This window comes from Roseicella frigidaeris (assembly GCF_003258945.1).
Taxonomy (GTDB): Bacteria; Pseudomonadota; Alphaproteobacteria; order Acetobacterales; family Acetobacteraceae; genus Paracraurococcus; species Paracraurococcus frigidaeris.
The window spans coordinates 57,093-142,597 of the sequence record NZ_QLIX01000012.1 but is presented as its reverse complement, the minus strand read 5'-3'; the positions used below and the strand labels follow the sequence as shown (position 1 = coordinate 142,597).

Genomic DNA, 85,505 nt, shown 5'->3' with positions numbered 1-85,505 from the left:
GCCACAACTCACCTGACCAGACCGAAAACCCCGCTCCTCCATCCACAACCCGGGTCAATTCCTCATGGCAATCCCGGGTCAGCTCTCACTGGCATTCAACAGCCAGGCGCTGCAGCGCGGTGCGCTCCGGCTCGGGCAGGCACTGCAACTGCGGGCAGACCTGCCGGGCGAGCGCGCCGCGGTGATAGGTGATGCTGTCGCCGGGAGCCGCGGCGCCCAGCCAGGTGCAGAGCGACGCCTCGGTGAGAGGCTTCGACACTGCGCGGATGTCGGTGATGTTGGTGTCCATACTTAGCCCTACCCAGCCCCTCGCCGATGCGTCTCAGGCCGCCGCGGCGATGCCACCGGCGAGCAGCCGCAGGCGCATTTCCCTGATGCGGCGGTAGAGGACCGACCGCGGCAGGGGACCCTGCTGGCCGAGCTCGTGCGGCGTGCACTGCGTCAGGGCTGCGCAGATGCTGTGGTCGCGCTGGTCCAGGACGGCGCCGGCGCGATCCAGATCGAGGCGGCGCTCCAGCGCGGCCACCGCGTCGGTCTGCTGGCCGCACCACGCCGAATACCCCTCTGATTCGGGGATGATGTCGGCGAGCGTCAGCTCCTCCTCCTGGCCCGGCACTGCGTCATCCAGCGACGCCTCGTGCCGTTCGCGCTTCTCGCGGCGAAGGCGTGTGGCAAGACGGGATGCGCGGTGCTGGAAGCAGACCGTGGCGAAGGCCGCCAACGTCCCGCGCGCCGGATCGAAGCCGGGCAACCGCGCCAGGAGGTCGAGCAGCATGTCCTGCTCCATGTCCTCCCGCTCATGGCTCGGCCGCCCGAGGGTGCGGCAGAGGCGCCGCGCGTAGCGCTCGGCGAGGGGGTGAACGACATCGAGATCGGCGAGGGAAAGCTGGGTGGGCATCCGCGGTGGCTCCTGGAGTACGGCTATGACGTCCAGAAGCAACCACACGACCTGCCGGGGCGGAGAGGCGGAATGGGGCGGAATGGGGAATTGGAGGTGCCTGGGATTTATTCCCCATTGCTAATTCAGCGACTTATGGCCGATTTCGTCCGAAATTAGATAGATGGCCCAGCGATTTCCGCCCCACCCATGCGGGAACTGCTCCCTCAGCCGGTCGCCTGTGGATATCGGGGATAGGCGAACATGAGGGGAACAATGCTGTTGACCAATCGCACAGCAATTCGTCATGATCCCGGCATGTCCATCACCGTTGAGTACCCGCATCACGCCGCCTCGGGCGCGCCTCGGCCGTTGTCGGCCCAGACCCTCTGGGCCGTCGCCGCGCAGGTGCGCCGCCAGGCCATGACGGAGCATGGTGCATTCGCGCTCCCGCTCGCCGCTCTGGTCGCCGCCACGCGGACAGTGTCGGCGAACGGTCGGGCCATCGTGGTCGCCTGGGAGCTCGACCATCCCGTGCATGATGGCTCCGGGGAGGCAGTGCTCGGCGTCTGTGAGACGGATCCCGATATGCCCGGCACGGCGTTGGTCTCCGTGAATGCGCGCATGGTGGCCGGTCGGCCGGATCTCGCAGTCAGCACAGCGGCGCATGAGCTGGGCCATGTGGTGTTCGACGTGCCAGTGGCGCTGGGCGAACCGGCGCGGCGCTACCGCGCGGTGACCACCGGCCCGAGCGCGCTGCTCGATCGGACCACCGCGGCCTCCGAGCGTCGGGCGAATGAGTTCATGGGCGCGCTGCTGGCTCCCCCGGTGCAGCTCCACCTCCGCATGCTGGTGCACGCACGGTCCGAGCGGCTGCGCACGGTGCATGCGGCGCATCGGGGACGGCAGGGTTGTCGCGTCCTGGCCGGCGACAATCCGCGTGAGCTGATTGAGGGCGTGGTCGCCGCGCTGGCAGGTGATTTTGGCGTATCGGAGCGCTTTATCGCCGTACGGCTGAGCCGCTACGGCCTGGTTCAAGGAGAGCAACGGTGAGCTTTGGATCGGTCATCCGCGAGCGACGGACTGCGCTCGGCATCGGGTTGAACGATTTCGCGGAGCGATTGGAAATCTCGGCGGCCTATTGGTCGCGCATCGAGCGTGACCAGGAGAATCCGCCCCGCGACGAGCTGATAGAGCGCGCCGCCGCCATTCTCGGCGTGCGGATGGATGATCTGTTCGTCGAGGCGCAGCGACTGCCGCCCGACATGCGGAAGGATATGGCCAAGGTTGTGCAAGCGTATCGGCGGTTGCGCTTTGTCGGGAAGGGATGAATGTCGTGGGCGGCCGAATTGTGAGGAAGCCCTGCTATGGGCTGGCCGAGATCTGTGAGCGCTGGGGCGTGACGGAACTGGACGTGGCGAATTTCGTCGCGGCCAATGAGCTCACCCTGTCCGTCGTCGTCGCGGGCCTCGCTGTCGAGAAGGGCAGCATCGAGGACGTGAATGATCGAGACTGGTGCCACATCCCGGACGAGCGCAGCTATCTCTCGGGCGCCGCAGATCTCCACCAGTCGCAGGCCTGGGCCACCCTCATGAACGGGTCCGAGACGATCAGCAGCTTCAAGGCAGAGCCAGGTCGCTACATCAGTATTGAAGCGCGCGGCGATGACGCGGGCACGATCGTGGTTTCGCGCGAACGGCTGGTCGTCCGGCATGCCGAGCGTTTGCGCTTCGAGGCGGAGCAGGAGGTGGGTGTGGCGACGGCCAGCAGCACAGCCGCTGTCGTGGCGCCGCCACCGGCCGCGCGGGGCGCAGCACCGCGCTATGACTGGGATGCCTTCTGGGCTGAGGCACTGGTCAGCATGTTCCAGGACGGCCCGCCAGCCACGCTGGCGGAATACGTTCGCCGCATGGAGACGTGGTTTGCTGATCGTGGCGAGCATCCCGATTCCAGCACGATCAAGAAGAAGCTGAGCCAGCCCTGGCGGCGAATTGCGCCTCAGTTGGAACGCCGCCGCGCCTGATTGGGACGGATCGCCGCCGCGGCGGGTAGGGCTAAGTATGAAGCCATCGCCCGTGGGACTGAATGCTCACCTCCCGCCGCACATCCGAGAGGTCTGCGGCATCCTGGCTAGGGGGCTGGTGCGGCTGCGCAGCCGCGCTGCCGAGGATGAAGCGCGCGATGCCGAGATAGCTCGGGGGGTGGGAGACGTTCCCCTACACTCCACCGCCAAGCAGCGCCTGCATGCGAACCCCAACAGGAAGGGACTCGCATGACCAGACGATCCACCGCGCCCGCGCCGGCGCCCACAATCCCGAAGATTCCACCGACGCAGGTGCTGCCGCGGCTCGCCGCGCTGCAGGCGGCGCCCACCGCCACGCTGAAGGAGCAATGGCGGGAGTTGTTCGGCAAGGAGCCGCCGCCCTGGAACCGCGCCTACATCCAGAGCCGCCTGGCCTATCGGATCCAGGAACTCGCATATGGCGGGCTGAAGCCCGAGACCGTCGACCGGCTGGTGGCGCTCGGCGAGCAATTGGATGGCGGCAACGTCGTCCTGCGCCGCATTCGTGCCGACAGCCGGCCGCTGGCCGGCACGCGCCTGCTCCGTGAATGGCAGGGCGTGCAGCACGTGGTCACGGTGCGCGTCAACGACTTCGAATTCGAGGGGCGGCCCTACCAGTCCCTGTCCGCCATCGCTCGCCACATCACCGGCACGCGGTGGAACGGCTGGACGTTTTTCGGACTGCGCGCGCGAGGTGACGCATGAGCCGCCGCGCCCGAATTGAGCCGGCCATGCCGGCCACCACGAAGAAACTCCGCTGCGCGGTCTACACGCGGAAATCGACCGACGAGGGGCTGGAGAAGGAATTCAACACCCTCGACGCGCAGCGGGACGCCTGCGAAGCGTACATCACTAGCCAGCGCGCCGAGGGCTGGGTGCTGGTGCGCGATCGCTATGACGATGGTGGCTTTTCGGGTGGGACCCTGGAGCGGCCGGCGTTGCAGCGCCTGCTGCGTGACATCCAGGCCGACCTGGTCGATGTGATTGTGGTCTATAAGATCGATAGGCTCAGCCGCTCACTGATGGATTTCGCCAAGTTGGTGGAGGTGATGGACGCGCATGGGGTGACCTTCGTTTCCGTCACTCAGAGCTTCAATACCACCACCAGCATGGGCCGGCTCACGCTGAACATCCTTCTGAGCTTTGCCCAATTCGAAAGAGAGGTAATTGGCGAGCGGATCCGCGACAAATTCGCGGCCTCCCGCGCCCGCGGCATGTGGATGGGAGGCAAGGTGCCGCTCGGCTACGACGTGGTGGCGCGCAAGCTGATCGTGAATGAGGATGAGGCCCCGCGGGTGCGCCGCGTGTTCGAGATTTTCGCCCAGACGGGGTCGGGCATGGAGACCGTGAAGCACCTTCGGGAGGAGGGCCTCACCAGCAAGGTGGGCCGACCGCTGGACAAGGGCGATGTCTACAAGCTGCTGAACAACCGGACCTATGTTGGCGAGGCCGCGCATAAGGGGCAGGTCTATCCCGGCGAGCACCAGGGGATCGTACCGCGGGAGCTCTGGGATCGGGCGCATGCCGTCCTCCAGATCAGCCCGCGGGTCCGCGCCAACCAGAACCGTGCGCAGACGCCGGCGCTGTTGAAGGGGCTGATCTTTGGGGTGGATGGGCGGGCGCTGTCGCCGACCCATTCCCGGAAGAATGGCCGGCTCTACCGCTACTACGTGGCGCAGCGCGTACTGAAGGGCGATGCCGCCGGCGACGACAGCATCGTCCGTCGGGTGTCGGCCGCCGAGATCGAGGCGGCGGTGGTGGATCAGGTCCGGGCGCTGCTGCGCCAGCCGGAGATCGTGGTTGGCACCTGGCGTGCGGCGCGCAAGGAGGCGCCGGACCTGACTGAGGGCGAGACCCAGGACGCGCTGCACCGACTCGACCCGCTCTGGGAGCATCTGTTCCCCGCGGAGCAGGCGCGGATTGTGCGGTCGCTGGTGGAGCGGGTGGTGGTCGGGCCGGCCGGTGCCGATATTCGGCTCCGGCTGGACGGGCTCGGCGGCCTCGTCCGCGACCTCGGCGCCATCGCGCCCGATGCGCTGAGGTCGGCAGCATGACCACGGCGACCAGCATCACGGTCCGGGTGCCGCTGGCCATCCGACACCGGCCGGGCAGGAAGACGGTCGTGATGCCCGATTCGCAGGTTTCGTCTTCGACCCCCACCCGCGCCGACCCTGCCCTGGTGAAGGCAATAGCCAGGGCGCATCGCTACCAGCGCATGCTTGACCACGGCCACCACGGATCGCTGACCGAGTTGGCGGCGGCCGAGAAGATGGATCGGTCCTTCCTAGGGAAGCTCCTCAGCCTGACGCTGCTGGCGCCGGAGCTGGTCGAGGCTATCCTGGAGGGCCGGTGCGACGTCGGCCTGCCAACTCTGCTTCGGCCCTTCCCGGCATCCTGGCACGAGCAGGCCAGCGCCTTGGCCTCCGGAAGCAGGTCGCCTTCGTTGCGGGAGACCAAGGCAAGAGGCTAAGGTGCCGAATCGGCTGCGGCACCCTCTGGGACTTGCGGCAAGGGGGGGGGAATTCTTGAGCGGTTTGAATATCTCGAACTTTATTTGGGGAATCGCCGACGACGTTCTCCGGGACGTTTATGTCCGCGGAAAGTACCGTGACGTCATCCTGCCGATGACGGTCATTCGCCGGCTTGACGCGATACTTGAACCGAAGAAGGAAGCGGTTCTCGCCCGCAAGGCGTTTCTCGACGAGAACGGAGTCCGGGATCAGGACCAGCCGCTGAAGCAGGTTGCCGGCGAAGCCTTCTACAACATCTCGCCCTTCACGCTGCGCGACCTCACAGCGAAAACGCGGCAGCAGCAGCTGAAGGCCGACTTCACAGCCTACCTCGATGGCTTCTCCCCGAACGTCCAGGACATCCTGACCAAGTTCAAATTTCGCAACCAGATCGACACGCTGGTCGAGGCCGATGCGCTCGGCCCCCTCATCGACAAGTTCCTCCACCCCTCCGTCAATCTGTCCCCCTATCCGGTGAAGGATGAGGACGGCCGGGTGCGTGTGCCTGGTCTCGATAACCACAGCATGGGGACAATCTTCGAGGAGCTGATTCGCCGCTTCAACGAGGACAATAATGAGGAGGCCGGCGAGCACTTCACGCCGCGCGACGTCATCGAGCTGATGGCGAACCTCATCTTCCTCCCCGTCGCGGAGCGCATCGAGTCCGGCACCTATCTCATCTATGACGCCGCATGCGGAACGGGCGGCATGCTGACGGTCGCGGAAGAGGCCCTGACCAAGCTCGCTGCAGATCATGGCAAGGAGATCAGCACGCATCTCTTCGGCCAGGAGGTGAACGCCGAGACCTACGCTATCAGCAAGGCCGACCTGCTGCTGAAGGGCGAAGGTGCCGAGGCGGAGCGCATCCAGCACGGCTCCACGCTATCTTCCGATGCGTTCCCCTCGCTCGAATTCGACTTCATGCTGTCCAACCCGCCCTACGGCAAAAGCTGGAAGACCGACCTCGAGCGGATGGGCGGCAAGAAGGATCTGAAGGACCCGCGCTTCGTCATCCAGCATGGCGGCGACGCTGAATTCAGCCTCGTCACGCGCTCCTCGGACGGGCAGCTGATGTTCCTGGCCAACAAGCTGGCGAAGATGAAGCGCAACACGCCGCTCGGCAGCCGAATCGCCGAGGTGCACAACGGCTCATCGCTGTTCACGGGTGATGCAGGATCCGGCGAGAGCAACATCCGCCGCTGGGTGATCGAGAATGACTGGCTGGAAGCCATCGTCGCTCTGCCGGAGGGCATCTTCTACAACACGGGCATCGCGACCTACGTCTGGGTGCTGAGCAACCGCAAGGCCGATGAGCGACGAGGCTTGGTGCAGCTGATCGACGCGACGGCTTGCTCCCGCCCGCTACGCCGCAACCTCGGGAAGAAGAATTGCGAGATGGGGCCGGACGACATCCGAGAGGTCTCGGACGTCTTTCTGAGCCAGGCCAATCTGCCGGAGCCGGCAGCAGCGGGTGAGACGCGGCGCGTGCGCACCAAGGTGCTGCCGAACGCGTCCTTCGGCTATTGGAAGGTCGTTGTGGAGCGTCCGCTCCGGCTGGCCGCGCGGCTTGATGATGCCTCGCTGCGCAGTCTGCGTCGCGCCGCGGTGGCGGCGAAGGACGAGGTGCTCGCTGACCTCGTTGAGGCAGTGGCGCCGACGCTCGGCGCCGGTCCCCACCTGGACATCAACGCCGTGCTGGCGGCGATCCGCACGGCGGCCGCCGCGAGGGATGAATCCCTGACCACCAAGCGGGAAAAGCTGCTGCTGGCCGTGCTCGGGCGGCGCGACCCGAAGGCGGCGCCGGTCATTCGCAAGCAGTCGAAGCCCAAGCCCGGCACCCAGCCAGAGCAGGAAGCGCTGCACGGCCGCTACCAGCAGAAGCTGGGTGGCCGCACGGTCGTGGTGGAGTATGAGCCCGACCCCGAACTGCGCGACACGGAGCAGGTGCCCTTCCTGGAGGAGGGCGGCATCGAGGCCTTCATCCGGCGCGAGGTGCTGCCGCACGCGGAGGATGCCTGGGTGGACGAGGACCGGACGGAGATCGGCTACGAGATCTCCTTCACGCGCCACTTCCACCACCCGAAGCCGTTGCGCGATTTGGCTGCGATCGAGCGAGACATCCTGGCGCTGGAGCGGGAAGCCGCGGACCTGCTGCGCCAGGTTGTGAGCGCGGCCTGAGCCATGGGGGCGAGGCTACCACCCTATCCCGAGTATCGTGACAGCGGCCTTGCTTGGCTGCCGCGGGTGCCGAGCCATTGGGATGTTCGGCGCAACGGACGGATCTTCTCGCAGCGCGTCGAGATGGGGCGCGAGGAACTGCCCATTCTGGAGGTGTCGCTGCGGACCGGTGTGCGCGTGCGCAGCTTCGGCGACGGTGGGCGGAAGCAGGTGATGGCCGACCGATCAAAGTACAAGCGCGCGGCCGCGGGCGACGTCGCTTACAACATGATGCGGCTCTGGCAGGGCGCAGTGGGTGTTGCGCCAGAGGACGGGCTGGTAAGCCCCGCCTATGTGGTCGCCGCTCCCTACGATGATGCTGATCCGCGATACTTTACCTACCTGTTTCGCACCACCGATTACATGCGGGAGATCGAGAGCTTCTCACGGGGCATCGTCGCGGATCGCAACCGCCTCTATTGGGCGCAGTTCAAGCAGATGCCATCGCCGTGCCCGCCGTTAGCGGAGCAGCGTCGCATCGCCGATCACCTGGACGCGCATGGCCGACTGACCAATCGGCTGATCCGGAACCGGCGCCGTCTGCTTGCAGTGCTGAAGGAGCGTCGTCAGGGCATCATCAACGACGCGGTGACCCGCGGCGTCGATCCGGCCGCGGCCATGAAGGCGACGCCGGTCGACTCGGTCCCGCTGATCCCGTCGCATTGGCAGTTGAAGCGGCTGAAATACCTCACGCGCTTCTCCAACGGCCTCGCGTTCAAGCCCGCGGATTGGAAGGACGCGGGTACGCCGATCATCCGCATCGAGAACCTCAACGGGAGCGACCAGTTCAACTACACAGATCGGGCGGACCTTCCAGAACGACTGCTGATTCAGCCGGGAGACCTACTGTTCGCTTGGTCAGGCAACCGCGGGACGTCATTCGGTTCCTTTGAATGGGATCGGGCCTTTCCCGCGTACCTCAACCAGCACATCTTCAAGCTGGAGAGCTTCTCGCTTCATAGCCGGTTCTTCTTCTACGCCCTGCGCGCGGTCACGAAGCGGGTCGAGGATAACGCGCACGGCATCATCGGCCTCGTGCACGTGACAAAGCCCGAACTCGGCGCGATTGAGGTCCCCGTACCTCCGCCCGCCGAGCAGGAGGCGATCGCTGACCACCTCGACCGTGTGCTGGGCGAGATCACTGCCGCAGCTGAAAAGCTCGTCAGAGAGATCAAGTTGGTCGAGGAGTACCGGGAGCGCCTGATCGCCGACGCAGTTACCGGGAAGCTCGACGTCCGCGCCGCAGCCTTGGCGATGCTTGCCGACGAGAGCGACGGCGAAGCTCTGCCTTTGGAGGATGAGGAGGCAACGACAGCCGAGGATGCCGACGACGAGGACGATGCCGACGTGGCGCTTGCCGAGGTCGATGAATGACGGCTGCACCGCCAGCGAAGCCGAAGATCTATCACATCCTGCATGTGGACCGGCTTGCCTCAGTGGTGGCGAACAAGCGACTCTACAGCGACGCCGCCATCAGGGCGCGCGCCGGTGCCGGAACGGTCATCGGCATGCAGGGGATCAAGGACCGCCGGCTCACGCTGCCGGTTACCTGCCACCCGAAGACCTATGTCGGGGACTACGTTCCGTTCTACTTTTGTGCTCGCTCGATCATGCTCTACTTGCTATATATGGGGAACGCGCCGGGGCTCGATTACCGGGGCGGCCAAGTCCCTATCGTCACGCTTGAAGCGGACCTCCACACCGTGGTGGAGCGCGCGGACAAGGTGGGGCGACGGTGGGCCTTCTCGCTTGGGAATGCCGGCGCGAACTATCAGTCGTTCAGGAAAGACCTGAGCCAGCTCAGCGATATCAACTGGACGGCGGTCCAGGCCACGGATTTCCGCTCATCCGACGTGAAGGAAGGCAAGCAGGCTGAATTTCTCGTCCACGAACGCTTCCCGTGGTCTCTTGTCGAGAGGATCGGCGTTCGGACCATCGATATGCAGAAGCGCGTGAGGGAAATACTGGACGGCGCGGACCATATGCCGCCTGTTCAGGTCCGAACGGACTGGTACTACTGATGCGGAGGAGAATCGGATGATCACCAGCAAAATCGGAGACCTCCTCGCCGAGCCGGCCGAGGCGCTGGTGAACACCGTGAACTGCGTGGGCATCATGGGCCGCGGCGTGGCACTTCAGTTCAAGAATGCCTTCCCGGAGAATTTCAAAGCCTACAAGGCCGCGTGCGACCGGGGCGACGTGCAGCCTGGCCAGATGTTTGTCGTCGAGGTCGGACAGCTGACCCGGCCGCGCTGGATCATCAACTTCCCCACCAAGCGCCACTGGCGCGGCAATAGCCGGATCGAGGACATCGAGAGCGGGCTCGTCGCCCTGGCCACCGAGATCCGGGAGCGGGGCATTCGCTCCATCGCCATCCCGCCGCTCGGCAGCGGCCTCGGCGGCTTGGAGTGGCGCGACGTCAAGCCGCGCATCGTCGAGGCGCTGCGCGGCATCAACGACCTTGAGGTCATTCTGTTCGAGCCCGCCGGCGCCCCCGTGGATGGCCGCGGGATGGCCTCAAGCAAGGTCCCGCCGATGACCGCCGGCCGGGCTGCCCTGGTCGGCCTGATGCACCGCTATCTCGGCGGCCTGATGGACCCCTTCGTGACGCTGCTGGAGGTACACAAGCTCATGTACTTCATGCAGGAGGCCGGGCAGTCCCTGCGCTTGCGATATGCCAAGGCGCCCTACGGCCCCTTCGCCGAGAACCTCGGCAATGTCCTTGCCCAGGTCGAGGGGCACTTGGTCGCGGGCTACCGCGACGGCGGCGACGCCCCGGACAAGCAGCTCACCCTCGTCCCGGGTGCCGTCGACGACGCCATGACCTTTCTGGAAGGGGAGGAGGCGACGCGGGCGCATTTCGACCGCGTGGCTGCCCTCGTTCAGGGCTTCGAGACGCCGTTCGGGCTGGAACTACTCTCCACCGTGCACTGGGTCGCCAAGGAAGCCCCCGACGCGACGCCGGCGGACATCGTCGCTCGCGTGCATGGCTGGGGTGAGCGGAAGCGCCGCTTCTCGCCGCGGCAGATCGGCCTGGCGCTCGACACGCTGGCCGGTCAGGGCTGGCTGCCGGGCCGCGTGACCACGCCCGCGGCGTGAGTACCGACACCAGCGAGAAGGGCCTCGAAGCGCTCATCGCGCGATCGCTGGTCGATGACGCCGGCTATGTGCTCGGCGACCCGAAGGACTACGACCGCGATCACGTGGTAGACGTGCCGAAGCTCCTGGCGTTTCTCCGGGCTACGCAGCCCGAGGCGGTCACACAGCTTGGGCTTGAGGAGGAGGCCAAGCGCCTCAAGTTCCTCCATCGCCTGCAGGGCGAGGTCGCGAAGCGAGGCGTGATCGACGTGCTTCGCAGCGGCGTGAAGGACGGCCCGGTCTCCGTGGAGCTGTTCTTCGGCACACCCTCGGCCGCGAATGCCAAGGCTGTCGAGCTGCACGCCGCCAACATCTTCAGCGTCACGCGGCAGCTGCGCTACGCCAAGGATGGTAGCACGCAGTCGCTTGACATGGCGACCTTCATCAACGGCCTGCCGATCTCCACCTTCGAGCTCAAGAACAGCCTGACGAAGCAGACCGTCGCGGACGCGGTCGAGCAGTTCAAGCGCGACCGCGACCCGCGGGAGGCGCTGTTCAAGTTCGGGCGTTGCGTCGTCCACTTCGCCGTGGACGATGCCGAGGTGCGGATGTGCACGCATCTGAAGGGGAAGGAGTCCTGGTTCCTGCCCTTCAACAAGGGCTGGAATGATGGAGCCGGGAATCCGCCCAACCAAGCGGGGCTGAAGACCGACTACCTTTGGCGCGACATGCTGACCAAGCCGCGCCTCACCGAGATCCTGGAGAACTACGCCCAGATCGTCGAGGAGCGAGACGAACACGGCAAGAAGAAACCGCCGCGCCAGGTGTTCCCCCGCTACCATCAGCTCGACGTCGTGCGGGAATTGCTGCGCCACGCCGGGGATCATGGTGTCGGTCGGCGTTACCTGATCCAGCACTCGGCCGGTAGCGGCAAGAGCAACTCCATCGCCTGGCTCGCGCATCAGCTGGTCGGGTTGGAGCATGCGGGGCGCCTGGCCTTCGACACCGCCATCGTCGTGACGGATCGGCGGCTGCTCGACAAGCAGATCCGCGACACGATCAAACAGTTCGCTCAGGTGGCATCGGTCGTCGGGCATGCCGATCGCTCGGGTGCGCTGCGCGAGTTCCTGAAGACGGGCAAGAAGATCGTCATCACGACGGTGCAGAAGTTCCCGGTGATCCTCGACGAGATTGGCGATGAGCATCGTGGCAAGCGCTTCGCCATCATCATCGACGAGGCGCATTCCAGCCAAGGTGGCCGCACCTCTGCCAAGATGAACATCGCGCTCTCGGGCGCCGGTGGTGAGGGTCAGGAAGAGGACGAGACGGTCGAAGACACGATCAACCGGATCATGGAATCGCGGAAGGTCCTCCCAAACGCCAGCTACTTCGCCTTCACGGCAACACCGAAGAACAAGACGCTGGAGGTGTTCGGCACGCCGTTCACCGAAGGCGGCGTCACGAAGCACCGCCCCTTCCACACCTACACGATGAAGCAGGCCATCCAGGAAGGCTTCATCCTGGACGTGCTGGCTCAGTACACGCCCATCCGGAGCTACTACCGCCTGGCCAAGGCGGTGGAGGATGACCCCGAATTCGACTCCAATCGGGCGAAGAAGAAGCTCCGTAGCTACGTCGAGGGGCACGAGCACGCGATTCGCCAGAAGGCGGAGATCATGGTCGACCACTTCCACGACCAGGTCATCGCTCGACGGAAAATTGGTGGTGACGCGCGAGCGATGGTGGTGACGGGCGGCATTCAGCGCGCGATCCAGTACTTTCACGCGTTCCGGGACTACCTGCGGGAGCGAAAGAGCCCGTACCAGGCCATCGTCGCCTTCTCAGGCGAGCATGAGTATGGCGGGCAGAAGGTCACTGAGGCGTCGCTGAACGGCTTCCCGAGCAGTGCCATCGAGGAACGCATCCAGAAGGACCCGTATCGGTTCCTGATCTGCGCCGACAAATTCCAGACTGGCTACGATGAGCCCTTGCTTCACACGATGTACGTGGACAAGGCGCTCTCCGGGGTGAAGGCCGTGCAGACCCTGTCGCGGCTCAACCGTGCGCACCCGAAGAAGCACGACACCTTCGTGCTCGATTTCCAGAATGATGCTGACGTGATCGAGGCTTCCTTCGCGCCTTACTACCGCACGACGATCCTCAGCGAGCAGACCGACCCGAATAAGCTGCACGACCTGAAGGCCGCGCTCGACGGCCACCAGGTGTACGACGCGGCTCAGGTTGACGACCTCGTCGCCCGCTACCTGTCCGGCGCGCCACGGGATGCTCTGGACCCCATCCTGGATGCCTGCGTCGCCACATACCTGAGCGACCTGGATGAGGATGGGCAGGTCGACTTCAAGGGGAAGGCGAAGGCGTTCGTTCGGACCTACGGCTTTCTGGCGTCCATCCTGCCGTACACCAATGCGGAGTGGGAGAAGCTCGCCACCTTCCTCAATTTCCTGATCCCGAAGTTGCCAGCGCCGCGGGAGGAAGACCTATCGAAGGGCATCCTCGAGGCGGTCGACATGGACAGCTACCGGGTTGAGGTTCAGGCCTCGATGGCTGTGGCCCTGCCGGACACCGATGCGGAGGTCGATCCAGTGCCGACCAGTGGCGGCGGCCGAAAGCCGGAGCCCGAACTGGACCGACTGAGCAACATCATCCAGGCGTTCAACGACCAGTTCGGGAACGTCGACTGGAAAGACGGGGACAAGATCCGGAAGGTGATCACCGAGGAGTTGCCAGCCAAGGTGTCCGCGGACAAGGCGTTTCAGAACGCGGTCCGAAATTCCGATCGGCAGAACGCCCGAATCGAGCACGACGCGGCGCTGCAACGGGCGATGAACGACCTCGTCGCGGACCACGTCGAGCTTTTCAAGATGTTCCAGGACGACCCTTCGTTCCGGAAATTCCTGACGGACAACATTTTTGCTGCCACCTATCGGCCCGATACGAAGGCCGGCTCGGGAGTGTCGCCGCCCTGAGTTGGCTCCGGGTTGTCATTGGCAGGCGAAGGCGGCCGCAACTTGCAGCGGTGGCACCCGATCAGGATACGAACAAAATCAACGCGTTGTGGGCTTGGGAATTAATCGCCCGAGTCCCGAGGTGCAGAGAGAACTGGCCGGCCGGAGAGACAAACTGCGGCCCTCGGGCCGGTCGCTATCCCGAGCTTCGGGCGCAAAGTCCCGCCAAGCCTGGCCCCGACCGGGACCTATGGCTGAGCGGAGAATGAGGTTGGAAAACCGACTGGAGCGGGCGAAGGGATTCGAACCCTCGACCCCAACCTTGGCAAGGTTGTGCTCTACCCCTGAGCTACGCCCGCGCCCCGTCGTCGGTGGGGGGCTTTTAACAGCCGGCGCCGGCAATGCAAGCGCCCGGCTCCGGAATTTTCGCCCCCCGCCGGCTATCGCTTGATATCCGCCGCAACCACCACCGCATGTCCGGCCGGCGCCAGCACCGCCTGCAGCGCCTCCAGCCCGGCCAGGCCGCAGGCGATGTCCTGCTCCCCCGTCCCCCCGGACAGGCCGATGCCGCCCACCACCGCCCCGTCCACCACGATCGGGAAGCCGCCCACGAAGACCGCGAAGCGCCCTTCGAAGCTCCACTGGATGCCGAAGGCCTCGTTGCCCGGCAGGGCCGGCCCGTTCGGCGGCGTGTTGAACAGATGGGTGGAGCGCCGGTGGCAGGCCGCCGTGAAGGCCTTGTTCCAGGCGATCTGCGGCCCCGTCACCCGGGCCCCGTCCATGCGCTCGAGCGCCAGCGGGTGGCCGCCCTCGTCGCAGATGCACACCGTCTCCGGCACCGCGATCGCCGCCGCCCTGGCGATGGCGCCGGCCACCATGGCGCGCGCCTCCGCCAATTCCAACCTGAAGACCTGTTTCATGCCTGCTCCGCTTTCGGCGCCGCCGAGGCTGGGGGCCGCGCCGCCGGGGCGGGCCAGGAGACGCTGACATCGCCGGTGACGAAGGTCTGGCAGGCCATCCGCCAGCCCTCGGCGAATTGCGCCTCGGTCAGGTGCTTGCGCTCCTTCGGCTTGATCGCATCGGTGTTCTCGATGCCCTGCTCGATGCGGCATTTGCAGGTGCCGCAAAGCCCGCCGCCGCATTTGAACGGGATGCCGCCCTTCTCCCGCAGGGAGACGCGCAGCAGGTTGCTGTTCTCCGGCGCGGTGGCCGTCTTGCCGTCGTTCGAGAGGAAGGTGACGGTGATCATGCCGCCGCCGGTACCGGCACGGGCCGGAGCGTGGCACGGACGCTGCCGAAGCTGGTCAGGTGCTCCAGCTCCTGGCGCGCCGCCTCCAGGCTCTCGTAATGCGGCAGGAATTTCGACGGCACGAGGTTGAGCACCGGCGGCTCCACCTCGTCGATGACGCGGATCTTGGTCTCGCTCTCCAGCGTGGCGATGACGAAGCGCGCCTTCGCCGTCCCGCCGAAGAGATAATCATAGGCCTCGACGGCCCGGATGCCCTCGACCGGCTCGGTGCGGAACTGGCCGGGCTTGCTGGTCAGGATGACGAACATGGATGGGCCTCAGCGCTTCGGGGGGGCGGGCGCCGGCAGCGCCACGCCATCCTGGGTGAGCGTGACATCGTGGTGCAGCCAGAGCTGGCAGGCGAGGCGGAGCCCCTGGCCGAGGCGCTCCTCGCCCAGCACCTTCTGCTCCTTCCAGTTGGGCTCCGGCAACGTCTCGGCGCCGCTCAGGACCTGGCAGGTGCATTTGCCGCATTTGCCCATGCCGCAGCCGTAGCGGAGATGCGGCCAGGGAAATTTCTTGATCCCGGCGCGGACGACGAGGTTGGTGTTCTCCGGCATCTCCTCGGAGAACGCGTCCTCGCCCTTGCGGAAGGTGATGATCGGCATGCGGCGTTCCGGAAAGGCGCGGGGCGGCCGGGTGCCGCCCCGCGCGGCCCCATCTCAGGCGGCGAGCGGCAGGTCGAGGCCGAGCGCCGAGAGCGGCAGGTCCTTCTCGACATAGTCGCGGTAGAGGGCGGTGGTGTAGAGCAGCCGCATCTCGGCGCCGATCTCGCAGATCTTCAGGCAGCGCTGCTGCAGCTCCACCGTGTTCGCGTGCTCCAGCACGATCTGGTAGCCGCGCTCGCCATGGATCTCGTCGGAGACGATGTGCAGGTCGAAGAACTCCACCTCCTCGTCGGTGAAGCCGTATGTCTCGCGCAGCGTCGGGGTCTGCCGGCGATAGATGCTCGGCACCTGGCTCTCGAGGCCGACCACCAGCCCCGCCACGGCGACGATCGGGTCTTCGCGCATCGCCACCGCATAGCACCAGGATTGCAGGGCGCGGGTGGTGGCCGACATGTTGTCCTCGTCCTCGATCCGGGCGCGGGTGGTGCCGCAGGCCTCGGCGAAGCGGATCAGCAGGTCGGTGTGGCGGTCGCCGCCGATCTCCTCCTCATACATGTTGGCGAGGAGGAAGTCCTTCGCCTCCACATAGCGGGCCGGCATGCGGGCATAGACATAGCCGAGATAGTCGGCGAAGGGCCCGACATAGTGGTAGTGGTTCTCCGCCCAGCGGGCGAGATGCGCGCGCGTCAGCTTGCCGGTCGCCCAGGCGACGCTGAAGGGCGATTTGTTGGCGCTCTTGCCCTTGATGGCATTCTCGAGGGCGGTGCGGAACGCGTCATGGTTCATCAGCTCGGGCATGGGCGGTGTCTCCCTGGGTCAGGACAGGCGGGCGGGGCGGCGCCGCGGGCTCACCAGAGCGCCACGGCGACGAGGGTGGACAGGACGAGGCCGGCGCAGACCGGCAGGAACAGCGTCCGCACCAGCTCCAGCACCGGCACGCGGCAGAAGCCGGCGACGGCGATGAGCGAGGACCAGGCGATCAGCGTGCCGCCGCCGGTCCAGACCGCGCCCATCTGGCCGACCGCGGCGAGCGTGGTCGGGTGGATGCCGGCGACCGGGCCGAGGGCGCCGGACAGCGCCCCGGTCAGCGGCAGGCCGGCGAAGCCGGAGCCGTCGATGCCGGTGATCATGCCGACCAGCAGCACCGCGAAGGCGACGACGGCCGGGCTGTGCGGGATCAGGTGGTCGACGCTGCGGATCACCTCGAAGAGCAGGTCGGGCGCCGCCGCCCCGGCCGGCAGGCCGAGGATGGCGCCGGCCGTCTCGCCGGCGCCGAGGAAGAAGAAGCCGGCGATCGGCAGCACCGTGCCCATGGCGCGGAAGGAGAAGACCAGGCCGTCGATGATGTGGTCGGCCGCGGTGTGCATCGCCCTGGCGCCGTCGGCGGCGAAGCTGGCGATCAGCATCATCAGCGCCGCCGTGCCGCCGACGAGCGCCGCGGCATCGCCGCCCTTCAGCGCCGGCAGCTCGGGGAAGAGCTTCGGCGCCAGCATGAAGAGGATGAGGCTGCCGAAGACCAGCGGCGTGGCGATGGCGAGCCCATGGCCCCAGCGCGCCGGGCTGGTCGCGGCCAGGGTGCCGCCGCCGGCGAGCGCCGCTTCGGCGACTGGCGGCGGATCGCTATCCAGCCCCTCCGCCGCCTGCAGCGCCAGGACGGATTTGTCGAAGGAGCCGATATTCGGCGCCACCTGCTCGCGCTGCGCGGCGAGGCTGCCGGCCAGAGAGGCGCCCGACTGCCAGCGATCGAGATGGAACTGGCCAGGGCGGCGGATCTCCCGGCGGATGGCGAGGTAGCCGAGCAGCAGCGCCACCGCGCCGGTGACGAAGGAGAGGATGAGCGCCTTGTCGGCGACGATGCCCGCCGCTTCCGGCATGCCGGCGGCGCGGGCGCTGATGCCGGGGGCGACGCGGATGATGTAGTCGGAGGAGAGGGCCATCCCCTGGCCGGCGAGCGCGATGGCCATGGCGGCGCCCATCGGCGGCAAGCCGGCGACGATCGCCGCCGGCAGCAGCGTCGCCGCCACCAGCGGCACGGCGGGGGTGGGCCAGAAGAAGAGCGAGATGACATAGGTGACGGCGACGATGACCGCGAAGGCGACATGGCCGCTGGTCATCACCCGGCGGAAGGGCCGGACCATGAGCTGGTCGGCGCCGAGGGCGCGCAGGGCGTTCAGCAGCGAGGTCATCAGCGCGATGACGAGGAAGATGCTGAACAGCTCCTTCGCCGCGACGAGGGAGCCGTTGAAGACCGCGATGGTGGCGCCGATCAGGCTGCCGGAATAGGCGGCGGCGACGGCGAAGGTGGCGAGGATCGCCGGCACGACGACATTGGCGCGCAGCGCCATGGACAGCACGATGGCGGCAACGCCGAAGAGGTAGACGGTGTGCACCGAATCGAGCTGGCCCTGCATGCGCGGTGCATCCCGTGGCTGGCGCCCAACCCGGCGCTGGCGGATCCACCCCGGCGGTGGACGGTGCATCGTCGTATACGAAGATCCTGCCCGTCAACGCGAATCCGCGGGCGTCACGGTCGGAATCCGCGTTATCTGCATGCCAACAGGGCAATCCTGCCGATATTTTATCCTTTTCGCCCATTGTTGCGCCGCACTATAATGGGCACGCCAGCCATCATCGGGTTGCCGTATACAAGGCGCCGGGATGGAAACCGCTTGCAGCCGCCCGGTCAGGATCGCATGAGCCGACGCCTTCCCCTGCCCCGTCCCCTCCGCAGCAGCGGCACGCCGCTCAGCCAGCAGGCGCTCGCCACCTTGCGCGAGGCCATCCTGGCCGGCCGCCTCGCGCCGGGCGAGCGGCTGGTCGAGGAGCGGCTCTCGGCCGAGCTCGGCATGTCCCGGGTGCCGATCCGCGAGGCGATCAAGCAGTTGGTCGTCGAGGGCCTGGCCGTGCCGGCGGCCGAGGCGCCCGGCGGCCGCGGCGCCCAGGTGGCGACCCTGTCCTCCGATGCCGCGGCGGAGCTGATCGAGGTGCGCGCCGTCCTCGAAGGGCTGAATGCGCGCCTCGCCGCCCGCAACCAGGCGCCGGACAAACTGCCCCGGATCGCCGCGCTGCTGGCGCGGGGGCGGGCCCTGCCGGAGGATGCCCCGGCCGCGCTGCTGGCGGCGCTGAACGCGGACTACCACGCCCTGTTGGCGGATGCCGGCACCAACCGGGCGCTGCAGGAGCTGATGCGCCCTCTGCGCGAGCGGACGGAGATGGTCTTCCACCGCAACAGCGTGGAACGCGCTGCGCTGGACTGGCAGGAACATGCCCTCATCCTGACCGCCATTGCCGAAGGGGATGAGGAACTGGCCGCGCTGCTCGCGGCCCGCCATGTCCGCCGCGCCGCGCGGGCGCCCCGCCCCATGGGGGTGGATCCGGTCGGCTGAGCGCGGCGCCGCGGCCGAGTGCCGCCGCCCCGTTGGGCCAGGCCCTGGCGCCTGCCGCCGTCACCCGGGGCCACGCCGCATGCTCCAGGCCATGGCTTGGGTACGTGCTTCACGTTCTAGCTGGCGCGGAGATTGACCGCGCGGATGACGCCGAGCCAGAGCGCGCGGTCCGCTGCCAGGCGCCGGGTGATGCTGGCGCGGTCCTCGAAGCGCGGCGTCAGCCCGCCCTCCGCCATGCGGCGGACCAGCTCGGGATCGCCCATCGCCTGCCGCACCGCCGCCTCCAGCCGGTCGACCAGCGCCGGCGCCATGGCCTTCTGGCCGCAGAGCGCGAACCAGCCGACGACGTTGAAGCCGGGGATCAGCCGCGCCAGCGGCGGCACCTCGGGGAAGAGGGGGAAGGGCTCCTCGTCCGAGATCGCCAGCAGCCGCAGCGCCCCCTCCTGCACCTGCCGCGTCACATCGGCCATGTTGGTGATCATGTAGTCGGTGCGGCCGCCGAGGATGTCGACGATGGCCGGGCTCGCCCCGCGATAGGGCACATGCACCATGTCGGCGCCGGTCTTCTGCTTCAGCAGCTCGCCCTGCAGATGCTGGGCGGAGCCGACACCGGCCGAGGCGAAGGTCACCTGCCCGGGCCGCGCCTTCGCCGCCGCGAGCACGTCCTGCACGCTGCGATAGGGGCCGTTGGCAGCGACGACGAAGCCGTAGGAGGAGAGCGCGACATTGGCGATCGGCAGCAGCTCGGCGCCCGGATCGAGCGGCAGGTTGGCGCCGAGGAGCTGCGGCGTGATCGACATGGTGCTCATCGGGCAGATGAAGAGCGTGCTGCCATCCGGCGCGCTGCGCGCCGTTTCCTGCGCGGCGACGACGCCATTGGCGCCGGTGCGGTTCTCCACCACCACCCGCGCGCCGATGATCGGCCCCATGGCCTCGGCCAGGAGGCGGGTGGCGAAATCCGAGGAGCCGCCGGCCGAGGCGCCGCTCAGCAGCCGCACCGTCCGCTCCTGCGCCAGTGCCGGCAGCGCGGCGAGGGCAAGCACGAGAAGGCTCGTGATGAAACCGCGTCGCCTCATGGGCCTGATCTCCTCCCCACGGCGCGCGTGACGCCATGAGGTGGAATTTCTATGGGCGTGGTCCGGGGGCGGCAAGCCCCGCGGCCTCGGCATGGGATGCCGCGTCCCGTCGGGCGACCTATGCTGGCGGCCATGGACATCGCCATCATCGCCGACATCCATGGCAACCTCCCGGCCTTGCAGGCGGTGCTGTCGGATATCGGCAGGCGTGGCCTGCGCCGGATCGTCAATTTGGGCGACTGCGTCTCGGGGCCCCTCTGGCCGCGGGAATGCCTCGAGCGGCTGCAATCGGAGGGCATTCCGAGCCTCCGCGGCAATCACGACCGATGGGTCGCCGAGGATGGCCGTGGGTCGTGGGACGCCTTCGCGCGCCAGCAGCTCGATGCGGCGCAGATCAACTGGCTGGGGCGGCTGCCGACCCGTCTCGCGCCATTGCCCGGGGTGATCGCCTGCCACGGCCGGCCGGATGACGACAACGCCTATCTGCTCGAGGAGGTGGCGGATGGCCGCCTGGTCGCCGCCGCGCCGGCGACCGTCGCGGCGCGCCTCGGCCCCACCGAGGCGACGGTCCTGCTCTGCGCCCACAGCCACCAGCCGGGCCTGCTCGGCCTGCCCGACGGGCGCATGGTGCTGAACCCCGGCAGCGTCGGCTGCCCGGCCTATGCCGACCCGACCGCGCCGGCGCATGTCTCGGAGACCGGCACGCCCTTCGCCTGCTACGCCGTCGCCGATATCGCGGAGGGCCGGATCCGCCAGGCCACGACGATCCGGCTCGCCTATGACCACGCGGCCGCCGCGGCCAGGGCCGAGGCGCAGGGCCAGGCCGACTGGGCCTTCGCCCTGCGCACCGGCCTGGCGCGACCGGCCGGCCGCCAGAGCGGATCCCGATCAACGGGACTTACCTGATCGGGTGACGATGCTCTGAAAACAGAAGCCTAGGGCCCTACAGCCGCGCTTCCTGGCCGAGGATCCGCTCATAGACCTTGAGCATGGCGCTCGTATCCTCCGCCCCGAGTCCCAGGCCGCGCGCCATGCGCAGCAGCGCCAGGGCCTGCGGGGCCATCAGCCCGGGCACCCCATGCTCGGCCGCCAGCTCCACCGCCAGGGCGAGGTCCTTATGCGCAAGGTCGAGCGCGAAGCTCGGCGCGAATTGCCCCTGCAGCGCCCGCGCCTGCAGTCCGCGGAAGCCGAAGCTGTCGCCCGAGCCGTTGCCGATGATCTCGACCAGCTTGCCGAGATCGATGCCGGCCATGCGGCCGATCATCATCCCCTCGGCGGCGACGGCCATGTTGCACAGCACCAGCATGTTGTTGACGAGCTTGGCGACCGAGGCGCTACCCACCGGCCCGACATGCACCTGCGTGCCGCTGAAGCTCGCCAGGATCGCGCGGTGCTGCTCGAACAGCGCCTCCTCGCCGCCGACCATGATGACGATGCTGGCATCCAGGGCCCGGGCGACGCCGCCGGTGACCGGCGCGTCGAGGAAGGCGATCCCCCGCCCGGCCAGCGCCTCCTGCAGCCGCTTCACCACCGCCGGGGAATTGGTGCTGAGGTCGAAGAGCACGGTGCCCGGCCTTGCCCGCGGCGCGATCTCGGCCACCACCGCCTCGACATGCCGCGGCGTCGGCAGGGAGGTGAAGATCACCTCGCAGCCCTCGGCCAGCGCATCGAGGCTGCCTGCCTCCCGCGCGCCAAGGGTGGTGCAGGCGCGCACCGCCTCGGGGTTCAGGTCGTGCACCAGCACCTCGTGGTTCACGCCCTGCACCAGGTTGCGGCACATCGGGCCGCCCATGTTGCCGAGGCCGACGAAGCCGATCCGCATGGCGCGCTTCCTCCTGTTTCCTTGCCGGGCATCAGGGCATCGCGGCGCGGCGCAGGCAAGCCTTCCGGCGCGGGTCGCCTCACGCCGGCGCCAGCACCTTGTCCCGGTAGTTGCAGTGGGCGATGGCGACGCAACGCCAGCATTCCGGCCGCCGCGCCTTGCAGACATAGCGCCCGTGCAGGATCAGCCAGTGATGCGCATCCCGCAGCAGCTCCGGCGGGCAGCGCTTCACCAGCATGTCCTCCACCTCCCGGGGCGTCCGGCCGGGCGCCAGGCCGGTGCGGTTGCCCAGCCGGAAGATATGCGTGTCCACCGCCATGGTGCTCTCGCCGAAGGCGACGTTCAGCACGACGTTGGCCGTCTTGCGGCCGACGCCCGGCAAGGCCTCGAGCGCGGCGCGGTCGGCCGGCACCGCGCCGCCATGGCGCTCGACCAGCAGCGCCGCCAGCGCCGCGACGTTGCGCGCCTTGCCCTGCCAGAGGCCGATGCGGCGGATGAAGGGCGCGATCCCCTCCGCCCCGAGCGCCGCCATCGCCGCCGGCGTCGGCGCCGCGGCGAAGAGGGCGGGCGTGCAGCGGTTCACCGCCGCGTCGGTGGTCTGGGCCGAGAGCACCACGGCGACCAGCAGCGAGAAGGGGTCCTGGTAGAGCAGCTCGGTCTCCGGCACCGGGTTGGCGACGGCCAGCGCCCGCAGGAAGGCGGCCGCCTGCTCGCGCGACATCAGCCGCGCCCGGCGCGGGACCTGGGCGGTGCCATGCAGCGGAGGCTCCCGGACGGGTTGACGCGGCATGCTCTCTGCTCCGACGGTGACAGCCGTCTTCGTCCTACCCATCTCCCGCATCCGATGTCAGCCCAGCCGAACCCCATCCTGTTCGAAGCCGTCTGCACCCCGGCCTGCAGCCTGGGACGGCGCGGCATGCTCGCCGTCGCCGGAACGGTGCTGACGCTCTCGCTCCTGATCGGCGGGATCTTCTCGCTCTTCGGCGCTTGGCCGGTGCTGGGCTTCAGCGGATTGGAGGCGGCGCTGGTGCTCGGCCTGCTGGCGCTGCACCGGCGCTGGTCGGCGCGCAGCATGGAGATGCTGGTGCTGACCGAGGACCGGCTGACCATCCGCCGCACCGATGCCCGGGGCCGGCAGGAGGCGCTGACCCTCGACCCCTACTGGGCGAGGCTGCGGTTCGAGGAACGGCCTGGCCGCGTCAGCCTGCTGGTGCTGCAGCAGCGGCAGCGGCGGGTCGAAATCGGCCGGCTGCTCGGCGAGGAGCAGAAACGCAACCTGGCGGAGGCACTGGACACGGCGCTCCGGCGCTATCGTGAGCCGGTATTCGACAACCCACAGTTGCGGAGCCCCTAGGCGCCACGGCGCCGGACCGCCTTCATTCCGTAGGGGTCAGGCTCTTGATGAGCTCGAAGACCCGCTTGCGGACCGAGGCATCGTTGATCCGGTAGTAGGCGCGGACCAGCTCCAGCGTCTCGCGCCGGTGCAGCGTGTCGTCGTCGAAGCCTTCCTGCTGCTCGGCGAGGCCGAAGTTGCGCCGGGTCGCCATGCCGCCGCCGCCAAGCGCATCCGGCATGTCGTCGAAGAAGAAGCCGATCGGCACGTCGAGCACGCGCGAAAGATCGAAAAGGCGGCTGGCGCCGATGCGATTCACCCCGCGCTCGTACTTCTGGACCTGCTGGAAGGTCAGGCCGAGGGCGTCGCCGAGCTTCTCCTGGCTCATGCCGAGAAGGGTGCGGCGCAGGCGAACGCGCCCCCCGACATGCACGTCGATCGGGCTCGGGCGATGCTCTCGCTCCGTACGTTCGCCGGTTTCATCGCTCGGCATGGCGTCCATCCTGCTCGCGGGCCGCGTTTGGTCGCGTTGGGCACTCAACGTGACCGCGCTGCTAACCTCGTCAACACCCGCTATACGGGAGCATTAACAACACGTCAATACTGGTAAGTTTTCTCAAAAACGACGACAGGCCTGCTCCGTGGCCATGGCCCGCGGCTGGGCGGCCGGTCGGCGCCCCCGCGACACGCCGAGCAGGATGCAGAGCAACGCCGCCAGGCCGGGCAGCACCAGCCCGTAGCGGGCGAAGGGCGTCGGCGGCGCGGCCCCCGGCAGCGGCACGGCCAGGGTGCCGGTCTCGCCGCTTGGCAGCATGGCCAGGCGCCGTCCCCGTGCATCGAAGACCGCCGAGATGCCGGTCTGCGCGGCGCGCGCCAGCGGCAGCCCCTCCTCCACCGCCCGCAGGCGGGCCGCGGCGAGGTGCTGCCAGGGGCCGGAGGAGACGCCGAACCAGGCATCGTTGGTGACGTTCACCAGCCAGTCCGGCCGTGGCCGCGGCGCCACGGCGCCGGGGAAGATCACCTCGTAGCAGATCAGCGCGCCGAAGGGCGGCAGGCCGGGCGCCTGCAGCGTCACCGGCCCGGGACCGGCGGAGAAGTCCATGCTGCCCGCCACCAGCCGGATCGGCAGGATGCCGGCGAGCGGCATGTACTCGCCGAAGGGCACGAGATGCGACTTGTCGTAGACCGCCTGCACCTGCCCGGCCTCGTCGAGGGCGGCGAGGCTGTTCCAGACCTCGCTCAGCCGGCCCTGCGGGTCCCAGGCGGCGCGGACGGTGCCGGCGAGCAGCGTCGCGCCCTCGGGCAGCGCCGCCGCCGCCAGGCGCCGCGCCTCGGGGTCCTGGGTGAGCAGGAAGGGGCTCGCGGTCTCCGGCCAGAGGATGGCGATGTGCCGCCCCGGCGCCGCGGCCCGGGCGGCGCGCGCCGCCGCCTCGGTCAGCGCCAGGTAGTGCTGGAAGATCGGCATGCGGCGGTCCTGCCGCCACTTCACCTCCTGCGCCACATTGCCCTGGACCAGGACCAGCTCGACCGGCTGGTCGGGCGGCGCCGGCTGCGCCAGGCGCCAGGCGCCGAAGCCGGCGAAGCCCGCCAGCACCAGCCCTCCCAGCGCCCAGGGCCGCCAGCCGGGCAGCAGCGGCAGCCCGGCGAGCAGCAGGGTGACGAGGGAGAGCCCATGCACGCCGACGACCGCGGCGCCCTGCACCGGCAGCGCCGCGAAGGCCCAGACGGTGCCCATCAGGTTCCAGGGGAAGCCGGTGGCCAGCACGCCGCGCGCCATCTCCGCCAGCACCCAAATGCCGGCGAAGGCGAGCAGGCGCGGCCAGCCCGCCGGCAGCGCCCGCGCCGCCAGCACCGGCGGGATGACGAAAAGCGCCAGCCCGGCTGCCAGCACCGGCGCCGCCAGCGGCACCAGCCACCACCAGGTGGCGGCGTCCATCAGGATCGCCTCGGTGACCCACCAGATGCCGGCGACGCCCTGCCCCCAGCCCCAGAGGAAGGCGATCCAGGCCGCCCGCTGCCAGCGCGGCTGCGCCACGCCCAGCACCAGCAGGCCGGGCACCGCGAGCAGCAGCACCGGCACCAGGTGCAGCGGCGGGAAGGCGAGGGCGGCGAGCAGGCCGAGGCCGAGCGCCGCCAGGCATTGCCGCCGCCAGGACAGCGCCGCGAGCCGGGCGAACAGGGCCTGGGGCCGCATCACTCCCTCCCTTCCGCCGGGGCTGGCCGGCCGGGGGCGAAGAGCGGCAGCAGGGCCGGCAGGGTCAGCATCACGGCGGCCAGGGCGAAGAGCAGGCTCAGCATCAGCAGCAGCCCCATGCTCGCCGTGCCGGGATGCGCCGAGACGGCGAGCGAGCCGAAGGCGGTGCCGTTGGTCAGCGCGCTGTAGAGCACCGCCCGGGTGAGCGGCGAGGCGAGCAGCGAGCGCTCCCCATGCTGCCAGGTGACGACGTAGTAGATCTTGAAGGCGACGCCCTGGGCGAAGAGCAGGGGCAGGGCGATGATGTTGGCCAGGTTGAGCGGCTGGCCGATGGCGACGCAGGTGGCCAGCGTCAGCAGCCCGGCCAGCGTCAGCGGCGCCAGCGCCAGCAGGGCGAGCCGCAGCGAGCGCAGCGCCAGCAGCAGCAGCAGCACGGTCGCGCCCGTGGCGATCAGCCCGGCCTGGAGGAAGGCGGTTTCGATGGTGTGGGCGCTGGCCTGGATGGAGATGGCCGGGCCGCTCGCCGCCGGCGCCACGGCCTGCACCGCGCGCGCGAAGCGCGCCATGACGGCATAGTCGTCGGAGAGGTCCTGCGGCCGGATCTCGATCCGCGCCTGCCCGTCCGGCGCGATCCAGTCCCGCACCAGCGTCTCCGGCAGGGTCTCGGGCGTCACCCGGCGGGCGCCGAGGGCGAGCCGCAGCCCCTCGAGCGTCGTCTCCAGCCCGGGCACCAGCGCGGCGCGCAGCCGCTCCCGCCCGGCGGGCGGGCCATCGGCGAGCGCCTGCAGCGCCGCGGCCAGCCGCGTGGCCTCGGCCGCGAGCAGGCCCCGCGTCGCGCGCAGCGTCTGCGCCGCCCTGGCGAGGGCGGCGGCGACCGTTGCGTCATCGGGCGGCGGCGCCGTCTCCCCTGGCTCCAGGGTGACGCCGAGCAGGTCGGCCGCGTCCTGGATCAATGCCAGCTTCGCCTCCTGGCCCTCGGGCACGAAGCTCGCCAGCGTCACCGTGCCGGCCACCTCGGGCAGGGCGGCCAGGCGCCGCGCCAGGACCTCGGCCGCCGGCAGGCCGGGGGCCAGCACGTCGATGGTGTTCGGCGTGGTGTCGCGGTTGCGCATCAGCTCGCGGAAGGTGGAGACCGCCTCGGTATGCGGGTCGCGCAGGTCGAGCGGGTTGGTGTCGAAGCGCAGCCAGGCGAGGCTCGCGCCGCAGCCGAGGGCGAGCAGCAGCAGGATGGCCGCGACCGCCCGGGCATGGCGGGCGAGGAAGCGGTCGAGCGGGGCGAGGGCGGCATAGCCGACCGGCTCCCTCTCGGGCCGTGGCCGGGTGAAGGTCAGCCAGGCGGGGAGGGCGGTGAGGCTCAGCACCACCGCGACCAGCATCCCCGCCGCGGCGATCAGGCCGAGCTCCGAGACGCCGCGGTAATCGGTCGGCAGGAAGGCGAGGAAGCCGCAGCCGAGCGCCATGGCGGCGAGGGCGATCGCCTCCCCCGCCTGATGCCCGGCGGCGACCAGCGCCTCCGGCAGCGGCCGGTCGGCCAGCTCGTAGCGCTGCTCGCGCAGCGAGACGGCGAATTGGATGCCGAAATCGACGCCGAAGCCGATGAAGAGCACCGCGAAGGCGATGGAGAGCGGGTTGAAGGGCCCGACCACCAGCAGGCCGAAGGCGGCGGTGATCGGCAGGCCGAGCACCAGCGTGCCGAGGATGGGGAAGATCAGCCGGCCCGAGCGCAGGCCGAGCCAGAGCAGGAAGGCGACGGCCGTGAAGGAGAGGATGTTCTCGGTGATCGCCCCGCCGAAGACGGTGGAGAACTCCTCGTCGCCCATCACCAGGTCGCCGGTCAGCCGCACCCGGACGCCGTTCTCGGGCGTCAGGCCGAGCCGCGCCGCCTCGGCCCGCACCGCCGCGGTCGCCGCCGCCACCGGCGCCAGCGCCCCGTAATCGGGCACCGGCTGCACCAGGACGAAGCGGCGGAGCGCCAGCGGGTCGGGCGGCTGGCCGGTGAAGAGCCGGCTCCAGTCGAGGGGCGCGAAGCGGCCGGCCGCGGCGCCCTCGGCGGTCGTCGCCAGCGCGCCGAGGGCCGGCCGCAGCAGGCCGGCATCGCCCTCGCCGCGCTGCAGCCCCTCGCCCAGCAGGTCGAGGGTGCGGGCGACGCCGCGCAGGCTGGGATCGGCGGCGAGGGTCCCGAGGAGCGGCTGCGCCGCGATGATGCGCTCGGTGGTGGCCCGGAGCTCCGCCTCGTCCTGGAACAGCAGGGCGGTGCGCCGGAAGAAGGGATCGGCATCCGGGCGGGTGACGGCGTGGAACAGCGTGGGCTGCGCCTGCAGCGCCCCCGCCAGGGCGGCCGCGGCGCGGTCCGCGACATCGGGCGTCGCGCCGTCCAGCACCACGGCGATGAGGTTGGAGCGCTGCGGGAAGGCGCGGTCCATCGCCTCCTCGGTCTGCCGCCAGGGCAGGTCGTCGGGGAAGAGGGCGACGACATCGGTGTTGAGGGCGAAGCGGGTAGCCACGACCCAGCAGGCGCCGAGGCCGGCGAGCAGCGCCAGCGCCAGGACGAGGCGCGGCCGGCGGATGCTCCAGCCGACCAGGAGGGAGGCGAGGCGGGAGGCGAGGGCGACCCGGCGCTGCCCCCCGGCCGGGATCTCAGGCTTCACGGTAGAGGATCAGGAGAATGCCGATGAGGATGAGGCAGACCGGCCAGATCCAGCGGGCGATGCGGGAGAGCGCCTCCGGCCCGCGCAACTCGGTGAAGCGGGCGCAGCCGCCGATCACCGCCAGCACCGCCAGCGGCAGGTGCGACAGCTCGACCAGGAGCTGCTCCTTCACATTGGAGATGGCATGGGTGTGGGCGAGCAGCAGCACCCCGCCGGCGACCATGGCGAGGGGGAAGACGTAGCGCGCCCGCCCCCGGATGCGGCCGAGGCGGACCCACCATTCGGTGACGGCGAAGCCGACCACCAGCAGGCCGGCCAGCTTGTGCTGCACCACCTCCGGGTCGCGCAGGCTCTCCAGCAGGCCGATCTCGCCGAGCGGCCAGGCCTCCGGGTCGGAGCGGAGGAAGATGAAGCCGGCGAGGCCGATGAAGACCAGCGGCCAGTGCCGGGCGAGCGGCACCCGGCCGGTGGCGTCCAGCAGGGCGGCGAGGCCGACCAGCAGCACCATGAGGCCGGCCCAGTGGTGGTTGTACTCGCTCCAGGCGATGTCCTGGGCGTTGCGCGGCGGCAGCAGCCCCTCGCCGGGGGTGAAGGCCTGCGGCTTCTGCGCCTGCGCCGCCTGGCGCTGCTGCCATTCGGCATCGAGCTGCGCCTGCAGATGGGGGATCGCCAGATCGGCATGGTTCGGGCTTTCGAGCCGCGGCCAGGCAGGGGTGAAGCGTTCCACCACCTCGGCCCAGCTCACCCGGTCATCCGGCAGGTCGGAGGCCGGGGGCACCGAGGTGAGGGAGGCGGCGACGGCGAGGACGGCGATGCCGATGGCGATCTCCGCCTCGACGAAGCGGCGCACCCTGAGCAGCCCCTCCTCGCCCGCCGTCAGCCGGTGCAGCAGCAGCCAGTTGGAGCCGCCGAGCAGCAGCAGCAGGCCGAGCAGGATGCCCTTGGTGCCAGACATCGCCCCATAGGCGGTGCCGTAGACCGCCTCGACGCTGCCGATATAGCCGAACCAGTAGCCGAGGATCCCGAGCAGGATCAGCCCGACGCCGAGCGCGGCGAAGGTGGAATAGCGCCGGCCGACCCGGCGGGCCGAGGCGGGGGTGAGGCGGAAGCTGGCGAGCAGCGCCGGCAGGCCGCCGATCCAGAGCGCGGCGCCGAGCTGGTGCAGGCCGGTGGCGGCGAGCAGCATCGGCCGTGCCTCGGTGCGGGCGATGGCATGGCTGCCGGCCGTCGCGCCGATCAGCACCGCCAGCGCCGCCGCCAGCAGGCCCCAGCGCCGGGCCGGCCCGGCCTGGTCGGGGCCGAGCGCCAGCGCGTAAATCAGCAGCGTGGCGATGAAGGTGACGGCGGCGGCGCGCATGAAATCCGCGCCGAGCAGGGAGGCGACGGGCACGTCCAGCGAGGCCGCCAGGGCGCCGAGCGAGAGCGTGGTGGTGAGGAGGATGCAGAGCAGGCTGGCCACCGCCGCCCAGAGCACGGCACCGCGCCCGATCCGGCGCAGCCGCGTGGCGTCGCCCGGCGGCAGCAGCCGCGCCAGGGGCAAGGCGAGGGCCACCCAGAAGACCACCCCCCCGAGCAGGGCCGTGCGGGCCAGCAGCTCCGCCGCATGCAGCACGACGCTGGCGAAGCCGTAGAGGTCCAGAAGTTGTTCCACGTGGAACTCAGCGCGACTGAAGGGTGAAGGGGATGTCGCCGCGGGTGATGTGCCCATCCACCGCCAGCACCTGCCAGCGGAGGCGCCAGGCGCCCGGGGCAGGCGTGGGGACAGGCTCCGGCACCGCCTCGAGCAAGGTCGGTTCCGTCTCCGTCGCCAGCGGGAGCGGGCGCTGCGACCCGTCCGGCCCGACCAGCAGCAACCGGCTGCGGGCATGGTCGATCCGGCTGTTGAAGTGGATCGCGATGCGTTTCGGCAGGGCGGCGAGGGTCGATCCCGCCGCCGGCTCGGAGGTGACCACCACCGCATGGGCAGCGGCGGCGCCGGGCCGGAGCAGGGGCCAGAGCAGGGGCAGGGCAAGGAGGCCGAGCAGCAGACGCCGGCTGGAAAGAGCCGCGAACACGGGCGAAGTCACGCTGGAGACCTCCTCGGGAAGGGCTGCTGCCTCCCCCGGTTGCAAGGGCGCCGCAAGGTGCAGCAAAATTCGCGCGGTGCAAGATGCCCGCATGTACCTTCCGGGACGCCATGGCATTAAAGGGGCGCATCTATACGGGGGCGAGGAGATGCGCATTCTACTGGCGCAGCCCAGGGGCTTCTGCGCCGGCGTCGTCAGAGCCGTGGATATCGTCGAACGTGCCCTGCAACGATATGGCCGGCCCGTCTATGTTCGGCACGAGATCGTTCACAATCGTCGCGTCGTTGAATCGCTTGAGGCGAAGGGCGCTCGTTTCGTCGAGGACCTGGACGAGGTGCCCCCCGGCGCGGTGACCGTCTTCTCCGCCCATGGCGTCTCCCGCGCCGTGGAAGCGGATGCGGCCGCCCGCCGCCTGCCGGTGCTGGACGCGACCTGCCCTCTCGTTTCGAAGGTGCACAGCGAGGGCCGGCGCTACGTGGCGGCGGGGCGGACGGTCATCCTCATCGGCCATGCCGGGCATCCGGAGGTGGAGGGCACGCTCGGCCAGATTCGCGGCGAGGTCCATCTCGTCGCCTCGGCCGACGAGGTCGGGCGACTGCCCATCCCGCCCGACCGGCCGGTCGCCTATGTCACGCAGACCACGCTTTCCGTCGATGACACGCGCGCGACGATCGAGGCGCTGCGCCGGCGCTTCCGCGACATCCAGGGCCCCGACACGCGCGATATCTGCTACGCCACGCAGAACCGCCAGGCGGCGGTGCGCGAGTTGGCGCGCCTGGTCGACCTGCTGCTGGTTGTCGGCGCGGCCAATAGTTCCAATTCCAACAGGCTGCGCGAAATCGGGGCGGAACAGGGCATCGCCTGCCATCTGATCCCGGACGCGGCGGCGCTGCGGCCGGAATGGCTGCAGGGGGCGGAGACGATAGGGATCACGGCCGGGGCGTCCGCTCCGGAGGCCCTGGTGCAGGATGTGATCGCGGCCATCGCCCGGCGCGGCCCGGTCGAGGTCTCGACCATGCCCGGCATCGTCGAGGATGTGCAGTTCAAGCTGCCGGCGGCCCTGCTGGAGCCGGAGGCGAGCGCCGCCTCCTGAGGCAGGGTCGGCGCGCGGGGATGAGCGAGGGATCCGGCAGCCAGGCCGCCGTCAGGCGCGACCCTGCCCTGCCTGGATCGGTCTGGTTCCGGCCACGGGCGGTATGCCATGGGTGGTGCAGGATCGCGGGAAGGTCGCGCCGCAGGCACGGCGCGCCGCCCGAGGAGGAGTGGAAGGCGTATGGGTATCCCGCTGCGGCAGCAGATCAAGGTCGGCGCCTATATCCTGAGACAGCATCTGGCCGGGCGGAAACGCTACCCGTTGGTCCTGATGCTGGAGCCGCTGTTCAAGTGCAACCTGGCCTGCGCCGGCTGCGGCAAGATCGACTATCCCGACCCGATCCTGAACCGGCGCCTCTCGGTGGAGGAGTGCCTGCAGGCGGTCGACGAGTGCGGCGCCCCGGTCGTCGCCATCGCCGGCGGCGAGCCGCTGCTGCACAAGGAGATGCCGGAGATCGTCGAGAAGATCCTGGCGCGCGGCAAGATCATCATCCTCTGCACCAATGCCCTGCTGCTGGAGAAGCGGCTCGAGCAGTACAAGCCGCATCCGCGCTTCACCTGGGACATCCACCTGGATGGCGATCGCGAGCAGCACGACTGGGCGGTGAGCCAGAAGGGCGTCTACGACCGCGCGGTGAAGGCGCTGAAGCTGGCGAAGGAGAAGGGCTTCCGCGTCGCCATCAACGCCACCCTCTTCAACAATGCCGAGCCGGAGCGCATGGCGCGCTTCTTCGACGACGTCACCGCCATGGGCGTGGACGCCATCATGGTCTCGCCCGGCTATGCCTATGAGCGGGCGCCGGACCAGCAGCACTTCCTCAACCGCCGCAAGACCAAGGAGCTGTTCCGCGGCATCTTCGCGCGCGGCCAGGGCAAGGGCTGGAAGATGGGCAACAGCCCGCTCTTCCTCGATTTCCTGGCCGGCAACCAGAGCTACCACTGCACGCCCTGGGGCAACCCGACGCGCAACGTCTTCGGCTGGCAGCGCCCCTGCTACCTGCTCGGCGAAGGCTATGCGAAGACCTACCGCGAGTTGATGGACACCACCGACTGGGACAAGTACGGCACCGGCAATTACGAGAAATGCGCCGATTGCATGGTCCATAGCGGCTTCGAGGCGACGGCGGTGGTCGATGCCGTGAAGCGGCCCTGGAAGGCGCTGGCGGTGCAGATGCGCGGCCCGCGCACGGATGGCGAGATGGCGCCCGAGATCGACCTCACGCGGCAACGCCCGGCGGAATACGTCTTCAGCCGGCATGTCCAGAAGGCGATGGACGAGATGGCGCACGAGCCGCCCAAGAGCGCGAAGCGCGGCGCCAAGCATGGCGGCTCGGGCGAGTCGCCGGCGGTCGCGGCCGAATAGGTCGGCCGGGCCGGGCTGCGGCGTCGATCGGCCGGCCGCACCCCTTCTCGGCCACCGCCGGAAGGCCCCAGAATGCCCCCGGACAGGATGATCCGGGAGGAAAGACGCATGCGGTATCAGGATCGCGCCGTGCTGGTCACGGGCGGCGGCAGCGGCATCGGCCGGCAGGTCTGCCGCATGGCGGCGGCGGAGGGCGCCCGCGTCGCGGTCGGCGATCTCGACCAAGCGCGCGCCGAGGCGGTGGCGGCCGAGATCCGCGAGGCCGGAGGCGAGGCGCAGGGCTTCGCCATCGACGTCACCGACCCGGCCTCGGTGACCGCCTTCGTCGAGGGCGCCGAGACCACGCTCGGGCGCCTCGACCTGCTGGTGAACTCCGCCGGCATCCGCGAGATCGTCTCGGTGCTCGACCTCTCGCCGGAGGAATGGCAGCGGGTGATCGCCGTGAACCTGACCGGCACCTTCCTGCCGAGCCAGGCCTTCGCGCGGCGGCTGATCGCGGCCGGCAGGACCGGGCAGATCGTCAACCTCGCCTCGACGCTCGGCATCATGGCGGCGCCGAACCGTGCCGCCTATGTCGCCTCCAAGCACGGCGTGGTTGGGCTGACCAAGGAGATGGCGCTCGAGCTCGGCGAGAAGGGCATCCGGGTGAATGCCGTCGCGCCCGGCGTCATCCGCACCCCGATGACGGAGCGCTATTTCCAGGACCCGGAGATGTCGGCGACGATCCGCGGCATCCACGCAATGAACCGCTGGGGCGAGCCGGCCGACATCGCCCGCGCCATCCTCTTCCTCGGCGCCGAGGAGAACGGCTTCATGACCGGCAGCGTCCTCACCGTGGATGGCGGCTGGACCACCGGCAAGAAGATGTAGCCCCGGCGGGCCGGGCGGGCGGCCTTACCCGCCCGGCGCCCCCTGGGTGTTGACGTAGAGCGCGTAGAGCGACTGCGCCGCCGCCATGAACAGCCGGTTGCGATGGCGGCCGCCGAAGCAGACATTGGCGCAGCGCTCCGGCAGGTGGACATGCCCGATCGGCGTGCCGCCGCGGTCGAGCACGCGGATGCCGTCATAGTCCGGCGTCATGCCCCAGCCGCACCAGAGATTGCCGTCGATGTCGACGCGGAAGCCGTCCGGCGTCTCGCCCGGCTTGCAGCCGTAGAAGACCCGCCGTTTCGTCAGGGTCTTCCCGCCCGCGACGTCGAAGGCGAGGATGTTGCGCGGATCGCTGCGGCTCTCGATGATGTAGAGGATGCTTTCGTCGGGGCTGAAGGCGAGGCCGTTCGGGTGGTCGATGTCGTCGGCGACGAGCGTGATCTCGCCGCTCTGGCCGTCGACGCGGTAGACATGGGTGTGCGGCAGCTCGGCCTCCACCTTGAGGCCCTCGTAGAAGGCATAGGTGCCGAAGGGCGGGTCGGTGAACCAGATGCTGCCATCCGATTTCACCACCACGTCGTTCGGGCTGTTCAGCCGCTTGCCCTGGTAGCGGTCGGCGATGACGGTGATGCTGCCGTCATACTCGAAGCGCACCACGCGCCGCCCCTCATGCTCGCAGGCGATGATGCGGCCCTGCCGGTCGCGGGTATGGCCATTGGCGTTGTTGGAGGGCTTGCGCCAGATGGAGACGGCGCCCGTCTCCTCCTCCCATTTCAGCACCCGGTTGTTCGGGATGTCGGACCAGAGCAGGCAGCGCACGTCGCCGAGCCAGACCGGCCCCTCCCCCCAACGGCTGCCGGTCCAGAGCCGCTCCACCGCCGAGAGCGCCAGATGGTGCTTCTTGAAGGCCGGATCGAGCGCCTCGATCGCGGGATCCGGATAGCGTTCGCTGGGCGTCCAGGGGGGCGTGGTGGGCATCGGGCGTTCCTCTCCGCTTGCCCGGCAATCCTGCCGGGCCGGCGCGGACGGTCAAGCGGCCTACCTCTTCAGGCCGCGCCGGAGACGCCGACATAGAGGCCATAGAGCGCGCGGCCGGTGACCATGAAGAGCCGGTTCCGCTTGGCGCCGCCGAAGCAGAGGTTGGGGCAGCGTTCCGGCAGGCTGATGAAGCCGATCGGCTTGCCCGCCGGGTTCAGCACGCGCACCCCGTCCAGCCCCTCGCCCATGCCCCAGCCGCACCAGAGATTGCCGTCGGCATCCACGCGGAAGCCGTCCGGCGTGTCCGTCGGCTCGCAGGTGAAGAAGGCGCGGCCATTGGCGAGCCTGGTGCCGTCCACCACGTCGAAGACGCGGATGACGCGCGGCATGACGCCGTTCTCGGCGATGTAGAGCTTGCTCTCGTCCGGGCTGAAGGCGATCCCGTTCGGGCGGTTGACGTCGCCCGCGACGACGGTGACGGCGCCGCTCTGGCCGTCGATGCGGTAGACGTTGGTCGGCAGCTCGGGCGTAGCGCGGTCGCCCTCGTACTCGCCGAGGATGCCGAAGGGCGGGTCGGTGAACCAGATGCTGCCATCCGATTTCACCACCACGTCGTTCGGGCTGTTCAGCCGCTTGCCCTGGTAGCTGTCGCAGAGGGTGACGACCCGGCCATCCCATTCGGTGCGGGAGACGCGGCGCCCCGCATGCTCGCAGGTGACGAGCCGGCCCTGGCGGTCGCGGGTGTTGCCGTTGGAATGGCCCGAGGGCTTACGGAACTCGTCCACCCGTCCGGTGGTCTCGCTCCAGCGCAGCATGCGGTCGTTGGGGATGTCGCTCCAGATGACGCAGCGGGCATCGCCGAACCAGACCGGCCCCTCGTTCCAGCGGGAGTTGCCGGTCCAGAGCCGCTCCACCGCGGCGTTGAACAACCGGTACCGGACGAAGGAGGGGTCAAGGACCTGCACGCGCGGATCGGGGTAGCGCTCGGTCGGCTCCCAGGCGGCCGCCACCCGCGGCGGGTGCGGCCCCTCCGGCCGGAGGGGGCGGGCGGCGACGGGCGCGGCGGCGACCGCCCCGGCGGCGGCCAGCAGGCCGCGGCGGGATGTCGGGTGCATGGCGTTCCTCCCCAAGGGCCCGGTCCGGCGCTACCTTGCCGGGCCTCGGGAGGATACCGGTCATGCATATCCGCGCAACAGAACCGCCCACCGCGCCGCCCGTCGGGGCCGAGGCCGTGCCGGACAGCCACGGCCTGAACCTCTACCGCGCCGATCCCTGGGCGGCGCCGCTCCTCGGCCTCTACCTGCCGCCCGATCTCGTCGCGCATCTCGCGCCGCATCTCGACCGCATGGGCGCGCTGGCCGGCGGCAGGCTGGATGAGCTCGCCGGCATTGCCGACCGCAACCCGCCGGTGCTGCGCCATCGCACCCGCCGCGGCGAGGATGCGCAATCCATCGACTACCATCCCGCCTATCGCGCCCTGGAGCAGGTGGCCTTCGGCGATTATGGGCTTGCCGCCATGTCGCATCGCGGCGGCGTGCTGGGCTGGCCGGCGCCGATGCCGCCGGCCGCCAAATACGCGCTCACCTATCTGTTCGTGCAGGCGGAATTCGGGCTCTGCTGCCCGCTCTCCATGACCGATGCGCTGGCCCGCACGCTGCGCCGCTTCGGCGACCCGGCGCTGGTCGCGCGCTACCTGCCGGCCCTGACCGAGACCGACCTGGATGCGCTGCGCCAGGGCGCGATGTTCATGACGGAGCAGGGCGCGGGCTCCGACATCGCGGCGACCGCGGTGCTGGCCGAGGAGGCGGCGGACGGCACCTGGCGCCTCACCGGCGACAAGTGGTTCTGCAGCAATGCGGATGCCGGCATGGCGCTGGTGCTGGCGCGGCGCCGGGGCGGGCCCGCCGGGCTGCGCGGCGTCTCGCTCTTCCTGCTGCCGCGGGAGCGGCCCGATGGCAGCCCCAACGCCTATCGGATCGTGCGGCTGAAGGACAAGCTCGGCACCAAGAGCATGGCCTCGGGCGAGGTGCGGCTGGAGGGCGCGACGGCCTTCCTGGTCGGCGATCCGGAGGCCGGCTTCAAGCAGATGGCCGATATGGTCAATGCCTCGCGCCTCTCCAACGGCATGCGCGCCGCCGGGTTGATGCGCCGGGCGGTGACCGAGGCGATGGTCGTCGCCCGCCACCGCATCGCCTTCGGCAAGCGGCTGATCGAGATGCCGCTGATGCGCCGCCAGCTCCTCAAGCTGATCCTGCCGATGGAGCAGGCGCGCAGCATGGTCTTCCAGGCGGCCGAGGCGCTGCGGCGCAGCGATGCCGGCGAGGAGGGCGCCTATGCGCTGCTGCGCATCCTGACGCCGCTGCTGAAGTTCCGCGCCTGCCGCGACGCCCGCAAGGTGACGGGCGACGCCATGGAGGTCCGCGGCGGCTGCGGCTACATCGAGGAATGGCCCGATCCGCGGCTGCTGCGCGACAGCCATCTCGGCAGCATCTGGGAGGGGACGAGCAACATCGTGGCCCTCGATGTGCTGCGAGCGGCGCAGCGCGAGGGCTCGCTGCCGGTGCTGCGGGCGCATGTGGCGACGCTGCTCGGCAATGGCGCGCGTCTGCCGGAGGCGCTGCCGCTCTTCGATCGGGCGGCAGCGCTCGCTGCGCGGGCGCAGGAGAACCCGGCCCTGGCGCGGCAGGCCGCGAGCGCGCTGTACCACCTGACCAGCGCCGCGGCGATGGCCTGGGAGGCGGAGCGGCTCGAGGATGCGGAGCGGCTGGCGCTGGCGCGGCTGGTGCTGCGACACCGGGTGCTGCCGCGCGACCCGCTGGCCGAGGCGGATGAGCCGGTGCCGGAGGCGCTGCTGGCCAAGGCCCTCGCCTGACGCCGATGGACGGCGCCGGCCCCTCGCCCCGCGCCGGCGCATCCTCGAGGCAGCAGCCGCGGAATTCGCCGCCAAGGGGCCCACGGGCGCCCGGCGTTTGAGACGCAGGCCGGTGGAACCGTCCTGCGCGCGGTATCAAAAGGCGCGCTGCCCCGTTGCCGGCAGGTCGGGGCCGCTCCGCGGCAGCACGGTGCCAGGCTGTGTCGGCGCCGCCCGGGTCAGCACGTCGGCGAAGGTCAGGGTCAGCAGGAAGGCGACGAAGACCAGCGAGGCGAAGGCGGTGAGACGGAGCAGCGGGTCCGGCTTGCGGAGATGCATGAACAGCAGGACGACCAGCAGCGCCTTGGCCGCCGCGATCCCGAGCGCGACGACGAGGCCGAAGCGCCCCAGCGGGACATAGGCAAGGGCCAGGGTCGCGCCGAGCAGCGCCAGCAGCGCGGCCCAGACCGCCAGCCGCCCCCGCCAGATCGCCGCCGCCCCGGTCGGCGCCGCCTCGCCGAGGCCGCTCATGCCCGCCCCGCGAGGTAGAGCAGGGGATAGAGGAAGATCCAGACGATATCGACGAAATGCCAGTAGAGGCCCGCCACCTCGAAGGCGGGGCTGCGCAACGGGCGGCTGCGTCGCCAGGCCTGCCAGAGCAGCGTGGCGGTGACGCCGAGGCCGATCGTCATGTGCAGCGCATGCACGCCCGTCAGCAGCCAGTAGAAGGCGAAGAAGATCTGCGCCGCCGGCGCCGGCAGGGCGAAGCCCGGCCCGGGGAGGAGGTGCCTCTCAATGTCCTCGCGGTACTCGAAGCCCTTGACGACGAGGAAGGCGAGCCCGAAGGCGATGGTGGCGGCGAGGCAGGCCAGCGTCAGGCGCCGCAGCCCGGCCCGTGCCCCTTCCGCCGCCACGGCCATGGTCAGGCTGCTCGTCAGCAGGATCGCGGTGTTGAGCGTGCCGTAGACCACGTTCGTCTCGCGCGCCGCGGCGAGGAAATCCGCGTTCCAGAGCGTGCGGTACACCGCATAGCCGGTCAGCGCGCAGGCGAAGAACATCACCTCGCTGCCGAGGAAGACCCAGAGGCCGAAGCCGGCCGCCTCGCGCTGCCGCCGCAGGCTGCGCCATGGCTTGCGCAGCGCCGTCGCCGGCATGGCGACGGCGCTCAAGGCTGGTGCCCCTGCGGGCGCTGCGCCGCCCGCTCGATGGCCGGCGGGCCAGAATGCTCGGGGTGGTAGTCGTAGGGGGCCTGCGTCACGACCGGCGGGGTGGCGAAATTCTCCGCCGGCGGCGGCGAGGCGGTCTGCCATTCGAGGCCCGTCGCCTCCCAGGGATTGGCCGTGGCGCGCTTTCCCCAGACCAGCGACCAGGCGAAGTAGCCCATGGGCAGCAGGTAGGCGGCGGCGAGCACGACGGCACCGGACGAGGCGAGCACGTGCCAGACCTGGAACTCCGGCACATAGACATGGTAGCGCCGCGGCATGCCGAGGAAGCCCATGACGAACATGGGGAAGAAGGTGAAGCTGAAGCCGAAGAACATCATCACCGCGGCGAAGCGGGCCCAGCCCTCCGGGTAGAGCCGGCCGGTGATCTTCGGCCACCAGAAGGCCAGCCCGCCATAGAGCGCCGAGACCGCGCCGCCGACCATGATGTAGTGGAAATGCGCGACGACGAAATAGGTGTCCGTCACGTGCACGTCGACCGGGATCGAGGCCAGGAACAGGCCGGTCAGCCCGCCGATGGTGAACAGGCCGACGAAGCCGAGCGCATAGATCATCGGCGCGTCGAAGATGATCTGGCCGCGATAGAGCGTGGCGGTCCAGTTGAAGACCTTGATCGCCGAGGGCACGGCGACGACGAAGGAGAGGAAGGAGAAGGCGAGGTTGGCCAGCATCGACTGGCCGGAGACGAACATGTGGTGCCCCCAGACCAGGAAGCCGACCAGCGCGATCCAGAGGATGGCGTAGACCATGAAGGAATAGCCGAAGACCCGGCGCCGCGCGTAGCAGGCGATCAACTCCGAGATCACCCCGAAGGACGGCAGGACCATGATGTAGACGGCGGGGTGGCTGTAGAACCAGAACAGGTGCTGGAACAGGATCGGGTCGCCGCCGCGCAGCGGGTCGAAGATCGGGATGCCGAAGGCCCGCTCGGCGAAGATCAGCAGCAGCACCATGGCCAGCACCGGCGTCGCCAGCACCATGACGATGCTGGTCGCGTAGATCGCCCAGACGAAGAGCGGCAGGCGGAACCAGGTCATGCCCGGCGCCCGCAGCAGGTGCACGGTGGCGATGAAGTTGACGGCGGTGGCGATGGTCGAGAAGCCGGCGATGAACACGGCCGCCGCCGCCGCCAGGACATGCCCGTTGGCGAAGGCGGTCGAGAGCGGCGTGTAGAAGGTCCAGCCCGTATCGACCCCGCCGGCGAGCAGCGTATAGATTGCCAGCCCGCCGGCGGTGATGAAGATGTACCAGCTCAGCAGGTTCAGGCGCGGGAAGGCGAGGTCCTGCGCCCCGATCATCAGCGGCAGCAGGAAATTGCCGAGGATGTTCGGGATCGAGGGCAGCAGGAAGAACCACACCATGAGCACGCCATGGAAGGTGAAGGCGCGGTTGTAGGCATCGTCCGAGAGCAGGTCGGCCTGCGGCGTGAACAGCTCGATCCGCATCGCCACCGCGCCGGCGCCGCCGAGGAAGAAGAAGAAGGTGATCGCCGCCATGTAGAGCAGGGCGATCCGCTTGTGATCGGTGGTCAGCAGCCAGGAGGCGAGGCCGGTCCCGGCCGTCAGGTAGCTCTCCCCGGGCGCCGGCGCATCGGGGATGTCACGTTGCACCAGGGCCTCGCTCATCGCCGTGCCTCCCCGAGGGATTGGATGTAGGCGACGAGCCGCTGCAGGTCCGCCTCGTCCACCAGCCCCTCGAAGGCGGGCATGATCGGCTCGTAGCCCGCCACCACCGCCCGCTTCGGCTGCAGGATCGAATCCCGCAGATAGGCCGCGTCGGCCTGCACCCGTTGCCCGTCGGCCAGTTGCACCGGGCGGCCATAGAGGCCTTCGAGCCGCGGCGCATGCACCGCCGCCGAGGGCGCGTGGCAGCCGGCGCAGCCGAGCGCCGTGAAGAGGGCCGCGCCCTCCCCGGGCAGGTCCTGCTCCTGCGGCTGGGCGGCGACCCAGCGCGCATAGTCCTCGGGCTCCATGACCGTCACCGTGCCGCCCATATGCGAATGCTGGGTGCCACAGAATTCGGCGCAGAACAGCGGGTAGGCGCCGGTGCGGGTCGCCCGGAACCACATCTCGGTGAAGCGGCCGGGCAGCACGTCCTGTTTCAGGCGGAAGGCCGGCACGTAGAAGCTGTGGATGACATCCTGCGCCGTCATCACCAGCCGCACCGCCTCGCCACGCGGCACGTGCAGCGCATCGATCTCCCGCGCCCCGCCCGGATGCCGGGTCTTCCACATCCACTGCTTGGCGACGACATGGATCTCGAGGGCGTCCGGCGGCGCCTCGTTGCCCCGCAGCGCCAGGCTGCTAGCCCACCAGAACAGGAAGAGGGCGAGGAACAGCGTCCCCGCCGTCCAGCCGATCTCGACATCGCGGCGCAGGATCTTCGGCAGCTCGCCGCGCCGGGCCCGCGAGCCGCGGCGATACCGGGCGCAGAAGACCAGCATCAGGCCGCCCACCAGCACCAGGATCACGCCGGCCAGGACCAGCAGCCCGGCGAAGAGCGCATCGATGCGCACCGCCTGCTCGGAGGCCGCGACCGGCCAGAGCGTGAGGCGGCTCACGCCCGCCGCTCCCGCCGCCGCAACAGCAGCAGGCCGCCGCCGAGCAGGGCGAGCGTCGAGACGCCGCCGAAGGCCAGCGCGCCCTGCACGGCCCCGGCATGGCCGGCGGCAAGGCCCTGGCAGAGCAGCTCCACCCGCTCGATCACGCCCATCCCGTTGGGCCGCGCCGCGGCCTGCAACGCCGATCGCAGCGCCGCCGGCGTCGTGCCGAGTTCCGGCAGCATGGCCGCCAGCCCGCCATCCGCCCGCAGGGCGAAGAGGGCGAGCGGATGCAGGATCGCATCCCCCTGCCGCAGGGCGCGGTAGCCCAGCGCCGCCTCGGCCCGCGCCAGCGCCGTCGCCGGGCCGGCCAGGAAGCGCGCGGTCTCGGCCAGCGCCGTGCCCTCGCCCAGCCAGGCGCGCCGCATCGCCGCCGCCTTGGCCGGGCCGTCATCGGGATCGAGGCCGAGCACCACCAGCCGGTAGTCGCGGCCCGGACGCAGCCCGGTGCCCGGCAGGGTCGCGGCTGCGAGGCCGAGCGCCGTGCCGCAGAGCGCCGCGCAGTCGTAGTCGGCGAAGGCGAAGAGCGCCGGCAGGCCGTCCAGCGCCTCGCCCGGGGTCAGGCCATGGCCCGCCGCGTCGCGCAGGCGGAGATCGAGCGGCAGGGCCGCGCCCGGCGGCGGCTCGGCGACGGGCGCCTCCGCCCCGGCCGCCGCGGCGGGTCCGAGCGCGGCGAGCGTCAGGACGCCCCGCCGCCTCATCGTTGCAGCTCCGGCCAGCGTGGCGGGTCGGGCGGGTCGTAGGCGGCGGCGCCCCGGGCGGCGATCATGGCCATGGCGCGCGCGACCGGGATGCGCACCTGCCCGGCCGCCCGGTCCGCCCAGCCATAGGCCGAGAGCCGGGCCCGCTGCGCCGCCTGGTAGTCGCGCAGCTCGCCGGCCGGATCGCTCTGCAAGGCGGGCGGCGGGAAGGCGGTCGGCGGCAGGGCGCTGGGCCCGGCGAGGTCCAGGCTCCGCGCGAAGAGCCAGGAGAGTCCGAGCACCGCCGCCACCAGCCCGAAGGTGCCGAGGCCGATCGCGACCACGATCCAGGACCGGATGTCCTGCGTTTGCCGCCGCGCCGTCGGCCGCGTCTCAGGCGCCATGCGGCACCTCCCGGCGCAGCCGGGCGGCGAAGGGGCCGCCGGCGAGGCCGGCCCAGATCCCACCCACGGCCAGGCTGCCGAGCAGGCCGGAGAGGGAGGCCCAGGGCCCGAAGGGCGGCCCGACCAGCCAGAGGATGTGCAGCAGCACCCCGAGGAGCACGCCGGCGCCCACCCAGGCCAGGCAGCGCGGGCTGCGGCGGGCCGTCGCGGGCAGCAGCGCCAGGACCGGCAGGATGGCGGCGAGGCCGAGCGCGCCATACTCGATCGGGCGCCAGGGCAGCGCCGCGCGCTGCAGGTACCACGCCGCCTTCTCCGGCAGGTTGCCGTACCAGGCGACGAGGTACTGGGCGAAGCCGAGATAGGCGGCGCCGAGCGCCGCGGCCAGCAGCAGCCGGGCCAAGTCGCCGGCCTTGCCCGCATCGCCCGCCGGTGCCGCCCGCAGCGCCGCGCAGAGCGCCAGCGCCGAGAGGAGTTGCAGCAGGCCGAGCCACAGGCCGAAGGCGGTGGAGCGGAAGCCCGGGGCGAGGGAGAGCACCCAGTCGAGGCCGAGCAGGCTCACCGCGACGCCATGGAAGATCAGCGCCGCCGCGCCGAGCGCCGGCCGCCGCCCGCGCCCCTGGCCGGCCAGCAGCAGGCCGAACAGGCTCCAGCCGGCCAGCGCCAGGATGCCGCGCAGGGCGAAGCCGGTCAGGTTCAGGTACCAGCGCGCCACATCCGGCTGCGGCGCGGCCGCCGGGTCGGCGACCCAGGGCCAGATTGCGGCCGGCGCCAGCAGCAGCGGCAGCGCGAGAAGGGCGAAGACCGGCAGGGTCGCGGCCGCCGGCGCCAGCACCGGGGCGCAGGGCGCCAGCCACCGCCCGCCGGTCAGCGCGTGCACCGCCAGCAGGGCATAGGCGCCGAGGGCGATGCCGAGCCAGAAGAGCAGCCCGGCCAGCAGGCCGGCGAGGGCGAGGCGCGGCGCGGCGAGACCCCAGGCGACGAGCAGCGCCGCCGCGGCGAGCCCGGCCAGACAGAGCCGCCCGGCCCCGGCGCCGAGCCGCCCGATCGGGCTCATGGCAGGTGCTCCCGCGCATCCGGCACCGCCGCCAGCGGCACCGAATGCGCGAGCTGCAGGGCGCGGACATAGGCGATGATCGCCCAGCGATCCGCCGGCGCCACCCGTGCCGCATAGCTGTACATGACGCCATAGCCCTGGCTGATGACCTGGAAGAAATAGGCGGCGGGCGCGGCGCGCAGCCGGGCTTCGTGGTAGCTCGGCGGGCGCGGGAAGCCGCGGCGGGGAATCATGCCGTCGCCATCCCCCGCCGGTCCGTGGCAGGGGGCGCAGAAGATGCCGTAGCGTTCCTGCCCGCGTGCCAGCAGGGCCGGCGTCACCGCCGGCGGCATGGTGGCGTCGCGTGCCGGCGCGCCTTGGATGTCGCGCGCCGGCGCGCCCTGGATGCCGCGCGCCAGCGCGCCCTGGGCGACGACGCCCTCCGGCGGGGCGCGCGCCGCCGCGCCGTCCGGCCAGAGGGTGGACGTCCCCTCGGTGGCGAGCCGGCGCTGCTGCGCCATCTCCTGCCGGCAGGCGAGGAGGGCGAGCGGCAGCAGCAGGATCGCCGCGCGCCTCATCCAACCTCGCGGATCGAGAGCGGCCCGAGCCCGTCGAGCAGCGCGGCGAGGCGCGCCGCGTCCACCGCCGGATCGGCGATGGCGAGGAAGAAGCGGTCCTGGCTGGCGCGCTCGAAGCCATGCGCGGCGAAGACCGGATGGTGCAGCCGCGGCAGGCCGGTGGCGAGGAGGAAGCCGACCACCCCGGCGAGGACGGCGCCGAGCACCATCGCCTCGAAGGCCGGCACCAGGAAGGCTGGCCAGCTATGCAGCGGCCTGCCGCCGGAATCGAGCGGATAGGCAAGGACCGCGCTGTACCATTGCAGGCCATAGGCGAGGAGGAAGCCGGCGAGGCCGCCCCCCAGCATCCCCAGGCGCAGCCGCGTCGGTGGCAGGCCGAGCGCCTCGGGCAGACCCTCGATGGCGAAGGGGACATGCGCGTCGATGTCCCGCCAGCCGGCGTCGCGGGCGCGCCGCGCGGCATCGAGCAGCGTCGCCGGGTCGCGGAACTCGGCCAGCAGCAGCGGCGCCGCGCTCATGCCGCCCCTCCCTGCTCGTGCCGCTGCTTGTTCACGTCATGCATCGCCACCGCCGGCAGCAGCCGCACGAAGCACAGGAACAGGAGGGCGAAGAGGCCGAAGGAGGTGGCAAGCGTCAGCCAGTCCCACAGCGTCGGCTGGAAGAGGCGCCGCATGCTGGGCAGGTAGCCATGCGAGAGCGTGTTCCAGATGATGAGGATGCGCTCCAGCCACATGCCGACATTGACCAGCACCGCGACGCCGAGGAGGACGGGCAGGTTGGTGCGCAGCCGCCGCCACCAGAGGAGCTGCGGCGCCAGCAGGTTGCAGGCGAGCATCGCCGCATAGAGCGGGGCATAGGGGCCGGTGAACTGGAAGCGCAGCACGCCGCGTTCGGCGGGGTCGCCGCCATACCAGGCCATGAACCACTCGGTCAGGTAGGACAGGCTCATCACCCAGGCGGCGGCGAGGATGACCTTGCCCATGGCGTCGAAATGCCGGTCGGTGATCAGCGCCTGCAGGCCGAGCCCCCAGCGCAGGATCACCGCCAGCGTCACCACCATGGCGAAGCCCGAGAACAGCGCGCCGACGACGAAATAGGGCGGGAAGATCGATTCCTGCCAGCCCGGCATCAGGCTGGCGGCGAAATCGAGCCCGACCACGCTATGCACCGAGACGACGAGCGGCACGGCGAGCGCGGCCATCGCCCGATAGACCGCGTCATGCCGCTGCCAATGCCGCGCCGAGCCGCGCCAGCCGAAGGCCAGCACCCCATAGGCGAGGCGCGCCCCGCGGGACCGCGCGCGGTCCCGCAGCGTGGCGAGGTCGGGGATCAGGCCGAGATACCAGAAGAGGAAGGAGAAGATCAGGTAGCTGGCGATGGCCGCGAAATCCCAGACCAGGGCGCTCCGCCATTGCGGCCAGAGCTCCATGCTGTTCGGGTAGGGCGCCAGCCAATAGGCGCGGTAGGGCCGGCCGAGATGCAGGATCGGGAAGAGGCCGGCGATGCTGGCGGCGAACAGCGTCATCGCCTCGGCGAAGCGGTTGATGGCGGCGCGCCAGGGCTGGCGCGTCAGCAGCAGCAGGGCGGAGATCAGCGTCCCCGCATTGCCGATGCCGATCCACCAGACATAGTTGGCGATCGGGAAGCCCCAGACCACGGTGGTGTTGTTGCCGTAGAGGCCGATGCCGGCGACCAGCACCCAGGTGATGCAGCCGAGGAAGCCGAGCGTGACGAGGCCGGCGAGGAGGAAGGCGATCCACCAGCGCCGGCTGGCCGGGCGCCCCAGCACCGGATCGGCGACCAGGCCGATCACCCCGGCATGGCTGGCCGAGGGCGGGCCGGGCTCGGTCGCCGCGGCGCTCATGCGCCATCCGGCTCCAGCGCCGGGTTCGGGTTGCGCACCCGCTTGAGATAGGTGGTGCGCGGCCGCGTGCCGAGCTCGCCGAGCAGCGCGTAATGGTGCGGCTCGCGACGGAGACGGGCGGGGCCGGACTCCGCCTCGCGCAGATTGCCGAACTGGATGGCGCCGGTCGGGCAGGCGGCCTGGCAGGCGGTGACCACCTCCCCCGGCGCGAGGCCGCGATCCTCCTTCTCCGCCGCCCGCCGCGCGGCGCTGATGCGCTGCACGCAGTAGGTGCATTTCTCCATCACGCCGCGGGCGCGCACCGAGACCTCCGGGTTGCGCTGCGCGGCCACGACAGGCGCGCCCTGGTTCGCGTATTCCTGCCCGTCGGCATAGCCGAAGTAGTTGAAGCGCCGCACCTTGTAGGGGCAATTGCTCTGGCAGAAGCGGGTGCCGATGCAGCGGTTGTAGACCTGCAGGTTCAGCCCCTCGCTGTCATGCACCGAGGCGGCGACGGGGCAGACCGGCTCGCAGGGCGCCGCCTCGCACTGCATGCAGGGGACCGGCTGGAAGCCGGGCCGCATGGCGCCGCCCGCCTCCTGCACATAGGTGTCGATGCGCAGCCAGTGCATGTCGCGGCCCCGAGCCACCTCCTCCGGGCCGACGACCGGGATGTTGTTCTCCGCCTGGCAGGCCAGGATGCAGGCGTTGCAGCCGATGCAGAGCGTGGTGTCGATGGCCATCGCCCAGGCCGTCGGGCCCGGCGCCTGGGGCGGCAGGAAGCTCGGCCTCTCGGCGGCGGCCGGCGCCGCCGGGCCCGCCTGCTGCACCGCCGCCAGCGGCACCAGCGGCAGCAGCGCCCGCGCCTCGCCCTCCAGCCGCTGCTCCTGCTGCGCCAGCAGCGGTGGCGCGCGCCGCCCGGTCGGGCTCAGGCGCAGCCCCGGCCGCACCCAGGGCGCCGCGGAGTGCCGCAGCCGATACGCATCCGCGCCGACGCCGTCGCCGATCGCGCCGGCGCGCTGCCGGCCTTGGCCGAGGCTGAGCGCGACGACGCCGGCCGCGACGCCGGCATCCGGCATCGCCGTCGCCTCGAGGCTGCGGCCATCGAGGTCGAGCCGCACCACATCCCCCGCCGCCACGCCATGCCGCGCCGCATCCGCCGGCGCCAGGCGCGCGGCATTGCCCCAGACCTGGCGGGTCAGCGGCTGCGGGCATTCCTGCAACCAGGCATTGTTGGCGAAGCTGCCGTCCCAGACGGCCGGATCGGGGCGCAGCAGCAGCGTCAGCCCGGCCGGAGGCGGCGATGCGGGCAGGGGCGGCAGGCGCGGCTCGCCGAGAGGGACTGCCGGCGCCGCGCTGTCCGGCACCACGCCATCCTGCAAGGCCTGCCGCCACCAGCCCTCGAATTCCGCCTCCGTCCGGCCGCCGCGCCAGCTCGCCCGCACCGCGGCATGCGCCGAGAGGTCCGGCTGGCCGAGCAGCAGGCCGAGCAGCGTCGCCGGCGAGCGGCTGCCATAGAGCGGCCGGATGAGCGGCTGCACGATGCTGGCGGTGCCGTCGCGCGCCCGCAGATCGCCCCAGTCCTCCAGCGCATGCGGCGCCGGCAGGTGCCAGGTGCAGGCGGCGGCCGTCTCATCGGCATGCAGGCCGTGATGCACGGTGCAGGGCACGCGCCGCAGCGCCGCGGCGACATCGAGATCGGCCGGCGCGTCATAGGCCGGGTTGCTGCCGAGGATGAGCAGCGTGTCCACCTCCCCCCCGCGCATCGCGGCGAGGAGATCGGCGAGCGGCGCGGCCCCGGGCCGCACCGGCGCCACCGCCCGCAGCGGCGCGGCGAGGCGGGCATTGATCCAATGCACCAGGGCGTGCAGCTCGGGCGCCAGCGCCTCGCCGGCGAGCAGGAGGGCGGCGCCCTGGTTCGCCCGCAGATCCGCCGCCGCGGCGCGCAGCAGCCGGGCCTCGGCCTCCGGCAGCTCGGGCCGCGGCAGCGGCGCGCCAAGCTCCGCCGCCAGCCAGGGGATGATGGCGTGGAAGGCCGCCGGCGGCACGGCGAGATGATGGTCGGCATTGGCGCCGGTCAGCGACATCGCCGGCTCCAGCGCATAGAGCCGGTTGAAGCGCGTGCCGCCCGCCCGCGCCTGGCGCCGCTGCGCGAAGTCCCGCGACAGGCGGATCTGGTCCGGGCCGGGGCCGAGCGGATCGGCATCGAGGCAGAGGATGACCGCGGCCCGGTCGAGCGCCGGCAGCAGGTCGAGCCCCTGCCCGAAGGCCAGTGCGGCGCCGCGGCGGGCATTCGCCTCGTCCAGCGGCAGATGCGCGTGCCATTGCAGGCGCGGCAGGCTCTCGCGCGCGGCGGCGATCAGGCGCAGCAGCGTCGGCGAGGTGAGCGGCCCGGTCAGCAGCCGCAGCCCCTCGCCCTGGCGCGCCCGCAGCGTGTCGAGCCGCGGCAGGATCTCCGCCAGGAAGCCCTCCCAGCTGGCGATGCGCCCCTGCCGGCGCGGGCTGCGCGAGCGGTCGGGGTCGTAGAGCTGCATCAGCTCCGCCTCGGCGAAGAGGTCGGTGGCGCCGAGGCTGGCGGGGTGCCGCGGATTGCCCTCGACCTTGACCGGCCGGCCCTCGAAGGCGGTGCAGAGCACGCCGCGGCCATAGCCGTTGAGCGGCAGGGCGGTGGCGTAGCGCTGCGCGACGCCGGGGATCAGCCCCTCGGGCGCCCGCACATAGGGCAGGATCTCCTCCTCCGGCTCCGAGCAGGCGACGAGGTTGCCCGCCAGGGCGGCGCCGATCAGGCCGAGCGCCGCCTGCCGCCGCGTGAGGCCGCTCACCGGTGGCATACCGAGCAATCCGTGAGATGCGCGGTGCGGATGCCGTAATGCCCGATCAGCGCCGCGCCGCGCGCCGCCTGGTCCGCGGGCGGCGTCCAGTGGCCGGCATAGATCTCCGATTCGGGGCGCAGATGCGGCGCCGGGTCGCGGTGGCAGCCGAGGCACCAGCCCATGGTGAGCGGCGCCGCCTGGCGCATCAGCGGCATGCTGTCGACCGGCCCGTGGCAGCTCGTGCAGCCGACGCCGTTGCGCACATGCACGCTGTGATCGAAATAGACATAGTCCGGCAGGTTGTTCACCCGCCGCCAGCGGATCGGCCGATCCTCCGCCAGGCTGCGTCGCACCGGCGCGAGCATCGCCGCATTGGTCCAGAGCTGGGAATGGCAGGTCATGCAGGTCTCGGTCGGCGGCAGGCCGGCGAAGCGCGAGACCTCCACCCCGCCATGGCAGTAGCGGCATTCGAGGCCGAGGCCGCCGACATGATGCTCATGGCTGAAGGGCACCGGCTGGTCGGGCGTGATGCCCTGGCCGGTGACATAGGGGGAGTATTGCAGGGCCATCAGCAGCCCCAGCAGGCCGAGCGGCAGCAGCACCAGGGCCAGGAGGGCGAGGCGGGCCACCAGCGTGGCCCAGGGCGGGAAGAGCTGCGCCTGCAAGGCGTCGCGCGGTGGGCGGGCTTCGTCGGGATCACCATGCACCGCTCATCCGCCCCACCCCTGGCCGCAGGCGCATCGCATCCGGCCTGGCCGCGTGCCCTGCCAACGCGGGCGGCGGGGATGGGTTTGCCCCGGCCCGCCGCGGGATCAGGCGCGGGACAGACGCGGCACGATGCCGGCCGGGGCGACGGCGCGGGCCGGGTTGGAACGCGGCCTCAGCCGCCGTAGTCGCGGTCGGCGCTCTCCGCCGTGACATAGCCGTCCAGCACGTCCTCGCGCAGCGCGGCGCGGTCGCGCCCGGCCGGCGGGCCGTAGCCGCCGGAGCCCGGCGCCTCCACCGTCACCACCGCGCCTTCCGGCGCGGTGAAGGCGCCCTTGCCGGCCAGCACCCGTTGCGTGCCGTCGGGCAGGGTGATCCAGAGCCGGGCCTTGCTGCCCGGCAGGCCGCCGGCCTGGCCGAAGGGCGGCGTCACCTGCCGCTCGAAGCACATGGCGCCGCGCAGCGCATGGCCCAGCACGCGCCAGGAGCGCCGCACGCCGAGGCCGCCGCGCCAGGTGCCGGCGCCGCCGCTGTCCGGCACCAGCGCGTATTCCTCGACGCGCAGCGGCGCGCTCATCTCCAGCACCTCGATCGGCGTGTTCAGCATGTTGCTGATCACCGCCGAGACGGCGTTGATGCCGTCCTTCACCGGCCGCGCGCCGAAGCCGCCCTTGGTGCTCTCGTAGCTGACGAAGCGCTCGCCGCTGCGGTAGTCGATGCCGCCGAAGGTGGTGATGCCGCTGGTGCCCTGGGAGCCGGCCAGCACCCGGTCCGGCGTGATGCCGTACATGGCGGCGAAGACCATCTCGGAGACGCGGTGCGACATCTCGTGGTTGGCATAGACCACCGGCGCCGGCTCCTGCGCGTTCACCACGCTGCCGGGTGGCGCCGTCACCGTCACCGGCCGCCAGCAGCCGGAATTCGGCGGGATCAGGCTGTCCGGGTCGACGATCATCTTCAGGGCCGCATAGACGCCGGAGGCGGTGACGCTGAGCGGCGCGTTCATCGGCCCCGGCACCTGCGGGTCGGAGCCGGCGAAATCCGCGGCGATGGTGTCGCCGCGCTTGCGGAGCGCGAGCCGGAGGCGGAACGGGCGGTCCGCATCCTCGCCCGGCTCCAGGATGCCGTCGCCGTCGATGATATCCTCGAAGCCGGCATCGCCATCCGGCAGCGCCCGCAGCGCCTGGCGCATCATCGTCTCGGAATAGTCGAGCACCGCATCCATGATGCGCAACAGCTCGTCGACGCCGTATTTGCCGGCAAGGCCGATCATCCGCTCCGCCGCCCGCCGGTTGGCGGCGACCTGGGCGCGGATATCGCCCAGCCGCTCCGCCGGGGTGCGGACATTGGCGAGGATGATGGCCTCCACCGACGGGTCCGGCTTGCCGTCGCGGTAGAGCCGGACCGGTGGCAGGCGCAGCCCCTCGCCATAGATCTCCGTCACCGCGCCGTAGCTGCCGGGCGTGGCGCTGCCGATATCCGGCCAATGGGCGCGGACGCAGCCGAAGCCGAGCAGCCGCCCCTGGTGGAAGGCCGGCATCACCACGTTGACGTCCGGCAGGTGCGAGCCGCCGCGATAGGGGTCGTTGTGGATGAACACGTCGCCCGGCGCGACATCGGGGAAGGCGCGCGCCACGCTGCCGACCGCATCCGGCATGGAGCCGAGATGGATCGGCAGGTCGGGCCCCTGCGCCACCATCTCGCCGCGGGCGTTGAAGATGCCGCAGGAATAGTCGCCCGCCACCTTCAGCAGCGGCGAATAGGCGGTCTTCGCCAGGACGATCTTCATCTCCTCGGCGGCGGCGAGCAGCGCGTTCTTCACCACCTCGAAGCGGGCGGGATCGATGCCATGCAGCGGGTCTCGCATCAGCCGTCTCCCCGGGTCATGCGCAGCAGCCCGTGCTCCGCCACCGCCGCCACCCAGCCCGGCGGGACCAGGGTGGTGGAATCGAGCGCCTCGAGCACCGCCGGGCCGGGCACCGCCGCGCCCGGCGCCAGGCCCTCGCGCCAGAGGATGCGCGTCGGGCGCAGGGCGCCGTCGAACCAGACGGGCCGCTCGCCTGCGCGCGCGGCCTCGGGGCGGCAGGGCTGGGCCAGAGTCAGCGCCGGTTGGCGGCCGATGGCGCTGAGGCGGAGGTTGACGAGCTGCACCGGCTCGGCCTCGTTCGCATGGCCATAGGTCTGGGCGTGGCGGGCATGGAAGGCGGCGGCCAGCGCCGAGAGGGTCGCCGCCGTCACCGGCCCGTCCTGCATCGGCACCGTCAGCTCATAGGCCTGCCGGCGGTAGCGGCAATCCGCCTGGCGCAGCAGGGCGCGGCGATCCGCCGGCACGCCGGCGGCGTCCAGCATGGCGAGGCCCTCGGCCTCCATCGCCGCCACCACCTCGGCGATGCGCGCCGGATCGGCGGCGTCGAGCGTGGCGTAGAGGGTGCGGGCATAGTCGCGCCGCAGGTCGGTCGCCACCAGGCCGAGCGCCGAGAAGGCGCCGGGGCCGGGTGGCACCACCACCTCCGGCACCCCCAGCTCGGCGGCGAGGAAGGCGGCATGCACCGGCCCGGCGCCGCCGAAGGCCATCAGGCTGAACTCCCGCGCATCATGGCCGCGCTCGACCGAGACGATGCGCAGCGCGTCGCACATATTGGCGTTCACCACCTCGACGATGCGGGCCGCGGCCTCGAGGACCGGGAGGCCGAGCGGCCCGGCGACATGCTCGGCGACCGCGCGCTCGGCGGCGGCGCGGTCGATCCGCAGCCGGCCGTCGAGCAGCGCCGTCGCGTCCAGGTAGCCGAGCAGGATATTGGCATCGGTCACCGTCGGCCGGGTGCCGCCGCGGCCATAGGCGGCGGGGCCGGGCATGGCGCCGGCGCTGTGCGGGCCGACCTTCAGCGCGCCGCCGGGATCGACCCAGGCGATGCTGCCGCCGCCGGCGCTGACCTCGGCCAGATCCACCACCGGCACCCGGATCGGGTGGCCGGTGCCGGCGACGAAGCGCTTGCCGTTGACGCTGCCGCCGACCTCGTACTCCGCGGTCACCGTCACCGTGCCATCGACGACGGTGCTGGCCTTGGCGGTGGTGCCGCCCATGTCGAAGGAGAGGATGTTGGGCAGGCCGAGCTGCCGGCCGACCAGCGCCGCCGCCACCACCCCGGCGGCCGGGCCGCTCTCGACGATGGCGGCCGGCATGCGCAGGCATTCCGCCACGTCCAGCACGCCGCCGCCGCTGCCCATGACATGCAGCGGCGGCAGGCCGAGCTGGCCGGTCGCCGCCTGCAGCCGCGCCAGGTAGCCCTCCAGCAGCGGCCCGACATAGGCGCAGACCGCGGTGGTGCTGGCGCGCTCGTATTCCCGGATCTCGGGCAGCACCTCGGAGGAGAGGAAGACCCGCACCCCCGGCAGGGCGGCGCGCAGCAGCGCGCCCAGCCGCCGCTCATGAGCGTCGTTGAGGAAGGAGAAGAGCAGCGAGACGCCGACCGTCTCGGCGCCCGAGGCGCGGATCGCCTCGACCAGCGCCGGCACCTCCGGCTCCGCCAGCGGCGTCACCACCGCGCCCTGGGCGTCGATCCGCCCGGTGATCTCGAAGCGGCGCCGGCGCGGGATGAGCACGCTCGGCCCGTCCTGGAACAGGTCGTAGAGATCGGCGCGGGCGCTGCGCCGCAGCTCCAGCAGGTCGCGGAAGCCACGGGTCGAGACGAAGGCGGCCCTGGCGCCCTTCTGCTCCAGCAGCGCGTTGGTGACGACCGTCGTGGCATGCGCGAGCAGCGAGACCTCGGCGGCCGCGATGGCGTTGCCGGCCAGCGCCTGCCGCAGCCCCTCCAGCACGCCCTGGCCGAAATCCGGCGGCGTGGTCAGCACCTTGGCGACGGCCAGGCGCCCCGTGCCCTCCTCGACCAGCGCCACATCCGTGAAGGTGCCGCCGATATCGACGCCGATGCGCCAGGCCATGCGTCAGCCCCGCCGGGGCGGCAGGCGGGGGGCGGGCGGTGGCGTCATGGGCTGATCCTCCAGCGCGGTCGGGCCATCAAACCGGCCATGACCGCCGCTGGGAAGCACCTATCGGGACCCGGAGCGCGGAAGATGCGGCCGGTGCGGCGCCGGCTGCGCAGCGGGACGGCAGGGCTGCCCAGGCCGGCGGCAGACCGGATATCCTACAGCGCCCGGGACAGGCTGACGAAGACCGCGCGCCGCAGCCCGTACTGCTCCGCGCTGACCCCGATGCCGGTGCCGTCGCGGAGCTGGTAGATCCGGTCGCCGATGTTCAGCAGGTCGAGCCGCGCCGTCCAGCGCCCGGCCCGCGGCAGCTCGAACTCCTGCGCCAGGCTGAGATTGGCCGTCAGGTAGGGCGTGACATGCTCGCTGTTGGCGAACCCCCTGCGCAGCCCGCTGGCATAGACGAGCGTGCCCCCGACCGTGCCGCCGGGCCAGGGCCGGTAGCCGAGGCCGGCCGAGCCGGTGATGGTCTGCAGGTGGTCGAGCCGGACATATTTGCCGCGGGCATAGGCATACTCCGCGGGATCGAGGAGATACTGGTTGGAGACGGGGTCGCGCCCCTCGGCCCGGCCATAGGCGAGGTTGCCATGGGCGAGCAGCGGCCCGTCGCGGTAGCTCGCCGTCAGCTCCACGCCGTAGAGGCGGCCGTCGCGGTAGTTGTAGGGCGAGAAGATGTAGGCGGTGCCGAACTGCCCCAGATCCTGCAGGTTCCGCGACTGCCGGTAATAGGCCTCGGCGCCGAGGGTGAGATGCTCGCCGAGCGCCTGGCGCAGGCCGAGATTGAAGTAATGCGCACTCTCCGGCAGCACCGGGCCGATGCCCGGCACGGCGGGCGCGGCCGTGGTGCCGGCATAGAGGGGCAGGGTCGGCCGGGCCAGCAGCTCCGCCGGCGGCGGCGTGAAGTAGCGGGCATAGCCGAGGGCGAGGGTCGTCGTCTCCGTGGCCCGCCAGACGAGGTTGGCGCGCGGGCTGAGCTGCGACCCGTCGGCCGGCCCCTGCACGATGTCGAAGCGGGCGCCGAGATTGGCGGTCAGCCGCTCGGTGAGGCGCCACTCGTCCTGCAGGTAGAGGCCGTAGAGCTGCTGCGTCAGCGTCGCGCGGTCGGCGATGGTGCGGGGCGCGTCGAAGGCGTTGCCGGCGGCGTCGAGCGGCAGCACCGTGGTCGCCATGCGGTTGCGGGTGGTGTCGGTCGAGGCGAGGAGGCCGAAGCGCAGCGTATGCGCCGCCGCGGCGCGCCAGGTGGCATCCGCCTGCAGGCCGATCGAGAGGTTGTTCCGCCGCGTCTCGGCGGCGACGCCGTTTGCCAGCATCTCCCCGAGCAGGTCGGGCAGATAGTTCAGCGAGCTCTGCCGCGCATAGGCCGAGAGCTGGGTGTCCAGCGCGCCCTCAGACCGCTGCAGCGCCAGCACGCCGAAGCTGCCGCGCTGCCATTGCCGGGCGCGCAGATCGGCGCTGTCCAGGCTGCCCTGGCCGAAGGCCGTGAAGCGGGCGGGCTGGTCCGGCACGGCGGGCACCTGGAAGCGGGATTGGTTGGTGCCGGCGATGAGGGCAAGCCGCGTCCGGTCGTCGAGACGGTAGCCGAAGCTGCCAAGACCACGGAGCTGCTCCGTCTCGTTGTTCCGGGCGGTGTAGGCCGGCGTCGGGTTCTCGAAGCCGCGGTCGCTGCGGAGGAAGCTGCCGGTCAGGTAGTATTCGAAGGGCCCGATGGCTGCGCCATAGGACAGGAAGGGCTGCACGGTGCCGTGGCTGCCGCCGCTGAGCCCGGCCGACCCGCCGGGATTCTCGGCGCCGGAGCGGAGCTGCAGGTCGATGACGCCGGCGGTGCGCAGGCCGAATTGCGCCGGCAGCGCGCCGGTGATCAGGCTGACCGAGCGCAGGCCGCGCGCCTCGAAGAGCTGGGCGAAGCCGCCGATGGCCTCGGGGATCATGACGCCGTCGATGCGGTATTGCAGGTTGCGGTGGTCGCCGCGGACATGGATGTCGCCCTGCGCGTCGCCGGCGACGCCCGGCGCCTGCAGCAGCACCTGGCTCAGCGGGGCCGAGCCGCCGAGCGGCAGGCTCTCGATGGCCTCGCGGTCGATCTCGGTGACGCTGGCGCCGAGGGCGGGAGGGATGCGCAGCCGTGCCGCCTCGGAGGGGCGGGCCTCGACGACGAGCTCCGGCAGCTCGGTCGGGGCGGCCTCCGGCTCACCGTCCTGGGCCCGGGCCTCGGCCTGCAGGCAGCCGCCGGCCAGCAGCAGCAGGGGCCAGGGTATCCGGCGCCCCGGCGCCGCAGGATGCCTCGCCCGGTCCCGTCGCCGCATGCCTCTCCTCCATGATGTAGCCTATGGAACACTATAGGGCATGGCGACCAGGGCAAGCGTAATGAGCCTTCCTCCCGGAATAGGTCATCCAATCCGATGATGTTCCATTGGCTACAAATTGACACTGACCTGCGAAAATGCTGATCTGAGGCGGTGACCTCGTCCGCAGACCTCCCCGTGAAGCCTCCCATGGATGGCGGGACGGCCGGCCCCCCGGCCGAGGCCGTCCGGCACGCCTCCGCCCGCTCCGCCCGGGCCAGCGCCCTGGCCGAGGACTATGTCGAAATCATCGCCGACCTGCTCGACACCGAGGGCGAGGCGCGGGCGACCGACATCGCCCGCCGTCTCGGCGTCACCCATGCCACGGCCATCAAGACCATCGGCCGCCTGAAGCGGGACGGCCTCGCCAACGGCAAGCCCTATCGCGGCGTCTTCCTCACCGAGGCCGGCCAGGCCCTGGCCCGCAGGGTGCGGGCGCGGCACCAGACCGTGGTCGCCTTCCTGCGCGCCGTCGGCGTGCCGCCCGAGGTGGCAGAACTCGATGCCGAGGGTATCGAGCACCATGTCAGCGGCCCGACCCTCGCCGCCTTCGAGCGGTTCCTGGCGGCGCATCCGCCGGCGGGCTGATGCCGCTCAGACACCGGGTGCAACCCTCCGGTTTGCCTGGGCCTTTGCGCCACCGGGCGCGACGCCCGTTCGGGCGCTCGGCCCTGCGGGCCGCAGGCCAGCACGTCCTGCGCCGGGTATGACGGCCCGGCGCCGGCCGCCGGCGTCACTCCGCCGTCGCCGGCAATGCCGCTCGCCCCGTCGCCTTCCTCTCCTGCCCCCGGGGATGCGATGACGGGACCTCGGCGCTGCCGAAGCGCGCATAGAGGGCCGGCAGCACCATCAGGGTGAGAAGGGTGGCGGTGACCAAGCCGCCGATCACCACCGTGGCGATCGGCTTCTGCACCTCGGCGCCCGGGCCGGTCGCCAGCGCCATCGGCAGGAAGCCGAGCGCGGCGACGAGGGCGGTCATCGCCACCGGCCGCAGCCGGTCCAGGGCGCCCTGCCGCACCGCCTCCCGCCGCCCGTGCCCCTCGGCGCGCAGCTGCGCGACCCGGTTCAGCATCACCAGGCCGTTCAGCACGGCGACGCCCGAGAGCGCGATGAAGCCGACCACGGCGGAGACCGAGAGCGGCATGCCCCGCAGCCAGAGCAGGGCGATGCCGCCGGTCAGCCCCAGCGGCACCGCGCTGAAGACCAGCAGCGCCTCGCGCACCGTGCCGAGCGCCGTGGCGAGCAGCAGGACGATGAGGAAGAACGCCGCCGGCACGACGACCATCAGCCGCCGCTCGGCGGCCTGCAGGCTCTCGAACTGGCCGCCCCAGGTGACGAAGTAGCCGGGGGGCAGGGCGATCCCGGCCGCCACCTGCGCCTGCGCCTCGGCCACGACGGAGGCGATGTCGCGGCCGCGGATATTGGCCGTGACCACGACGCGGCGCTTGCCGTTCTCGCGGCTGACCTGGTTCGGCCCCTCGGCGAGGCGGAAGCCGGTGAGGCTGCGCAGCGGCACGCTCGCCGCGCCGGCCGGCCCCGCCCCGGGCAGGGCCACGGGCAGGTTGCGCAGCGCCTCGAGGTCGCTGCGCAGGGCCTCGGGCAGCCGCACGACGATGGCGAAGCGGCGATCGCCCTCGAAGACCCAGCCGGCCTGGCGCCCGCCGATGGCGGTGCCGATCACCTCCTGCACCGCATCCAGGCTGAGGCCGCGCCGGGCGATCTCCGCCTTGTCCACGGTGATCTCGAGGACGGGCAGCCCCGTCGCCTGCTCCACGCGCACATCCTCCGCCCCGGCGATGCCGCGCAGGATGCCGGCGACGCGGTTGGCGGCGGCGAGCATCGGCGCGAATTCCTCGCCGAAGACCTTCACCGAGAGGTCGCCGCGGGTGCCCGCCAGCAGCTCGTTGAACCGCATCTGGATCGGCTGGGTGAACTCGACATTGTTGCCGGGAAGCCGGCCCACCGCCTCCTGGAGCCGGCGGATCAGCGCCGCCTTCGGCAAGGCCGGGTCCGGCCAATGCGCGCGGGGCCGGAGGATGATGAAGGTGTCCGAGACGTTCACCGGCATCGGGTCGGACGCCACCTCGGCGGTGCCGGTCTTGGAGAAGACCACCGCCACCTCCGGGAAGGCCGAGACGGTCTGCTCGATCCGCAGCTGCATCGCCTGGGACTGCGTCAGCGCCGTGGAGGGGATGCGCAGGGCATGCATGGCGATGTTCCCCTCGTCGAGCTGCGGGATGAACTCCGAGCCGAGCCGGCCGCCGAGGAGGAGCGCGCCGAGGAAGAGCAGGCCCGCCCCGCTGATGACCGGCAGCGGCCGGCGCAGGGCGAGGTCGAGCGCCGGCGCGTAGAGGCGCCGGAGGAGTCGGAGGGGCCGGCTCTCCGTCTCCCGCACCCGGCCGGTGACCGCGAGCGCGATCATCGCCGGGACGAAGGTGAGCGAGAGCACGCAGGCGGCCAGGAGCGCGATGACGACGGTGAGCGCCATCGGGGCGAACATCTTGCCCTCGACCCCCTGGAAGGCGAGCAGGGGGAGGTAGACCAGGATGATGATCGCCTGCCCGAAGAGGGAAGGCCGGATCATCTCCCGCGCCGCGGCGGCCACCACGGGCAGCCGCTCCGCGGCCGTCAGCACGCGCCCGAGGGCGTGCTGCCGCGCCGCCAGGTGCCGCAGGCTGTTCTCGGTGACGATGACGGCGCCATCGACGATGAGGCCGAAATCGAGCGCCCCGAGGCTCATCAGGTTGGCGCTCAGGCCGCCCTGCAGCATCCCGGTCACCGCCAGCAGCATGGTGACCGGGATGACCAGCGCGGTCACCACCGCCGCCCGCAGGTTGCCGAGCAGCAGGAAGAGCACGGCGATGACGAGGAGCGCGCCCTCGGCCAGGTTCTTCGCCACCGTCCGGATCGTCGCATCCACCAGCGCGGTCCGGTTCAGCACGATGCGGAGCTCGATGCCGGGCGGCAGGGTGCGGGCGATCTCGCCGATCCTGGCCTCGACCGCCGCCGCCACCGTCCGGCTGTTCTCGCCGATCAGCATCAGCGCGGTGCCGATCACCGCCTCCCGCCCATCGACGCTGCCGCTGCCGGTCCGCAGCTCGCGGCCGGTCCCGACCCGGGCGAGGTCGCGGATCCGCACCGGCACGCCCTCGCGGGTCGCCACCACCACGGCGCCGATATCCTCGATGCCCTCGAGCCTGCCGCCGGAGCGGACGACGTAGCCCTCGCCGCCGCGCTCGATATAGCCGGCGCCGCGGCTGGCATTGTTGCGCTCCAGCGCCTCGGCCAGGTCGGCGAAGGAGAGGCCGAGGCCGATCAGCTTCGCCGGGTCGGGCTCGACATGGTACTGCTTGACATGGCCGCCGATGGCATCGACCCCCGCGACGCCCGGCACGGTGCGGAGCTGCGGCCGGATCACCCAGTCCTGCAGGGTGCGCAGATAGGCGCTGCGATCGAGCGCGGTCGCCAGGCGGCGGCCCTCGGGCGTCAGGTAGCCGCCATCCGCCTGCCAGCCCGGGCGGCCCTCGCCGGCGGCATCGCCCGCGCGGCGCGGCGCCCAGTCGAGCACCCACATGACGATCTCGCCGAGGCCGGTCGAGATCGGCCCCAGCCGCGGCTCGACGCCGGGCGGCAGCGCCTCGCGCGCCTCGGCCAGGCGCTCCAGCACCTGCTGCCGGGCATGGTAGATGCCGACCTCGTCGGCGAAGATGGCGACGACCTGGCTGAAGCCGTTGCGCGACAGCGAGCGCGTCGATTGCAGGCCGCGGATGCCCGCCATCGCCGTCTCCACCGGGAAGGTCACCTGCTTCTCCACCTCCTGCGGCGAGAGGGCGGGCGCCAGGGTGTTGATCTGCACCTGGTTGTTGGTGATGTCCGGCACCGCGTCGATGGGCAGGGATTGCAGCGAGCGCAGGCCGAGGCCGGCCGCGGCGGCGACCAGCAGCACCACCAGCCAGCGCCGCTGCACCGCGATGTCGAGGATGCGTGCGATCATGCTCCGGTGTCCCCGATCAATGCGCATGCCCGGCCTCGGCCTTGCCGAGCTCCGCCTTGAGCAGGAAGCTGTTGCCGGCGGCGTAGCGCTCGCCGGGATCGAGGCCGGAGACCACCTCCACCTCCTCCCCGTCGCCGCGGCCGAGCACCACCGCGCGCCGGGCGAAGCCCTCGGCCGTGCGGACGAAGACGACGGTCTCGCCCTCCACCTGCTGCAGCGCCGCCCGGGGCAGGAGCAGCGGCACGGCCTGCGCCCCGGTGGCGACCTCGGCGGTGACGAAGCCGCCCGGGCGCAGCGCCCCCGCCGGGTTCGGCAGCTCGACGACCGCCCGGGCCGAGCGCGTCTCCGGGTCGAGCACCGGGCTGAGGAAGACGATGCGGCCCTCGCCCAGCCTCCCGCTCTCGCCGGCGATGCGGGCCGCCATGCCTTCCTGCACGAAGGCCAGGTCGGCGGGCGGCACCGCCATCTCCACCCAGACCGTGGCGAGATCGGCCAGGGTGTAGACCTCCATCTCGGCCGAGACGGCATCGCCCAGCATCTTGGGCCGCGCCGTGATGCGGCCGGCGATCGGCGCCCGGACCTCCTGCCGCCGCAGCGCCTCGATGGGCTGGCGCGGCAGGTCCTCGATCTCCGTCCGGCCGAGGCCGATCGCCGCCAGCTTCTGCCGCGCGAGGTCGAGGCGGATCTGCGCCTCCTGCCAGTCGGTGCGCGCCTTGAGGAAATCCTGCTCGGCGGAGACCTTGCGCTGCCACAGCCGCTGCTCGCGCTCGAAGGTGAGGCGGGCGAGCTCGGTGGTCCGCAGCGCGGCGAGGTACTCGCCCTTGGCGGTGGCGATCTCGGCGCTCTCGACCACGGCCAGCACCTCGCCCGCCGCCACCGCCTCGCCGAGGCGCCGGTGCAGGGCGGTGACGATGCCCGCGACGCGGGCCGGGACATGCGCCAGCCGGTCGGCATTCGCCGTCACCGTGCCGGGCAGGGCGACGCGGCGCGCGAGGCTGCCGGGCCCCGCCGCCGCCAGGGTGATCCCGGCGCCCGCGATCTGCTCCTCCGTCATGCGGAGCGTGCCGTCCGCGGCCTCGCCATCCCGGTCCTCGCCGGGGCCATGGGCATGGCCATGCCCATGATCATGCCCGTGATCGTGGTCGTCCTCCTCGGCCGCGGCGGGGCCGGCGTGATGGGCGGCGGTCCCGGCCGCGGGAGCGAGGCCGAGGCCGGCGCGCAGATGGGCGGGCAGGTCGGGCCGCAGCACCGCGGCGCCGAGGGCGGCGGCGGCGCCGGCCAGGAGGAGCAGGATCGATCGCATGCTCAGGACCCTCCCGCCCGGCTGCCCGGGGCCGGCGGGGCGGCCTCGGCGCGCCCGCGCAGCCGGTCGATATCGGCGCGCAGCTGCTGCACCTCGAGCCGCGCGGCGTTGAGCTGCTCGCGCGCATCCGACAGGGCGCGCTGGGCGTCGAGCACCTCGAGCAGGGAGAATTTGCCGGCCACATAGCCTTCCCGCGCCGCCCCCGCCGCCTCGCCGGCGGCCGGCAGCACGATGCGCCGCAGGGCATCCGCCGCGCGCCAGGCCTGGGCCAGGCGCCGCTCGGCATCGGCAAGGGCGGCGTCGAGATAGAGCCGGCCGCGCTCCGCCTCGGCCTCCGCCCGCGTCAGCTCGGCGCCGGCCCGCAGGATGTTGCCCTGGTTCCGGTCATGGAGCGGCAGCGGCACGGTGAGGCCGAGCACGAAGGCGGTGTCGCCGCCCGCCTCCCGGTAGCGGCGGACGCCGCCGGCGATCTCGACATCCGGGACCGCATTGCGGCGCTGCAGCTCGAGCTCGGCGCGGCGCTGGTCGATCAGCGCCTCCAGCCGCGCCCGGTCGAGCTGCCCGGGGGGCGAGGCGGGGGGCGCCGCGGCGGGGCCGCCCTCCATGGGGCGCGGCCCGAGATCGTCGAACCAGGCCGCCCGGGCCGGCTCGACCCGCAGCCGCGGCGCCGCCAGCAGCACGGCGAGGCTGCGCAGCGCCACCGCCGCCTCCCGCTCCGAGCGCTCGAAGGCCAGGAGCGCGGTCTCCCGCGCCACCTCGGCGCGGCGCTGCTGCGGCGGTGGCTCGCGCCCGGCCTCCACCCGGGCGCGGGTGGCGCGCAGCACCTCCTCCGCCAGCCGCGCCCGCTCCCGGGCGATCTCCACCGCCCGGCCGCTGGCCACCGCCTCGGCCAGGGCGCGCACCACCTCCCGCACCAGGTCGAGCCGGACCGCCGCGACATCGAGGCCGGTGAGCGCCACGGCGCGGTCGGCCGCGGCGATGCGGGCCTGCCGCTTGCCGCCGGTCTCGATGCGCTGGGACAGGCTGAAGGTGGTCTCCTGCGCCGAGAGGCCGCGATAGCCGCCGCTGCCGCCGATATTCTCGGTGCTGACGGTGAGACCGGGATTGGGCCGCAGCCCGGCGGTGACGCGATCGCCCTGGATCGCCCGGCGGCCGGCCTCGGCGCTGCGCAGGATGGGGGCGCGCGCCAGGGCGAGGGCCGCGGCCTGGGCCGGCGTCGTCACCAGCAGGGGCGCGTCGTCGGCCGCCGGGGCAGCCGGGGCGGGATCGGCCAGCGCGGGCAGGGCGATGGCGGCGGCAAGCAGCGCCGCGCCCCGCAGGGCGGGCGGCACTCCGAAGCGGATGCGAAGGAACATGACACCTGGGACGGACGGAACGCGGGCAGGGCGCCACGCCCCGGCAGGCCGGGGCGTGGCCGTGATCGGCTCGGGTTCGGTCAGGCCCGTGGCGGGCGGGCGGGGGGTCCGGCGTCGAAGGAGGCGCGGGCGGGATCCGTGCGCAGCGGCTGCGTCGGCAGGCCAAGGGCCCGGGGCAGGTCGGGGCCGGGCGCCGCCAAGCGAAGGGCGAACTGGCAGGCGCAATGCGCGCCCACATGCACCAGCCCGTCCGGGCGGCCAGGCTGGCCCGCGCCGCCATCCTGCCCGATGGCAAGGGAAGGAAGGGCGCCGCCCGCCGGCCCGGCCGGGCCTGCCTCGGCATGGGGCGGGACCAGCAGGCAGGCGAGCAGGAAGCCGGCCGCGAGCAGGCGGGTTAGCACCGCCCAGCTCCGCGCCATCCCTGCGTTCCGCATCGCCCGCGTCATCGCCTGCCGGATCTCGCTCCACCGTGCCGATGGGGGCACTCTGCGCATAGCCGCGGACCGGCATCAAGGTGCCGGCGGCCCCGCGCAAGCGTGACGCGCCGGGGCGGCGAACCTGCAACCATGGAACCTCGTTGTGGGGCGGGGCCTGACCACTATCGAGGGAAAGGCAGCAGATGCTTCGATCGGTTCTCTTCGCTACGGTTGCCATGGGGCTGGCGCTCGGCACGGCGCAGGCGCAGGTCTCGGGGACGAATCTCGGCACCCCGCAGACCCAGCCGCAGCCCGGCGGTGGCGTGGCCACCGGCCCGGGGGCGCCGAGCTCGGCCGCGCGCAGCGCCGCCGGCAGCAGCATGGTCGAGCCGCGCGGCGCCCCGCCGGCCGGCGGCGGCAGCGCGATGCCCGGCGGCGCCACCGGCTCCGGCACGAACCTGACGCCGAACGGCGCCATCCAGCCCGGCAAGTCGCCGACCGCGGGCAGCAACAGCGGCGGCTAGGCGTCGGCTTCCCGAGGCCGGGGCCCGCCCCCGGCACGCAGGGGGCGCCGGAGCGATCCGGCGCCCTTGTCCTGTCGGCGCCGCGCGCCGCGGCTCAGCCGAGGAGGGCGCCGGCGATGGCCAGCACCAGGGCGGGAGGCATGACGAGGGAGCCGAGCCGGAGGAAGGTCCAGGCGCCGACCGTCTGGCCGTCACGCCGCAGCGCGACCAGCCAGAGCAGCGTGGCCAGGGAGCCGGTGACCGAGAGGTTGGGCCCGAGATCGACGCCGATCAGCAGGGCGGCGCGCACCGGCTCGGGCACCGTGGCGAGTTCCACCACGCGCCCCGCCACCAACCCGGCCGGCAGGTTGTTGACGAGGTTGGAGCCGAAGGCGAGGAGCGTGCCGGAGAGCCAGGGCGCCAGCCCGGGATGGTCCCGCACCAGCGCCTGCAGCGCCCGCGCCAGGGCGGCGGTGACGCCGGTCTTCTCCAGCGCCTCGACCAGCACGAAGAGGCCGGCGACGAGTGGCAGCACGCCCCAGGCGATGCCGGTCGCCACGGCCCGCAGGCCGCGGCGCGCCCGCAGCAGGGCGAGCAGGGTGGTGGCGAGCCCGGCGAGGAAGGTCGGCAGGCCGAGCGGGATGTCGCGGGCCGAGGCGGCGAGCAGCACCAGCGCCGTCGCCGCGATGCCGGCCGCGGCGAGGCGGCCGCCACCGGAAAGCCTGGGCCGCGCGATGTCCGAATGGATGCTCTCGCGCAGCCGGTGCCGCTGCGTCCAGCGCAGCATCAGGTAGGTGGCGCCGATGGCGAGCGCCGAGGGCAGCGCGTAGCGCGGCAGCCATTCCAGCAGCGAGGGCATTCGGCTGCCGTAGAGCACGAGGTTGGCCGGGTTGGAGATCGGCAGCACGAAGCTGGCGGCGTTGGCGACGAAGGCGCAGGCGAAGAGATAGGGCAGCGGGTCCCGCACCCGCGCCGCCCGCGTCGCGGCGGCGACCGCCGGGGTCAGCACCACGGCCGTGGCATCGTTCGAGAGGAAGACCGTCACCAGCACGCCGACCCCGTAGATCAGCGCGAAGAGCCGCGTGGCGGAGTCGCGCGCCAGGCGCACGGCCTGCGCCGCGAGCCAGTCGAACAGCCCCTCCAGCCGCGCCAGCTCGGCCAGCAGCATCATGCCGAGGAGGAAGAGGTAGACATCCGTCCCGCGGGCGATGCCGGCCAGCGCCTCGGCGGGGGAGAACAGGCCGAGGGCGACCAGCAGCCCGGCCCCGGCGGCCGCCCAGATCCATTCCGGCCAGGCGAAGGGGCGCAGGATCACGCCGGCCGTGGCCAGGCCGACGATGCCCCAGATCGGCCAGGGCTGGCTGGCCAGCAGGGAGGCGGCGCCCTCCATCAGGCGGTGGCGAGCCCCAGGCCGTGCCGCGGCGCGGCGCGGCGGCTCTCCGGCATGGCCCACCAGAAGACCAGGCCGGCGATCGCGGCGATCGCGGCGAGGGTGAGGAAGGCGGCGTCGTAGCCCATCTCGGCCGCGATGAGCCCGGCCATGGCGTTGCTGAGCGAGGCGCCGATGCCCTGGGCGGTCGCCACCGCGCCGAGGCTGACGTTGAAATGCCCGGTGCCGCGCGTCAGGTCGGCGATGATCACCGGGAAGAGGGCGCCGAACAGCCCGGCCCCGACTCCGTCCATCGCCTGCACGGCCACCAGCCACCAGGGATCGTCGGAGAGGGTGTAGAGCGCGCCGCGCGCCGCCAGCACCACGAAGCCGGCGAGGAAGAGCGGCTTGCGGCCCCAGGCATCGGCGCGCGCCCCGACCAGCCAGGCCATCGGGATCATGACGAGCTGCGCCGCCACGATGCAGGCCGACATCAGCGCGGTGCCGCTGTTGAGGTCCTGCTGCGCCAGCTTCTGGCCGACCAGCGGCAGCATCGCCGCATTGGCGAGGTGGAACAGCGCCACGCAGAGGGCGAAGATCAGCAGCGGGCGGCAGGTCAGCAGCACCCGCCAGCCCGAGGGGCGCTCGGCGCCGCCGCCCGCCGCCCCGGGGTCGAGCCCGCGCGCCAGGTCATGGTCGATGGCCTCGCCGGGGATGGCGAAGACCGCGGCGAGGCTTGCCAGCGCCATGGCGCCGAGCAGCCAGAACACCGCGATCGGCCCCCACCAGAGCGAGAGCGCGCCGGCCGCGAGCGCGGCGAAGGCGTTGCCGGCATGGTTCCAGGCCTCGTTGCGGCCGGTGCGGCGGGTGAAGGCGGCATGCCCGACCAGGCCGAGGGTGACGGCGGCGATCACCGGCGGGAAGATGGCCGAGGCGGCGCCGCTCGCCAACTGCGCCAGGGCCACCGGCCAGAAGCTCGGCCAGAGCGGGATCACCAGGCAGACCAGGGTGACGGTGACGGCGGCGAGCACGATCAGCCCGCGCTTGGCGCGGCTGTGGTCGACCAGCGCCCCGGCCGGCGCCTGCGCGACCAGCCCGGCGATGCCGGCGAGGGAGAGCACCAGCCCCGTCCCGGCCTGGTCCCAGTGATGCACCGCCAGCAGGTAGACCGCGAGATAGGGGCCGAGCCCGTCCCGCACATCCGCCAGGAAGAAGTTCAGCGCATCGAGGCTGCGGGCGGTGCGCATGCAGCGGGCTCCGGAGGGGCGGGAGGATTGGCAAGAGCGTTCCACGGCCATGGGTTCCGTGCGGATCCCGAAATCCTCCGCCGCGCCCCGCATGCCTGAGCCGTGCCATGCCTGGGCCGTGCATGGGTTGGAGGCCCGGGCGGCCGGGCGTAGCCTCGGCACCGGATGCGGGGCAGGCGGGGCGACAGGGCATGCGGGTGGCGATCATCGGTGCGGGCATCCTCGGGGCCAGCGCGGCCTATCACCTGGCGCTGGCCGGGGCCGAGGTGGTGGTGGCGGATGCGGCGCATCCCGGCCGCGCCACGGCGGCCGGGGCCGGGATCGTCTCGCCCTGGTCCTCCGGCCGGGTCGATGCCGGCTGGCGCCGCATCGCCGAGGCGGGGGCCCGCTACTATCCGGAGCTGATCGCCCGGCTCGCCGAGGATGGCGAGACGGAGACGGGCTACCGCCGCGTCGGCGCCCTCTCCGTCGCCGCCGATGGCGCGGCGCTCGACCAGATCGAGCAGGCGATCCGGCGCCGCCGGGACGCGGCGCCGGAGGCGGGCGAGCTCACGCGCCTCTCGCCCGCGGAGGCGCGGGCGCTGTTCCCGCCGCTGCACCCGGCGCTCGGCGGCGTCTTCCTCTCCGGCGGGGCGCGCGTCGATGGCCGGCTGATCACCGCCGCCCTGCGGCGCGGCGCCGAGCGGCATGGCGCGCGCTTCGTCGCGGGCGAGGCGGGGCTGCTGACCGCCGCGGACCGGGTGACCGGCATCCGCCTGGCGGATGAGAGCATCGCGGCCGATTGCGTGATCGTCGCGGCCGGGGCCTGGGCGCCGGCGCTGCTGCAGCCGCTCGGCCTCGCCCTGCCCGTCCAGCCGCAGCGGGGGCAGATCACGCATCTGCAGCTCGAGGGCACGGAGACCGGGGACTGGCCGGTGGTGCTGCCGCCGAGCAGCCATTACCTGCTCGCCTTCGGCAGCTCGCGCATCGTGGTCGGGGCGACGCGCGAGACCGGCTCGGGCTTCGATCACCGGGTGACGGCGGCCGGCCAGGCGGAGGTGCTGAACGAGGCGCTGGCCATCGCCCCCGGCCTTGGCCGCGCCACCTTGCTGGAGACGCGCATCGGCTTCCGACCGGCCGGGCCGGACCTGCGCCCGCTGCTCGGCCGGGCCGGGCCGGAGGGGCTGGTGATCGGCAACGGCCTCGGCCCCTCGGGCCTGACCATCGGCCCCTTCGCCGGGCGCCTGCTGGCGCAATTGGCGCTGGGCGAGACGCCGGCCATCGACCTCGCCGACTACGCGCCGCTGCGGCCGGCGGCGGCGCCGGATGCGGCGATGGACAGCATCCGGTAGCGCCGCGACGCGGGGTCCTATTGCGCGGTGATGCCGGCGCGCCGCACCACGGCGTCCCATTTCACCATCTCCGCCTGCAGCCAGGCGGCGGCGGCCTCGGGCGGGCCGCCCGCCCGCAGCTCGATGGTCATCTCCTCGAAGCGCTGGCGCAGCGCCGTCTCCTGCGCCGCGCGGGCGATGCCGGCATTCAGGCGGGTGATCGCCTCGGGCGGCGTGCCGGTCGGGGCGAGCACCATGTGCCAGGTATAGGCCTCGTAGCCGGGCAACCCGCCCTCGGCGAAGGTCGGGACATCGGGCAGCTGCGGCAGGCGGTGCGCGGCGCTGATGGCGAGCCCGCGGGTGTTGCCGCGCTGCACGCTCGCCACCCCGTCCGAGGCGACGTTGAGGAACATGGCCAGCGCGCCGTTCAGCAGGTCCGGCATGGCCGGCGCCGCGCCGCGATAGGGGACATGGTTGACCCGGAGCCCGCCCGCCTGCTGCAGGAACAGCTCGGTCGCCAGATGCACCGCGCCGCCGGCGCCGGAACTGCCGTAATTGTACTGGCCCGGATGCGCGCGGAAGAGCGCGATCAGCTCCGGCAGGCTCCGCGCCGGCAGGTCGTTGTTGATCTGCAGCAGCATCGGGATGACGCCGACCAGGGCGACGGGCTGGAAATCGCCGACCGGATCGAAGGGCAGGCTGCCGAACAGCGAGCGCAGCACCGCATGCGCGATGGTGGTGTAGAGGAAGCTGTGGCCGTCCCGCGCCTTCGCCACCGCCTCGGTCCCGACCAGGACGCCGGCGCCGGTGCGGTTCTCGACGATGACCCGCTGCGGCAGGGCGGGCGTCAGCGCATCCGCCACCAGCCGCGCCGCCACATCCGTCGGGCCGCCGGCGGCGAAGGGGCAGATCAGGCGCACCGGCTGGCTGGGCCAGGCCGGCGCCGCCAGCGCCGGAGCGGTCAAGGGCGGGGCGGCCAATGGCGGCACGGCGAGCGTGCCGGCGCCTTGCAGGAGCGTGCGGCGGGTGATCCGGGACATGAATCCTCCTCGGCTTGCCGCTGCGCGGCGCGTTGTCGTGCGGCGGTGTCGCCGTCAGGGCCATCGGGCGGTGCCGAAAGGCCGTCCCGTCCAGCCGGATGACCCGCGGGGCAGGCGCCGCCGCGGCCGGCCCTCCCCAGGGGGCGGGCCGGCCGCGGCGGGAGGTCAGGCCGGCTTGTGGCCGAGGGCGAGGCGGAAGCGGTTCTTCACATACACCCCGTCGCGCGGCGGCAGCGCCCGGGGCAGGTTTTCCGCCTGGATCTTCACCACCGCAAGGTTCAGGCTCTCGCGCGCCTGGATGCGGCGGCGCAGCGGCTCCACCACCTGGCGCTCGGTGACCAGATCGACCACCGGAAAGCCGCAGGCCTCGGCGACGCGGCTGAGCTCGATGCCCTGGCCGGCATGGCTCGGCTGCATCCCGGTCTCGCCGAAATGCCCGTTGTCGAGGATGACGATGGAGAGGTTGCGCGGCTTGCGCAGCGCGATGGTGGCGAGCGCGCCGAAGCCCATCAGCGCCTCGCCGTCGCCGGTCACCACCAGCACGGGGCGGTGCGGCTGCGCCATGGCGAGGCCGAGGCCGACCGTCATGGCGCTGCCCATGGCGGCCCAGAGGTAATAGTTCAGGTCATGATCGCCCGCTGCCATGACGTCGTAGGAGGGCGAGCCGAGGCCGGTGACCACCAGCAGCTCGCCGCGATCCTGGAGGAGGTCGGCGACGACGGCGCGCCGATCGAGGGTTCCGCCGATCATTTCGCCCACTCCTTCTCGCCGATCAGCCGCTGACCGAGCAGCAGCGCGCAGGCGCCGTCGCCCTCGAAGGCCATGGTGGCCGCGCCACGGAGCAGTGGCGCCACATCCTTCGCCTCATCCGCCCGCCAGGTCATGACGCCCATCAGCCGCAGCGCCGCCTCGGTGGCCTGGCCCATCGGGTTCTGCCACTGGTTGAACTCCGCCCAGTCGCCACGCATGGTCACCACGGCGAGGAAGGGGAAACGTGCGCAGGCGACGAGGCCGAGCGTGTTGATGCAATTGCCGACGCCGGAGGACTGCATGAGCAGCGCCCCGCGCTCGCCGCCGAGCCAGGCGCCGGCGAGATAGCCGATGCCCTCCTCCTCGGTGGTCAGGACGACCGCCTTGATCTCCGGATCGGCCTCGGCCAGCCGGATGGCGGTGGCATGGCCGGCATCGGGGACATAGACGACATGCTTCACGCCCGCGGCCTTCAGGACGTCGAAGACATCCTGCCGCCAGGATTGGTCGGCACCCTCTGCCGTATCGGACACCATTTCCACCTCCGCGCCCCGGATGGGCATCGGGCGGCTTCTAGAAGGCCTGGAGGGATAGCGACATTATAATGTGGCGCATTCAGCTATGCCGGGGCGATATGGCCTGATGGATCTCCGCCAGCTCACCACTTTCCTCCAGGTCGCCGAACTCGGCAGCATCAGCAAGGCGGCGGAGCGGTTGCGCATCGCCCAGCCCGCCCTGAGCCGGCAGATCCGCCTGCTCGAGGAGGAGCTGAAGCTCGCGCTGTTCACCCGCCATGGCCGCGGCATGGTGCTGACCCCGGCCGGGGAGAGGCTGCGGGGGCGCGCCGGCGGCATCCTGCGGCAGGTGGAGGAGACCCGGGCCGAGCTGGCGCAGGAGGCCGGATCGGTGCGCGGGCGGGTGGTGTTCGGCATGCCGCCGACCGTCGGCGACATCCTGGCGACCCGGTTGATCGAGCGCTTCCTGTCGCTCCACCCCGAGGTCACGCTGCGCGTCGTCACCGCCTATAGCGGCTACCTGCTCGAATGGCTGCATGGCGGCGAGGTCGACATCGCCGTCCTCTACGGGTCCGAGCGGGCGGCCAGCATCCGCGCCGCGCCGCTGCTGGAGGAGAACCTGCATTTCGTCGCCGGCGAACCGGTGCAGGCAGGCCAGACGCCCTCCATGGGCTTCGCCGAGGTCGCGGCGCGGCGGCTGATCCTGCCCGGGCCGCAGCACGGCCTCCGCGCCCTGGTGGAGCGGGAGGCCCGGCAGCATGGCCTGACCCTGAACGTCGTCGTCGAGGCGGATACGCTGCAGGTGCAGAAGGAGCTGGTCATGCGGCGGCTGGGCGGCACGATCCTGCCGCTCGCCTCCGTGCATGCGGAGGTGGGCGCCGGCCGGATCCATGCCGTGCCCATCGCCGGGCCGCGCCTCTCGCGCCGGCTGGTGGTCGCGCATCCCGTCGGCCGGCCGCTTTCCACCGCCGTGCGGCTCTTCGGCGAGATGCTGCGGGGCGAAGTCGTGGACATGGTGGCGCGGCAGGTCTGGGACGGCCGGATCCTGGCCGGCTGAGACCAGGGGTGGTTGATGGTGACCCATCAACCGCCCCTCCGTCGCCGGGTATGAGGGCCCGGCGCGGCCAAGCCGTCAGGCCGCCTTCTTCTCGATGTTCGGCAGCAGCGCCGTGAGGATGCCGAGGATGGGGAGGTAGGCGCAGGCGATGTAGACCGACCGGATGCCGACCTGGTCCGCCAGCGCGCCCAGCGCGGCGGCGCCGAGGCCGCCCAGGCCGAAGGAGAAGCCGAAGAAGATGCCGGCGACTAGGCCCACCCGGCCGGGCATCAGGTGCTGGGCATAGACCAGGATGGCCGGGAAGGCCGAGGACATGATCAGGCCGATGATCACGGTGAGGACGACCGTCGCGGTCAGGCCCACATAGGGAAGGAGCAGGGTGAAGGGCAGGACGCCCAGGATCGAGAACCAGATGACCGGCAGGCGCCCGATGCGGTCGCTGACCATGCCGCCGAGCACCAGTCCGACGACGATCGAAACCAGGTAGATGAAGAGGTAGAACTGCGCCTCCTGGATCGAGATGCCGAAGGTCTCGATGAGGTAGAAGGTGTAGTAGCTGTTCAGGCTGGCCGTGTAGACGTTCTTGGAGAAGATCAGCATCACCAGGATGCCGACGGCGAACAGGACCTTGCCGCGCCGCATCGGCGTGCCATCGGCATGCGCCGGGCGCTTCGGGCCGGCGGCCCGCTGCTGGCGCGCATACCAGCCGCCGACCCGCGTCAGCATGGCCATGCCCAGCAGGGCGGCGGCGGAGAACCAGACGATGCTGTGCTGGCCGCGCGGCACGACGATGAAGGCGGCCAGCAGCGGGCCGATGGCCTGGCCGAAATTGCCGCCGACCTGGAACAGTGACTGCGCCAGGCCGTAGCGCCCGCCCGAGGCCAAGCGCGCCACGCGCGACGCCTCCGGATGGAAGATGGAGGATCCCACGCCGATCATGGCCGCGGCCAGGAGGATGACGGGGTAGCTGGCCGCCTGCGACAGCAGCAGCAGCCCGGCCAGGGTCGAGGCCATGCCGACCGGCAGCGAATAGGGGGCCGGCCGCTTGTCCGTATAGAAGCCCACGACGGGCTGCAGCAGCGAGGCGGTGCACTGGAAGGCCAGGGTGATCAGCCCGATCTGGCTGAAGGAAAGGGCGTAGTTCTCCTTGAGAATGGGATAGAGGGCTGGCACCAGCGACTGCACCATATCGTTCAACAGGTGGCAGACGCTGAGCGTCAGCAGCATCGCGAAGGCCGTCTCGCCACGGGCCAGGGCAAGCTTTTCTGAATTTTGAGTAATCTTTTGCCCGGCTTCCGCGGTGAGTGCTTGCTGTCTCATGAAGGGACGGCCTCGGTTATGTCGAGGGTGAGTATCGCGCCGGTGCGACCGCCGCGCCATTGCCCATCGCCCGGCCTGTGGTCGATCGACCAAGGGGACGACGAGGCCGCGGGATCACAAGGGCGGGGGCGGCGCACGGCCTGGCCTCCGCCTGGCCTCTTTCGGGGAATGCCCATCCGCCAAACCGGGTCAGGGGAGCGACGTTGTGGGCCCGGGCTTCCGGAGACGGACCATGGCCGAGTTGGACAAGACGGCGCGCGACAAGCTGTCGAGCAGGGAGTTCGCCTTTCCCCGGCAGCGCAAGGAGCCTCTCGAGGACGCGCGGCATGTCCGCAACGCCGTCGCGCGCTTCGACCAGGTGCAGGGCGTCAGCGACGCGGAGCGGGACGAGGCCTGGAAACGCATCCAGGCCGCGGCGCGGAAATTCGGCGTGGAGCTGAAGGAGCGGCACTGGCGCGAGCTGGGGAAGCCGTAGCGGCGCTCGCGCCGGCCCGCGCCGGCCCGGGCGGTCGGGCAGGGCGGGCCATGGCCGCGCCCTGCCGCCAGCCGCTACCGCATGATGAAGGGGTTCGCCGGCGCGCCCTTCGCCGTCGAGATCCAGACGCTTTTGGTCTCGAGATATTCGCGGATGGATTCGATGCCGCTCTCGCGGCCGAGGCCGGAGCGCTTCATGCCGCCGAAGGGCATCATGTAGCTGACCGCGCGATAGGTGTTCACCCAGACCGTGCCCGCCTTCAGCGCCGCCGACATGCGCACGGCGCGGCCGATATCGCTGGTCCAGACGCCGGCGGCGAGGCCGTAGATGGTGTCGTTGGCCAGCCGGATCGCCTCCGCCTCGTCCTCGAAGCCGAGGATGGAGAGGACCGGGCCGAAGACCTCCTCGCGGGCGATGCGCATCGCCGGCGTCACGTCGGTGAAGATGGTCGGCTCGACGAACTGCCCGCCCGGCATCCCCTCGGCCGGCCCGCCGCCGAGGATGCAGCGCGCCCCTTCCGACTTGGCGATGTCGATATAGTCGAGGATCTTGCGATACTGCGGCGCGGTGGTGACGGGGCCGATATTGGTGTCGGGCTGCATCGGGTCGCCCTTGCGGGCGGTGCGGCCGAGCTCCACCAGGCGGCGGCTGAATTCCTCGCGGATCGAATTCTGCACCAGCACGCGCGAGCCGGCGATGCAGGTCTGCCCGGTGGCGGCGAAGATGCCGGAGATGACGCCGGCCACCGCCATGTCGAGATCGGCATCGGCGAAGACGATGTTCGGGGACTTGCCGCCGAGCTCGAGCGAGACGCGCTTCATCGTCTTCGCCGCCTGGGCATAGATGCGCGCGCCGGTCGCATCCGAGCCGGTGAAGGTGACCTTCGCCACGTCCGGATGATCGACCAGCGCCGAGCCGGCCTCCGGCCCGAGGCCGGTGACGACGTTGAAGACGCCGTCGGGGAAGCCCGCTTCCTTGGTGAGGGCGGCGAATTCGAGGGTGGAGGCGGAGGCGAATTCCGAGGGCTTCACCACCACGGTGCAGCCGGCCGCCAGCGCCGGGGCGCATTTCCAGGCGATGAAGAGCAGCGGGGAGTTCCAGGCGGTCAGTGCCGCCACCACGCCAACCGGCTCATGCCGCGTGAAGGCGAACATCTCCGGCTTGTCGATCGGCATCACCGCGCCCTCGACCTTGTCGGCCAGGCCGCCATAGTAGCGCCACCATTCCGGGTTGTAGCGGGTCTGCCCCAGCATCTCCGCCAGCAGCTTGCCGTTGTCGCGCACCTCGGTCTCGGCCAAGCGCTCGGCATTGGCGGCGATGAGGTCGGCCAGGCGCTGCATCAGCAGCCCGCGGGCGGAGGCGGTGAGCTTCGGCCAGGGGCCGTCCTGCAACGCGCCGCGCGCCGCGGCCACGGCACGGTCCACATCCGCCGCGCAGCCTTGCGGGATGCGGGCCCAGACCTCGCCGGTATAGGGGTTGTAGCTGTCGAGCCAGCGCTGCTGCGCCGGTTCGACATACTGGCCGGCGATGTAGTGGCCATAGGTCTTCATGGGCGGCCTCCTCCATAGATCTGGCAGTCGCGGGCGCAGCCGGACGGCACCGGCCGCGCGGCGCCGCCATACCGCGTTCCGGGTGCCGGGGATAGCATCGGGCGGGGCCGCGCGGCCCCGCCCGCTTGGGCTCAGGCGGCGGCGCCGTAGCCGATCACCGCCTTGATCTCGCAGAACTCGTCGAGCGCCCATTTGCCGTATTCGCGGCCATTGCCGGATTGCTTGTAGCCGCCGAAGGGCGCGGCGGTGTCGGGCGCCGGGTAGTTGAGGTGCACGTTGCCGGCGCGCATCTGCGCCGCCACCCGCCGCGCATGATCGAGATCGGCGGACTGCACATAGGCAGCCAGGCCATAGACGGTCTCGTTTGCCAGGCGGATCGCCTCGGCCTCGTCGCGATAGGGCAGGATCGACAGCACCGGGCCGAAGATCTCCTCCCGCGCGATGGTCATGTCGTTGCGCACATTGGCGAAGACGGTGGGGCGCACGAAATAGCCGCGGTTGAGGTGCTCCGGCCGGCCGGGGCCGCCGGTCACCAGCTCCGCCCCCTCCTCGATGCCGGCCTGGATCAGCCGCTGGATCTTCTCGAACTGCACCGCGCTGACCACCGGGCCGATGGTGGTGCGCTCGTCATCCACCGGGCCGACCACCACACGCTCCGCCGCCGCCTTGGCGATGGCCTTCACCTCCTCATGCCGGTCGAGGGGCACGAACATGCGGGTCGGCGCGTTGCAGGACTGGCCGCTGTTGCCCATCATGCCGAGCACGCCCTTGGTGACGGCGGTCGGGAAATCGACATCCGGCAGCAGGATGTTGGCCGACTTGCCGCCCAGCTCCTGCGCCACGCGCTTGACGGTGGTGGCCGCCGCCTGCGCCACCAGGATGCCGGCGCGGGTGGAGCCGGTGAAGGACATCATGTCGATCCCGGGATGCGCCGACATGGCGTTGCCGACCGTGCCGCCCTCGCCCTGGACCATGTTGTAGACGCCGGCCGGCACGCCGGCGGCATGCATCACCTCGCTCCAGATGACGGCGTTCAGCGGCGCCACCTCGGAGGGCTTCAGCACCATGGTGCAGCCGGCGGCGATGGCCGGCGCCACCTTGCAGACGATCTGGTTGATCGGCCAGTTCCAGGGAGTGATGAGCCCGACCACGCCGATCGGCTCGCGCGCGATCAGCGTGGTGCCCTGCACCTCCTCGAAGCGGTAATCCTCCAGCACCTCGATCATGCGGGCCAGATGCCCGGTGCCGGTGGCGGATTGCCGCTCATAGGCGAATTTCCGCGGCGCCCCCATCTCGCGCGACAGCACATCGGCGATGTCGTCGCGCCGCTTGTTGTACTCGGCGAGGATGGCGCGCAACAGGTCCAGCCGCTGCCGCCGGGTGGTGGCGGCGAAGGCCGGGAAAGCGGCGCGCGCGGCTTCCACCGCGCGGTCGACATCCGCCGCGCCGCCGACCGCGATCTGAGTGAAGGCCTCCTCGGTCGAGGGATCGACGACATCGAGCAGCGTCGGCTGCAGCGGCTCGACCCAGGCCCCGTTCACATAGTGCTGGCGTTCATGGCTCATCGCAACCGTTCCCCGTCCTCGGCGCATGGACATGGCTTGCGCCGCGGACAGGCCGGGGCGGGGCCATTCCTGCTCGTTACGCTATGGCTTGGACAGTATAACGGTGGCCATCGCGGACTGGCAATCAACACCCCCGACCATGGTGTCATTGACACCGCCGGCGCGCGCAAGGGACTGGCCCGGGGAACTGGCCTTCGTTATATTTACTTGTCCATAATGCGGCTGCCGGGCCTGCCGATCCGGAAGGTCGGCCGGACAATAGATCGAGGAGGATGCTTCATGGTCGACAAGGCTCTGAGCGACATCGCCAAGGACATCGCGATCCGTCCGCACTACGACAATTGGATCGGCGGCAAATGGGTGCCGGCCATCAAGGGCCAGCATTTCGACAATATCTCGCCGGTCAATGGCAAGGTGATCTGCACCGTCGCGCGCTCGACCGCGGAGGATGTGGAGCGCGCGCTCGACGCGGCGCATGCGGCCCGCGAAGCCTGGGGCAGGACCGCGGCCGCCGAACGCTCGAAGCTGCTGCTGCAGATCGCCGACCGCATCGAGGCCCGGCTCTCGACGCTCGCCCTGGTCGAGACCATCGACAACGGCAAGCCGATCCGCGAGACCACCGCCGCCGACCTGCCGCTGGCCGTTGACCATTTCCGCTACTTCGCCGGCGCGATCCGGGCGCAGGAGGGCAGCCTCAGCGAGATCGACCACGACACCGTCGCCTACCATTTCCATGAGCCGCTCGGCGTCGTCGGCCAGATCATCCCCTGGAACTTCCCGCTGCTGATGGCCGTCTGGAAGCTCGCGCCGGCGCTCGCGGCCGGCAATTGCGTCGTGCTGAAGCCGGCCGAGCAGACGCCGATGGCGATCGCGGTGCTGATGGACGTGCTGGCGGACATCCTGCCGCCCGGCGTGGTCAATGTCGTGCAGGGCTTCGGCGTCGAGGCCGGCAAGCCGCTCGCGCAGTCCCGCCGCATCGCCAAGGTGGCGTTCACCGGCGAGACCACGACGGGCCGGCTGATCATGCAGTACGCCTCGGAGAACATCATCCCGGTCACGCTGGAGCTCGGCGGCAAGTCGCCGAACATCTTCTTCAAGGACGTGATGGCGGAGGATGACGACTTCCTCGACAAGGCGCTCGAGGGCTTCGCCATGTTCGCCCTCAACCAGGGCGAGGTCTGCACCTGCCCGAGCCGGGCGCTGATCCACGAAAGCATCTACGACCGCTTCATGGAGCGGGCGCTGAAGCGCGTGGGCAAGATCATCCAGGGCAATCCGCTCGACAGCGCCACCATGGTCGGCGCCCAGGCCTCGAACGACCAGCTCGAGAAGATCCTGTCCTATCTCGATATCGGCCGGCAGGAGGGCGCCAAGGTCCTCGCCGGCGGCGAGCGCTTCCATCCCGGCGGCGAGCTGGAGGGCGGCTTCTACGTGCAGCCCACGGTGCTGCAAGGGCACAACCGCATGCGCGTCTTCCAGGAGGAGATCTTCGGCCCCGTGGTCTCGGTCACGACCTTCAAGGACGAGGACGAGGCGCTGCACATCGCCAACGACACGCTCTACGGCCTCGGCGCCGGCGTCTGGACCCGCGACGGCACGCGCGCCTACCGCTTCGGCCGGGCGATCCAGGCCGGCCGGGTCTGGACCAACTGCTACCATCTCTATCCGGCCCATGCCGCCTTCGGCGGCTACAAGCAGTCCGGCATCGGGCGCGAGAATCACCGCTCCATGCTCGACCACTACCAGCAGACCAAGAACATGCTGGTGAGCTACAGCCCGAAGGCGCTGGGCTTCTTCTGATGGCGGGCCGGGTCGTCGCGACGCCGGCGGCGGAGGCGCTCATCGAGCGCCTCCGTGCCCAGCACGGACCGCTGATGTTTCATCAGTCGGGCGGTTGCTGCGACGGCTCGGCGCCCATGTGCTACCCGCTGGGAGAGTTCCGGACCGGTGCGCAGGACATCCGCTTGGGCGATATCGGCGGCTGCCCCTTCTTCATCGGCGCGGCGCAATTCGCCTATTGGCAGCACACGCAGCTCATCATCGACGTCGTCCGTGGCCGCGGGTCCGGCTTCTCGCTCGAGGCACCGGAGGGGCTCCGCTTCCTGACGCGCAGCCGGCTCTTCACCGATGCCGAGATGGAGGCGCTGGCGCCCATAGCGGAGTGACGGCGAGGCCCGCACCCGGGGCGGCCGCCCCGGGGCGAGACGTCGGGCGTCGCGGCGTTGCGGTCCCCCGTGGCGCCGGGATCAGGCCGGCTCAGCCGTAGCCAGGCGCCAGCCGGAAGGTGCCGTTCTGGAAGGAGTTGGCCTGCGACATCACGACGCTGTCGTCGGGGTAGCCATTGTGCTGATTGGCCGCCCAGCCGTAATGGCCGAACACGCCGGCGAAGGGCCCGGCGGCATTCCAGTAGGCGGCCATCTGCTCCGGCTTCTCTCCGGCATGCCGCACGGCGGCGGTGACCAGGGCCGCGATGTCGTAGCCCGCGGCGATCCACCAGAGCAGCGTGTCCGAGGTCTCGACCTGCGCCTTGCGCAACCGAGCGACGAGCTCGGCCGTCCGTTCCGGCAATTTCCCATCCTCGCCGTAGCAGCAGGTGCGGAAATTGGTCTGGTAGACCTTCTGCCAATTCTCCGGCCGTTCGAGCAGGGCCCGGGTTTGGCCGGAGCCGAGTGTCGGCTGGCCGGCCACCGGCACGTCCCAGCCCATGGCGGCGCGGGTGTTCAGGAGGCGCGCGAGGAAGCCGGGGTTGACGCTCCAGGGCATGATCGCCTTCGCCCCCGCATTCCGCATGCGCATCATGTCGGGCAGGAGATCGGGCTGGTTGGCGTCGATCGAGGCCTCGTAGACCACCGAGGCGCCCGCCGCGGTCAGCATCGCCGCGAAAGCCTTGACCGAGGAGGTGCCGTATCCGGTCGTGTCGCCGATGACGGCGATCTCCCTGATCTTCAGGATGTCCAGGACAAAGCGGTTGGCAGCGGCGCCGACCTGCTGGTTGGACGGGGCCGTGCGGAAGGCCAGGGGGTATTTCTCCGCATCGATCACCTCGTCGACGAAGCAGGGATTGAGTTGCGGCGTGCGCGCGCGGGCGATGACCGCCGTGCAGGCGAGAGCCTCGCCCGAATTGCCGGGGCCGTAGATGACATGGACCTTCTCGCTGCGCGTCAGCTCGGCCGCCGCGTTCACTGCCTTGGTGGGGTCGCTCTGCGTGTCGCGGATGATGAGCTCGACCTTGCGGCCATCGATGCCGCCGGCGGCGTTGAGCTCGGCGACCCCGAAGCCGACGCCGCGGCCGATGGCGATGCCGGTGGACGAGGACGGTCCGGTCAGGGCCGGCAGCCAGCCGATCTTGATCGGCCCCGAGGCGGCCAGGGCAGGCCGCGCCAGGCCGGTGGCGAGCGTTGCGGCGGCCGAAGCCTGCACGAGCCGCCGGCGTGCGATGCTGGTCATTGCTTCCTCCCATGCTTTTCCTGGGAGGCTAGGCGAGAACGGCAGGCCTGGCGAGATGGCAGGCCCGCGCGGTCAGGCCTTGCGGATATTGGTGAAGAGCGGCACGCCGGGCACCATGCCGGTCAAGGACGTGCGGTAGGCAACCGGCTGGATGAACTGCCCGAGCGGCACGAAGGGCACGTCCTGCCAGGCCTGGAGTTGCAGGGCCCGCGTCGCCGCCTTCTGCGCCTCGGCATCGGACGCCTGGAAGAACCGATCGCGCAGCTCCTCAATGCGGGCGCTGCTCGGCCAGCCGGCCGGGCCGCCATTGACCCCATTGCCGCGCAGCGCCGAATGCACCGCCGGGCTCATCGCATCGATGCCGCCGACATAGGTGCAGTAGCAGCTCCAGCCGCCGCGCTCCACCGGCTCCTTGCTCGTGGTGCGGGCGCCGATGGTGCCCCAATCCGCCTGCACGTAGTCGACATTCACGCCGAGCCGCGCCAGCACGTCGCGCGTTACCTCGCAGACCGCGGTGATGCGCGGCACCTCGGCGGCGGCGAGCATGACGACGCGCTCGCCCTTGTAGCCGGCCTCGGCCAGCGCCTTGCGCAGCGGCGCCAGATCGGCCGGCGGCGTCGGCGGTTTCCCCGCATCGCTCTCGAAGGGCGAGCCCGGCGTGTAGATGCCGACCCGGCTGTTGGCGATCGCCTCCTCGCTGCCGACCACCGCCTTCATGCAATCGGTCTGGCTGATCGCCGCCAGGATGACGCGGCGGATGGCGGCGTTGTTGAAGGGCGGATGCAGGTGATTGAAGCGGAATTGCCCGAGATAGCCGGAGCGGTCCTTCACCTCGACGGTGATGTCGCGCGAGCGGCGGAGCAGGGGCAGGAGGTCGATCAGCGGCTGCTCGATCCAGTCCACCTCGCCCGCCTGCAAGGCCGCCGCCGCCGCGGCCGGGTCCGGCATGACGTTGAAGACGACGCGGTCCAGATAGGGGATCCGCGGTCCGGCGGTGAAGCTCGGGCTGCCCTCCGGCCGTGGCCGGTAAGCGGCGTGCCGCTCATAGACCACGCGCGCGCCCGGCACCCGCTCCGCCGCCAGGTAGCGGAACGGGCCGCTGCCGATCACCTCGGGGATCTGGCTGTAGGCATCGGTGCGGGCGATGCGCTCGGGCATCATGGCGCAGACCAGGGCGCTGGGGCGGGCCAGCGCATCCGGCAGCATCGGGAAGGGGCGCTTGAGGCGGAAGACGATGCTGCGGTCGTCCGGCGCGCTCAGGGACTCGGTCGCGGCGAGCAGCGCCTGGCCGAAGCCGTCCCGCTGCCCCCAGCGCCGGATCGAGGCGACGCAGTCGCGCGCCAGCACCTTCTCGCCGTCATGGAAGACGAGGCCCTCGCGCAGCGTCAGGGTCCAGCGGCGGCCCTCCTCCTCCACCACATGGCCCTCGACCATCTGCGGCCGCGCAGTCAGCGCCTCATCCACGCCGTAGAGCGTGTCGAAGACGGCGAGCGCCGAGGTGCGGGTGGCGTAGGTGCTGCTCCAGATCGGGTCCGGCGCGGCGACATCGGCGTAGGGGACGAAGGTGAGCAGCTTGCCGGCCGCGGCGCCGGCGAGGCGTGGCGCGGCAAGGGATGCGGCGGCGAGGAGGAGGCTCCGGCGATGCATGGGCGTGGCCTTCGTTCTGGCTGCGGGGCGCGGCCGCCCGTCAGGCGGGATCGGGGAGGGCGTGGGCGTCCCGCGTCGACCAGGTGAGCGCCGCCTCCTCGCCCGGCTGCACCGGCCCGGCGAAGAAGCGGTCGTCCGGCATGACGACGGACAGCGGCGGCCCGCCATCGACCGCGAGGGCCACGCGCACGCTGCTGCCCTGATACTCCACCGCGGCGACGCGGCCGCGGATATGCGGCCCGGCTTCGGGGATGCCGAGGCGGCAGCGGTCGGCGCGGACGGCGATGGTGCCGGCGCCGTCGCGCAGGATGTTGTGGCCGCCGATGAAGCGGGCGACGAAGGCATCCGCCGGCCGCTCGAAGATCTCGCGCGGCGGCCCGGCCTGGCGGATGCGGCCGGCCTCCATGATGACCATCAAGTCGGCGAGGGCCATCGCCTCGTCCTGGCTGTGGGTCACGTGGATGAAGGTGATGCCCAACTCGCGCTGCAGCCGCTTCAGCTCCTCCCGCACCTGGCCCCGCAGGAAGGGGTCGAGCGCCGAGAGCGGCTCGTCCAGCAGCAGGATGCGGGGCTCGGTGATCAGGGCGCGGGCCAGGGCGACGCGCTGCTGCTGGCCGCCGGAAAGCTGCCCGGGCAGCCGCTCGGCATAGTCCTGCAGATGCACCCGGGCGAGGTAGTCACGGGCCCGCCGGTGCCGCTCGGGCTTCGGAACGCCGCGCGCCTTCAGGCTGAAGGCGACGTTGTCGAGGCAATTCAGATGCGGGAAGAGGGCGTAGCTCTGGAACATCATCGCCGTCCCGCGCTGCACCGGCGGCAGGTCGGTGACGTTGACGTCGTGGATGAGCACGTCGCCCTCGGAGATCACCTCGTGCCCGGCGATCATCCGCAGCGTGCTGGTCTTGCCGCAGCCGCTCGGCCCCAGCAGGCAGCAATAGGTGGCGCGCGGGATGCGGAGCGAGACGCCGTCCACCGCCACGGTGCCGCCGTAGCGCTTGGTGACGGCGACCAGCTCGACATCGAAGCGGTGCTCGGGGCGGAAGCCGTTGCTGTCCATGGATCGCTCCTCAGCCGTGCCGCGCCAGCGCGCGGCGCCGCTGCAGCCGGAATACGAAAGCCAGGGTGGCGCCGATCACCAGGAAGGAAACGGTGGTGGTCAGGGTGCCGATGGCGAAGAGTGTCGGCGAGGTGGAGCTCGAGATCAGCGCGTAGATCTCGAGCGGCAGGGTGTTGCGGTTGCCGGCGACCAGCGTGGTGCGGGCGTATTCGTCATAGGAGAGGGTGAAGGCGCCCATGGCGACGCCGAGGATGCCAGGCAGCAGGATCGGCAGCGTCACCCAGCGGAGCCGCTGCCAGGCATTGGCGCCGAGATCCGTCGCGGCCTCCTCATAGGCGCGGTTGAAGCGGTTGAAGACCGCGAACATGGCAAAGAGCCCGAAGGGCAGCGTCCAGGTGAGCTGCGCGGCCAGCGCCGAGCTGAACAGATCCGCCTTCCAGCCGAAGAGCTGGAAGCCGAGCCCGATGCCGAAGCCGACCAGCAGGCTCGGCATCACCAGGCTGGCGACGGCCAGGTAGAACAGGATACCGGAGCCGCGGAAGCGTCGGCGGAAGCCGAGGCCGGCGGCAACCGAGACCAGGACGGTGATGGTGCTGACGATGGCGGCGAGCAGGATCGAGCGCCCGAAGGCAACCGGGATATTGGCCATCTGCCCGGGCTTCAGGATGTCCTCGAACCAGACGGTGGAAACGCCGACCATGGGGAAGGTGACGCCGCCATTCGGCCCCTGGAAGGAGAGCAGGTAGATGACGAACATCGGGCCGTAGAGGAAAAGCAGGAACACGCCCATGAGCGTCGCCAGCGCATAGAAGGTCCAGGGCCGCTTCTCCCGCGGGTCCCGCGACCGGGCGCCGCCGCCGATCACCGCACCAGCTCCTTGCGCACGTCGACCACGCGCATCATCCCGGCCACCATGATGGCGACGAAGAGGACGAGCAGCATGGCGCTGGCCGCCGCCGGCGGGTACTGCATGGCCTGGATCTCGGTGGCGAGCGCCGAGACGATGGAGGCGCTCTGGCCGCCGCTCATCTGCTTCACCACGAAGAAGTCGCCCATCACCTGGGTGAAGACGAGGATGGAGCCGAGGGCGATGCCGGTCTTCGAGAGCGGGATCACCACATCCACCATGGTCCGCCAGCGGCTGGCGCCGGCATCGCGCGCCGCCTCCAGCAGGGCCGGGTCGATCTTCGCCAGGGAATTGGCGATGGGCCCGATCATCAGCAGCGTGAAGAGATGCACATAGGTGACGCAGACGGCGAAGGGGGAGAAGAGCAGGAATTCCAGCGGCTGGTCGATCAGGTGCAGGTCGATCAGCGCCTGGTTGAAGGCGCCGTTGCGGCCAAGGAAGGGGATCCAGGCGATGGTGCGTATGATGCCCGAGGTCCAGAAGGGAATGGCGCAGAGCAGGAAGAGCACCGTTCGCACCGCCGCGCTGCGGACATGGAAGACCAGGAAATGCGCGATGCTGAAGCCGAGGAGGAGGGTGATGGCCCAGACGATGAAGGCGAATTTCAGCGAGCTGACATAGATCCGCAGCGTCGCCGGCGTGGTCAGCACCTCCCGGTAATTGTCCAGCATGAAGGCCGGGTAGATGCCGGTCCGGTCGTAGTCGAAGAAGCTGACGACGAGGAAGAGCACCGTCGGCAGCGCGAAGAAGACGATGAGGATGAAGGCGAGCGGCCCGACCTGCAGCCAGGAGATCGCCTCGGAGGTCAGCCGCGGCCGCCGGCGCGCCCGCGCCGGGGCCGTGAAGGCCGTTGCCTGCCCGACCGCCTCCATCACGCCGCCTGGCTGACGGTGTTGCGACAGTGCATCAGCGGCAGGATGCGGGTGCCGAACTGCTCCATGCCGATGACGAAATCGTCGAAGGTGAGCATGACGCCGCGCACCCCGGGCACCGTCGCCATCTCGTCCAGCATGCGGGCGATGGAGGCGTAGGAGCCGCAGAGGACGCCCTGGTTGGTCGGCAGCGGCCGGCCGTTCTCGGCCAGCGTCTTGCGCCGGTTCGGGCCGGCATAGGGGTCGCGGCTGGGGTCGTCGCCCGCCTGCGCGTCGCGCCAGGCCAGCGCCTCGAGATCGGCGCCGGCCTTGTAGTGCTCCCATTTCGCCATCGCCGCGGCGTCGGTCTCGTCGGCGATGATCATGGTCAGCACCAGGGCGCCGCAATCCCGCCCCGTCTCCTCCGTCGCCTTCACCAGGCGGGCGACGCTCGGCGCCACAGCCTGCGGCTGGTTGACGCCGAAGCTGGCGCAGAAATTGTAGTCGGCGTGCTCGGCGGCGTAGCGCGTGCCGGCATCGCTCTGCGCGGCGCAGATGATGGGGATATGCGCCTGCGGCAGCGGGCTGCAGCGGCAATCCTCCATCTGGAAGAAGTCGCCCTTGAGGTCGGAGCGGCCGGTGGTCCAGAGCTCCTTCATGATCGTCACGTATTCGGCGCAGTAGTCGTAGCGCCGGTGGTAGTGGGAGGCGCCGGGCCAGAGGCCCATCTGGGTGTATTCCGCCCGCTGCCAGCCGGTGATCAGGTTCACCCCGAAGCGGCCATGCGAGATGCTGTCGATCGTCACCGCCATGCGGGCGGCGATGGCGGGCGGCAGGGTCAGCACGGCGCAGGTGGCGAAGAGTTGGATGCGGCTCGTCACCGCCGCCAGCCCGGCCATCAGGGTGAAGCTTTCGAGGTTGTGGTCCCAGAAGCCGCTCGGCCCGCCGAAGCCGCGCAGCTTGATCATCGAGAGGGCGAAGTCGAAGCCGAAGCGCTCCGCCTTCTCCACGATGGTGCGGTTCAGGTCGAAGCTCGGCATGTACTGGGGCGAGGTGGTGGAGATCAGCCAGCCGTTGTTGCCGATGGGAATGAAGACACCGAGCTGCATGCGACATCGCTCCTGGAGCTGAGCACCCGGGGCGATGCTGCCGGCGGGGCTCGATCACGCGGTCGAAGGGGAGGGCGGGGCGCGGCCGGCGTCAGGACGAGATGAACTCGTTCCAGCGGCGGGTGAGGTAGCGGTCCTCGTCCATCACCGAATTCCACACCGCGATGTTGCCCATGCGCTCCCAGAAGGCGCCGCCGTCGCGCACCTCGCCGGCCTTGATCGCGGGCTTGCCGTAGGGATCGGGCAGGTCGGTGGCCGCGGGCTTGCCGGCGTACCAGTAGTCCCACTCGGCCGGGGTGAGGTATTTGCGGGTGGTCTCCGGCTGGGCCGAGTAGTAGCCCTGGCGGGCGATGAAGGCGCCCTGGAAGCCGGAGGCATACCAGTTGGCGTATTCGATGGCGCAGTCGCGCTTCAGCCCGGTGAGGTGCTTCATCATGCCGAAGGTGTAGCCCCAGCCGCGGTAGCCCTCCTTCAGCGGCTGGAAGGTGCAGGGGATGCCGCGGGTGCGCACGGCGGAGACGGCGGGCGACCACATGGACTGGATCACCACCTCGCCCGAGGCCATCAGGTTCACCGACTGATCGAAGGTGGTCCAGAAGGAGCGGAACTGGCCGCTGCGCTTGATGTCCATCATCAGGCCGATCGTCTTGTCGATCTCGGCCTTGGTCATGTTGCCCTTGTTGCCGTAGGTCGCGGCGCCGCGCGCCTCGACCGCGAGGGCGACATCGATGATGCCGATCGTCGGCTGGTCCTGCAGCGCCGCCTTGCCCTTGAAGGCCGGGTCGAGCAGGTCGGCCCAGCTCGTCACTGGCCGCCCGACGAGATCGGGCCGGATGCCGAGGGTATCGGCATTGGTGACGGAGGGGATGCCGCTCAGCCACTTGCTCGGGCCGTCGGAGAAGGATTTGGCATCGGCGCCCGTGACGTAGATCACGCCATAGGGGGCGATGCCCTGCGTCGAGGCGCGTCGCCCGTCCGGATACTCGCCCTTGGTGAAGAGCGGGATGGTCTGGTCCCAGTACTTGATCTTCGAGAGCGGGATCGCCTGCAGCACGTTGCGGCCGACCAGGTACCGCAGGAAGGTGAGCGCCACATCCGCCACGTCGATCGCGCTCGATTGCGACAGGAAGCGGTTCAGCAGGTCGGCGCCCTCGACCGCCTGCATGCGGACGGTGAAGCCGAGATCCTTGCTCGCCTGCTCCGCGATCTGCCCGATCGCGGTCACTGGC

At 71.2% G+C, this 85,505-nt stretch carries 77 protein-coding genes and 1 tRNA gene (1 of these 78 only partly in view); 25 read left to right on the top strand and 53 right to left on the bottom strand.

The genetic code is table 11. From position 1 onward, the window contains the following. Nucleotides 1-85 precede the first annotated feature (85 nt). Nucleotides 86-289, bottom strand: coding sequence for a hypothetical protein (locus DOO78_RS16345; protein ID WP_111470931.1), 204 nt, complete (start codon nucleotides 287-289; stop codon nucleotides 86-88). 33 nt (nucleotides 290-322) lie between these two features. Continuing rightward, nucleotides 323-898 (bottom strand): sigma factor, encoded by a 576-nt coding sequence (locus DOO78_RS16340; RefSeq protein ID WP_111470930.1) that lies wholly within the window; start codon nucleotides 896-898, stop codon nucleotides 323-325. 297 nt (nucleotides 899-1,195) lie between these two features. Between DOO78_RS16340 and DOO78_RS16335 the strand changes: the two genes are divergently transcribed. The 11 genes from DOO78_RS16335 (at nucleotide 1,196) to DOO78_RS16285 (ending at nucleotide 13,731) form a co-directional block, all read left to right on the top strand. Continuing rightward, complete coding sequence (locus DOO78_RS16335) at nucleotides 1,196-1,930, top strand: ImmA/IrrE family metallo-endopeptidase (RefSeq protein ID WP_165838932.1); 735 nt, start codon at nucleotides 1,196-1,198, stop codon at nucleotides 1,928-1,930. Then, on the top strand, nucleotides 1,927-2,208 hold the full coding sequence (locus DOO78_RS16330) for a helix-turn-helix domain-containing protein (RefSeq protein WP_111470928.1): 282 nt from the start codon (nucleotides 1,927-1,929) through the stop codon (nucleotides 2,206-2,208). The genes DOO78_RS16335 and DOO78_RS16330 overlap by 4 nt, the downstream gene beginning before the upstream one ends. Continuing rightward, nucleotides 2,205-2,900: a hypothetical protein gene (locus DOO78_RS16325; protein ID WP_111470927.1), complete on the top strand. Its 696-nt coding sequence runs from the start codon at nucleotides 2,205-2,207 to the stop codon at nucleotides 2,898-2,900. Before DOO78_RS16330 ends, DOO78_RS16325 begins: the two co-directional genes overlap by 4 nt. Nucleotides 2,901-3,212: 312 nt before the next feature. Then, the gene (locus DOO78_RS16320; protein WP_456309565.1) at nucleotides 3,213-3,644 is read left to right on the top strand and encodes a DUF2924 domain-containing protein; all 432 of its coding nucleotides are present in this window, start codon (nucleotides 3,213-3,215) and stop codon (nucleotides 3,642-3,644) included. After that, entirely contained in the window at nucleotides 3,641-4,993 is a 1,353-nt protein-coding gene (locus tag DOO78_RS16315) for a recombinase family protein (RefSeq protein ID WP_207802937.1), read from the top strand. Before DOO78_RS16320 ends, DOO78_RS16315 begins: the two co-directional genes overlap by 4 nt. Next, complete coding sequence (locus DOO78_RS16310; RefSeq protein WP_207802936.1) at nucleotides 4,990-5,409, top strand: hypothetical protein; 420 nt, start codon at nucleotides 4,990-4,992, stop codon at nucleotides 5,407-5,409. Before DOO78_RS16315 ends, DOO78_RS16310 begins: the two co-directional genes overlap by 4 nt. Before the next feature lie 55 nt (nucleotides 5,410-5,464). Further along, nucleotides 5,465-7,627 (top strand): type I restriction-modification system subunit M, encoded by a 2,163-nt coding sequence (locus DOO78_RS16305; RefSeq protein ID WP_207802935.1) that lies wholly within the window; start codon nucleotides 5,465-5,467, stop codon nucleotides 7,625-7,627. Between the two features lie 66 nt (nucleotides 7,628-7,693). Then, nucleotides 7,694-9,040: a restriction endonuclease subunit S gene (locus DOO78_RS16300; protein WP_165838931.1), complete on the top strand. Its 1,347-nt coding sequence runs from the start codon at nucleotides 7,694-7,696 to the stop codon at nucleotides 9,038-9,040. Continuing rightward, nucleotides 9,037-9,687: a type II toxin-antitoxin system toxin DNA ADP-ribosyl transferase DarT gene (gene darT, locus DOO78_RS16295; RefSeq protein ID WP_027285809.1), complete on the top strand. Its 651-nt coding sequence runs from the start codon at nucleotides 9,037-9,039 to the stop codon at nucleotides 9,685-9,687. Before DOO78_RS16300 ends, darT begins: the two co-directional genes overlap by 4 nt. Before the next feature lie 16 nt (nucleotides 9,688-9,703). Beyond that, nucleotides 9,704-10,765, top strand: coding sequence for a type II toxin-antitoxin system antitoxin DNA ADP-ribosyl glycohydrolase DarG (gene darG, locus DOO78_RS16290; RefSeq protein ID WP_111470923.1), 1,062 nt, complete (start codon nucleotides 9,704-9,706; stop codon nucleotides 10,763-10,765). Next, the gene (locus tag DOO78_RS16285) at nucleotides 10,762-13,731 is read left to right on the top strand and encodes a type I restriction endonuclease subunit R (RefSeq protein WP_111470922.1); all 2,970 of its coding nucleotides are present in this window, start codon (nucleotides 10,762-10,764) and stop codon (nucleotides 13,729-13,731) included. Before darG ends, DOO78_RS16285 begins: the two co-directional genes overlap by 4 nt. A gap of 263 nt (nucleotides 13,732-13,994) precedes the next feature. Here DOO78_RS16285 and DOO78_RS16280 read toward each other — a convergent pair. From DOO78_RS16280 to DOO78_RS16250, 7 genes are all read right to left on the bottom strand, one after another. Further along, nucleotides 13,995-14,069: transfer RNA gene (locus tag DOO78_RS16280), tRNA-Gly, on the bottom strand. Between the two features lie 81 nt (nucleotides 14,070-14,150). Next, a complete protein-coding gene (locus DOO78_RS16275) occupies nucleotides 14,151-14,630 on the bottom strand; it encodes a GlcG/HbpS family heme-binding protein (protein ID WP_111470921.1) in 480 nt (159 codons plus the stop codon). Then, nucleotides 14,627-14,959 (bottom strand): 2Fe-2S iron-sulfur cluster-binding protein, encoded by a 333-nt coding sequence (locus DOO78_RS16270; RefSeq protein WP_111470920.1) that lies wholly within the window; start codon nucleotides 14,957-14,959, stop codon nucleotides 14,627-14,629. Before DOO78_RS16270 ends, DOO78_RS16275 begins: the two co-directional genes overlap by 4 nt. Continuing rightward, the gene (locus tag DOO78_RS16265; protein WP_111470919.1) at nucleotides 14,956-15,267 is read right to left on the bottom strand and encodes a ferredoxin; all 312 of its coding nucleotides are present in this window, start codon (nucleotides 15,265-15,267) and stop codon (nucleotides 14,956-14,958) included. The genes DOO78_RS16270 and DOO78_RS16265 overlap by 4 nt, the downstream gene beginning before the upstream one ends. Nucleotides 15,268-15,276: 9 nt before the next feature. Continuing rightward, entirely contained in the window at nucleotides 15,277-15,606 is a 330-nt protein-coding gene (locus tag DOO78_RS16260) for a 2Fe-2S iron-sulfur cluster-binding protein (protein ID WP_111470918.1), read from the bottom strand. A gap of 54 nt (nucleotides 15,607-15,660) precedes the next feature. Beyond that, on the bottom strand, nucleotides 15,661-16,392 hold the full coding sequence (locus DOO78_RS16255) for a TenA family transcriptional regulator (protein ID WP_207802934.1): 732 nt from the start codon (nucleotides 16,390-16,392) through the stop codon (nucleotides 15,661-15,663). A gap of 62 nt (nucleotides 16,393-16,454) precedes the next feature. Beyond that, nucleotides 16,455-18,017 (bottom strand): hypothetical protein, encoded by a 1,563-nt coding sequence (locus DOO78_RS16250; RefSeq protein WP_111470916.1) that lies wholly within the window; start codon nucleotides 18,015-18,017, stop codon nucleotides 16,455-16,457. 282 nt (nucleotides 18,018-18,299) lie between these two features. Between DOO78_RS16250 and DOO78_RS16245 the strand changes: the two genes are divergently transcribed. Further along, the gene (locus DOO78_RS16245) at nucleotides 18,300-18,992 is read left to right on the top strand and encodes a GntR family transcriptional regulator (RefSeq protein WP_111470915.1); all 693 of its coding nucleotides are present in this window, start codon (nucleotides 18,300-18,302) and stop codon (nucleotides 18,990-18,992) included. Between the two features lie 116 nt (nucleotides 18,993-19,108). On the opposite strand, the gene DOO78_RS16240 is transcribed toward DOO78_RS16245, so the two are convergent. Then, nucleotides 19,109-20,068, bottom strand: coding sequence for a Bug family tripartite tricarboxylate transporter substrate binding protein (locus DOO78_RS16240; RefSeq protein ID WP_165838930.1), 960 nt, complete (start codon nucleotides 20,066-20,068; stop codon nucleotides 19,109-19,111). A 132-nt stretch (nucleotides 20,069-20,200) separates the two neighbouring features. Between DOO78_RS16240 and DOO78_RS16235 the strand changes: the two genes are divergently transcribed. Beyond that, on the top strand, nucleotides 20,201-20,974 hold the full coding sequence (locus DOO78_RS16235; RefSeq protein WP_111470913.1) for a metallophosphoesterase family protein: 774 nt from the start codon (nucleotides 20,201-20,203) through the stop codon (nucleotides 20,972-20,974). 37 nt (nucleotides 20,975-21,011) lie between these two features. Here DOO78_RS16235 and DOO78_RS16230 read toward each other — a convergent pair whose 3' ends face one another. Both DOO78_RS16230 and nth read right to left on the bottom strand, forming a co-directional pair. Next, nucleotides 21,012-21,890, bottom strand: a complete 879-nt coding sequence (locus DOO78_RS16230) for an NAD(P)-dependent oxidoreductase (protein WP_165838929.1) — start codon at nucleotides 21,888-21,890, stop codon at nucleotides 21,012-21,014. Nucleotides 21,891-21,969: 79 nt separating this feature from the next. Then, nucleotides 21,970-22,611: an endonuclease III gene (nth, locus tag DOO78_RS16225; RefSeq protein ID WP_111470911.1), complete on the bottom strand. Its 642-nt coding sequence runs from the start codon at nucleotides 22,609-22,611 to the stop codon at nucleotides 21,970-21,972. 123 nt (nucleotides 22,612-22,734) lie between these two features. Between nth and DOO78_RS16220 the strand changes: the two genes are divergently transcribed. Then, a complete protein-coding gene (locus tag DOO78_RS16220) occupies nucleotides 22,735-23,244 on the top strand; it encodes a DUF2244 domain-containing protein (protein WP_165838928.1) in 510 nt (169 codons plus the stop codon). Nucleotides 23,245-23,266: 22 nt separating this feature from the next. Here the strand turns inward: DOO78_RS16220 and DOO78_RS16215 are convergent, their stop codons facing one another. The 5 genes from DOO78_RS16215 to DOO78_RS16195 form a co-directional block, all read right to left on the bottom strand. Then, nucleotides 23,267-23,716 (bottom strand): helix-turn-helix domain-containing protein, encoded by a 450-nt coding sequence (locus DOO78_RS16215; protein ID WP_111470909.1) that lies wholly within the window; start codon nucleotides 23,714-23,716, stop codon nucleotides 23,267-23,269. A 123-nt stretch (nucleotides 23,717-23,839) separates the two neighbouring features. Continuing rightward, nucleotides 23,840-25,417 (bottom strand): apolipoprotein N-acyltransferase, encoded by a 1,578-nt coding sequence (lnt, locus tag DOO78_RS16210; RefSeq protein ID WP_111470908.1) that lies wholly within the window; start codon nucleotides 25,415-25,417, stop codon nucleotides 23,840-23,842. Beyond that, nucleotides 25,417-28,065, bottom strand: coding sequence for an MMPL family transporter (locus tag DOO78_RS16205; RefSeq protein ID WP_111470907.1), 2,649 nt, complete (start codon nucleotides 28,063-28,065; stop codon nucleotides 25,417-25,419). The genes lnt and DOO78_RS16205 overlap by 1 nt, the downstream gene beginning before the upstream one ends. Next, nucleotides 28,055-29,716 carry a copper resistance D family protein gene (locus DOO78_RS16200; protein WP_165838927.1) on the bottom strand — a complete coding sequence of 554 codons (1,662 nt, stop codon included), beginning with the start codon at nucleotides 29,714-29,716 and terminating at the stop codon, nucleotides 28,055-28,057. Before DOO78_RS16200 ends, DOO78_RS16205 begins: the two co-directional genes overlap by 11 nt. Before the next feature lie 7 nt (nucleotides 29,717-29,723). Beyond that, nucleotides 29,724-30,131, bottom strand: a complete 408-nt coding sequence (locus tag DOO78_RS16195) for a copper resistance CopC family protein (protein ID WP_207802933.1) — start codon at nucleotides 30,129-30,131, stop codon at nucleotides 29,724-29,726. A 148-nt stretch (nucleotides 30,132-30,279) separates the two neighbouring features. Between DOO78_RS16195 and ispH the strand changes: the two genes are divergently transcribed. The 3 genes from ispH to DOO78_RS16180 all read left to right on the top strand — a co-directional run bounded on the left by ispH (nucleotide 30,280) and on the right by DOO78_RS16180 (nucleotide 33,456). After that, nucleotides 30,280-31,224: a 4-hydroxy-3-methylbut-2-enyl diphosphate reductase gene (gene ispH, locus DOO78_RS16190; protein WP_111470904.1), complete on the top strand. Its 945-nt coding sequence runs from the start codon at nucleotides 30,280-30,282 to the stop codon at nucleotides 31,222-31,224. 180 nt (nucleotides 31,225-31,404) lie between these two features. Continuing rightward, nucleotides 31,405-32,586 (top strand): adenosyl-hopene transferase HpnH, encoded by a 1,182-nt coding sequence (gene hpnH / locus DOO78_RS16185; protein ID WP_111470903.1) that lies wholly within the window; start codon nucleotides 31,405-31,407, stop codon nucleotides 32,584-32,586. A gap of 108 nt (nucleotides 32,587-32,694) precedes the next feature. Further along, complete coding sequence (locus tag DOO78_RS16180) at nucleotides 32,695-33,456, top strand: SDR family NAD(P)-dependent oxidoreductase (protein WP_111470902.1); 762 nt, start codon at nucleotides 32,695-32,697, stop codon at nucleotides 33,454-33,456. A gap of 24 nt (nucleotides 33,457-33,480) precedes the next feature. On the opposite strand, the gene DOO78_RS16175 is transcribed toward DOO78_RS16180, so the two are convergent. Together DOO78_RS16175 and DOO78_RS16170 are read right to left on the bottom strand one after the other, a co-directional pair. After that, nucleotides 33,481-34,434: an SMP-30/gluconolactonase/LRE family protein gene (locus DOO78_RS16175; protein ID WP_111470901.1), complete on the bottom strand. Its 954-nt coding sequence runs from the start codon at nucleotides 34,432-34,434 to the stop codon at nucleotides 33,481-33,483. 68 nt (nucleotides 34,435-34,502) lie between these two features. Continuing rightward, entirely contained in the window at nucleotides 34,503-35,549 is a 1,047-nt protein-coding gene (locus DOO78_RS16170) for an SMP-30/gluconolactonase/LRE family protein (protein ID WP_111470900.1), read from the bottom strand. Nucleotides 35,550-35,611: 62 nt separating this feature from the next. Here DOO78_RS16170 and DOO78_RS16165 point away from each other — a divergent pair, with 62 nt between their 5' ends. Further along, the gene (locus tag DOO78_RS16165; RefSeq protein WP_111470899.1) at nucleotides 35,612-37,306 is read left to right on the top strand and encodes an acyl-CoA dehydrogenase family protein; all 1,695 of its coding nucleotides are present in this window, start codon (nucleotides 35,612-35,614) and stop codon (nucleotides 37,304-37,306) included. Between the two features lie 135 nt (nucleotides 37,307-37,441). Here the strand turns inward: DOO78_RS16165 and DOO78_RS16160 are convergent, their stop codons facing one another. The 15 genes from DOO78_RS16160 to DOO78_RS16090 all read right to left on the bottom strand — a co-directional run bounded on the left by DOO78_RS16160 (nucleotide 37,442) and on the right by DOO78_RS16090 (nucleotide 55,453). Further along, on the bottom strand, nucleotides 37,442-37,816 hold the full coding sequence (locus DOO78_RS16160) for a cytochrome C oxidase subunit IV family protein (protein WP_111470898.1): 375 nt from the start codon (nucleotides 37,814-37,816) through the stop codon (nucleotides 37,442-37,444). Then, nucleotides 37,813-38,454 (bottom strand): cytochrome c oxidase subunit 3, encoded by a 642-nt coding sequence (locus DOO78_RS16155; protein ID WP_243634575.1) that lies wholly within the window; start codon nucleotides 38,452-38,454, stop codon nucleotides 37,813-37,815. The genes DOO78_RS16160 and DOO78_RS16155 overlap by 4 nt, the downstream gene beginning before the upstream one ends. Then, nucleotides 38,451-40,133: a cytochrome c oxidase subunit I gene (locus DOO78_RS16150; protein WP_111470897.1), complete on the bottom strand. Its 1,683-nt coding sequence runs from the start codon at nucleotides 40,131-40,133 to the stop codon at nucleotides 38,451-38,453. The genes DOO78_RS16155 and DOO78_RS16150 overlap by 4 nt, the downstream gene beginning before the upstream one ends. Beyond that, complete coding sequence (gene coxB / locus DOO78_RS16145) at nucleotides 40,130-41,068, bottom strand: cytochrome c oxidase subunit II (RefSeq protein ID WP_111470896.1); 939 nt, start codon at nucleotides 41,066-41,068, stop codon at nucleotides 40,130-40,132. Before coxB ends, DOO78_RS16150 begins: the two co-directional genes overlap by 4 nt. After that, on the bottom strand, nucleotides 41,065-41,808 hold the full coding sequence (locus tag DOO78_RS16140) for a thioredoxin domain-containing protein (RefSeq protein ID WP_111470895.1): 744 nt from the start codon (nucleotides 41,806-41,808) through the stop codon (nucleotides 41,065-41,067). Before DOO78_RS16140 ends, coxB begins: the two co-directional genes overlap by 4 nt. Continuing rightward, nucleotides 41,805-42,191 carry a hypothetical protein gene (locus DOO78_RS16135; RefSeq protein WP_111470894.1) on the bottom strand — a complete coding sequence of 129 codons (387 nt, stop codon included), beginning with the start codon at nucleotides 42,189-42,191 and terminating at the stop codon, nucleotides 41,805-41,807. The genes DOO78_RS16140 and DOO78_RS16135 overlap by 4 nt, the downstream gene beginning before the upstream one ends. Beyond that, nucleotides 42,181-43,245 (bottom strand): hypothetical protein, encoded by a 1,065-nt coding sequence (locus DOO78_RS16130; RefSeq protein WP_111470893.1) that lies wholly within the window; start codon nucleotides 43,243-43,245, stop codon nucleotides 42,181-42,183. Before DOO78_RS16130 ends, DOO78_RS16135 begins: the two co-directional genes overlap by 11 nt. Beyond that, nucleotides 43,242-43,802, bottom strand: coding sequence for a c-type cytochrome (locus tag DOO78_RS16125; RefSeq protein WP_111470892.1), 561 nt, complete (start codon nucleotides 43,800-43,802; stop codon nucleotides 43,242-43,244). Before DOO78_RS16125 ends, DOO78_RS16130 begins: the two co-directional genes overlap by 4 nt. Next, entirely contained in the window at nucleotides 43,799-44,320 is a 522-nt protein-coding gene (locus DOO78_RS16120) for a DUF3341 domain-containing protein (RefSeq protein WP_111470891.1), read from the bottom strand. Before DOO78_RS16120 ends, DOO78_RS16125 begins: the two co-directional genes overlap by 4 nt. Beyond that, entirely contained in the window at nucleotides 44,317-45,666 is a 1,350-nt protein-coding gene (gene nrfD, locus DOO78_RS16115; RefSeq protein ID WP_111470890.1) for an NrfD/PsrC family molybdoenzyme membrane anchor subunit, read from the bottom strand. The genes DOO78_RS16120 and nrfD overlap by 4 nt, the downstream gene beginning before the upstream one ends. Beyond that, a complete protein-coding gene (locus DOO78_RS16110) occupies nucleotides 45,663-48,476 on the bottom strand; it encodes a 4Fe-4S dicluster domain-containing protein (protein ID WP_111470889.1) in 2,814 nt (937 codons plus the stop codon). Before DOO78_RS16110 ends, nrfD begins: the two co-directional genes overlap by 4 nt. After that, nucleotides 48,464-49,123 (bottom strand): cytochrome c3 family protein, encoded by a 660-nt coding sequence (locus DOO78_RS16105; RefSeq protein WP_243634573.1) that lies wholly within the window; start codon nucleotides 49,121-49,123, stop codon nucleotides 48,464-48,466. The genes DOO78_RS16110 and DOO78_RS16105 overlap by 13 nt, the downstream gene beginning before the upstream one ends. A gap of 215 nt (nucleotides 49,124-49,338) precedes the next feature. Next, nucleotides 49,339-51,030, bottom strand: a complete 1,692-nt coding sequence (locus tag DOO78_RS16100) for a hydantoinase B/oxoprolinase family protein (RefSeq protein ID WP_111470888.1) — start codon at nucleotides 51,028-51,030, stop codon at nucleotides 49,339-49,341. Further along, nucleotides 51,030-53,105: a hydantoinase/oxoprolinase family protein gene (locus DOO78_RS16095; protein ID WP_111470887.1), complete on the bottom strand. Its 2,076-nt coding sequence runs from the start codon at nucleotides 53,103-53,105 to the stop codon at nucleotides 51,030-51,032. The genes DOO78_RS16100 and DOO78_RS16095 overlap by 1 nt, the downstream gene beginning before the upstream one ends. Nucleotides 53,106-53,308: 203 nt before the next feature. Further along, nucleotides 53,309-55,453 carry a TonB-dependent receptor gene (locus tag DOO78_RS16090; protein WP_111470886.1) on the bottom strand — a complete coding sequence of 715 codons (2,145 nt, stop codon included), beginning with the start codon at nucleotides 55,451-55,453 and terminating at the stop codon, nucleotides 53,309-53,311. Between the two features lie 189 nt (nucleotides 55,454-55,642). On the opposite strand from DOO78_RS16090, the gene mntR reads away from it, so the two are divergent. Next, nucleotides 55,643-56,080, top strand: coding sequence for a manganese-binding transcriptional regulator MntR (mntR, locus tag DOO78_RS16085; RefSeq protein WP_111470885.1), 438 nt, complete (start codon nucleotides 55,643-55,645; stop codon nucleotides 56,078-56,080). Nucleotides 56,081-56,225: 145 nt separating this feature from the next. On the opposite strand, the gene DOO78_RS16080 is transcribed toward mntR, so the two are convergent. From DOO78_RS16080 to DOO78_RS27565, 4 genes are all read right to left on the bottom strand, one after another. After that, complete coding sequence (locus DOO78_RS16080; protein ID WP_111470884.1) at nucleotides 56,226-59,486, bottom strand: efflux RND transporter permease subunit; 3,261 nt, start codon at nucleotides 59,484-59,486, stop codon at nucleotides 56,226-56,228. Nucleotides 59,487-59,502: 16 nt separating this feature from the next. Next, nucleotides 59,503-60,789 (bottom strand): efflux RND transporter periplasmic adaptor subunit, encoded by a 1,287-nt coding sequence (locus DOO78_RS16075; protein ID WP_111470883.1) that lies wholly within the window; start codon nucleotides 60,787-60,789, stop codon nucleotides 59,503-59,505. 2 nt (nucleotides 60,790-60,791) lie between these two features. Beyond that, the gene (locus DOO78_RS27570) at nucleotides 60,792-62,144 is read right to left on the bottom strand and encodes a TolC family protein (RefSeq protein ID WP_165838926.1); all 1,353 of its coding nucleotides are present in this window, start codon (nucleotides 62,142-62,144) and stop codon (nucleotides 60,792-60,794) included. Nucleotides 62,145-62,224: 80 nt separating this feature from the next. After that, nucleotides 62,225-62,578 (bottom strand): hypothetical protein, encoded by a 354-nt coding sequence (locus DOO78_RS27565; RefSeq protein WP_165838925.1) that lies wholly within the window; start codon nucleotides 62,576-62,578, stop codon nucleotides 62,225-62,227. A 185-nt stretch (nucleotides 62,579-62,763) separates the two neighbouring features. On the opposite strand from DOO78_RS27565, the gene DOO78_RS27560 reads away from it, so the two are divergent. Beyond that, a complete protein-coding gene (locus DOO78_RS27560; RefSeq protein WP_165838924.1) occupies nucleotides 62,764-63,084 on the top strand; it encodes a hypothetical protein in 321 nt (106 codons plus the stop codon). A gap of 94 nt (nucleotides 63,085-63,178) precedes the next feature. Here DOO78_RS27560 and DOO78_RS16055 read toward each other — a convergent pair whose 3' ends face one another. Together DOO78_RS16055 and DOO78_RS16050 are read right to left on the bottom strand one after the other, a co-directional pair. Then, a complete protein-coding gene (locus tag DOO78_RS16055) occupies nucleotides 63,179-64,453 on the bottom strand; it encodes an arsenic transporter (RefSeq protein WP_111470879.1) in 1,275 nt (424 codons plus the stop codon). Continuing rightward, nucleotides 64,453-65,679, bottom strand: a complete 1,227-nt coding sequence (locus DOO78_RS16050) for an MFS transporter (protein ID WP_111470878.1) — start codon at nucleotides 65,677-65,679, stop codon at nucleotides 64,453-64,455. The genes DOO78_RS16055 and DOO78_RS16050 overlap by 1 nt, the downstream gene beginning before the upstream one ends. 191 nt (nucleotides 65,680-65,870) lie before the next feature. Here DOO78_RS16050 and DOO78_RS16045 point away from each other — a divergent pair, with 191 nt between their 5' ends. Further along, on the top strand, nucleotides 65,871-67,010 hold the full coding sequence (locus DOO78_RS16045; protein WP_111470877.1) for an NAD(P)/FAD-dependent oxidoreductase: 1,140 nt from the start codon (nucleotides 65,871-65,873) through the stop codon (nucleotides 67,008-67,010). Between the two features lie 17 nt (nucleotides 67,011-67,027). Here DOO78_RS16045 and DOO78_RS16040 read toward each other — a convergent pair whose 3' ends face one another. From DOO78_RS16040 to DOO78_RS16030, 3 genes are all read right to left on the bottom strand, one after another. Continuing rightward, nucleotides 67,028-68,029, bottom strand: coding sequence for a Bug family tripartite tricarboxylate transporter substrate binding protein (locus tag DOO78_RS16040; RefSeq protein ID WP_165838923.1), 1,002 nt, complete (start codon nucleotides 68,027-68,029; stop codon nucleotides 67,028-67,030). Nucleotides 68,030-68,194: 165 nt separating this feature from the next. After that, complete coding sequence (locus DOO78_RS16035) at nucleotides 68,195-68,779, bottom strand: thiamine pyrophosphate-dependent enzyme (RefSeq protein WP_207802932.1); 585 nt, start codon at nucleotides 68,777-68,779, stop codon at nucleotides 68,195-68,197. Next, the gene (locus tag DOO78_RS16030; RefSeq protein ID WP_408887577.1) at nucleotides 68,776-69,312 is read right to left on the bottom strand and encodes a thiamine pyrophosphate-binding protein; all 537 of its coding nucleotides are present in this window, start codon (nucleotides 69,310-69,312) and stop codon (nucleotides 68,776-68,778) included. The genes DOO78_RS16035 and DOO78_RS16030 overlap by 4 nt, the downstream gene beginning before the upstream one ends. A gap of 109 nt (nucleotides 69,313-69,421) precedes the next feature. Between DOO78_RS16030 and DOO78_RS16025 the strand changes: the two genes are divergently transcribed. After that, on the top strand, nucleotides 69,422-70,351 hold the full coding sequence (locus DOO78_RS16025) for a LysR substrate-binding domain-containing protein (protein WP_165838922.1): 930 nt from the start codon (nucleotides 69,422-69,424) through the stop codon (nucleotides 70,349-70,351). Between the two features lie 75 nt (nucleotides 70,352-70,426). Here DOO78_RS16025 and DOO78_RS16020 read toward each other — a convergent pair whose 3' ends face one another. Beyond that, on the bottom strand, nucleotides 70,427-71,578 hold the full coding sequence (locus DOO78_RS16020; RefSeq protein WP_243634572.1) for an MFS transporter: 1,152 nt from the start codon (nucleotides 71,576-71,578) through the stop codon (nucleotides 70,427-70,429). Nucleotides 71,579-71,903: 325 nt separating this feature from the next. Between DOO78_RS16020 and DOO78_RS16015 the strand changes: the two genes are divergently transcribed. Beyond that, a complete protein-coding gene (locus DOO78_RS16015) occupies nucleotides 71,904-72,146 on the top strand; it encodes a DUF6582 domain-containing protein (RefSeq protein ID WP_111470872.1) in 243 nt (80 codons plus the stop codon). A 74-nt stretch (nucleotides 72,147-72,220) separates the two neighbouring features. Here DOO78_RS16015 and DOO78_RS16010 read toward each other — a convergent pair whose 3' ends face one another. Both DOO78_RS16010 and DOO78_RS16005 read right to left on the bottom strand, forming a co-directional pair. After that, nucleotides 72,221-73,696 (bottom strand): aldehyde dehydrogenase, encoded by a 1,476-nt coding sequence (locus DOO78_RS16010; protein ID WP_111470871.1) that lies wholly within the window; start codon nucleotides 73,694-73,696, stop codon nucleotides 72,221-72,223. Nucleotides 73,697-73,827: 131 nt separating this feature from the next. Further along, a complete protein-coding gene (locus DOO78_RS16005) occupies nucleotides 73,828-75,261 on the bottom strand; it encodes an aldehyde dehydrogenase family protein (protein WP_111470870.1) in 1,434 nt (477 codons plus the stop codon). Between the two features lie 279 nt (nucleotides 75,262-75,540). On the opposite strand from DOO78_RS16005, the gene exaC reads away from it, so the two are divergent. Beyond that, nucleotides 75,541-77,061, top strand: a complete 1,521-nt coding sequence (exaC, locus tag DOO78_RS16000) for an acetaldehyde dehydrogenase ExaC (RefSeq protein ID WP_111470869.1) — start codon at nucleotides 75,541-75,543, stop codon at nucleotides 77,059-77,061. After that, the gene (locus tag DOO78_RS15995) at nucleotides 77,061-77,426 is read left to right on the top strand and encodes a DUF779 domain-containing protein (RefSeq protein WP_111470868.1); all 366 of its coding nucleotides are present in this window, start codon (nucleotides 77,061-77,063) and stop codon (nucleotides 77,424-77,426) included. The genes exaC and DOO78_RS15995 overlap by 1 nt, the downstream gene beginning before the upstream one ends. 91 nt (nucleotides 77,427-77,517) lie before the next feature. On the opposite strand, the gene DOO78_RS15990 is transcribed toward DOO78_RS15995, so the two are convergent. The 7 genes from DOO78_RS15990 to DOO78_RS15960 all read right to left on the bottom strand — a co-directional run. Further along, complete coding sequence (locus tag DOO78_RS15990) at nucleotides 77,518-78,708, bottom strand: ABC transporter substrate-binding protein (RefSeq protein ID WP_111470867.1); 1,191 nt, start codon at nucleotides 78,706-78,708, stop codon at nucleotides 77,518-77,520. 72 nt (nucleotides 78,709-78,780) lie between these two features. Next, complete coding sequence (locus DOO78_RS15985; protein WP_111470866.1) at nucleotides 78,781-80,355, bottom strand: ABC transporter substrate-binding protein; 1,575 nt, start codon at nucleotides 80,353-80,355, stop codon at nucleotides 78,781-78,783. A gap of 40 nt (nucleotides 80,356-80,395) precedes the next feature. After that, nucleotides 80,396-81,409 carry an ABC transporter ATP-binding protein gene (locus tag DOO78_RS15980; protein ID WP_111470865.1) on the bottom strand — a complete coding sequence of 338 codons (1,014 nt, stop codon included), beginning with the start codon at nucleotides 81,407-81,409 and terminating at the stop codon, nucleotides 80,396-80,398. Nucleotides 81,410-81,419: 10 nt separating this feature from the next. Further along, nucleotides 81,420-82,274: an ABC transporter permease gene (locus DOO78_RS15975; protein WP_243634571.1), complete on the bottom strand. Its 855-nt coding sequence runs from the start codon at nucleotides 82,272-82,274 to the stop codon at nucleotides 81,420-81,422. Further along, nucleotides 82,271-83,188, bottom strand: coding sequence for an ABC transporter permease (locus DOO78_RS15970; protein WP_111470864.1), 918 nt, complete (start codon nucleotides 83,186-83,188; stop codon nucleotides 82,271-82,273). Before DOO78_RS15970 ends, DOO78_RS15975 begins: the two co-directional genes overlap by 4 nt. After that, nucleotides 83,188-84,276, bottom strand: coding sequence for a pyrimidine utilization protein A (gene rutA / locus DOO78_RS15965; RefSeq protein ID WP_111470863.1), 1,089 nt, complete (start codon nucleotides 84,274-84,276; stop codon nucleotides 83,188-83,190). The genes DOO78_RS15970 and rutA overlap by 1 nt, the downstream gene beginning before the upstream one ends. 91 nt (nucleotides 84,277-84,367) lie before the next feature. Then, on the bottom strand, nucleotides 84,368-85,505 hold the 3' portion of the coding sequence (locus DOO78_RS15960) for an ABC transporter substrate-binding protein (protein ID WP_207802931.1). The gene runs 128 nt beyond the window's last position; the window shows 1,138 of its 1,266 coding nt (coding positions 129-1,266); its start codon lies beyond the right edge, outside the window; its stop codon occupies nucleotides 84,368-84,370.

What these genes read in the sequence shown, in the direction of transcription:
- DOO78_RS16345 (WP_111470931.1), bottom strand. Translation starts at nt 289, where the DNA reads ATGGACACCAACATCACCGACATCCGCGCAGTGTCGAAGCCTCTCACC.
- DOO78_RS16340 (WP_111470930.1), bottom strand. Translation starts at nt 898, where the DNA reads ATGCCCACCCAGCTTTCCCTCGCCGATCTCGATGTCGTTCACCCCCTC.
- DOO78_RS16335 (WP_165838932.1), top strand. Translation starts at nt 1,196, where the DNA reads ATGTCCATCACCGTTGAGTACCCGCATCACGCCGCCTCGGGCGCGCCT.
- DOO78_RS16325 (WP_111470927.1), top strand. Translation starts at nt 2,205, where the DNA reads ATGAATGTCGTGGGCGGCCGAATTGTGAGGAAGCCCTGCTATGGGCTG.
- DOO78_RS16315 (WP_207802937.1), top strand. Translation starts at nt 3,641, where the DNA reads ATGAGCCGCCGCGCCCGAATTGAGCCGGCCATGCCGGCCACCACGAAG.
- DOO78_RS16310 (WP_207802936.1), top strand. Translation starts at nt 4,990, where the DNA reads ATGACCACGGCGACCAGCATCACGGTCCGGGTGCCGCTGGCCATCCGA.
- darT (WP_027285809.1), top strand. Translation starts at nt 9,037, where the DNA reads ATGACGGCTGCACCGCCAGCGAAGCCGAAGATCTATCACATCCTGCAT.
- darG (WP_111470923.1), top strand. Translation starts at nt 9,704, where the DNA reads ATGATCACCAGCAAAATCGGAGACCTCCTCGCCGAGCCGGCCGAGGCG.
- DOO78_RS16275 (WP_111470921.1), bottom strand. Translation starts at nt 14,630, where the DNA reads ATGAAACAGGTCTTCAGGTTGGAATTGGCGGAGGCGCGCGCCATGGTG.
- DOO78_RS16270 (WP_111470920.1), bottom strand. Translation starts at nt 14,959, where the DNA reads ATGATCACCGTCACCTTCCTCTCGAACGACGGCAAGACGGCCACCGCG.
- DOO78_RS16265 (WP_111470919.1), bottom strand. Translation starts at nt 15,267, where the DNA reads ATGTTCGTCATCCTGACCAGCAAGCCCGGCCAGTTCCGCACCGAGCCG.
- DOO78_RS16260 (WP_111470918.1), bottom strand. Translation starts at nt 15,606, where the DNA reads ATGCCGATCATCACCTTCCGCAAGGGCGAGGACGCGTTCTCCGAGGAG.
- DOO78_RS16255 (WP_207802934.1), bottom strand. Translation starts at nt 16,392, where the DNA reads ATGAACCATGACGCGTTCCGCACCGCCCTCGAGAATGCCATCAAGGGC.
- DOO78_RS16250 (WP_111470916.1), bottom strand. Translation starts at nt 18,017, where the DNA reads ATGCAGGGCCAGCTCGATTCGGTGCACACCGTCTACCTCTTCGGCGTT.
- DOO78_RS16245 (WP_111470915.1), top strand. Translation starts at nt 18,300, where the DNA reads ATGAGCCGACGCCTTCCCCTGCCCCGTCCCCTCCGCAGCAGCGGCACG.
- DOO78_RS16240 (WP_165838930.1), bottom strand. Translation starts at nt 20,068, where the DNA reads ATGAGGCGACGCGGTTTCATCACGAGCCTTCTCGTGCTTGCCCTCGCC.
- DOO78_RS16235 (WP_111470913.1), top strand. Translation starts at nt 20,201, where the DNA reads ATGGACATCGCCATCATCGCCGACATCCATGGCAACCTCCCGGCCTTG.
- DOO78_RS16230 (WP_165838929.1), bottom strand. Translation starts at nt 21,890, where the DNA reads ATGCGGATCGGCTTCGTCGGCCTCGGCAACATGGGCGGCCCGATGTGC.
- nth (WP_111470911.1), bottom strand. Translation starts at nt 22,611, where the DNA reads ATGTCGCGCGAGCAGGCGGCCGCCTTCCTGCGGGCGCTGGCCGTCGCC.
- DOO78_RS16220 (WP_165838928.1), top strand. Translation starts at nt 22,735, where the DNA reads ATGTCAGCCCAGCCGAACCCCATCCTGTTCGAAGCCGTCTGCACCCCG.
- DOO78_RS16215 (WP_111470909.1), bottom strand. Translation starts at nt 23,716, where the DNA reads ATGCCGAGCGATGAAACCGGCGAACGTACGGAGCGAGAGCATCGCCCG.
- lnt (WP_111470908.1), bottom strand. Translation starts at nt 25,417, where the DNA reads ATGCGGCCCCAGGCCCTGTTCGCCCGGCTCGCGGCGCTGTCCTGGCGG.
- ispH (WP_111470904.1), top strand. Translation starts at nt 30,280, where the DNA reads ATGCGCATTCTACTGGCGCAGCCCAGGGGCTTCTGCGCCGGCGTCGTC.
- hpnH (WP_111470903.1), top strand. Translation starts at nt 31,405, where the DNA reads ATGGGTATCCCGCTGCGGCAGCAGATCAAGGTCGGCGCCTATATCCTG.
- DOO78_RS16180 (WP_111470902.1), top strand. Translation starts at nt 32,695, where the DNA reads ATGCGGTATCAGGATCGCGCCGTGCTGGTCACGGGCGGCGGCAGCGGC.
- DOO78_RS16175 (WP_111470901.1), bottom strand. Translation starts at nt 34,434, where the DNA reads ATGCCCACCACGCCCCCCTGGACGCCCAGCGAACGCTATCCGGATCCC.
- DOO78_RS16170 (WP_111470900.1), bottom strand. Translation starts at nt 35,549, where the DNA reads ATGCACCCGACATCCCGCCGCGGCCTGCTGGCCGCCGCCGGGGCGGTC.
- DOO78_RS16165 (WP_111470899.1), top strand. Translation starts at nt 35,612, where the DNA reads ATGCATATCCGCGCAACAGAACCGCCCACCGCGCCGCCCGTCGGGGCC.
- DOO78_RS16160 (WP_111470898.1), bottom strand. Translation starts at nt 37,816, where the DNA reads ATGAGCGGCCTCGGCGAGGCGGCGCCGACCGGGGCGGCGGCGATCTGG.
- DOO78_RS16150 (WP_111470897.1), bottom strand. Translation starts at nt 40,133, where the DNA reads ATGAGCGAGGCCCTGGTGCAACGTGACATCCCCGATGCGCCGGCGCCC.
- DOO78_RS16140 (WP_111470895.1), bottom strand. Translation starts at nt 41,808, where the DNA reads ATGAGGCGGCGGGGCGTCCTGACGCTCGCCGCGCTCGGACCCGCCGCG.
- DOO78_RS16135 (WP_111470894.1), bottom strand. Translation starts at nt 42,191, where the DNA reads ATGGCGCCTGAGACGCGGCCGACGGCGCGGCGGCAAACGCAGGACATC.
- DOO78_RS16130 (WP_111470893.1), bottom strand. Translation starts at nt 43,245, where the DNA reads ATGAGCCCGATCGGGCGGCTCGGCGCCGGGGCCGGGCGGCTCTGTCTG.
- DOO78_RS16125 (WP_111470892.1), bottom strand. Translation starts at nt 43,802, where the DNA reads ATGAGGCGCGCGGCGATCCTGCTGCTGCCGCTCGCCCTCCTCGCCTGC.
- DOO78_RS16120 (WP_111470891.1), bottom strand. Translation starts at nt 44,320, where the DNA reads ATGAGCGCGGCGCCGCTGCTGCTGGCCGAGTTCCGCGACCCGGCGACG.
- nrfD (WP_111470890.1), bottom strand. Translation starts at nt 45,666, where the DNA reads ATGAGCGCCGCGGCGACCGAGCCCGGCCCGCCCTCGGCCAGCCATGCC.
- DOO78_RS16110 (WP_111470889.1), bottom strand. Translation starts at nt 48,476, where the DNA reads ATGCCACCGGTGAGCGGCCTCACGCGGCGGCAGGCGGCGCTCGGCCTG.
- DOO78_RS16100 (WP_111470888.1), bottom strand. Translation starts at nt 51,030, where the DNA reads ATGCGAGACCCGCTGCATGGCATCGATCCCGCCCGCTTCGAGGTGGTG.
- DOO78_RS16095 (WP_111470887.1), bottom strand. Translation starts at nt 53,105, where the DNA reads ATGGCCTGGCGCATCGGCGTCGATATCGGCGGCACCTTCACGGATGTG.
- DOO78_RS16090 (WP_111470886.1), bottom strand. Translation starts at nt 55,453, where the DNA reads ATGCGGCGACGGGACCGGGCGAGGCATCCTGCGGCGCCGGGGCGCCGG.
- mntR (WP_111470885.1), top strand. Translation starts at nt 55,643, where the DNA reads ATGGATGGCGGGACGGCCGGCCCCCCGGCCGAGGCCGTCCGGCACGCC.
- DOO78_RS16080 (WP_111470884.1), bottom strand. Translation starts at nt 59,486, where the DNA reads ATGATCGCACGCATCCTCGACATCGCGGTGCAGCGGCGCTGGCTGGTG.
- DOO78_RS16075 (WP_111470883.1), bottom strand. Translation starts at nt 60,789, where the DNA reads ATGCGATCGATCCTGCTCCTCCTGGCCGGCGCCGCCGCCGCCCTCGGC.
- DOO78_RS27570 (WP_165838926.1), bottom strand. Translation starts at nt 62,144, where the DNA reads ATGTTCCTTCGCATCCGCTTCGGAGTGCCGCCCGCCCTGCGGGGCGCG.
- DOO78_RS27565 (WP_165838925.1), bottom strand. Translation starts at nt 62,578, where the DNA reads ATGCGGAACGCAGGGATGGCGCGGAGCTGGGCGGTGCTAACCCGCCTG.
- DOO78_RS27560 (WP_165838924.1), top strand. Translation starts at nt 62,764, where the DNA reads ATGCTTCGATCGGTTCTCTTCGCTACGGTTGCCATGGGGCTGGCGCTC.
- DOO78_RS16055 (WP_111470879.1), bottom strand. Translation starts at nt 64,453, where the DNA reads ATGGAGGGCGCCGCCTCCCTGCTGGCCAGCCAGCCCTGGCCGATCTGG.
- DOO78_RS16050 (WP_111470878.1), bottom strand. Translation starts at nt 65,679, where the DNA reads ATGCGCACCGCCCGCAGCCTCGATGCGCTGAACTTCTTCCTGGCGGAT.
- DOO78_RS16045 (WP_111470877.1), top strand. Translation starts at nt 65,871, where the DNA reads ATGCGGGTGGCGATCATCGGTGCGGGCATCCTCGGGGCCAGCGCGGCC.
- DOO78_RS16040 (WP_165838923.1), bottom strand. Translation starts at nt 68,029, where the DNA reads ATGTCCCGGATCACCCGCCGCACGCTCCTGCAAGGCGCCGGCACGCTC.
- DOO78_RS16035 (WP_207802932.1), bottom strand. Translation starts at nt 68,779, where the DNA reads ATGATCGGCGGAACCCTCGATCGGCGCGCCGTCGTCGCCGACCTCCTC.
- DOO78_RS16025 (WP_165838922.1), top strand. Translation starts at nt 69,422, where the DNA reads ATGGATCTCCGCCAGCTCACCACTTTCCTCCAGGTCGCCGAACTCGGC.
- DOO78_RS16020 (WP_243634572.1), bottom strand. Translation starts at nt 71,578, where the DNA reads ATGCTGCTGACGCTCAGCGTCTGCCACCTGTTGAACGATATGGTGCAG.
- DOO78_RS16015 (WP_111470872.1), top strand. Translation starts at nt 71,904, where the DNA reads ATGGCCGAGTTGGACAAGACGGCGCGCGACAAGCTGTCGAGCAGGGAG.
- DOO78_RS16010 (WP_111470871.1), bottom strand. Translation starts at nt 73,696, where the DNA reads ATGAAGACCTATGGCCACTACATCGCCGGCCAGTATGTCGAACCGGCG.
- DOO78_RS16005 (WP_111470870.1), bottom strand. Translation starts at nt 75,261, where the DNA reads ATGAGCCATGAACGCCAGCACTATGTGAACGGGGCCTGGGTCGAGCCG.
- exaC (WP_111470869.1), top strand. Translation starts at nt 75,541, where the DNA reads ATGGTCGACAAGGCTCTGAGCGACATCGCCAAGGACATCGCGATCCGT.
- DOO78_RS15995 (WP_111470868.1), top strand. Translation starts at nt 77,061, where the DNA reads ATGGCGGGCCGGGTCGTCGCGACGCCGGCGGCGGAGGCGCTCATCGAG.
- DOO78_RS15990 (WP_111470867.1), bottom strand. Translation starts at nt 78,708, where the DNA reads ATGACCAGCATCGCACGCCGGCGGCTCGTGCAGGCTTCGGCCGCCGCA.
- DOO78_RS15985 (WP_111470866.1), bottom strand. Translation starts at nt 80,355, where the DNA reads ATGCATCGCCGGAGCCTCCTCCTCGCCGCCGCATCCCTTGCCGCGCCA.
- DOO78_RS15980 (WP_111470865.1), bottom strand. Translation starts at nt 81,409, where the DNA reads ATGGACAGCAACGGCTTCCGCCCCGAGCACCGCTTCGATGTCGAGCTG.
- DOO78_RS15970 (WP_111470864.1), bottom strand. Translation starts at nt 83,188, where the DNA reads ATGGAGGCGGTCGGGCAGGCAACGGCCTTCACGGCCCCGGCGCGGGCG.
- rutA (WP_111470863.1), bottom strand. Translation starts at nt 84,276, where the DNA reads ATGCAGCTCGGTGTCTTCATTCCCATCGGCAACAACGGCTGGCTGATC.